At 64.3% G+C, this 81,468-nt stretch carries 81 protein-coding genes and 1 pseudogene (1 of these 82 only partly in view); 51 read left to right on the forward strand and 31 right to left on the reverse strand.

Features of this window, described 5'->3' with window-relative positions:
* The 3 genes in view from GGR44_RS11975 to GGR44_RS11985 are tightly spaced (at most 56 nt apart) and all read left to right on the forward strand, a layout consistent with a single transcriptional unit that may run on beyond the window.
* Window positions 1–21, forward strand: partial view of a carboxymuconolactone decarboxylase family protein gene (locus GGR44_RS11975; RefSeq protein WP_183955816.1) — the 3' portion only. It extends 387 nt beyond the left edge of the window; 21 of the gene's 408 nt are visible here — the last part of the coding sequence; the start codon falls outside the window, past its left edge; the stop codon is at window positions 19–21.
* Between the two features lie 38 nt (window positions 22–59).
* A complete protein-coding gene (locus GGR44_RS11980; protein ID WP_183955817.1) occupies window positions 60–941 on the forward strand; it encodes an AraC family transcriptional regulator in 882 nt (293 codons plus the stop codon).
* Between the two features lie 56 nt (window positions 942–997).
* Window positions 998–1,798: an SDR family NAD(P)-dependent oxidoreductase gene (locus tag GGR44_RS11985; RefSeq protein WP_183955818.1), complete on the forward strand. Its 801-nt coding sequence runs from the start codon at window positions 998–1,000 to the stop codon at window positions 1,796–1,798.
* Here GGR44_RS11985 and GGR44_RS11990 read toward each other — a convergent pair.
* Both GGR44_RS11990 and GGR44_RS11995 read right to left on the reverse strand, forming a co-directional pair.
* Window positions 1,795–2,802, reverse strand: a complete 1,008-nt coding sequence (locus GGR44_RS11990; RefSeq protein WP_183955819.1) for an NADP-dependent oxidoreductase — start codon at window positions 2,800–2,802, stop codon at window positions 1,795–1,797. The genes GGR44_RS11985 and GGR44_RS11990 overlap by 4 nt on opposite strands.
* Before the next feature lie 14 nt (window positions 2,803–2,816).
* Complete coding sequence (locus GGR44_RS11995) at window positions 2,817–4,475, reverse strand: FAD-dependent oxidoreductase (protein ID WP_183955820.1); 1,659 nt, start codon at window positions 4,473–4,475, stop codon at window positions 2,817–2,819.
* A gap of 163 nt (window positions 4,476–4,638) precedes the next feature.
* Here GGR44_RS11995 and GGR44_RS12000 point away from each other — a divergent pair, with 163 nt between their 5' ends.
* From GGR44_RS12000 to GGR44_RS12065, 14 genes and pseudogenes are all read left to right on the forward strand, one after another.
* On the forward strand, window positions 4,639–5,037 hold the full coding sequence (locus tag GGR44_RS12000) for a nuclear transport factor 2 family protein (protein ID WP_183955821.1): 399 nt from the start codon (window positions 4,639–4,641) through the stop codon (window positions 5,035–5,037).
* Window positions 5,038–5,181: 144 nt separating this feature from the next.
* A complete protein-coding gene (locus GGR44_RS12005; RefSeq protein WP_183955822.1) occupies window positions 5,182–6,261 on the forward strand; it encodes a TIGR03857 family LLM class F420-dependent oxidoreductase in 1,080 nt (359 codons plus the stop codon).
* Between the two features lie 144 nt (window positions 6,262–6,405).
* Entirely contained in the window at window positions 6,406–7,614 is a 1,209-nt protein-coding gene (locus GGR44_RS12010; RefSeq protein WP_183955823.1) for a sulfotransferase family protein, read from the forward strand.
* Window positions 7,615–7,619: 5 nt separating this feature from the next.
* Window positions 7,620–8,396: an SDR family NAD(P)-dependent oxidoreductase gene (locus GGR44_RS12015; RefSeq protein WP_183955824.1), complete on the forward strand. Its 777-nt coding sequence runs from the start codon at window positions 7,620–7,622 to the stop codon at window positions 8,394–8,396.
* Window positions 8,393–9,658 carry a hypothetical protein gene (locus GGR44_RS12020; RefSeq protein ID WP_183955825.1) on the forward strand — a complete coding sequence of 422 codons (1,266 nt, stop codon included), beginning with the start codon at window positions 8,393–8,395 and terminating at the stop codon, window positions 9,656–9,658. Before GGR44_RS12015 ends, GGR44_RS12020 begins: the two co-directional genes overlap by 4 nt.
* A gap of 35 nt (window positions 9,659–9,693) precedes the next feature.
* A complete protein-coding gene (locus GGR44_RS12025) occupies window positions 9,694–10,233 on the forward strand; it encodes a VOC family protein (protein WP_183955826.1) in 540 nt (179 codons plus the stop codon).
* Window positions 10,234–10,305: 72 nt separating this feature from the next.
* The gene (locus GGR44_RS12030) at window positions 10,306–11,133 is read left to right on the forward strand and encodes an NAD(P)-dependent oxidoreductase (RefSeq protein WP_281374236.1); all 828 of its coding nucleotides are present in this window, start codon (window positions 10,306–10,308) and stop codon (window positions 11,131–11,133) included.
* Window positions 11,134–11,170: 37 nt separating this feature from the next.
* The gene (locus GGR44_RS12035; RefSeq protein ID WP_183955828.1) at window positions 11,171–11,596 is read left to right on the forward strand and encodes a nuclear transport factor 2 family protein; all 426 of its coding nucleotides are present in this window, start codon (window positions 11,171–11,173) and stop codon (window positions 11,594–11,596) included.
* 65 nt (window positions 11,597–11,661) lie between these two features.
* Window positions 11,662–12,666 carry a class I SAM-dependent methyltransferase gene (locus GGR44_RS12040; RefSeq protein WP_246344584.1) on the forward strand — a complete coding sequence of 335 codons (1,005 nt, stop codon included), beginning with the start codon at window positions 11,662–11,664 and terminating at the stop codon, window positions 12,664–12,666.
* Between the two features lie 82 nt (window positions 12,667–12,748).
* The gene (locus GGR44_RS12045) at window positions 12,749–13,972 is read left to right on the forward strand and encodes a cytochrome P450 (protein WP_183955829.1); all 1,224 of its coding nucleotides are present in this window, start codon (window positions 12,749–12,751) and stop codon (window positions 13,970–13,972) included.
* A 195-nt stretch (window positions 13,973–14,167) separates the two neighbouring features.
* Window positions 14,168–14,455, forward strand: a pseudogene (locus tag GGR44_RS12050) (acyl-CoA dehydrogenase family protein); the annotation flags it as partial.
* 5 nt (window positions 14,456–14,460) lie between these two features.
* Complete coding sequence (locus tag GGR44_RS16955) at window positions 14,461–14,598, forward strand: formate dehydrogenase accessory sulfurtransferase FdhD (protein WP_343052333.1); 138 nt, start codon at window positions 14,461–14,463, stop codon at window positions 14,596–14,598.
* A 134-nt stretch (window positions 14,599–14,732) separates the two neighbouring features.
* Window positions 14,733–15,896, forward strand: a complete 1,164-nt coding sequence (locus tag GGR44_RS12060; protein ID WP_183955830.1) for a sulfotransferase family protein — start codon at window positions 14,733–14,735, stop codon at window positions 15,894–15,896.
* Window positions 15,883–17,070: a DUF1214 domain-containing protein gene (locus tag GGR44_RS12065; protein ID WP_343052334.1), complete on the forward strand. Its 1,188-nt coding sequence runs from the start codon at window positions 15,883–15,885 to the stop codon at window positions 17,068–17,070. Before GGR44_RS12060 ends, GGR44_RS12065 begins: the two co-directional genes overlap by 14 nt.
* A gap of 34 nt (window positions 17,071–17,104) precedes the next feature.
* Here GGR44_RS12065 and GGR44_RS12070 read toward each other — a convergent pair whose 3' ends face one another.
* The gene (locus GGR44_RS12070) at window positions 17,105–18,022 is read right to left on the reverse strand and encodes an LLM class flavin-dependent oxidoreductase (RefSeq protein ID WP_183955831.1); all 918 of its coding nucleotides are present in this window, start codon (window positions 18,020–18,022) and stop codon (window positions 17,105–17,107) included.
* Between the two features lie 148 nt (window positions 18,023–18,170).
* Here GGR44_RS12070 and GGR44_RS12075 point away from each other — a divergent pair, with 148 nt between their 5' ends.
* Window positions 18,171–18,980 carry an SDR family NAD(P)-dependent oxidoreductase gene (locus GGR44_RS12075; RefSeq protein ID WP_183955832.1) on the forward strand — a complete coding sequence of 270 codons (810 nt, stop codon included), beginning with the start codon at window positions 18,171–18,173 and terminating at the stop codon, window positions 18,978–18,980.
* A 27-nt stretch (window positions 18,981–19,007) separates the two neighbouring features.
* Here GGR44_RS12075 and GGR44_RS12080 read toward each other — a convergent pair whose 3' ends face one another.
* The 10 genes from GGR44_RS12080 to GGR44_RS12125 all read right to left on the reverse strand — a co-directional run bounded on the left by GGR44_RS12080 (window position 19,008) and on the right by GGR44_RS12125 (window position 27,950).
* Window positions 19,008–19,928: a quinone oxidoreductase family protein gene (locus GGR44_RS12080; RefSeq protein ID WP_183955833.1), complete on the reverse strand. Its 921-nt coding sequence runs from the start codon at window positions 19,926–19,928 to the stop codon at window positions 19,008–19,010.
* A gap of 98 nt (window positions 19,929–20,026) precedes the next feature.
* A complete protein-coding gene (locus tag GGR44_RS12085) occupies window positions 20,027–21,253 on the reverse strand; it encodes an acyl-CoA dehydrogenase family protein (RefSeq protein ID WP_183955834.1) in 1,227 nt (408 codons plus the stop codon).
* Window positions 21,254–21,288: 35 nt separating this feature from the next.
* On the reverse strand, window positions 21,289–21,897 hold the full coding sequence (locus tag GGR44_RS12090) for a TetR family transcriptional regulator (RefSeq protein ID WP_183955835.1): 609 nt from the start codon (window positions 21,895–21,897) through the stop codon (window positions 21,289–21,291).
* Window positions 21,894–22,706: an SDR family NAD(P)-dependent oxidoreductase gene (locus GGR44_RS12095; protein WP_183955836.1), complete on the reverse strand. Its 813-nt coding sequence runs from the start codon at window positions 22,704–22,706 to the stop codon at window positions 21,894–21,896. The genes GGR44_RS12090 and GGR44_RS12095 overlap by 4 nt, the downstream gene beginning before the upstream one ends.
* Window positions 22,703–23,878 carry an NAD(P)/FAD-dependent oxidoreductase gene (locus GGR44_RS12100; RefSeq protein ID WP_183955837.1) on the reverse strand — a complete coding sequence of 392 codons (1,176 nt, stop codon included), beginning with the start codon at window positions 23,876–23,878 and terminating at the stop codon, window positions 22,703–22,705. The genes GGR44_RS12095 and GGR44_RS12100 overlap by 4 nt, the downstream gene beginning before the upstream one ends.
* Before the next feature lie 4 nt (window positions 23,879–23,882).
* Window positions 23,883–24,458 (reverse strand): aromatic-ring-hydroxylating dioxygenase subunit beta, encoded by a 576-nt coding sequence (locus GGR44_RS12105; RefSeq protein ID WP_183955838.1) that lies wholly within the window; start codon window positions 24,456–24,458, stop codon window positions 23,883–23,885.
* Between the two features lie 29 nt (window positions 24,459–24,487).
* A complete protein-coding gene (locus tag GGR44_RS12110) occupies window positions 24,488–25,876 on the reverse strand; it encodes an aromatic ring-hydroxylating dioxygenase subunit alpha (protein ID WP_183955839.1) in 1,389 nt (462 codons plus the stop codon).
* Complete coding sequence (locus tag GGR44_RS17215) at window positions 25,845–26,213, reverse strand: hypothetical protein (protein WP_425511316.1); 369 nt, start codon at window positions 26,211–26,213, stop codon at window positions 25,845–25,847. The genes GGR44_RS12110 and GGR44_RS17215 overlap by 32 nt, the downstream gene beginning before the upstream one ends.
* 34 nt (window positions 26,214–26,247) lie before the next feature.
* Window positions 26,248–27,453 (reverse strand): aromatic ring-hydroxylating oxygenase subunit alpha, encoded by a 1,206-nt coding sequence (locus GGR44_RS12120; protein ID WP_183955841.1) that lies wholly within the window; start codon window positions 27,451–27,453, stop codon window positions 26,248–26,250.
* A gap of 53 nt (window positions 27,454–27,506) precedes the next feature.
* A complete protein-coding gene (locus GGR44_RS12125; RefSeq protein ID WP_183955842.1) occupies window positions 27,507–27,950 on the reverse strand; it encodes a nuclear transport factor 2 family protein in 444 nt (147 codons plus the stop codon).
* A 318-nt stretch (window positions 27,951–28,268) separates the two neighbouring features.
* Between GGR44_RS12125 and GGR44_RS12130 the strand changes: the two genes are divergently transcribed.
* The 4 genes from GGR44_RS12130 to GGR44_RS12145 all read left to right on the forward strand — a co-directional run bounded on the left by GGR44_RS12130 (window position 28,269) and on the right by GGR44_RS12145 (window position 31,788).
* The gene (locus GGR44_RS12130) at window positions 28,269–29,144 is read left to right on the forward strand and encodes a helix-turn-helix transcriptional regulator (RefSeq protein ID WP_183955843.1); all 876 of its coding nucleotides are present in this window, start codon (window positions 28,269–28,271) and stop codon (window positions 29,142–29,144) included.
* 197 nt (window positions 29,145–29,341) lie between these two features.
* The gene (locus GGR44_RS12135; RefSeq protein ID WP_246344585.1) at window positions 29,342–30,115 is read left to right on the forward strand and encodes an SDR family NAD(P)-dependent oxidoreductase; all 774 of its coding nucleotides are present in this window, start codon (window positions 29,342–29,344) and stop codon (window positions 30,113–30,115) included.
* A gap of 19 nt (window positions 30,116–30,134) precedes the next feature.
* On the forward strand, window positions 30,135–30,644 hold the full coding sequence (locus GGR44_RS12140) for a VOC family protein (RefSeq protein ID WP_183955845.1): 510 nt from the start codon (window positions 30,135–30,137) through the stop codon (window positions 30,642–30,644).
* Window positions 30,645–30,726: 82 nt separating this feature from the next.
* Window positions 30,727–31,788, forward strand: a complete 1,062-nt coding sequence (locus GGR44_RS12145; protein WP_183955846.1) for an alpha/beta fold hydrolase — start codon at window positions 30,727–30,729, stop codon at window positions 31,786–31,788.
* 9 nt (window positions 31,789–31,797) lie between these two features.
* On the opposite strand, the gene GGR44_RS12150 is transcribed toward GGR44_RS12145, so the two are convergent.
* Window positions 31,798–32,298: a nuclear transport factor 2 family protein gene (locus tag GGR44_RS12150; RefSeq protein ID WP_183955847.1), complete on the reverse strand. Its 501-nt coding sequence runs from the start codon at window positions 32,296–32,298 to the stop codon at window positions 31,798–31,800.
* Between the two features lie 130 nt (window positions 32,299–32,428).
* On the opposite strand from GGR44_RS12150, the gene GGR44_RS12155 reads away from it, so the two are divergent.
* A complete protein-coding gene (locus tag GGR44_RS12155; RefSeq protein ID WP_183955848.1) occupies window positions 32,429–33,238 on the forward strand; it encodes an SDR family oxidoreductase in 810 nt (269 codons plus the stop codon).
* Window positions 33,239–33,295: 57 nt separating this feature from the next.
* Here GGR44_RS12155 and GGR44_RS12160 read toward each other — a convergent pair whose 3' ends face one another.
* From GGR44_RS12160 to GGR44_RS12170, 3 genes are all read right to left on the reverse strand, one after another.
* Entirely contained in the window at window positions 33,296–34,351 is a 1,056-nt protein-coding gene (locus GGR44_RS12160) for an LLM class flavin-dependent oxidoreductase (protein ID WP_183955849.1), read from the reverse strand.
* 175 nt (window positions 34,352–34,526) lie between these two features.
* A complete protein-coding gene (locus GGR44_RS12165) occupies window positions 34,527–35,609 on the reverse strand; it encodes an aromatic ring-hydroxylating oxygenase subunit alpha (RefSeq protein ID WP_183955850.1) in 1,083 nt (360 codons plus the stop codon).
* A gap of 18 nt (window positions 35,610–35,627) precedes the next feature.
* A complete protein-coding gene (locus tag GGR44_RS12170; RefSeq protein WP_183955851.1) occupies window positions 35,628–36,584 on the reverse strand; it encodes a Rieske (2Fe-2S) protein in 957 nt (318 codons plus the stop codon).
* 71 nt (window positions 36,585–36,655) lie between these two features.
* On the opposite strand from GGR44_RS12170, the gene GGR44_RS12175 reads away from it, so the two are divergent.
* Window positions 36,656–37,390, forward strand: a complete 735-nt coding sequence (locus GGR44_RS12175) for a TetR/AcrR family transcriptional regulator (RefSeq protein ID WP_183955852.1) — start codon at window positions 36,656–36,658, stop codon at window positions 37,388–37,390.
* 2 nt (window positions 37,391–37,392) lie between these two features.
* Here the strand turns inward: GGR44_RS12175 and GGR44_RS12180 are convergent, their stop codons facing one another.
* A complete protein-coding gene (locus GGR44_RS12180; protein WP_183955853.1) occupies window positions 37,393–38,961 on the reverse strand; it encodes an FAD-dependent oxidoreductase in 1,569 nt (522 codons plus the stop codon).
* Between the two features lie 219 nt (window positions 38,962–39,180).
* Between GGR44_RS12180 and GGR44_RS12185 the strand changes: the two genes are divergently transcribed.
* A complete protein-coding gene (locus tag GGR44_RS12185; RefSeq protein ID WP_183955854.1) occupies window positions 39,181–40,314 on the forward strand; it encodes a phosphotransferase family protein in 1,134 nt (377 codons plus the stop codon).
* A 55-nt stretch (window positions 40,315–40,369) separates the two neighbouring features.
* Here the strand turns inward: GGR44_RS12185 and GGR44_RS12190 are convergent, their stop codons facing one another.
* Window positions 40,370–41,197, reverse strand: coding sequence for an SDR family NAD(P)-dependent oxidoreductase (locus GGR44_RS12190; protein ID WP_183955855.1), 828 nt, complete (start codon window positions 41,195–41,197; stop codon window positions 40,370–40,372).
* 173 nt (window positions 41,198–41,370) lie between these two features.
* Here GGR44_RS12190 and GGR44_RS12195 point away from each other — a divergent pair, with 173 nt between their 5' ends.
* On the forward strand, window positions 41,371–42,195 hold the full coding sequence (locus tag GGR44_RS12195; protein WP_183955856.1) for an SDR family NAD(P)-dependent oxidoreductase: 825 nt from the start codon (window positions 41,371–41,373) through the stop codon (window positions 42,193–42,195).
* A 39-nt stretch (window positions 42,196–42,234) separates the two neighbouring features.
* Here GGR44_RS12195 and GGR44_RS12200 read toward each other — a convergent pair whose 3' ends face one another.
* Window positions 42,235–43,305, reverse strand: coding sequence for a phosphotransferase family protein (locus tag GGR44_RS12200; RefSeq protein WP_183955857.1), 1,071 nt, complete (start codon window positions 43,303–43,305; stop codon window positions 42,235–42,237).
* Complete coding sequence (locus GGR44_RS12205; protein ID WP_183955858.1) at window positions 43,305–44,405, reverse strand: CapA family protein; 1,101 nt, start codon at window positions 44,403–44,405, stop codon at window positions 43,305–43,307. Before GGR44_RS12205 ends, GGR44_RS12200 begins: the two co-directional genes overlap by 1 nt.
* Before the next feature lie 134 nt (window positions 44,406–44,539).
* Between GGR44_RS12205 and GGR44_RS12210 the strand changes: the two genes are divergently transcribed.
* The 5 genes from GGR44_RS12210 (at window position 44,540) to GGR44_RS12230 (ending at window position 49,500) form a co-directional block, all read left to right on the forward strand.
* On the forward strand, window positions 44,540–45,316 hold the full coding sequence (locus GGR44_RS12210; protein ID WP_183955859.1) for an SDR family NAD(P)-dependent oxidoreductase: 777 nt from the start codon (window positions 44,540–44,542) through the stop codon (window positions 45,314–45,316).
* The gene (locus GGR44_RS12215) at window positions 45,301–47,574 is read left to right on the forward strand and encodes a molybdopterin-dependent oxidoreductase (RefSeq protein ID WP_221214360.1); all 2,274 of its coding nucleotides are present in this window, start codon (window positions 45,301–45,303) and stop codon (window positions 47,572–47,574) included. Before GGR44_RS12210 ends, GGR44_RS12215 begins: the two co-directional genes overlap by 16 nt.
* 330 nt (window positions 47,575–47,904) lie before the next feature.
* Window positions 47,905–48,537, forward strand: a complete 633-nt coding sequence (locus GGR44_RS12220) for an acyl-CoA dehydrogenase family protein (protein ID WP_183955860.1) — start codon at window positions 47,905–47,907, stop codon at window positions 48,535–48,537.
* Window positions 48,501–48,743 (forward strand): hypothetical protein, encoded by a 243-nt coding sequence (locus tag GGR44_RS12225; RefSeq protein ID WP_183955861.1) that lies wholly within the window; start codon window positions 48,501–48,503, stop codon window positions 48,741–48,743. The genes GGR44_RS12220 and GGR44_RS12225 overlap by 37 nt, the downstream gene beginning before the upstream one ends.
* A gap of 31 nt (window positions 48,744–48,774) precedes the next feature.
* Complete coding sequence (locus tag GGR44_RS12230) at window positions 48,775–49,500, forward strand: SDR family oxidoreductase (RefSeq protein WP_183955862.1); 726 nt, start codon at window positions 48,775–48,777, stop codon at window positions 49,498–49,500.
* Window positions 49,501–49,581: 81 nt separating this feature from the next.
* Here the strand turns inward: GGR44_RS12230 and GGR44_RS12235 are convergent, their stop codons facing one another.
* Window positions 49,582–50,406 (reverse strand): VOC family protein, encoded by an 825-nt coding sequence (locus tag GGR44_RS12235; protein ID WP_183955863.1) that lies wholly within the window; start codon window positions 50,404–50,406, stop codon window positions 49,582–49,584.
* Window positions 50,407–50,646: 240 nt separating this feature from the next.
* Here GGR44_RS12235 and GGR44_RS12240 point away from each other — a divergent pair, with 240 nt between their 5' ends.
* The 3 genes from GGR44_RS12240 to GGR44_RS12250 all read left to right on the forward strand — a co-directional run bounded on the left by GGR44_RS12240 (window position 50,647) and on the right by GGR44_RS12250 (window position 54,010).
* Window positions 50,647–52,098 (forward strand): protein kinase family protein, encoded by a 1,452-nt coding sequence (locus GGR44_RS12240; protein ID WP_246344586.1) that lies wholly within the window; start codon window positions 50,647–50,649, stop codon window positions 52,096–52,098.
* Window positions 52,099–52,191: 93 nt separating this feature from the next.
* On the forward strand, window positions 52,192–53,001 hold the full coding sequence (locus GGR44_RS12245) for an SDR family oxidoreductase (protein ID WP_183955864.1): 810 nt from the start codon (window positions 52,192–52,194) through the stop codon (window positions 52,999–53,001).
* 34 nt (window positions 53,002–53,035) lie between these two features.
* Window positions 53,036–54,010, forward strand: coding sequence for a nuclear transport factor 2 family protein (locus GGR44_RS12250; RefSeq protein ID WP_183955865.1), 975 nt, complete (start codon window positions 53,036–53,038; stop codon window positions 54,008–54,010).
* 306 nt (window positions 54,011–54,316) lie between these two features.
* Here GGR44_RS12250 and GGR44_RS12255 read toward each other — a convergent pair whose 3' ends face one another.
* Entirely contained in the window at window positions 54,317–56,836 is a 2,520-nt protein-coding gene (locus tag GGR44_RS12255) for a TonB-dependent receptor (protein WP_183955866.1), read from the reverse strand.
* A gap of 526 nt (window positions 56,837–57,362) precedes the next feature.
* Here GGR44_RS12255 and GGR44_RS12260 point away from each other — a divergent pair.
* The 3 genes from GGR44_RS12260 to GGR44_RS12270 are packed head-to-tail and all read left to right on the forward strand — an operon-like array spanning window position 57,363 to window position 59,410.
* Window positions 57,363–57,743: a carboxymuconolactone decarboxylase family protein gene (locus tag GGR44_RS12260; RefSeq protein WP_183955867.1), complete on the forward strand. Its 381-nt coding sequence runs from the start codon at window positions 57,363–57,365 to the stop codon at window positions 57,741–57,743.
* A 56-nt stretch (window positions 57,744–57,799) separates the two neighbouring features.
* The gene (locus GGR44_RS12265) at window positions 57,800–58,927 is read left to right on the forward strand and encodes a phosphotransferase (protein ID WP_183955868.1); all 1,128 of its coding nucleotides are present in this window, start codon (window positions 57,800–57,802) and stop codon (window positions 58,925–58,927) included.
* A gap of 15 nt (window positions 58,928–58,942) precedes the next feature.
* On the forward strand, window positions 58,943–59,410 hold the full coding sequence (locus tag GGR44_RS12270; RefSeq protein WP_221214361.1) for a nuclear transport factor 2 family protein: 468 nt from the start codon (window positions 58,943–58,945) through the stop codon (window positions 59,408–59,410).
* Between the two features lie 74 nt (window positions 59,411–59,484).
* Here the strand turns inward: GGR44_RS12270 and GGR44_RS12275 are convergent, their stop codons facing one another.
* Window positions 59,485–60,639 (reverse strand): oxidoreductase, encoded by a 1,155-nt coding sequence (locus GGR44_RS12275; RefSeq protein WP_183955869.1) that lies wholly within the window; start codon window positions 60,637–60,639, stop codon window positions 59,485–59,487.
* Window positions 60,640–60,976: 337 nt separating this feature from the next.
* Between GGR44_RS12275 and GGR44_RS12280 the strand changes: the two genes are divergently transcribed.
* A complete protein-coding gene (locus GGR44_RS12280; RefSeq protein ID WP_246344624.1) occupies window positions 60,977–62,161 on the forward strand; it encodes an MFS transporter in 1,185 nt (394 codons plus the stop codon).
* A 19-nt stretch (window positions 62,162–62,180) separates the two neighbouring features.
* On the opposite strand, the gene GGR44_RS12285 is transcribed toward GGR44_RS12280, so the two are convergent.
* The 3 genes from GGR44_RS12285 to GGR44_RS12295 form a co-directional block, all read right to left on the reverse strand.
* Window positions 62,181–63,098 (reverse strand): metal-dependent hydrolase, encoded by a 918-nt coding sequence (locus GGR44_RS12285; protein ID WP_183955871.1) that lies wholly within the window; start codon window positions 63,096–63,098, stop codon window positions 62,181–62,183.
* Between the two features lie 68 nt (window positions 63,099–63,166).
* Window positions 63,167–64,750, reverse strand: a complete 1,584-nt coding sequence (locus tag GGR44_RS12290) for a phytoene desaturase family protein (protein WP_183955872.1) — start codon at window positions 64,748–64,750, stop codon at window positions 63,167–63,169.
* Window positions 64,751–64,776: 26 nt separating this feature from the next.
* Entirely contained in the window at window positions 64,777–65,544 is a 768-nt protein-coding gene (locus GGR44_RS12295; protein ID WP_221214362.1) for an SDR family NAD(P)-dependent oxidoreductase, read from the reverse strand.
* A gap of 283 nt (window positions 65,545–65,827) precedes the next feature.
* Here GGR44_RS12295 and GGR44_RS12300 point away from each other — a divergent pair, with 283 nt between their 5' ends.
* Together GGR44_RS12300 and GGR44_RS12305 are read left to right on the forward strand one after the other, a co-directional pair.
* Window positions 65,828–66,673: an oxidoreductase gene (locus GGR44_RS12300; protein ID WP_183955874.1), complete on the forward strand. Its 846-nt coding sequence runs from the start codon at window positions 65,828–65,830 to the stop codon at window positions 66,671–66,673.
* Window positions 66,674–66,721: 48 nt separating this feature from the next.
* On the forward strand, window positions 66,722–67,138 hold the full coding sequence (locus GGR44_RS12305) for a DUF4440 domain-containing protein (protein ID WP_183955875.1): 417 nt from the start codon (window positions 66,722–66,724) through the stop codon (window positions 67,136–67,138).
* A gap of 36 nt (window positions 67,139–67,174) precedes the next feature.
* On the opposite strand, the gene GGR44_RS12310 is transcribed toward GGR44_RS12305, so the two are convergent.
* Window positions 67,175–67,759, reverse strand: coding sequence for a carboxymuconolactone decarboxylase family protein (locus GGR44_RS12310; protein ID WP_183955876.1), 585 nt, complete (start codon window positions 67,757–67,759; stop codon window positions 67,175–67,177).
* Between the two features lie 188 nt (window positions 67,760–67,947).
* Between GGR44_RS12310 and GGR44_RS12315 the strand changes: the two genes are divergently transcribed.
* The 4 genes from GGR44_RS12315 to GGR44_RS12330 are packed head-to-tail and all read left to right on the forward strand — an operon-like array spanning window position 67,948 to window position 70,604.
* On the forward strand, window positions 67,948–68,520 hold the full coding sequence (locus GGR44_RS12315; protein ID WP_183955877.1) for a hypothetical protein: 573 nt from the start codon (window positions 67,948–67,950) through the stop codon (window positions 68,518–68,520).
* Window positions 68,521–68,546: 26 nt separating this feature from the next.
* The gene (locus tag GGR44_RS12320) at window positions 68,547–69,368 is read left to right on the forward strand and encodes an SDR family NAD(P)-dependent oxidoreductase (RefSeq protein ID WP_183955878.1); all 822 of its coding nucleotides are present in this window, start codon (window positions 68,547–68,549) and stop codon (window positions 69,366–69,368) included.
* A 10-nt stretch (window positions 69,369–69,378) separates the two neighbouring features.
* The gene (locus GGR44_RS12325; RefSeq protein WP_183955879.1) at window positions 69,379–70,212 is read left to right on the forward strand and encodes an SDR family NAD(P)-dependent oxidoreductase; all 834 of its coding nucleotides are present in this window, start codon (window positions 69,379–69,381) and stop codon (window positions 70,210–70,212) included.
* Window positions 70,209–70,604 (forward strand): nuclear transport factor 2 family protein, encoded by a 396-nt coding sequence (locus GGR44_RS12330; protein WP_183955880.1) that lies wholly within the window; start codon window positions 70,209–70,211, stop codon window positions 70,602–70,604. Before GGR44_RS12325 ends, GGR44_RS12330 begins: the two co-directional genes overlap by 4 nt.
* Before the next feature lie 20 nt (window positions 70,605–70,624).
* On the opposite strand, the gene GGR44_RS12335 is transcribed toward GGR44_RS12330, so the two are convergent.
* Complete coding sequence (locus tag GGR44_RS12335; protein WP_183955881.1) at window positions 70,625–71,428, reverse strand: SDR family oxidoreductase; 804 nt, start codon at window positions 71,426–71,428, stop codon at window positions 70,625–70,627.
* A 458-nt stretch (window positions 71,429–71,886) separates the two neighbouring features.
* Between GGR44_RS12335 and GGR44_RS12340 the strand changes: the two genes are divergently transcribed.
* Complete coding sequence (locus GGR44_RS12340; RefSeq protein ID WP_183955882.1) at window positions 71,887–74,403, forward strand: TonB-dependent receptor plug domain-containing protein; 2,517 nt, start codon at window positions 71,887–71,889, stop codon at window positions 74,401–74,403.
* A gap of 111 nt (window positions 74,404–74,514) precedes the next feature.
* Here GGR44_RS12340 and GGR44_RS12345 read toward each other — a convergent pair whose 3' ends face one another.
* Window positions 74,515–74,913, reverse strand: a complete 399-nt coding sequence (locus GGR44_RS12345; RefSeq protein WP_183955883.1) for a nuclear transport factor 2 family protein — start codon at window positions 74,911–74,913, stop codon at window positions 74,515–74,517.
* Window positions 74,914–75,052: 139 nt separating this feature from the next.
* Here GGR44_RS12345 and GGR44_RS12350 point away from each other — a divergent pair, with 139 nt between their 5' ends.
* From GGR44_RS12350 to GGR44_RS12375, 6 genes are all read left to right on the forward strand, one after another.
* Window positions 75,053–75,466, forward strand: a complete 414-nt coding sequence (locus GGR44_RS12350; protein ID WP_183955884.1) for a nuclear transport factor 2 family protein — start codon at window positions 75,053–75,055, stop codon at window positions 75,464–75,466.
* 160 nt (window positions 75,467–75,626) lie between these two features.
* Window positions 75,627–76,904, forward strand: a complete 1,278-nt coding sequence (locus GGR44_RS12355) for an aromatic ring-hydroxylating oxygenase subunit alpha (protein WP_183955885.1) — start codon at window positions 75,627–75,629, stop codon at window positions 76,902–76,904.
* 157 nt (window positions 76,905–77,061) lie between these two features.
* Complete coding sequence (locus GGR44_RS12360) at window positions 77,062–77,871, forward strand: SDR family NAD(P)-dependent oxidoreductase (RefSeq protein ID WP_183955886.1); 810 nt, start codon at window positions 77,062–77,064, stop codon at window positions 77,869–77,871.
* A gap of 40 nt (window positions 77,872–77,911) precedes the next feature.
* Window positions 77,912–78,634 carry an SDR family NAD(P)-dependent oxidoreductase gene (locus GGR44_RS12365; RefSeq protein ID WP_183955887.1) on the forward strand — a complete coding sequence of 241 codons (723 nt, stop codon included), beginning with the start codon at window positions 77,912–77,914 and terminating at the stop codon, window positions 78,632–78,634.
* A 123-nt stretch (window positions 78,635–78,757) separates the two neighbouring features.
* Window positions 78,758–79,588: an SDR family NAD(P)-dependent oxidoreductase gene (locus GGR44_RS12370; protein WP_183955888.1), complete on the forward strand. Its 831-nt coding sequence runs from the start codon at window positions 78,758–78,760 to the stop codon at window positions 79,586–79,588.
* A 41-nt stretch (window positions 79,589–79,629) separates the two neighbouring features.
* Window positions 79,630–80,412, forward strand: a complete 783-nt coding sequence (locus GGR44_RS12375; protein WP_183955889.1) for a hypothetical protein — start codon at window positions 79,630–79,632, stop codon at window positions 80,410–80,412.
* Window positions 80,413–80,469: 57 nt separating this feature from the next.
* On the opposite strand, the gene GGR44_RS12380 is transcribed toward GGR44_RS12375, so the two are convergent.
* Window positions 80,470–81,180, reverse strand: a complete 711-nt coding sequence (locus GGR44_RS12380) for an SDR family NAD(P)-dependent oxidoreductase (RefSeq protein ID WP_183955890.1) — start codon at window positions 81,178–81,180, stop codon at window positions 80,470–80,472.
* Between the last annotated feature and the right edge of the window lie 288 nt (window positions 81,181–81,468).

Here is an 81,468-nt window from a genome sequence, read left to right on the forward strand (position 1 = left end):
GCGGCGGGCGGGGATCGTTGATCATGCCGGCGTCGGGGACCGGAGGAGTGGGATCAAGCATGCCAATCCGGCCCGAAAGCGACTGGTCGGACCTCAATAGCGACTTCGTGGCGGATTTTGCAATCCTAGCGCGGTTCGCCGCCCACGACCTGACCCTGGATGTCAGGACGTACGACTGGGTCCGTCCGACCGCGGGGCAACTGCTTCCCCGGCGCCACTATCTCGATATCTCGCTTGACGGGGCGATGCGGCGCAGCGTCCTGCGTTCGGAACGCTGGGCCGAACCCCAATATTCGGGCAGCGTGCTGTACCTCCCGCCGAACGCCCTATACTGGGGCCAGCCCGCGCTCGAACGGCGCAAGCTGCTGTGCATGTCGTTTGGCGATGCCTTCCTTGAAAATGTCTTCGAGGATACCAACCCTTTGCATCACGCCATTCCCCAGGCCGATATCCAGAATGGCGCGCTGCGCCGTCATCTTCTGGCGATGGCCGGGGAACTGGCCGCGCCCGGCTTTGCCGCCGGGCCGTTGCTCGAAGCCATGGCCATCGCCGCGACGGTCGAGCTGGCGCGCTGGTCGCAACTGATCGAAGACCCGGCAACCGGCACGGTCCTGCCGCACCAGGCGCGGCGGATCGAGGAATGTATCCGCGAGAACCTGTCCAGCGCGCTGAGCATTTCGGACATCGGTCGCGCTTGCGGGATGAGCACGCGCAACGTGGCGCGGGTGTTCAAGCAGGCCACCGGGGTCAGCATCGGCGATTTCATCGCACGCTGCCGGATCGACCTTGCCAAGGATATGCTGGCATCGGACGAATTGCGGATCAAGGAAGTAAGCTGGCGCTGCGGATTTCGCAGTTCGTCGGCGTTTTCCGCGGCATTCCGGGCCGCAACGGGGATGACCCCGCGCGATTACCGCATGCGGCGGGGCATGCTGCAATAACCTGCCGACGCGCGTTGATGCGGCCGGGAAACCTTCACTATCGGGAATATGATGAAATGAGCAGATTGGCAGGCAAGGTAGCGATCGTTACCGGGGGTGGCGGCGGCATCGGTTCGGCGGTTGCGCGGCGGCTCGTGGCCGAAGGGGCGCGGGTTGCCGTGGCCGACATTTTTGAGGAATCGGCCCGCCGCGCCGCCGAACCGCTGGGCGATGCCGCCATCGCCGTGGCTTTCGACGCGGCCAGCGCGGATTCGGTCAAGGCTCTGGTGGACCAGACCGTGGCCCATTTCGGCAAGCTCGACATCCTGCACAACAACGCGGCGATGACCGATCCCGCCAAGTCGGCGCAGGATACGACAGCCACTGACATCCCGCTGGGAATCTGGCAGGAAATCCTAGACGTCAACCTGACCGGCTACCTGCTGGGATGCCGCTATGCCATTCCGCACATGATCGCCAATGGCGGCGGGTCGATCGTCAACACGGCGTCCAATTCGGGCACCGCCGGGGATCTGGCGCGCATCGCCTATGGGTCCACCAAAGGCGCGATCATCACGCTGACGCGCTATGTCGCCACGCAGCACGGCGCCCAGAACATCCGATGCAACAGCATTGCGCCGGGCGTCGTGCTGACCGAGGCGCTGGACAAGACGGTGCCGGGCCTGAAGGACATCATCAAGCGCCATATCCTGACGCCGGAGTTTGGCACGCCCGATGATATCGCCGCGCTGGTCGCGTTTCTGGCCTCGGACGAATCCCGCTACATCACGGGCGAGAACATCTCTATCTCCGGCGGAGGGCTGATTCATCAGCCGCACTACGCCGATCTCAAGGCTTTCATGGAAGGCGCCGGTTAAACCAGCCGGACGATCCGCTTGCCCCGGTTCTCCCCCCGATACAGTCCGGCCAGAGCATCGGGGCAGGCTTCGATCCCTTCGAGCACGTCTTCCTGGAAGGCAAGGCGCCCTTCCGCGATCCAGCCGCGCAGGGTTGCCACGGCTTCGTCCAGCCGGTCCATGTGATCGAACAGCACGAAGCCCTCCATTCGCGCGCGCTTGACCAGCAGATGCCGTTCCACCCGCGGGCCGGTCGGCCATGGATCCCAGCGATCGTAGGACGCGGTGCCGCAGACGACCACGCGCGCCTTGAGCGCCAGATGCGGCATGACCGCGTCGGAGATCGCGCCAGCGGTGTTGTCGAAATAGATGTTGATCCCGTCCGGGCACAGATCGGCCAGCCGCGCGCCGACATCTTCGGTACGGTAATCGATCGCCGCCTCGAACCCGAAAAGCTCGGTACAGTCGCGGACCTTGGCAGGGCTACCGGCGATGCCGATGGTGCGGCAGCCGTGGATGCGCGCAATCTGGCCCACCGCCGATCCGACCGCACCCGCGGCGGTCGATACGACTACGGTCTGTCCGGCGCGCGGTTCGGCAATCGTCGTCAGCGCGAGCAGCGCCGTCGTGCCGTTCAGGCCAAGAATGCCCAGCGCCATCCGGGCTTCTTCGCGCGTTGTGCGCTGCACGATGCGGTCCGGACCAACAGCGGCATAGTCCTGCCAGCCGAACCAGCCGGTCACATATTCGCCAACGGCAAAATCCGGATTTTCCGAGGCGACGATTTCGCCCGAACACAAGCTGCGCATCACCTCGCCGATGCCGACGAGGGTTGAATAGTTGCCGGTGTCGGCCGTCCATCCCCGCATGGCCGGGTCCACCGACAGATAGTGGTTGCGCACCAGGATCTGGCCAGAGGCGATGGTCGGCAGGGCGGCCTCGACGATGGCGAAATCGTCCGCCTGCGCCACGCCTGCCGGCCGGTTGGCCAGCACGACGCAGCGGTTGGCGGTGGGTTTTGTCATCGCAAGATCCGGACCTAAGCGGCGATGCTGCGCGCCGCGATATAGCCCAACGTCATGGCCGGGCCGACATTGCAGCCATGCGCCGGGGCATTGCCACGCCACAGCGAGTTGGCGTCGAGCCCCGCAGCATAAAGGCGGGGAATAACCTTGCCCGCAGAATCGAGCACGCGTGCTTCGCCGTCGATGTGCAGGCCCACCGTGGTCGATCCATCGCCGGGGAAGATCTGCACCGCATAAAACGGCGCCTTTTCGATCGGTCCGAGGCAGGCGTTGGGGGTGTGGCGCGGATCGCCCAGATCGCGGTCGAGCGAACTGTCGCCCTTGCTGAATTCAGGATCCTTGCCGGTCACCGCATAGCCGTTCATCGCGGCCACGGTGCTGGCAAGCCCTGCGGCATCGACGCCCATCTTGTCGGCCAATTCGGCCAGCGTCGCGCCTTCGAGCAGGTAGCCCGCGGCCACCAGCTTTTTGATCGCGCCGCCGCCGGGCAGGGACAGGCCAAGGCCATATTTCTTGACGAAGGCCGAATCCGCCACCAGCCACGCGGGCACCGCGCCGGATTTGTGCATGTATTCGACAAAGATGTTCGAGGCTTCGTTGCCGAACCGATTGCCCGCCTTGTCCACCGCGATGCATCCCGGCTTGGCCATGTCGATCAGGTGGGCATAGATCGCCTTCGTCCCGTCCGGGCGGATCATCGTGGAAACCACCGACCACACCCCGTTGGCGACGTTTTCACCGTCGATGATCCCGCCGGCTTCCAGCCCCATGTTCATGCCATCGCCGGTGTTGCACCCGGCCATGATCGAGATGTGCTGGTCGGGGTAAGGCATGTAAGCGCGGCGAAGCTGTTCGTTGGCGGAAAAGCCGCCGGTGGCCAGGACCACGCCCTTGCGCGCCTTCAGTTCCATCGGTTTGCCATCGCGTTCGACGCGGATGCCGGTGATGCCGTCCGGCCCGCTGATCAGCCCCGTCACGCCGGTGTTGCGCCAGAGTGTGACGCCTGCATCGTGCGCGGAACGCAGCAGACGCGCGGCCAGCGCGTTGCCCATGGTGATGCGCGATCCGCGCTTGCGGCCCATCATCTTGTCCAGCGCGTATTGTCCAACGATCTTCATCATGTAGAACAGCGACTTGGGCGACGATTTCATCGCGTCGAGGTGCGGCAGGTCGGGCAGGTCGACCATGAAGCCGACCGGAGCGTTGAACTCGCTGCGCGGCAGGCGAAGCTGGTCGGCATAGCCGTTCAGTTTCTGCGTGCGGTATTCCAGCGGGCGCAGCAGGCGGCCATCCTTGCTGGCGCCTTCCAGTTCGGGATGCCAGTCGGGCGAATGGTCGGCCAGGGCAAAGGCCACTTCGGTCTGGTCTTCAAGGAAGCGGACCATTTCCGGCCCGGCCTGCAGATAGGCGTCGACCGCCGGGCCGTTGATCTTTTCGCCCACCAGCGCGCCGATGTACTTGCGCGCCGCGCCTGCCGGCTCGGGAATGCCTGCGGCAAGCTGGTGGTGGTTGCCGGGAATCCAGATGCCGCCGCCGGAAATCGCGGTTGTCCCGCCGAAAACGTCGGTCTTTTCGACGACGAGCACGGTCAGCCCCTTGCGCGCCGCGGTAACCGCAGCCGTCAGCCCGGCGGCGCCCGATCCGATAACGATCGCGTCCCATTCGTCAGTCATCAATTCCCTCCCGGCAGGGCGCAGTGGCCCTGATATGTCGGCGTGCAATCTATCGCTGCAATATCCGCCCGTACCTACCGCAAGAAAGGGGGTAAACGGCCGATCTTGCGGATGATTGCCGCAGGGCCTGCGCGAAGGGGCCGAATGGACGGAGAGCGGAAGAATGGGCACTATCACCAGCGACGACCGGATTGCCATTGGCGAACTGTTTGCGCGCTACTGTCACAGCGTCGATCATGCCGACACCGCGGGCTGGACCGCCCTGTTCACGCCTGACGGGGTGTTCGAGGTTGCCGGGGCCATGCGTCTTGAAGGCCATGAGCAAGTCGGCATGATGCCCTCGGTTGTCACCCAGCAGGGCGGCGGCAAATGGCGCCACCAGATCACCAGCATCGCCGTCGATCCCGGCGCGCAAACCGATCTGGCCCAGGTCACTGCCTATGGTCTGGTCACCGACTGGGGCAACGAGGGCAAGCCCATGACCTTTTCCGATTATGCCATTACGCTGCGGCGTGTGGACGGCCAGTGGCGCATCCAGACCCTGCTGGCGACTCCGGCCTGACAGCCGGGGCTGGCCGGGCAGGCGCGCCGCCGCAAAGGGCGCGCGTGCCCGGGAGGGAATGTTGCGCCAAACCCTGCCAAAGGACAGGCGGCTTTGCACAAGGCGTCTCGCACGGGATCTTGGATTGAAAAAGGGTGATCTGTAATGACATTGACCGAGCCGGGCGCACAGGCGCTTTTTGACAAGTTTGGGACCTACATCCTCCCTGGCCGGGTAAGCGATCCGCGCCGCGGCATTGACGAAGCCATCGAGGCAGAGCGCATCGGTCTTGGCTGCGTGTGGATTTCGGAACGCTTCGCGCTGAAGGAGCCCGCTGTTCTGGCAGGGGCGGTGGCGCAGGCGACCTCGAAGATTCGCATCACCGGCACCTTCTATGCCACGATGCGCCATCCCATCGTCACTGCCAGCACCGCCAACCTGATGCAGGCGCTGTCGGGCGACCGGTTCCGCGTGATGTTTGCGCGGGCCGTTCCGGCCTACATGAAGATGCTCGGATCGCCGCCGATCACGATGGACCGGCTCGCCGATACGATCTCGATCATGAAACGCCTGTGGGAGGGCGAAACGGTCAACTACGAGGGCATCATGGGCAATTTCCCGATGCTCAAGCTGACCGACAAGTACGATGGGCCGCAGCCGCCGATCATCTTCACCGCAATCGGGCCGAAATCGCTGGAGTTTGCGGGTGCCCATTGCGACGGCGTGCTGCTGCACCCGTTCGTATCGCCGCAGGGCGTGCGCAACAGCGCGCGGATCGTGCGCGAGGCTGCGGAAAAGGCCGGGCGCGATCCGATGGCGGTGCGCATCTACCACAACATCATTGTTGCCCCCGATCTGCCCAAGGACGAAGAGGATGCCGTGGTTCGCGGCCGCGCGATCACCTATTTCGAACTGCCAGGCTTTGGCGATCTGATCGTCGAGATCAACGAATGGGACAAATCGGTGCTGGACCAGATTCGCGCCCATCCCAAGATCGCCAGCCTCAACGGCAAGCCTGCTGATCAGGCGTACACCCGCCAGGAACTCGTCGATGTCGGCCAGATCCTGCCACAGCAGTGGATCGATGAAGGCGCGGCGGTGGGCACCGCGGCGCAGTGCGCTGACCAGCTCATGGCCTATCTTGATGCCGGGGCGGATGAAATCCTGCTCCACGGCGCTGCGCCCAAGGACATGGGGCCGCTGACCTCGGAACTGAAGCGCGCGCTGGCCGCCAAGGGGCTTTGACCCGGCCGGCTACGGACAGGGCCGGTTGCTTTCCGGGGTGACCGGCCCTTTCGCCCGGCAGGTGGCACATCTGTCCGCCTAGCGGACACAGCAACAGCGCACGGTCCCGCGAGTGGACCGGCGCCTGGGACAGGGATTGACCAAATGGTGCATGCCGCAGCAACCGACGCAACCGTTCCGCTCGACCCCGCGGCCCTGATCGCGGATGCGCAGGCGCAGACCGGCTATACCGATTTCGGCCCGGACCTGAGCTTCATGACCGGGTTTCACGAACTGGTGCAGGCGGTCGAGGCGATGGACCCGCCGCCGCAATTGCGCGCCACCGCGCGCGCCAACATTACCAAGATCCTGGCGATGCGCCTGCGCATGGCGGAAGATGATCGCAACCATCCCGAAATTGCCGCGCAGGACGTGGGATCGCCGCTGATCGTGTGCGGGTTGCCGCGCACCGGCACGACCATCACCTATGATCTGCTGTGTCTTGATCCGGCCGCCCGCGCGCCCACCGAATGGGAGTGGTACATTCCCTGGCCCGCCCCGGAAAAGGCCACCTTCGACACCGATCCGCGCATTGCGCAGGTGCAGGCGATCTATGAAAACTGGCTGGCCCACGCCCCGCAGTTGCGCGACATTCAGCGCATGGACTGCACCCAGCCAGGCGAATGCAACCACGGCATGATGATGCATTTCGCCAGCACCAATTTCCCCGCCGAACTGGGCGTGCCCGATTTCGCAAAATGGCTGCTGAGCACGGTGGCCGAAGGGCAGTATCGCACGCACAAGCGGCTGCTCCAGCAGTTCCAGTGGAAGGGGCCGCAGGGGCGCTGGACGCTGAAATCGCCGCAGCACCTGTTCGATCTGCCAGGGCTGGTCGAAGCCTATCCCGGTGCGATGCTGGTGTGGACCCACCGTGATCCGGTGCTGACCTTTTCATCGCTGTCGAGCATGATCGCCGCGTTTCTTGCGGCGGTGGGTGCGGACAAGGATATCAAGGCCGTGGGCCGCAGCGTGTTCGAGACGTGGAGCGAGGGGCTTGAACGTGGCCTCAAGGCCCGCGATGCGCGCCCTGACATTGGCGGGCGGATCATCGATCTTGGCCATGGCGAAGTCGTGGCCGATCCGATGGGCGCGATCCGCCGCATCTACGACCGTTTCGATCTGCCGTTCACCGCCGAGCACCAGGCGCGCATCACGGGCTTCCTGGAACAGAACACCGCCGCCAAGCGGCTGGGGCGGCACAAGCACAGCGCCGAACAGTTCGGCATCGACCCGGACGAAGTGCGCGAACGTCTTGCGCCATACTACGCCCGGTTCGAGCACCTGCTGGCGCCCGCAACCCGCAACGAAGGGTAATTCCCATGAGCGTACTCGACCGATTCCGGCTTGATGGCCGCACAGCAATCCTCACCGGGGTCGGCCCCGGCGTCGGTGAACATGTGGCCAAGGCCTATGCCGAACTCGGCGCCAATGTGGTCATTTCCGCGCGCAGCCAGGACCGGCTGGATCGCATTGCCGCCGAAATCAACGCGCTGGGCGGTGGTCGGGCGCGGGCGGTCGCGGTGGACGCGGCAAGCAAGGACGATCTGCGCGAGCTGGTCGATACCGCGCACGACGCCTTCGGGCCGATCCACATCGTGTTCAACAATGCCGCCGCCGGGGTGGTCTACGCCAAGGACGGCGGCCTGTGGGCCAACACGGACGCCGTGTGGCAAACGGCCATGGACGTCAATGTGATGGCGACATGGCGGCTGGCGGAACTGACCGAGACCGACATGAAAGCCCACGGCAAGGGGTCGATCATTTCGGTGCAGAGCTGTGGCGGCTTTACCCCCATTCCGCCCGCTGTCGCATACGGCGTGAGCAAGGCCGCGCTGCTGTTCCTGGTCCGCGAACTGGCCAAGACCCAGGCCCCGCACACCCGCGTCAATTGCCTGTGTGTCGGCTCGATGAGCCCGGATGGGCAGGAAGCGGAGATCCACCGCGGCCTGGGGCTGGCCGAACGCAATGCGATCAAGCGGTTCGGCGCGGCGGACGAAGCGGTAGGCGCGGCGATCCTGCTGGCCAGCGATGCGTCGAGCTATACCACCGGCAGCACGATCTTCACCGAAGGCGGGCGCGTGGGGACGATCTCGTGAGCGCCAACCCGCTCTGGACAGCCGATCAGGCAGAAGCCGAACGGCTTTCGCTGCGCCTGATCGAACGCGCCGACGTGCGCGCCGCGCGCGAAGCAGCCCGTATCGCCATGCGCGCCGATCCGCTGGCCGCCACGCTCGACGGCATTGCCGGGCTGGACCGTGCGCTGGACCAATGGGTGCTGGGCCTCGCCATGCGCGAGGCGAACGGCGATCCGGCCGACCCCAAAGTGGTGTGGAACATCAGCAACGCGCCGCGCAACTGGTACGGCCATGTCTATCAGGGCGCGGCGGTCGCCATCGACAACCCGGACAATTTCAACCGTGAAATCCCGGTCGATGGCGATGGCGACTATGAAATCACCATCCGCTTCTCCGCCGATCCGCCGCAGTTCAGTGTGGTGCTGGAGGTGGAGCCGGACCACCACGCCGGGCTGGGCCGCAACCTTGGCGCGTTTACGTTGCAGGACTTGCGCGATCCGGCGCACCCGACCGATCCGGTGATCGTGACAGTGGGTCCGGGCGAGGGCGGGCCGCGCCATCTGCGCACCGAGCCGGGCAAGCTGCATCAGGTCTATACCCGCGACAGCCAGCGCGACTGGAATCAGCTTCCTGCCGAAGTGTCTGTCCGGCGGCTCGATCCTCCCGCCGCGCACCGCGCGCGCAGCGAAGATGAAATTGCCGCCAAGGTCATTGCCGATATGCCGGCGTGGGTCCATTTCTGGAGCCATTTCAAGGATGATTTCCTTGGCCTGCCCGAACCCAACCGGCTGGTGGGACCGAACGGGCGCGATGGCGGCTGGGGCTATCTGGCGGGCGGACGCTTCCGGCTGGCCGATGGCGAGGCGCTGCTGGTCACGCTCGATCCGGCAGGCAGCTATTATTCCGGGTTCCAGATTGCCGACCCATGGACCATCTCGCCCGATCCGATGGTGCGGCTGGTCAGCCTCAACAGCACCCAAGTCGCCCCGAGCGCCGATGGCACGCAAAGCTATGTGCTGAGCGCGGTCGATCCCGGCATAGCCAACTGGATCGACACGACCAACCTCGCCGAAGGCTGGATGCTGACCCGCTGGCAAGGGGTTCCGCCAACCGCCGATCCCGCCACCTTCATCCGCACGGTGCAGGTCTTCGATCTGGCCGATGTTGATGCCGTGGTGCCCGCGCAGGTGCCACGCATCGACATTGCGGGGCGTCGCCGCCAGTTGACGCAACGTGCGCGCGACCACGGCACGCGCACCCGCGCCGCGCAGTGGCGGCCCTGACGCGCCATCACTACCGCCAGCATAAGGAAACGCCGATGCAACCGACCGGATCCGTTCTTGAACTTTGCCAGGTCGTGGCCGATCTTGGCCCGGCGCTGGATCACTGGACCGGCACAATCGGGGCGGGGCCGTTCTTCGTGTTCGATGTGCCGGTTCTGCCCGGACAACTCTATCGCGGCAATCCCACCCAGGTGGCGATGAAAGTGGCGTTCGGCTTTTCCGGCGGATTGCTGATCGAATTGCTGCAGCAGACCAACGACGGCCCATCAGTGTTCCGCGAGATGCTGGAGGAAAGCGGACATGGCTATCACCATGTCATGCTGCGCGGCCCGTACGACGCCAATTTCACGCGGCTTTCCGCCAGGGGCCATGCGGTGGCATTCAGCGGGCAGATGCCTTCGGGCGAACGGTTCTGCCTTTTCGATACCCGCAGCGCCGATGGTGCGTTCATCGAACTGATGGAAATCTCTCCGGCGATGGAAGAATCGATGGCGCGGATGCACCGCGCGCATCTGGCGTGGGACGGGGTGACCGATCCGGTGCGCGGGCTGGACCGGTTGGCCGAATATGCCTGATCGCCGGTGCTGCGTCGTGCGTCGACCTGACGTGCGATAGGCGTCCTGGGCCGTCGTCTGACGCAAGCGGTGATGCGTACAGCGCGCATTGGGCGCAAGAGAGGACAGACGATGAAGGTTGCATGGATTGGACTGGGCCAGATGGGCCTGCCCACGGCAAAGGCAGTGGCTGCTGGCGGACATCAGGTGCGCGCGTATGACGTAAAGCCCCCGGCCGAGCAGGACGCGCAGGGGCTGGTGCTGGTCGGTTCGCCGCGCGAAGCCGCGCAGGATGCCGATCTGGTCTGTCTGGCGGTGTTTTCGGACGATCAGGTGGCCGATGTGCTGACCGGCCCGGAAGGCGTGCTAGACCTGCTCAAGCCCGGCGCGACCGTGGCGGTGTTCACCACCGGCAGCATCGAATCGATTCAGGCGATTGCCGCCGGCGTGCCCGCGGGCATCGCCATCCTCGATACCTGTTTCAGCCGCATGCAATCGGAAATGGCATCGGGCAAGCTGACGTTGCTGGTCGGCGGTGATGCCGATGCGATCGAGCGCAACCGCCCGGTCTTCGATACCTTTGCCCGCGCGATCTTCCACGTCGGCGCCAGCGGCGCCGGGCGGGCGATCAAGCTGGTCAACAACATCCTGTTTGCCGGCCACATCCAGCTTGCCTGTGATGCGTTGCGCCTTGCCGAAGGGCTGGGGCTTGAACGTTCGTCCACCGCGGCTGCGCTGATCCAGTGCAGCGGCGCCAGCGACGTCATGGCGCGCTTTGTCGATGAAGACCCGGCAGGCATGCTCGAAACCGTTCGCCGCTACATGGTCAAGGACGTCAGCGCGGCAATGGATGCGGGCGACAAGGCTGGTGTCGATCTTGGCGCTCTGGCTGCAGCGACCGCAACCTATATCGCCAAATAAGCACGCGGACGCGCCTGCACTGCCGAGGAGGAATGCCGTGACCACATTTGCCGAAGGCCAGGATGCCCAGGCGCTGGCGGACCGCAACCGCGATCTTGTCATCACCCTGATGCAGGCGCTGGACAAATGCGATCTTGCAACGATCCGGACGATCCTTGCCCCGGACGTGGCGTGGTACGTTTCGGGCGTGGGCATGCTCGATCTCGAAACGCTGTTGACGCAGATGCAGCAGATGCTGGGCATGGCCACGGTGGCGAAGACCACCATTGTCGCCACGACCGCCGAAGGGGAAAGGGTTGCCGTGGAATCGCGCGGCAACTTCGAGTTTCCCGATGGGCGCGCCTATCGCAACCACTACCACCACCTGTTCACCGTGCGTGACGGGCGCGTGGTGGGGGTGCGCGAATACCTCGACCTGCAGGAGACCGAACGCGTGTTCGGCGCAATGGGCGACGGCGCTTGAGCCACGACGCGCCAGCGCCGACGGCGGCAATGCAGGGCGGTGGGTTCTATAACCGCAACTCCGCCTTGCAGGCTGCCAACCTCGGCTCTGCTCTGCCATTGTTCTTGGCGGCGGCGGCGGAATACCCGGTTGCGGCCGCGTCTCCCACGCCTTTCGGGATTGCGGACTATGGCGCGTCGCAAGGGCGCAATTCGATGATCCCGATGGCGGCGGCCATTGACACGCTGCGACCCCGGATCGGGCCGGATCGCCCGATCGTGATCAGCCATGTCGATCTGCCGTCAAACGATTTCACCTCGTTGTTCACCGTTCTGGACGAAGACCCCGCCAGCTATCTGGCCGGGCGCGCCAACGTCTATCCCATGGCAATCGGCCGTTCGCACTTCAGCGAAGTGTTGCCGGTGCACAGTATCGATCTGGGCTGGACCTCCAATGCGCTTCACTGGATGAGCCGCAATCCCTGTGCGGTGCCCGACCACGGCTGGGGCGTGTTCAGCGCCGACCCGGCGGTGCGTGCCGCGATCGACGCGCAGCTTGATGCCGATTGGGTGGCGTTCCTGCACGCACGGGCGCGCGAGATGCGCCCCGGTGGGCGTCTGGTCTGCCAGTTCATGGGGCGCGGGCCGGATTCGCACGGCTTTGAATGGATGGCGAACGCGTTCTGGCAAAGCTGGGTCGACACCGCCGATGCAGGCCTGCTCAGCCAGGGCGAACTGGAGCGGATCAGCGCCCCTTCGGCCGGGCGGTCCGCCGCCCAGATCGAAGCGCCATTCCGCGATGGTCGCGTGACCGGGCTGCGTCTGGCCGATCTGGCCACGGTGCAGGCGCCCGACCCTTATTGGGATGCCTATCGCAACAGCGGCGATGCGGTGCAGCTTGGCCGGGTCTGGGCCGACATGATGCGCGCGGCCAACGGCCCCAGCTTCGCGGCCGCGCTTGATCCGGGGCGCGATCGTGGCACAGTGCTCGATGCCGTGACCGAAGCGCTTGCCGCAAGGATCGCCGCCGATCCGCAGCAGAACCGTTCGTTCAATGTCATCGTCGTGATCGAAGCCAGTGGCGCGGCGTAACGGGTGGCGGGGCGTCGCAGGCGGGCATCCCGATGCGCGTTGCAGCCCCGCTTAGGCTAAAAAGCACAAGGGAGAAGATAAGATGGCAGTCGCCTTTCCTGAACCGGTCATTCCCGATCACGTGCCATCCGAACTGGTGCGCCCGTTCCCGTTCGTCTTCGGCACCACGACCGATGTCGATCCGTTCAACGCGCTGGCAGATTCAGTGCATGAAGGCCCGGAACTGATCTATGCGCCCCATGCCTATCCCGGCGGGACGCCCGCTTGGGTTCCGCGCCGCATGGAAGATATGCGCGCGATCTATCTTGATACCGATCATTATTCGACGCAGGATTTTTCGCCCTTTTCCAAACTGACCGGCGGTACCTGGATCAATTCGCCGGTAGAGCTTGATCCCCCTGCGCACGGCCCGTTCCGGCAGATGGTCAACCCCGCCTTCACGCCCAAGGCGATGGCCGCGCTGGAAGACAAGATCCGGGAATATGCGGTTGGTTATATCGACGGATTCGCTGCGCGCGGATCGTGCGAGTTCATGGCCGATTTCGCGTTCGAGTTCCCCATCAAGGTGTTCATGGAGTTGATGGGCCTGCCGCACGATCGTGTGGCGGAGTTCATGGACTGGGAAATGAACCTCCTGCACAACCATGATCTGTCCAAGATCGCGGACGCCACGAACAAGGTCGTAGCCTATCTCGGCAGCGAGATCGACGATCGCCGCGCCAATCCCCGTAACGACCTCATCAGCTTTGGCGTCACCTCTACAATCGAAGGCCGCCCGCTGACGCAGGACGAATTGCTCGGCTTCATGTTCAACCTGTTCATCGGCGGGCTGGATACCGTGTCGACCAACATGGGCCTGCAGTTCTGGCACCTGGCGACACACCCTGAAGACCAAGCTGCGCTGCGCGCCAATCCGGCGGACATTCCCCACGCGATCGACGAACTGATGCGGGCCTATGGGGCGGTCACGACATTCCGCACCTGCAAGAAGGAAACGACCATTCGCGGGCAGAAGATCATGCCGGGCGACAAGGTGTGCATGTCCACCACGCTGGCGGGGCGCGATCCAGCGGAGTTCGACAATCCCGGCGCCGTCGATTTTGCCCGCCGCCCCCGCCATGTCGGCTTCGGCTTCGGCATCCACACCTGCGTCGGCATGCATCTGGCGCGCCGTGAACTGCGCATTGCGATGGAGGAGTTTCTCGCCCGCATTCCGCCGTTCACCTTGCAGCCGGGCCATGTCGTGACCTGTCATCTCGGCATGATCCAGCCGGTCGCCCTGCCGCTGGTGTGGACGCCGCGATAACCGCCCGCGCTGTTCTTGCTGCACAATCGAAGGGGGGACACAGGGCGGGGATCGCCCGTTTGTCCGGGGTGGCGCGCGCCTGCCCTGAAGAGCACTATCGTGCCTGTCGATATATGGGTTGGAGAGGGTTGGTCGCGGCCAGAGCCAAGCAGGAGATAAGCAGTCCTATGAATTTTTTAGCTTACCGAAGATCAACAGGCGTTCAAGGACATCGCGCGTCGCTGGGTGGAGGCTGAATGCCCCAGGGACTGGATGCGCCAGCTCGAAGCCGACGAGGAAAACTATCCCTATCCGTTTTGGGACAAGCTGAGGGAGCAGGGTTTCTTCGGCATCGGCATCCCGGAAGAGTGGGGCGGTCTTGGCGGGGACCTGGTCATGCAGATGATCTCCGCGCGCGAGTTCGCGCGTACCGCCAACGGCCTATTGTGGACCTGGGGCCTGACTTCGTTGGGCGTCGCCAAGATGTGGACTTATGCAGTTTAGAACTGGTGCAGAAGCCCGTCATCGCGGGCGTGCCGCTGCTTGCCACGCTGTCTGCCGCATCGACGCTGGCGGTGGAACAGGCCCGCGCCCATGGCCTGCGCCTGATAAGCCTGGCGCGCTCGGACAGCCTGCTGGAATCCTGAACCTGCGCTCTGCGCGCCATGGTGTGCAACAGCATACCAATCCGTCGATAGGTTTGGTGCGGCACCCGGCAGGGCAGCTTCGGGTCTGTAACGCGCGGCGTTGATGTAAAGCGATAACAGAGGATCCCGGAACTATGGCAAGCGTGGTGGAAACCGACCTTTCGGCGCTCGATGCGGAAGCCCTGCTCGATCAGTACCCTTTGCCCGCCTACTTGCGCGAGAACGTGAAGCCGGGGCTGGAGATGATGATCCGGTCTGCCGCGGAGATGACCGATCTGAACGCAAACGGCCGCGCCCGCGTGCTGTTCCAGATTCACGACGATCTGGGGCGGCTCAAGCAGATTGCCGATGACCGCGCGCGCTTCCCCGAAATCGCCGAGGTGGAAATCCGTGAACCGCTGTTCATCGTGGGGTTGCCGCGCTGCGGCACCAGCGTGCTGCACGCCCTGCTCAACGAAGACCCCGATGTGCGCGCGCCGCTGCAATGGGAAATCGCCTACCCTTCGCCCCCGCCCGAACGCGCCACCGAAAAGACCGACCCGCGCATTGCCAGGTACGATGCCTATCTGTGGGAACAGTTCGGCGGCGATCCCAAGGAACTGCTCAAGGGCCATCCTCTAGGGGCGATGATCCCGCAGGAATGCGGCTCGTTCATGACCACATCGTTCCAGAGCAGCAACGTGTGCATGCTGCAGCGGCTGCCGCGCTTCTACGAATGGTTCAAGGGCATCGACGCAACGTTCCGCTATGAAGTGCACAAGATGTGGTTGCAGCATCTGGGTTGGCGCAATCCGCGCAAACACTGGGTCGTCAAGATTCAGGAGCACATGTACAAGATGCGCGAACTGCGCACCGTCTATCCCGATGCCATCTTCATCCAGCCGCACCGCGATCCGACGCAGGTCGTCGCTTCGATCTCGCAGCTCATGTACGTGATCCGCAGCCCGGCCTACGATGAACCGGGCAAGGAAAAGATCGGGCGCGAGTTCCTCGATCTTTGGACCGACGGGATCGAGGCGATGATGGATTATCGCGCCGCAACCCCGGACTTGCCGATCCACGACATGCGCTTCAAGGATCTGATCACCGACCCGGTGGGGACGATCCGCAAGGCCTATGCCCAGTTCGGCCGCGAACTGAGCGACGAGGGCGCGCAGGCGGCGCTCGACTGGCTGGCGGAAAACCCCTCGGACAAGCACGGCAAGCGCAGCTACAGCCTGGAGGAGTTCGGGCTGGACGAAACGACCGTGCGCGCCCGTTTTGCCCGTTACACCGAGACGTACCGTGACTTCATCTGATACGGCGGGGCTGCCGCAGTGGGCCGATTACCTCGGCACCTTGGCGCGGGCGGATAGCGTCCTTGACCTGCTAGCGGACCCGGCCGATCCGCTGGCGCGGCAGGAAGCCTACCGGCTGATGTTCATGGCGCTGGCCGCCGGATTTCAGAGCACGTTCGTCGATCCCGATCACCCGGAGTTCGTCTGTTCGGTCAGCAATGTGATGAACAGCGTCGGGGTGAATCCCGATTTCATTTACGGTTCGGCCTCGATCCGCGGGGAGGGCGCCTACCGCCTCAGCGGAAAGCGCGGCGGCGGGGTGTTCGTGTTCTTCGACATCAACGCCGGGTCCATCGGCGTGCTCGACCAGTTCGGCCCTTCGGTCGGGTTCATCGACCTTGATGACTGCACGCTGGGCGCCGATGGCAGCTTCGATATCCTGTTGAGCGCTGAGCGTCCGGCGGGCCATACCGGCGACTGGGTGCGCCTTGACCCGCGCGCCTGCAACATCGCGGTGCGGCGCGGGTACTACAACTGGGGCGAAGAGGAAGAAGCGAAGATCGCCATCGAACGCGTCGATCGGCCGATCGGCCCGGTGCGACTCGACGCGGCAGAGATCGCGCGGCGGCTTGCGGCGCTTTCGGGCTTTGTCGAACGCTATGTCGGGTTCGCCATGAACTATGGCGCGCGGCAGCGGGCGCAAGGCGTGGTCAACCGTCTGGAACATGATGACTGGGCCGGGCGCGGCGGGGTTGCGGGCCAGCACTACTATCAGGGCATCTACGCGCTGGAGCCGGGACAGGCGATGATCGTGGAAACCGACCTGCCCGAAACGGTGCGCTACTGGAACATCCAGCTCAACGATCCGCTGTGGAACACCATCGACTTCTTCAACCGGCAAAGCAGCCTCAACGCCGCGCAGGCCCGACTGGACAGCGACGGGCGGTTCCGTGCGGTGATTGCCGCCGCCGATCCGGGCGTGCCCAACTGGCTCGATTGCGGCGGGCACCTGACCGGGTCGATGATGCTGCGCTGGACGCAGGCAAGCTCAGGCCCGGAACCGCGCCTGCGCATTGTCGATGCCGCCAGCGTGCGTGATCACCTGCCCGCCGATACGCCGCGGGTTTCGGTTGAGGAGCGCCAGCAGATGCTGCGGCGGCGGGTGCGCGCGGCGCAGTGGCGCCACCGCTGGTAGCGCCTGCGGCCCGCCGGGTGCGTTTCGGGGCGGTTCAGGCTACCTTCGGGATCACCTCTGCGCCAACCCAGCGCAGGAAGTCGAGGTACTCCTCAAGGTCGCGCAGCGGCGGCAGCGGAATGTTGGTTTCCGTCACGCCGCGTTCGGTCAGCCAGCCGCACAGGTCGATCGCCTTTTGCGCGTCCCAGCTTCCCACGATGCCGTCTGCGCCGGTTTCAACGTGGCCTTCGCCGATGCGCATCGATTCGATGGGGAAATAGAGGCCCAGCGGGCGGCCATCATATTCTGGCTGGGACCGGATGAAGTCCATGATTTCGGGGAACTTTTCCGGCTGGCTGAAGGCTGGCTGCCAGCCATCGCCCCACTTGGCCACGCGCTTCCACGGCTCCTTGCTGTCGCCGCCGAACCATAGCGGGATGCGCCCCTTCACCGGTTTGGGTTCATAGCGCACATCGCGGAAGCGCACATACTTGCCCTCGAACACCGGGTCGTCTTCGTACCACAGCGCCAGAATCGCCTGGACGTATTCGTCCATCATCTTGCCGCGTTCGTGGAAGGGCACGCCGAGCATCTCGAACTCGTCCTTCAGCCAGCCGACGGCGACCACCGGGATTGCCCGTCCTTCGCTGTACCAGTCCAGCGTGGACCATGCCTTGGCCTGCACGATGGCGTGCTGCAGCGGCAGGATGGTGATCGAGGAAGACACGTGGATCGTGTCGGTCATCCCCGCCACCGCCGAAAGCGCGCCGGTGCCGTGGTGCCAGAACGCCCCGCTCAGCGCGATGTGATCGATGGGAATCAGGAAGTGTTCGCCCAGCACCGCCCGGTGAAAGCCCAGCGTATCGACAAGGCGCATCACGCGCTTGACCTCCGCCGCGCCCAGCCCCTTTTCCCACGGCTGGCACAGCGCGGGGATTTCCAGCGTGCGCGGAATCGCCATGTTGATCTTCATTGCGCCTCTCCCCTTCGTTTCCGTGCGCGAAGTCTGCCATGCCGCGCGCGCAGCGGGCCTGTCCGCGGGCAGGCGGCGATGGCCGGCGAGCTGTCCAGACTGACCGGATCAACCGCGCCACGGGGTGCGACGGGAGAGGGGTTCGATCATGGATCTGGGCATTGCAGGGCGCCGCGCGCTGGTCGCGGGTTCCAGCAGCGGCATTGGCGCGGCGATTGCCGCTGCGCTGGCGCGCGAAGGAGTGGAGATCATCGTCCACGGGCGCAGCGCGGCAAGCGCGCAGGGCGTGTGCGATGCGATCACCGCAGCGGGGGGCAAGGCCACCGCGTTGCTGGCCACGCTGGACGATCCGGCAGCGGTTGCCGGGCTGGCGCAGGCGGCGCTGGCAAGCGGGCCGGTGGACATCTTGATAAACTGCGCGGGCGCGGCGTCCGAGCCGCACCGCTGGTTCGATGCCCCCGCCGATGCGTGGCAGCGCCAGTTCCAGACATCGACCTTCTATGCCGTGCAACTGATCCAGGCGTTGGTCCCGGCGATGCGCGCACGCGGCTGGGGCAGGGTGCTCAACGTCAGCAGCGGCGCGGCCTATCGCGCAATGCTGAACCATCCCGAATACGCCGCGGCCAAGCTGGCGCTCCATTCGATGACGGCAACGCTTTCGGCGGAACTGGGCGATAGCGGGGTGCTGGTCAATACGCTGGTATCCGGGCCGGTGCTGACCCCCAACACCCAGGCATCAATAGAGAAGAGCGCCGCCGCGCACGGCTTTACCGAAACCGGCGCGGCGCTGGAAAAGCGCGTGATTGCCGAAGTGTGGCGCGCGACGATCCCGCTTGCCCGGATGGGGCGCGTGGAGGAACTGGCGGATGCGGCCTGCTTCCTCGTGTCCGAACGCGCGTCTTACATCACCGGCGCGGCGCTGCGCGTCGATGGCGGTTCGGTGGGCGCGATCGCCTGATCCGGCAGGCAGGCCGCGCTGCCCCGTTCAGAGCGTGATGACGATCTTGGCGTGCGGGCTTCCGCCTTGCGCGGCCCAGGCATCGGCGGCGCGGTCAAACGCGAACAGCGCGGTATCCACCGTCAGCCCCTTGCCGGTGGCCATGGCCATCAGTCGGTCGAACGCGGCGCGCCGTTCGGCGACGGGGCGCTGGCCGGTGCCCACGCCGATGTGGCTGCGGAACACCAGATCGCGCAGCGATAGCGCCACGGTCGGCCCGGCCTGCACGCCGATGCTCATCATCCGCGCGCCGGGGCGGGTGGCGCGCATCGCGGCTTCGGCGGGCGGGCCGTAGACCACGTCGAGCACGACATCGTAGCCGCCGTTCGACACGGCCTTGAGAGCCGCCTCGTCATCGCCGGTGCCCAGTTGCGCCGTGGCATCGGCCCAGCCGCGCGCAACCATCTGCGCCAGCCGGTCTGCGCTGCGCGCTGCGGCAACGACATGGCCTGCGCCCATGATCCGCGCGATCTGCAAGGCAATCTGCCCGACTGGCCCGGTGGCGCCAAGGATCAGTACGTTGTCGCCCGGTTTGATCCCGGCCTCTTCCAGCGGGATCAGCGCGCCGGTGCCCGAAATCGCCAGCGCGATCACCTGATCGTCGGCCAGCCCGGCGGGCACCGGCCAGACTTCGCTTTCGGGGACCAGCGTGGTCTGCGCGATGGCCCCGAACGGCGCCATGGCGTGCCCGAAATAGACACGGGCGCCATCGGCCAGCGTGCCCACGCCTTCGCCGCCCGGCACATAGGCATCGGTGACCGGGCCGAAAAAGCCCTTGGCCCGCATCAGGTCGGTCGGCCCGATCCCGGCGCCGGCCACGCTGATCAGCGCGCAGCCTTCCCGTGGTGCGGGCGCGGCGTAGTCGGCCAGCGTGAAGCGGCCGTCGGGTGTGATGATAGCGGCTTTCATCGGGCGGTTCCGTTGTGGCGTGTCGGTTATGACGAGGCTCGAGAGAAAAGGGGCCGCCCGGCGCGAGGTGCGCGGGCGGCCCGGACCGGGTGTTCCGATCAGTAAGCGCCGGGCGGGGAAATGCCGTCAGCGCCGGTCAGGTTGCGACCGTAGATTTCATACCCGATGGTCGGGATGTTCTGGATGTGGCGCGTGGCCATCGAAACATCGCGCCAGTAGCGGTTGATCGGCTTGTCGAGCGCGAAGGCCGAAGAGCCTGCCTGGAACATGGCCGATTCGCTGGCGGCGTGGACCAGTTCGATCATCTGCGCCCCGGCGGCGCGGTGCATCGCCTTTTCCTCCAGCGTGAACTCTTCGCCCATCGCCACGCGGTCGAGCTTGGCGGTCAGATCGAACAGGATCAGCTTGGCGGTGTTGACCATCGCGGCCGCTTCACCCAGGTCGCGCATATAGGCGCCCGAATTGGTGCGGGTGGTGATGAAGGTCGTCAGGACCGGCTTCTTGGGCGCTTCCGCAGCGATGATTTCGATCATCGCTTCGACCGCGCCGATAAGCTGTGCGATGCCGGTGGTGCGCACGACGGGCACGGCGGGCAGCAGATCCGACGGGGCGCCGAAATGGCGCTTGGTCGGGTCGATCTGGCCGGCGCGTTCGTTCATCAACACCATCTGGCTGTCGGGGATGAACACGTTTTCGGCAACGGCGGTGTCGGAACCGGTGCCCTGCATGCCAGAAACGAACCAGCTATCGACGATGGTCATCGAATCCATCGGCAGGTAGCACATGTTGATGCCAGGAACGACCGGGCCATCATAGTCTTCAAGCACCACGCCCTGCTGCGCCCAGGTGGACTGGCGCGAACCCGACATGTACGGCCACTTGCCGTTGATGATCCAGCCGCCATCGACCTTGCGCGCCTTGCCCGGCGGGTTGTAGGCGCCGCACACCGGTTGCGGGCCATCGGCAAACACCGCGTCCTGCACGCCATCGGGCGCCAGGCTGGTGATCCATGTGGTGCCGTTGATGATCTGCATCACCCAGCTTACCGCCGGATCGCCCTTGGCGATTTCCATCTGCACGCGGCAAAAATCGGTGGTGGAAAGGCCGACGCCGCCAAGGCGCTTGGGCACCAGCAGTTGCAGCAGGCGGTTGTCCTTCAGCGCCTTGTCGACCGCCGGGGTCGGCGCGCGCAGTTTTTCCCCTTCGGGGGCTTCACGCTGCAACAGGGGCCGCAGGTCGCGCGCGATCTGGACAAAGCCGTCCGCTACGTCCTTCGAGGCAAAGCCAGTCGCGTCATCGACATTAAGCTTGGCAATGGTGGCCATTGATCCATCCTTTCTTCTTCTTTTCGTCCGGCACCTTAGCCGACAGTCTGCAGCGCCCATTGCAATATGTGCTCGGGCGATTCATTCCAGATGCGCATCCATTTGTCGTCTGCCGGGATAACCAGCGTGCTGAGTTGCAGCCGGACCAGCGTTTCGATCAGGACATCGCGGTTGATCGGTTGCCCGACCTTGCGTTCAAGATAATCCAGCGTCGGTTCCAGCGCCTCGCGCACCGCCGCCTGGTGGCGGGCGAAATGGGTGCGCAGAAACTCCAGATGGAACGCAGGTTCCACTTCAAAGATCCGGTCCGGGGAACGGTCCACGGTAAAGTGCGCAAAGAACTGCATCACCGCGCGAAACCGTTCGACCGGGTCTTCGATGCGGTCGGCAACTTCGGTGATGCCCTGTTCGAAGCTGGCGCAGACATATTCCGAAACCGCCGCCAGCACATCTTCCTTGGAGGCGAAGTAGCGGTACAGCGTGCCGCGTGAAACGCCGCTGGCATCGCTGATGTCGCGCATCGACAGGCGGCGCGCGCCCACAGTGCGAATGGCGCGCAATGTGCCGTCCAGAATCTTCTGGACGCTGGCATATTGCTCGCCGACGGCGGTGCCGCCCCATTCGCCCTGTGGTAGCAATTTCACCCGGCAGCCTCCAGTTCCTGAAGATTGTGCGGCACGCTGACATAGCCCGGCAGGTGCTGCCCGCCGTCCACGTTTATCAGTTCGCCGTTCACGAAACGCGACATCTCCGATGCGAGAAATACGACCACGGGGCCAATATCGTTTTCAGGGTCGCCCGCCCGCTTGAGCGGGTTGCTGGCCGTGGCCATTTCAAGGAAGCCGGGCACGTTTTCCGCCAGATCGGCAAAGACCTGGCCCATGCCGGTCGGGGCGATGGCGTTGGTGCGGATGTTGAAACGGCCCCATTCCACTGCGGCCGACCGCGTCAGCCCCAGGATCGCGCCCTTGTTCATGTTGTAGTCGCTGTGCAGCCACGCGCCGGTCTGCGCGTCGATCGAATAGAACGTCACGATCGAACCGCCGCCGCGCGCCTTCATGTGCGGGAAGGCCGCGCGCATCGCCCACCAGCTTCCGAAGGTGCCGATCTTCAGCGTTTCGTCCAGCATTTCGTCGGTCTTGTGCTCAAGCAGCACGTTGGGCGAAAGCGCCGATGCGTTGAGCACCAGCGTATCCAGCCCGCCGAACTCCGCCACGGCGCGTTCGACCATGCCGACGACCTGCTCCTTCACCGCCATGTCGGCCGAAATACCGACCGCGCGCACGCCGAACTCTTCGCGGATTTCGGCCGCGACCCGTTCGGTGGCCGCGCCATCGCGTCCGGTGATCAGCAGGTGCGACCCTTCGCGGGCCATGCGGCGCGAAATACCGTGGCCGAGTCCCTTTGCGCCGCCGGTGACGATGGCGACTTTGTCCTGCAACAGGCCGGTCATGCAGCGGGCTCGCGCAGGGCTTCGATCAGCAGCTTATCCATCTCCATCCTTTCCTGGCAGCGATCGCGGGTCAGCACATAGCCGCGCGTCGCGCCGTTGGTGTCCACGAACAGGTATTTCAGCCCTGCATCGTCGTCTTCGGCCAGTTGCCATTGTCCCTCAACATCGCCCGGTTTGGGAAGCAGTACCAAAGGGTATGTCGTTGTTTTTACCTGCACCGAAAGCGTCGGGAAACGGATATCGGTCGGCGTGCCGAGAACGCCCGGCGCGATTGCCCGCGCGGCGGCCATGATCGGCGTAACATAGGCGGCAAGGCCTTGCGGATATTGCGCACAATCCCCGATGGCGAAAATGTCGGGATCGCTGGTGCGGCCGGTCTGGTCCACCTTGATGCCACGGTCCACTTCCAGACCAGCATTGCGGGCAAGATCGGTATTCGGGCGCAGGCCCACCGCGGAAAGCACGACATCGGCAAGGATTTCGGTGCCATCGTCGAGCACTGCGCGGATGCCCTTGTCTCCAGCCTTGTGAATGGCCGCGACCTTGCGGCCCAGATGCCATTCCACGCCGTGGCCGGCCAGGGTATCGCGCACCACATCGCCCACCGGCGCCGGGACGAGCTGGGCCAACGGGTGGCCGAGCATGTCCACGACCACGGCCCTGTAGCCGCTGGTGACAAGATCGTTGGCGAACTCGGTGCCGACCAGCCCCGCGCCCATGACCAGCACGCGCGCGCCATCCGGCAATTTTTCCCTGAATTCGCGATAATCGTCAAGATTGTTGACAGCCAGCGCCCGATGCGCGGCATCGCCGTCGATCGGCGGGCGAACCGGATCAGCGCCCAGCGCCAGCACCAGCCGATCATAGAAGATCGGCCCGCCAGTGGTCAGCAGAACCTTGCCTTCGCGGTCGATCCCTTCGGCAAGGCGGCCTGCGCGCAGATCGAGCTTGAGCTGCGCGGCCATCTTCTCGGCCGCGGTGGTCACCAGCGTATCGGCCACCTTGCCCTTGGCCAGGGCGGTGGACAGCGCGGGCTTGGAGTAGAAGTGCCCGTCATCATGGGTGACGAGCGTCAGTCTGGCGTCCGGCGCGAGCTTGCGCAGCTCACGCAGGACGCCGTACCCCGCAAGACCACTGCCTACAACGACAACATGCGGTGCAGTCTGGGCCATCGGATTAGAGGAAGATGGCCAGGTTCGACATGCCCAGCGTCGACTGGTCGACGATGATCTCGCGCCGGGCCAGCTTGTAGGCACCGCCGACAAGCCGCCAGATGTCGCGCCGTTCCGCGCTGATCGTTTCGTTGTGCGCAACATCGAAACGGCTGCGCTCGACGTAGAGATAGCTCGACACTTCGTATTCGCCGGCCGCTTCGCATTCCGCCACGCGGGTATTGGTCACGAAACGACGGGTGCGCGAGGGCGGATCTTCGGCCCACGCGCTCTTCGAAAGGCGGCCGGTGCGCATCAGGATCGACTGATAGTTGTCGTCGAAATGCATCATCGTGCGCATCACGTCGCGGTCCTTGTTGGGACCGTTGCGGGTCAGCCGAACGGGCGCGGTGTAGATCAGGTCTTCTTCAAGCATGGCCAGCCAGTCGTCGAAGCGGCGCTCGTCCAGAGCGGCGGCTTCGTCGTAGAGCGTTTCCAGGATGCGGTTGTAGATTTCCGAGCCGAGCGGAACCCGGTTCTTGGAGACAAGGCCCCGCATCACGCTTGCCTTGTCGACAGCCGCGGTCGCGTAATTTACCATTATACGTCCTCTCTAGAGACTGCCGGCGCTCACGCTTCGGCCATCAGGTTGTAGTAGGCCATCCACCAGTTCCACTGGGTATCGTCCTTGGTGAAGCCGGGATAGAGCAGACCGCCGCCCTTCCAGCCTTCGGGACGTTCGTGCCCGTGCAGCGCCTGATATTTGAGGGTGATGTCCTTGCTGACCACGCCGCGCGCGTTGCGCATGATCTGCGGCCAGGTGTCGGCATCGTCCTGTTCGATGACGCCCGACGTGCCGGTCTGCTGGATGCTGTTCTGCAGCATGTCGCGCTTCACCTGTTCGGGGGCATCCTTTTCCGCGAAGATGAAGTTGACGAACTCCACCTTGTCCGGCCCGCGCGGGACGTATGTGTGCAGCGCCAGTGCGCCCGACGAACCGCCATCGGTGCGCGGTGCGAAGATGAAGGCCACGAGGATGTTCGGGAACAGGCCGCCGACCTGCGGCGGGATGGTGGCGAGCTGTTCGACCTGATCGGGCGACAGGTTGTTGAACAACTGCGGGATCAGTTCCTTGGTGATGCCCGGAGGCGGCAGCATCTGCAGGCGTTCCTCGACCGACTTGCCTTCGAAGCTGATGTCCGAGAACATCTTGAAGGTCTGCGCCGCTTCGAGGCAGCGCAGCGAGTGGCCCTGTTCGCAGCTCACGTCCACGCCGTACATGCCCGGCGCGTTGTCGTAGATCGATTCGGGCGTGCCGCCCATCACGCCGCCTTCCATCAGCGAGCGATGGAGCGTGAGGGTGTGGAAGCCGTCCGAACCGGACTGTTCACCGGGAATCTTCCAGTTGCACGGCAGGATGAAACGCTGCGGCGGGCCAAGCAGTTCAAGCCCCGAATCGGTGCGGCAGAAAAGCTGGTCGAGATAGTATTTCATGTCGCCGAGGTAATCGTCGAACGACGGGCCATCGATGTTCCAGGTGGCAAAGATCAGGCCGCCGTAGACTTCGACGCGCGCCTTCTTGAGGCCCAGCTTGTCCTTGGTCAGAAGGTTGCCGTGCATCTGCTCCTTTTCCACCGGCGCACCGATGAAGCTGCCGTCCGGGCGGAAAGCCCAGCCGTGATAGATGCAGCGGTGGGCATGGGCGTTGCCCGCTTCGGCGGTGCACACCTTCATGCCGCGGTGGGGGCAGACGTTGAGCGAAACATGGATTTCGTTGTTGCGGTCGCGCGTGACGATGACCTGGTCTTCACCCATGTCGCGCACCACGAAATCGCCAGCATTGGGGATTTCGGTGTCGTGGCCAAGCAAAAGCCACGTCTTGGCGAACACACGCTCCATTTCGAGCTTGTACAGCTCTTCATCGCTCATCACCCGCAGGGCAACTTCGTAGGAGTCCCGCTTGACCAGATCGTCAAGTGTCGCGCCGTCAGACAGCGTGAAAGTTGCTTTTTGCAGCATGATCCTCTCCATCGGAAAATTCAGTAATGTGCTTGTACATGTTGAACCAAAGGTGTTCAACATGTAATTGGTGCCCGGAGAGGAGGAACGCATGTCCAAACGCTTGAAAGTTGTAATCGATAAGCCCGCATGTTGCGGCTACGGCGTCTGCGCCGAAATATGCCCGGAGGTATACAAGCTCGACGAGAACGGCATCGTCTATGTCGATGACGAAATCGTCCCCGAAGGCCTGGAAGACCGCGCCCGCGAAGGCGCCGATGCCTGCCCGCAGGCCGCGCTGGCCATCGTCGAAGCCTGATTCGCTGCGCCATTTCGCAAGGGAGGCCGCGGCCGGCATTGCGCCGCCGCAGCCTCCTTTTTGCGTTGTGGCCTCAGCGCTGCATCTGCCCGGACAGCACTTGCGCGACGCGCTGCGATTCGGGAATCGCGTCTGCGCCGATACGGCGATCGACCTCTTCCTCAAACCAGTAGAGCGCGCGTTCCTGGTAGCCGAATCGCAACTGGGGAATCGTGCCCTGTTCCAGCGATTGCTGGATCGAGCGGAACAGGCACAGGTCTTCGGACAGGATGTTGCGCACGATGCCGTTCATCGCCTGCCAGTGTTCGCGATCCGCGTCGCTGTCCACGTCCCAGCCCATCAGGCGCACTTCCATGATCGACTTATCCGGCCCGGCGGGCCAGAAAGACTGCAGCGAGAAACCGCCGGGGTCGAGCGCGAAGAACGTGTTGGGGAAGGTCGGCAGCGCGATGGTGCACTGGCTGAACACGTCGGCCACGTCATCGGGCTTGTACAAGTCTGCCTCGAAGATCGTGTTGCCCTTCTTCTTGCGCGTGGCAAAGCGCATGTGGCCGTTGGCAAACAGCGCAACGACGAAGCTTGGCGAATCGAGGTAGGGCGCGATCGATTTGGCGTGGACCGTGGCGACGTGGTAAATTTCCAGGAAATTGTGCAGCGCCAGCTTCCAGTTGCAGTCCATTTCGATCAGCAGGCGTTCCTTCACAACCATCTTCTCGATCGGATAGCCTTCCTTCTGCGGCGCCTGCGGCGCCATGAAATCGGCCAGCGGTTCGGCCGCTTCGTCGAAGTTGATGAAGATGAGCCCGCGATCCACTTCGCAGCGCACCGGCAGCAGCCCGTTCTCGGCCTTGTCGAGACAGGTGAAATCGTGCTGATCGGGCACCGATTTCAGTTCGCCTTCCAGCGAATAGCCCCAGGCGTGATAGGGACACACGAAGCGCATCGCCTTGCCCGAATGCTGCAGCAGCAGGGCCGAGCCGCGATGGCGGCAGGCATTGTGGAAGGCGCGGATCGCACCGTCCTTCCCGCGCGAGATGATCACCGACTTTTCGAGCTGCTCGAACAGGAAGTAAGAGCCGGGTGCGGGCAGTTCGGAAACATGGCCGACCTGCAGCCAGGCCCGCATCCACAGGCCGTCGTGTTCCAGCTTCGCAAAGCCGGGATCGGTATAGCGCGATGCCGGGATCGGCGGGAGATAAGGGAAATCGTCCGGGTGTTCGGCGCGGATAAGCTGCGCTTCCATGGTCCGGCGCAAATGTTCCAGAGTATCGGTACGCATTGTACGGCTCCTGGCATTGGCGGCCGGGGAGGGTGCCCCGGCCCGGGGATCGATCAGGCTTCGGCCATGCGCGATGCGGCCGGATCATCGGGGGTGACCGCGCTGAAGCAGCTTTGCGCCAGATAGCTGCAGCTATATTCGCGCACTTCTGTGAACTTGCCGTCGCGCAGCTTGAACACGAAGTGGTAGGCGTTGTTGTAGCGGCGGCCGTTTAGCATTTCCGAATCGGTTTCGGCTTCCACAGCCACGCGATCGCCCTCGGCGGTCATGTCCACGATCTTGAGCTGGATCGGCGATTTCAGCACCGTCGACATCGTCGAAGGCACCTTCGAGAACTGTTCGCGGTTCCATTCGTACAGCAGCCATTCGGGCTGGCGGGCCATGGTCACGAACAGGAAATCTTCGTTGGTCGTGGCCAGAATCGCCGCTTCGTCGCCGCGGTTGACCGCTTCGAACCAGCTCCGCACGACGGCCTTGTTTTCTTCGATACCCATCATCCACATCCCTCGTTTTTGCCGCGCGCTTGAACGGCGGTCATTTGTTGTCGGGCCGGACGCAGACAGGGCTGCGGGCCGCGATCGCCAAGGAATCGGCAGGGTTCCCCGGCGCCGCAGCAAAGCATGAACCTGCTTTCGAGATTCTCGCCTATCCAAAGGAGGGGCACGGGCGGCAAGCGGGTGTGGTTCGTGCACCAAGGATTGCGGCGGGCGGCCTTGTGGCTGTAAGCTGCGGCCGCAGTCGGCCAGTGCGCGCCGGCGCGACAACAGAACGGCCGGGCCGCGGTAGCACGGGGTCAAGGCCGGGAGAGGCATGGCATGGCAAGTATCTCGGCAGTGTACGATGTGCCGCAGGTCAGCGGGATGGATTGCAGCGTCGCAGGACGCATGGTCCTGCCCCGCGCCACGGTGGAACTGCACCACTACCGCTTCACCGGGCCGCAGAGCGGGGTGTTCCGGTCGGGGCGCGGTTTTCTCGATCTGGCGCTGTCGCGTCGTCCCGGTGCGCCGATCGGTCATTACACCGCCGCCCCGCGCAGCGATCCGATCCCGATGGGCGAGATCATCTTCATCCCCGCCGGGCAGGATCTGGAAACGCGCTGGGGCGAAGGAGAGCAGCGTTCGATCTGCTGCGGGTTCGAGGCGCTGGTGGGCGATGATCGCGACCTGCTGGCCGATGAAGCCGCGCTGGAAGCCTCGCTCGACGTGCGCAGTCCGCAGGTGCGCGATGCCCTGATGCGGCTGGCCTGCGAAATCGAATCGCCCGATTTTGGCAGCGCCTTGCTGGCCGAAGCCCTGATGACCGAAGTGCGCGTGCAACTGGCGCGCTATTTCCGGCGCGCGCTTGGCGGGGCAGACGGGCCTTCGCGGCTCGATCAGGGGCAATTGCGGCGGATCGACGAGGCGATCGAACAGCCGGGGCCTTTGCCCAGCGTGGCCGATCTGGCGCGGCTGTGCGATGTCAGCACGCGGCATTTCTTCCGGCTGTTCCGGGTTTCCACCGGGCAGACGCTGGCCAGCTATGCGGCGGAGCGGCGCATCGCGCGGGCCAAGGCGCTGTTGCAGCAACGCCAGCCACCGATCAAGGAAATCGCCTGGCGGTGCGGATTCGAAACCCCGGCGGCTTTTTCCGCGGCGTTTCGCAAGGCGGTGGGCACGACGCCCAAGGTGTTCCGCCAGACCGTGCGCTCCTGACCGGCCGCACGGGCGCACATCTGGGATGGTCAGGTCCGGGCATTTCCGCAACCGGGCGGTCGCGCAATAGTATTGGCTGTAATCAATGGGAGTTTTCCCTTGGGGTTTGCCCGGTGTGCGCGCCACAACCGGCGCAAGGGCGGCGCTGGCGCTGCCGATCGAAACGGTGACGAGGAGAGGCGGCTATGGCGGCAGGCATGTTTGATCTAGCGGGCAAGGTGGCACTGGTCACCGGGGCCAATTCGGGGCTGGGCTTTGCCTTTGCCCGCGGGTTGGCGAAGGCGGGCGCCGATATCGTCATCTGGGGCCGCCGCGCCGACAAGAACGAAGAGGCCGCCGAAAAGCTGCGCGCGCTCGGCGTGCGCGTGCTGACCGAAAGCGTCGACGTGCGCGACGATGCGGCCATTGTCGCCGGGGTGGAACGCGCGGTGGCGCATTTCGGGCGGATCGACATTGCCGTGGCCAATGCCGGGATCGCCACGCAGGTGCCGTTCGTGGACATGGACCGCAAGGCCTACCGGGAACTCATCGATGTGAACCTCGATGGCGCGGTGTTCACGCTGCGCGCCGTTGCAAAGCATATGGTGGACCGCGCGCTGGCGGGCGATCCGGGCGGTTCGCTGATCATCTGCGGCAGCGGCTCGATCGCGCAGGGTGTGCCGACGCTGGCGCACTACGGCATCGCCAAGGGCGGGCTGAACTCGCTGGCCAGGGCGCTGGCGGCGGAACTGGGGCCGCACGGCATCCGCTGCAACGTGATCGCGCCCGGCTTCATCGAAACCGAAATGACCTTCGCCGACCCGGAGGTGGGCGAAATGATGGCAAAGCGCGTTTCCGAACGTGTTCCGCTGGGCCGCATCGGCCAGCCCGACGATCTGGAAGGCGCTACCGTCTATCTTGCCAGCGACGCCTCACGCTATCACACCGGCGATACGCTGGTGATCGACGGCGGCAAGCTTTACGCCAACTGAGCGCGAAAGGACCACGATCATGTTTGCCCGCCCGAACAGCCAGCACAGCCAGGTGGCCTACGTCACCAACGATCTGGACGCCGCGATCGAAGCCTTCGGCCGCGAATATGATGCGCCCGCCTTCTACACCTTCACCAACGCCAATTCCGGTTCGGACGAGAACGGCGAACAGTTGCGCATCGCGCTGGCCCGGGTGAACGGGGTAGAGATCGAACTGATCGAGCCGATCGGGAATACCGCGCCGGTGTTCAGCGACGTGCTGCCCGGCGGGGATGAACTGGCGATCCGTTTCCACCACATCTGCTTCCGCATCGACGGCCCGCTGGAAAACTGGGATGCCCACATCGCCACGCTGGATTTCGACCGCCACCCGATTGTGTTCAAGGGCGCCTTGGGCGAGATGATGCGCTTCATCTATACGGACGAGCGGCGCACGCTTGGCCACTATGTCGAGCATGTCTGGCTGGCGCCGGAAATCCTTGCCCAGATCCAGGGCGCGACGCCAGCCTACCCGCCCGCCCGCGCCTGAAGCCCAGCGCCTCAGGCGCGGGCCTGTCCTGAAGCGTTGATCTGCGCCATCAAACCTTAACCTGCATTGCCGGAGACCTGCCTTGCGTGACCCTGTCGAACTGACTGTCGATGTAACCGACGCCGTGGGAATCGGCATGGCGGCGCACACTGCGCTAACGGTGTTTCTGCCCGACGACGGTGCTCTGGCCGATCCGCCGGTGGTGTGCTTTGCCTTTCCCGGCGGCGGCTACAACCGCCGCTATTACAGCTTCGATATGCCCGACGGGACCGGCGGCGGCGAGGCTGGATACCATACCGCACGCGGATGGATCTTCGTCGCATGCGACCACCTCGGCTTTGGCGAATCGACGATTCCGCCCGATGACCTGCTCGATCTCGATGTGATCGCGGCGGGCAACGATGCGACGGTGCGGCATGTCATGGCCCGCATCGCGGCGGGCACGCTGGTCGAAGGGCTTGGCCCCGTGCCGGATGCTGCCTGCCTTGGCATCGGCCAGTCGATGGGTGGCTGCTTTACCGTGGTGGCGCAGGGCAACCACGAAACCTTCGATGGCATCGGCGTGCTGGGCTACAGCGGCATCCATACCGTGGTGCCCACGCGCCCCGGCCAGCCGGCGGCGGCATGGCCGTGGATCTCCCGGCGCAGCAAGCTGGCCGCGCCGAAAATCTACAACCTGGCGCAACTGGCCGCTTCGCAAGGCCCGCAACTGGGCGATGCCGAATCGCTGCAGAAAGCGGCGCAGGCTGGCGAACATCCGTTCCAGTGGTCGTTCCACTATGACGATCAGCCCGCTGACATCACGGCGCTCGACATGAAGGCATCGGCGGGGCTGGTCGATCCTCTGCCGGAATGGCGCTCGGCCACGACGCCCGCGTGCGGGGTCTACATGGTCGCGCCCGGCGCGGTGGCGCTTGAAGCGGCGTCGGTCCGCGTGCCGGTGTTCATCGGCGTGGGCGAACGCGATGTTGTGCCCGATCCCTGGGCGGAACCCAAGGCGTTCAAGAGCGCGGTGGACATCCAGCTCTACGTTTGCCCACGCATGGCGCACATGCACAATTTCGCCCACACCCGCACCCGGTTCTGGGCGCGTATTCACAACTGGGGCGAAGGCGTGGCCGCGCAGCGCGCGCTGGCGGGGTAAGCGCCCCGATCAGCCGCCGATCTCTCCCAGCGCCGCATAGGAGGGGTCGGCGCAGTCGCGGCTGCCGCCGAACGCGCCCACCAGCGGCGGTCCCGCAGTCACGATTTCGTCCATGTCCTGCACATAGTCGCGGTGGTCGATCGCCCAGCGCCCGGCGCGGCGCGACCAGCGGTCGATGTACCGGCCATGGACATTGCCCTGGCGCAGCACGCCGTTCTGTTCGAAGCGCAGCGTGGCGTGGACATAGGCTTCGCTGGCGGCGCGGTCCCCGTCGAGCGCGATCAGGACATTGGTGATACGGTGAACATGGGCGACCATCTGTGCATGGGTGGTGCACACCCAGTCGATGAAGCCACGCCCGGTCCCTTCGAACATCGCACCATAGCGCGCTGTTCCTTCGGGGTGCCACACCGCATAGCCCAGATCGCGATCGATCCGGTCCATTGCGCGGGCATAGTTGGCCAGTTGTTCGGCAATCGCCAGCCTGTCGGCGGTTTCGTTCGGCTGCATGTGGCATCGCTCCCGTCTTGTCGGCGCACAATGATCGCGCCGGTTCGATGTCACCCCTGACCGATGGCAGGTGCGGGGCACGGCCTTTAGCCGCCCACTTGCCGACACAAACATTTTTTGGGAGAGCGGCATGGATCTGGGAATTGCGGGAAAGACCGCGCTGGTTACCGGTGGGACGCATGGCATTGGCCGGGCGATTGCCGAAGAGCTTGGCCGCAACGGCTGCAACGTGGTGGTCGTCGCGCGCGGGCAGGCGGGAATCGACGAAACTGTTGCCGCTATCCGCGACGCCGGGGGCGCCGCAGGCGGGGTCAGCGCCGACCTGACCGATCTGGACAGCTATCCGCGCATGGTTGCGGAAACCGCCGCGCTCTTCGCCGCGCCCGACATCGCCATCTTTTCCCCTGTAGGGCCGCCATCGGGCCGGTTTGACGCGATGACCGACGCCGATTTCCAGACCACGTTCGATAACGTGGTGCGGGCCTTTGCCCATTTTGCCCGCGCGGTTACCCCGGCGATGAAGGAACGCAAATGGGGCCGCATCGTCACGGTCGGGTCGGGCCATGGCCGTCTGCCAGGGCGTCGCGCGACGCTGGGCTTCGATTATGTGCTCGCCAACACCCTGCGTCCGTCGGCGCTGGGGTTGAGCCGCAGCCTGGCCGACGAACTGGCCGAGTTCGGCATTACCGTGAACACCGTGCCGCCGGGCTTCATCGACACCGGCGCACAGTACGAAGCGTTCTTCCGCGAATGCGCGAAGGCTGTGAACCAGACCTACGAGCAGTTCATGGCAGGGTTGATCGACCGCATTCCGATGAAGCGGTTCGGCAACCCGGATGAGGTGGCCAGCCTGTGCGCCTATCTGTGTTCGGCGCGCGCCAGCTATATTACCGGCCAGTATATGCTGGTCGATGGCGGGCGCATGGAAATCTATTACTGAGCGGGCGCCCGCCCGGTGCCCGCGCAAGGACGGGGGCACCGGGACAGCGCGGCCGGATCAGCCCTGCGCCTTGGCCGCCGCGACGAGCTGGAACAGCCCGCCATAATAATACATCAGCTTTTCCATCGACAGGTCGCGGTAGGGCGTCATCGGGGCGAGCGAATCGACTACGTCCCAATATGGTTCGATCTGTTCGAGCACTTCCTCGACCGAACCGCAGGCGCAGAACGCCAGCACCATTTCATCGGACACATTGTGCGCCACCTTCGACACGTCGCCATGGTCACCCAGCGCAAGCTGGCAGGCGCGGGCCTGATCGCCAAAGCCCTGCTTTTCGAAGAACGGTTCGTACTGCTTGTAGCCGGAATAGGCGGCAACTGTGGCACGGGCGTCGTCGATCGCCTGCTGCTTGTCGGGGTTGATGGCAATCCACGGCCAGGCGTTGATTTCGATATCCTCGCGTTTGCGGCCGTGCTTGGCCAGCGCGGCTTCGATCACCGGCTTTTGCACCTTGGAGGTGTATTCGGCCGACCACAGCGCGTGGACCATCAGGCCATCGGCGATTTCGATAGCCAGATCGGTCATCTTTTCCTGCAAGGCGGCGATCCAGATCGGAATGCGTTCGCGCACCGGCGGCGCGGTCATCATCATTTCCTGGAAATCGGCCTTGAAGTACTGGCCTTCGTAGGGGTCCAGCCCCTTGTGTCCGTTGGCGATGATATAGCGCACCACATCGACGATTTCGCGCAAGTGGCCCAGCGGCTTGGTCTTGGGCATACCGTACATGCCTTCTACCGCGGAGGGGATGCTGCTGCCCAGCCCCAGGATGAAGCGACCGCCGCTGATCCGGTCCACGTCCATCGCGGCATAGGCGGTTTCGACCGGGCTGCGGGTGCCGGCAATGGCGATGCCAGTGCCCAGCTTGAGCGTTTCGGTGACGGTCGCCGTGGCCGCCAGCGGCACGAACGGCGGACCGTAGATTTGCAGCACGAATACGCCTTCGAAGCCGAGGGCTTCCATCTGGCGCGAGGTTTCGGTGAGCTGCGCGGCGGGCAGGACCGGCATCGTCCCCCAGAAACGGCGCGGTCCACCGGTGGCGTTGGTCTTGGGCATGTGTCGGGCCTCTCGTGAATGGGCAGTTTCTTGCAGGTTATGGCACCGGGATCATGCTGCAACATCTAGCAGCGCCGCGACCTGTCCTTGTGCGCAATAATTGTGCGCCCGGTTGATAACGCGCCCCGCTTCCCGGAATCGGGAGCGGGGCGCGCATGGACCGCCTGATCGGGCGTCAGAAGCGGAACAGTTCCTTGCGCAGGCCGATGATATCGCTGCAATCGGCGCTGACATTGTCGCGGTAGGCGAAATCGCCTTCAGCCTGGCGCTGGGCCAGTTCCATCATCAGCAGGCGGTAACGCTGGCCTGCCTGATCGAACCGCGAATGGAGATCCTTGCGCGGGTCGATATCCATATAGCGCGGGCTTTGCGGGTTGGTCATCGAACTGTCCTGCCGCGAAACCTTGTAGCCGGCCTTGGGCATGACATGGCGGAACATCAGGCCCGCGTTCGACGTGTTCATCACCATTTCCATGCGCGTGCGGTCCCGCGATTCGGGGGTGCAGGGATGGAACAGGGGCACATCGTCGCCCGGCGAGAAGCGCCCATAGGCAATCGCGCAGTGCGAACGCAGGTAGATGCGGATGACCTGGCGCACGTTCTGCGTCGGCTGGCGGATGCCGCTGAAGAACTTCATGATCGGCGCAACCGACTTGTTCACCAGCGTGCGCACCATGGTAATGGTTTCGCTGTCGTAGAAGACTTCCACGTCTTCGCTGTCGGACTTTTCATCGCCCACGACATCGGCATGGAGAAAGTCCGCGTGCGTCAGGTCGATCAGGTTTTCGAGGCTGATCGGCGCCGAACAATCGAAGCGGATCGTGGCGGTCATGTGCTTGGGCAGGCCGCCGTTGGGTGGCAGGAACGGCAGGCTGGGCAGGTGCGCAGGGTCGGCAGCTTCCGGGCGGCCAAACCAGCCCCAGATCAGGCCATAATGTTCGATCACCGGATAGCGGCCGTGCGCATCGGTATAGGGGCTTTTTTCGCGGGTGACGATTTCCTGCGGGTGGAACTCCGACGCCACGGCCTTGCCATTTTCGCGCCAGATGTAGAACGGGTGCGAATAGACCGCGCGGCGGACCGGCTTCTTGCCGATGGCGTGATCGTGGGCCAGCGGGAACCAGCTGTCGCGCATCACGATATCGTGCGGCACCCAGTTGTTCACCGCGTTGAGCGAGGGGCGCGGTGCGCGCGGGGCTGCGGTGGTTTCGGTGTGATCCGTATCCGAAGCAAAGGGGCGATCGGCGACTTCAAGCATGGGGGTCTCCTTGGAAAGTCAGGCGGCGGCCGAAACCGAAGAATCCGGCGAAACGGAAGGGTCAGACGAAACGGGTGTGGCGGGCAGGATCGCTTCGCGCAATTGCTGCGCTCGGTGCGATGCCGAACGGATCAGCACGCGCAGTGCCGCAGCATCGACGTTTTCACGCACCGCGAATGAACCCTTGAGCCGCAGAGCCAGCGCGTGGCGACCCTTCAGCTCTTCGCCCAGCCGCGCGCGCCAGCGCACTTGCGTGACGCCGCGCGCCGCCGCCACCGGCGCGATCTGCGCGGTCAGCAGGGTGCGGAAACTGTCATCGCGCAGCACGGCTTGGGTTTCGCCGGTATCGGGGCGGGTGCGGGTGATGAGGGTGATCGGGAACTCTGCCGTGGCATAGGACGGCAGGTGCAGCTTGCCCCACTGGCAGAAGCGTTCCATCACCAGCAGACCATTTTCCTCGCGCAGTTCGGACATCAGATACGGCGTGAACTGCACCCCGCGGATGTCCAGCACCAGGCCGGGATCATCGAACAGGGTATCGACCCATTCGCCCTGCGAAAGGCTGACGTGGGCCGTGCCGTTGAGCGGGAAGGTTTCATCCAGCACCGGGGCGGGCGGAGCCGAAGCCTTGTCAAGGTTGACCGAGACGAAACCGCCGCTTTCCGCCACGGCATAGGCAATGGCCTTGTACACCGGCGGAAACCGCTGCTCGTCCTTCATGTTCGGGATTTCTTTCAGGCGGCCCGATTCGCCATCATAGCTCCAGCCGTGATAGCCGCACTGCAGCCAGCCGTTGTCGCGCACACAGCCGCGCGAAAGCGGGGCGCGGCGGTGGGGACAGCGATCTTCCAGTGCGCGGGCAATGCCTTGCGCATCGCGCCACAGCACCACCGGCTGATCGCCGACATCGACGGCCAGCGGCTTGGCCGAGGTCACTTCCTCGCTACGCGCAACTTTCCACCAGGGACTCGCCATCAATTCAGTACCACTCTCCAGCAAAGGCCTGCAAATTGACATACGCCAATTTAAATGTCAACAATCGCCCCATGACCGCAGCAGACCCTGAAAAGCCCGTGGCATTGGCTTCCGGGCGCAAGGCGGCCCCTCGGCCGCGCGGCCGCCCGCCCGCCGATGCGGCTCGCGCCGTGCCCGAAGAACGGCTGCTGCACCTGGCCTTCGAAAGTTTTGCCGAGTTTGGCTATGAAGGCACCACGGTGCGCGAACTGGCCAAGCGGCTGGGCGTCAGCCACAACCTGCTCAACGTCCGCTTCGGATCGAAGGCCGATCTGTGGCGGCGCGCGGTGGACTGGCGCGTGGCCCGGTTTGGCGCGCCGGTCTTTGCCGTGTTCGAGCGGACCGACCTTGATCCCGAAAATCGCCTACGCCTGTTGGTCCATCGCTTTTGCGGCTGGGCGGCGGAAAATCCCAGCTTCATCAGTGTCAGCCATGCCGAAGGGCGGCGCACGACCTGGCGGCTGGACTATCTCGTTTCGCTTTACATTCGGCCGTTCAAGCACAGCCTTGACGCCCTGTTCGCGCAAATTGAGGCGACCCGCCCGATGCGGCCGATTTCCTCGTCGGCGTTCATGGCCATGCTGGTACAGGGCGTGGGCTTCTATTTCGCCTCCACTCCCATGCTCGAAGCCCTGGGCGTGGCAGACGAATCCGCCCCAGAAGCGATCCCGCAGCGCGTTGCCGAGTTTGCCGATACCTTGCTGGCCGGGGTGCTTGGCCCGGCGCCGTCCGTCCTGGAAGATCGCCGGGCCAGCGCGCCTGCCTGATCCTATTTGATCTGGCGCAGGATGCGCTTGGCGGCGATCTTGCCGGGCAGGCCGGAAATGCCGCCGCCCGGATGCGCGCCCGCGCCGCCGATGTACAGCCCCGGCACAGCAGGCTTGGGGTTGCCGAAGCCGGTGGCCGGGCGGTTCTGGCCGGAACGCAACGAGCCGAAATCAATGTGCGTCACGCAACCGTTGGTGGCGTTGAGCCGCTTTTCACGCTCGCGCGAGGTTTCCACGAAGCGGCCCACTTCGGCATCAAGGCCATCATAATAGTCCGACATCTGCGCGATGATGTTGGTCATCGTGCGGTCTTTCAGCTCCTGGCTCCAGCCTTCGCGGGCATCGACGGCCATCGCCGGGACATAGATATAGGCAAGACCGCCGCCGGGAGGCGCCTGCGTCGGGTCGGTGTTCGACAGGGGCGTGATCGACAGGGCGATTTCCTTGGGAATATCGCCGCGCCGTGCCGCTGCAAAGCTTTCGCGCACCTGTTCGGGCGTGCCAATGTAGCCCACCGCCTTGTTCAGGTCCGCCTCGTCATGGCGCAAGTCCTGATGGCGCTTGAGCGTCAGCGGCTTGGACAGCGCGAGGTTGGCGAGGAACGGTGCCGCGTTGGAACGGTTGGCCGGGGCGTGCTTGATGCGTTCCAGCAGGCGGCGTTCGACCTTGCCGGGCGTGGTCATCGCAAAGGCGGTGCGCGGATCGCAACTGGCGACGACTGCCTTGGCCTTGATTACCCGGCCATCTTCCAGCCGCACGCCGCGCGCCGCGCCATCGTCGATGATGATTTCCGCAACCGGGGCGTTGAGCATGATCTTCGCGCCCGAAGCCTCGATGCTGCTGGCAAGGGCGTTGGCGAAGCTTTGCAGGCTGCCGATCGGTTTGCCGGTGCCCAGCCGGTGCAGCGTGGCGAGGATCATGTAGGCGGCGCCGTTGCCATCGTCATCGACCGGCCCGGCGCCCGCTGCGGTATTGGTCAGCAGCGCGATGTTGGCGGGGTGCTGGAACCATTCGCACGCGATCTGGTCCGCCGTGCCCGATGCCAGCACCTGCAGGTCGTTCTTCAGCCGCACGTTGCGCACAAGGCTGCCGACCATCGCGCTCAGATTCTTGAAGTCGGGACGGCCCGGCTCGGCCTTCATGATCGGGAAGCCGATGTCCATCAGCGCGTTGAGCAGTTCGAGGAACTTGAGATAGTTCTTCCCGTCCTGCGCGTTGAGGCGTCCCATGTCTTCTGCCGTGCGCTGGGGATCGCGGAACAGGCACACGCTCGCGCCCGACGGATCGAGATAGGCATAGGTGGGATCGGGATCGACCCAGCGCAGGCCGTGCTTTTCAAGCTCCAGTTCCTCGATCAGCCCGCTGCCGCGCACGAACAGCAGTTCGACCGCGCACGGGGTGACGAGGTGGCTTGGCGCTTCGGGGATCATGTAGCCGGCGCTGGTCATGCCGCCGACCTTGCCCAGCCGTTCGACCACGATCACGCGCTTGCCCGCACGGCTCAGATAGCCGGCTGCGGCCATCCCGTTGTGCCCGGCGCCAACGACGACGACATCTGCTGCTTCGGTCACCTCTTGCTCTCCAGCAACCGGAACGCAGGTAGGGCGTCCGGCATATTTCCCACCATGATTGTTGTGCGAACCGGCGCGCGCCTTCCATAAGACAGGTCATCGGGAAGGCTGGACGCTGTTTTGAGGAACCGCGCCGCCGCGTTCCGGCTGGAATTGTCCCGGAAGTGCCGCAATACCGCGATTCATACGTACCATGGCAATGAGAGGAAGGATAAAGCGATGTCGGTCAAGCTGGACGCAAAGACAGTCCATGATCGGTTGACCGCGTGGCTGGGGCGCACAAAGCCCTCGTGGCAGGGTCTTACCGTCGCGCCGATGGACGTGGTGCTGGGGTCCGGGTTTTCGGCCGAGATATTCTTCGTCGACGTGGAATACGACGAGGACGGCCAGCACCATCGCCGCACGCTGGTGGTGCGCCGCCAGCCGCAGACCTTCGAGGTGGTGTTCGAGAGCGATCTCAAGCTCCAGGCCAACATGATGGCCGCGCTGGATGCGCGCGGCGATCTGCCGGTGCCTTCGTGGGTGGGCATGGAGGATGATCCGTCCATCCTTGGGGCGCCGTTCCTGGTCATGGGCCGGGTCGAAGGGCAGGCGGCGACGCAGCGCCCGAATTACAATGTCGAAGGCTGGCTGACTGCGCTGTCCCCGGACGAACGGATGATGTTCTTTCGCAATGCGCTGACCGCACTGGCCCGGCTGCATGCGATCGACTGGCGCGATGGCTTTACGTTTCTCGACCGGCCCGATCGTGGCGCGCCGGGGCTGGACCAGTATCTTGGGTACCTGAAAGACTGGCACGCCGCGCGCGGGCAGGGCCGCCCATTGCCGATCGTCGATGCGGCCATGCGCTGGGTGCTCGAAAACCGGCCGAAAGACACCGATACCTGCGTGCTGTGGGGCGATCCCACGCCGTCGAACACGATGTGGCGCCCCGATGGCAGCGTGGCCGCGCTAATCGACTGGGAACTGGCCGCGCTCGGCCCGCGCGAACTGGACCTGGCCTGGTGGCTCTATTTCGACGATCTTTTCAGCCGCCGCTTTGGCGTGACCCGTCTGGAAGGGCTGCCGACGCGCGATGAAACGGTGGCGATCTATGAAGCCGCGGCTGGGCGCAAGGTGGGCAATCTCGATTATTACGACATCGTCGTGGCGCTGCGCATGGCGCTGGTGGCGGTTGGCGCTTTCGACCGGCAGGTGTCGCTGGGCAATATCCTCGAAACCAATATATCGGCCGACAACAACCTGATGACGCTATACATCGCGGAAAAGCTGGGCCTGCCATTGCCCGAACTGGGCGCGGACTTCCGCGACTTCATGCGCAACCTGACGCCGGTGGAAGAAGCGGCCGACTGACGGCGGCAGCAGCGCTGGCGGCATCCGCCAGCGCCGTGCACCGGGCGGCCCCCCGTCAGAGCTGGTTGCTGCCGGCGGCGGCGAACAGGCGCTGGAAATCGACCATGCTGGGCTGGTGCGCGGTGAACCCGCCATCGACGGGAATCAGCGCCCCGTTGATGAAGCGCGAATCGTCCGAGGCCAGGAACGCCACGACATGGGCGATATCGCGCGGGCTGCCTAGTTCGGGGTTGAGATGGTGCGCCAGCAGCACGTCCTTGACCGCCTGTGGGGTCGTTTCCACTGCAGTTTCGCTCAGCACGAAGCCGATGGCGATCACGTTGGAGCGCACACCCTGCTTGCCATATTGCGTGGCAATGAAGCGGCCAAGGTTGATCAGCGCGGCCTTGCTGGCGCCATAGGCGGTCAGCGTCATTTCGCCCAGCAGACCGAATCCCGATGCCGAATGGATGATCGACCCGCCGCCGCCTGCGATCATCGTCGGCAGCACATGCTTGCACAGCAGCATCGGCCCGCGCGCGTTGACGGCAAAGGCCTTGTCCCATGCATCGGCGGGCAGGTTCATCACATCGAGATCGCGCGCGCGCTGTTCCGTCGTCTGAAAGGCGGCGTTGTTGTGAACGATGTCGATCCGGCCATGGCGCGCGGCAATCGCGCCCACCGCGCGGGCGATATCGTCTTCGTCGGTCAGGTCGAAAACCGATGCTTCGGCGCGCAGCCCGCGCGCGCGCATCGCGGCGGCAGTGTCTTCGACGCGGTCGGCGAGGATGTCGTTGAGGATCACTGTGGCCCCGCGCTCGGCCAGCACGGTGGCGACATCGGCGCCGATGCCCTGGCCTGCGCCGGTTATGATGGCTACGCGGTCCTGCAACGGGGCTGTCATGCTGTTCTCCTGAAACGGTTAGGCGGTCACAAGAAGGCCATAACGCCAGCCGACACCTATAGAGCGATAGGCACGCGCGCGCGCGAAGACAGGAAAAACACCGCTCTCGGCAAAATCGCCGCGCAAACCGGAAACGGCATCTGCGTGAACAGCTATAGGGAAAAGGAGCGGACATGGGCGTACTCGACGGAAAAGTGGCGATCGTGACGGGGGCCGGATCGGGCATCGGCGCGCGCATCGCCCAGGTCATGGCCGAACAGGGCGCCAGCGTGCTGGCGGCGGCAAGCCGCGCGGAGAGCGCCGCTGGCACCACGCAGGCAATCCGCGATGCGGGCGGTTCGGTGGCGTCGGCGTTTGGCGATCTGGCCGATCCCGCCACCGCGCAAGGGCTGGTGGACGCTGCGGTGGAAGCGTTCGGCGGGGTGGACATCCTGGTCAACAACGCCGCGGTGACCGATGCGGCGACGCTGGCGAAGGATGCCAACATTGCCGACATGGACGCCGCGACGTGGGAGCGCACGCTGCGGGTCAACACCATCGCCCCGGCTCTGCTGTGCAAGGCGGCGATCCCGCACATGATCGCGCGCGGCGGCGGGTCTATCGTGATGGTCGCATCGGGGCGCGGGGTGCAGGGCGATCTGGGCATGCCCGCTTATGGCGCCAGCAAGGCCGCGCTCATCAACCTCGCGCTCAATGTCGCCACGCAGTATGGCAAGCAGGGCATCCGCGCCAATTCGGTTGTCGTCGGCATGGTGATGACCCCGCCGCTTGCGGCTTCGATCTCGCCGGAAATGATCGAACTGTTCACCGCGCACCACCTCACGCCTTATGTGGCCGATCCGCAGGACATTGCCGGGCCGGTGGCGTTTCTGGCTTCGGACGCGGCGCGGTTCATCACCGGGGCGACGCTGGCGGTCGATGGCGGGATGACATCGCACGCCGCGCCGTTTGCCGATGTGATGAAGCTGTCTGCCGCAGGCATGCTCAAACAGGATTGAACCGCCGCTCTTGGCGATAGCGTGGCCGGGCGCTGGGGTTCAGCGCCCGGCCATGAATTCGCCCAGATAATGCTCCAGTCGCCGGACAAGGAAATCCGGCAGGGCGGCAGGCGCGCCCATGTCCTTGTCGTTGCCATAATTGCGCACCGAAAGGATCAGGATCTTGAGCGCGGCGACTGCCATGTAATAGCTGAACCGGGGCATTGGCCGTCCGTAGATGCGTTCGAACCCGGCGACTGCCTCCGCCCCGCGCGGCAACCCGTCGATCCGGGGCACGCCGAAGTTTTCGCTGAACACTTCGTCCAGATAGACCCAGTGCGCCAGATCGACTTCGGGCGGGCCCAGCGTGGCCACTTCGAAATCGAACAGCGCGGCAACGCCGGTTCCCGCCGCATCGTACATCGTGTTGCCCAGCCGCGCGTCATTCCACACCAGCCCGGATTGGTCGGCGGGCGGTGCGGCGGCGCGCAGCGTGGCCAGCGCCTCGGCAATGACTGGGAAGGCGCGCCCGTCGCGCGCCCAGTCGAACCAGTTGCCCACGAAACGGTCGAGGTAAAACACGGCATCTGGCGCGGTTTCCTGCTGTGGCGCCAAAAAGCCGAAGTTGCGCCAGTCGATCCGGTGCAGGCGGGCCATTTCCTCAATCCCGTTCCACCAGGCGCGGGTCCGCTCCGCCGTGGTCAGGTCCGCGAACCAGCCCTGCTGGTGATAGCTGGGGAAATCGGGCGGCACCCGGCCATCCACCCGGTCCATCAGGAAAAACGGCGCGCCCAGCACCGTCGGGTCGCTTTCGGCAAAATCAATCTTCGGCACCCTGACCGCCGAGTGGGCGGCAATCGCGCGCATCACGCGGTATTGGTGGAACACATCGGCCAGCATCGGCACGGCGACATCGCGCTGGATGCGCGCGACCAGCCGCCGCGCCTGCGCGCCTTCGCCTGTGTCCCAGCGGGCGGTGAACAGGATCGTCCGGCTGGAAAAGCCCTGTGCCGGCTCGCTGGCATCGGAGATCGACACCTTGGGCAATCCGGGCAGGCGGGCGGACAGCCACGGGCCGATCCGGCCAGCGAAATCCTCCATGGCGGCATTGCTATCGGTCTGTGTCATCATCAGTCCAGTTTGATCCGGCCTTGCGCGTCCATCGTGCCGTTCAGCCCGGCGGCGGCGGTCCGTTCCGCCACCACGCCCAGAATGGCGTCATAGTGCGGATCGCCCGGTTGCAGGATGTTCGGCCGGCCACTGCTGCCAAGATAGACCGGCACGATCTGTACCCCGGTGATCGCGCCATCGGCAATCGTGATCGCCGCGCCCAGTCCCCGGCTGGTTTCATCGAGCAGTGGCGCGGAAATGCCCGATGGCGTTTCGTCGCGCGACCATGGGGAGATCATCGCAAATTTTCCCATGCAGTAAAGGATCGCCTTGCCGCGATAGACTTCGAAGCCCTTGATCGGCAGTGGCCCCTGGCTGACGATCAGGTCCACGCCCGCGTCGATGAACGCGCGCGCCGCATCGCGCTGGTAATCGGCAATGGCGGATTCGTGTTCGAGTATCCCCCAGTGGCAGCTCAGCACCACGGTATCGACTTCGGCCTTGAGCCGGGTGATGCACTCGATCATCGCCGCCAGATCGTCGCGGTTGACCAGCGTGCGCGTGTCCGGTTCGATGCCCCAGTCGTGCCAGCTATTGTTTTCGGCATAAGTATGGCGGCGCAGCGGCACAATTCCCGGCGTGCGCCGCCCGGCATGCGCACCAGGCAGAAACCCGGACGTGCAGGCGAGGAAGCCGATCCGATGGCCCTTGCGTTCTACGATCGCCGGTTCGCGCGCGGTGACGATGGTATCGCCGCCGCCGACCGGGGCGATACCCGATTCGCGCAGCAGCGCGATGGTGCGCAGGAAGGCGCGATAGCCGCCGTGCATGGTGTGGTTGTTGGCGACCGACATCACATCGAACCCGGCGGTGGCCATCATCGCAATGCTTTCCGGCGCGCCCGGCGCGAACAGATCGCCGCCATCGAAATCGTCGTTGATATGCGCTTCGACCGGGTGGGTATCGCCCGCCTCTTCGGCATAGGGCCATTCGCAGTTGCCGAATGTCACGTCGGCGGCGGACAGCACCGGCGTGACCGCGGTGAACAGGTCTGCCGGGGGTTCGCGCGTCATCAGTTGCAGATCGCCAACCGCAAACAGGCGCAAGGTTTTGTCGGGCATCGAGCTGGTCCTCTCCGTTTGACCGGGAGGCTGCCGCCCATCGCCGTGGGCTGCCCCTATCGGCTGGCCGGTTCCCCCCGGAGCGCGTGCATTATTGTGGAAGGCAAGAACAGACAGCGTGGTGGGAGATGGGCATGGCAGAACGCTTTACGGGAAGGGTGGCGCTGGTCACGGCAGGCGCGGACGGGATCGGCGCAGCGACTGCCCGCGCCTTTGCCGCCGATGGGGCCGTCGTGGTGCTGGCCGATATCAACGATGCGCTGGGGGAAGAGCGAGCCGAAGCCCTGCGCGCCGCAGGTTTCGCCGCCCACTATATCCACGCCGATGCTACCGATGAAGAACAGGTCGCGGCGCTTGTGCGCCAGACGGTCGAACGGTTCGGCGGGCTGCACCTGGCCGCAAACGTGGTGGGCGATGCGCACCCGGATTCGGCGGGGCCGGACCTGCACACCCAACCCGTTTCCGCCTTCGATCACACGATCACGATGTGCCTGCGCACCACTTTCATCTGCCTCAAGCATGAAATCGCCCACATGGTCGATCATGGCGGCGGGGCGATCTGCAATGTCACGTCGCTGGCGGGCATGATTCACAACGGTTTTGGCGGGGCCGGCTATGGCGCGGGCAAGGCGGGGGTGATCCGCCTGACCAAGTTTGCCGCGGTTTCCTATGCCGATCGGGGCATCCGGGTGAACTGCATCGCGCCGGGCGTCACGCCGACGCGCGCCTATTACAAGTTTGGCGATGATTACGCCAAGGTGCTGATCGGGGAACAGGTGATCAACCAGCCCATTGCCCGCGCCATCGGGTGCGATGAACAGGCCGCCGGGATCGCCTGGCTGTGTTCGGATGAAGCGGCGATGGTCACCGGCCATGTCCTGCCGATCGACGGCGGATGGACCGCGAAGTGACCGGCGCGACAGGCATGGTCACGCCGGCGCCGGAAGACGGTCTGCATCACCGGACCTGCCCGCTGTGCGAAGGCATGTGCGGGGTGACCGTTGCTGTCAAAGGCGGCAAGGTGGCAAGCGTGCGCCCCAATCGCCAGGATGTGTGGAGCCGGGGCCATGTGTGCCCCAAGGGTACGACGTTGGGCGATCTGCACCACGATCCCGACCGGCTGCGCACGCCGATGGTGCGCGACGGCGGCGAATGGAAAAGCGTATCGTGGGACGCGGCGTTCGCCCGGCTGGAAGAGCTGGTCGAAGGGGTGCGGGCGCGCCACGGGCCGGATGCCTTTGCCGCCTATGCCGGGAACATGGCGGGGAAGGATTCGGCGCTTTCGCGCTACTCCGGGCTGATGCTGCAAGCCTCCGGCATCCGGCAGGTCTATTCTTCCAGCACGGTCGATCAGCATCCCAAGAATCTTTCGGCCATGCTGATGTTCGGAAACGAATGGAAGATTCCGGTTCCCGATCTGGACCGCACCGACCTGTTCGTAATCTTTGGCGGCAATCCGGCGGCTTCGAAAGGCAGCATCTTTTCCCACCGCGATGTGATGGGCGCGATGCGAGATTTGCGCGCGCGGGGCGGGCGGGTGATCGTGATCGACCCGGTCCGCACCCCGACCGCGCGCGCTGCCGACCAATGGATCGGCCTGAAGCCGGGCAGTGATGCCGCGTTCATGCTGGGCGTGGCGCATGTCCTGTTTGCCCGCGATGCCGTGCGGCTGCGCCATCTTGAAGGTTTGATCGAAGGGCTGGACGCGCTGCGCGCGGTGGCCGCCGATTTCAACCCGGAACGGGTCGCGCCGTTCTGCGGCGTCGCAGCGGCCGTGATAACCGGCCTTGCCGATGAACTGATCCGCACCGATCGCGCCGCGATCTATGGCCGGATCGGCACCTGCACCCAGCAATTCGGCACGCTCGCGTCGTGGATGGTCGATGTCCTGGCGATCCTGACCGGCAATCTCGACCGCGAAGGGGGCAGCATGTGGAGCCGCCCGGTAGCGGCGCTGGTCGATATGCTGGCGACCCTGCCCAAAGGCATGCCGGTGGTCATGGGGCAAAGCCGGGTGCGCGGCGCGCCCGCCGTGCTCGGCCAGTTCCCGGCATCGTGTCTGGCAGAGGAAATCGCCACGCCCGGTCCCGGCCAGATCAGGGGCCTGCTGACCGTTGCCGCCAATCCTGCGCTCAGCGCCCCCGATGCGGGGCGGCTGGCCGCTGCGCTGCCGCTGCTGGAATGCATGGTCAGCATGGACAATTACATCAACGAAACGACGCGCCATGCGCACGTCATCTTTCCCAGTCCGTCGTTTCTGGAAAGCCCGCATTTCGACATGTGGTCGTGGATATTTTGCCTGACCAGCGGCGGGCGCTATTCGCCGCCGGTCTTTCCGCCGCAGGGCAGGCCGGAACACTGGCGCGTGGTGGCGCGTGTCGGGGCGATCATCGGTGGTCAGCCGCACGCCGATGTCGACACGATGGACGACCGCTATTTCGCCGCGCTGGCCGCCGGGCGCGGGATGGCCCCCGAACAGGCGCTGGCTTTGCTGCCCGAACGCGGGCCTGCGCGCATTCTCGACCTTGCCATCCGCACCGGGCCGTTCGGGGACCGGTTCGGTGCGGTTCAGGACGGGTTGTCGCTGGCCAGCTTTGCCGATGCGCCCGATGGGCGGATTATCGGCCCGGCCGTGCCGCGCGCTTCCGAAGGCTTTGCCACCGCATCGGGGCGGATCGAGATCGCCCCGCCGCTGATCCTGTCCGACATTCCCCGGCTGGAGCAGGCGGTCGATGCGCCCGCCGCGCCGCTGGTGCTGGTCAGCCGCCGCCACTTGCGGTCGATGAACAGCTGGATGCACAACATCCCAACGCTGGTGAAGGGCAAGGAACGCTGCACGCTGCGGATGCACAGCGCCGATGCCGCTGTGCGGGGTTTGGTCGGCGGCGACACGGTGGCTGTGACTTCGGTGGCCGGGACCATCACGGTTCCGCTGGAACTGGACGACGATATCCGCCCTGGCGTGATTTCCATGCCGCACGGCTGGGGCCACGGCGATCCGCAAACCCACCTGGCGGTGGCGCAAGCGCATCCGGGCGCCAATACCAATGTTCTAAGCCCCGGTACGCTGGTGGATGCGGTTTCCGGCAATGCGGTGCTGAACGGTATCCCGGTGGATGTGCGCAAGCTGGTGAACAACGGCAACGTCGTGATGCGAGCGACAGCATGAACAAGGTTCCGGGGACATTTGCCGCGCGCGGTGTCTGATCCTCTCCAGCCGGGCAATCGCTCCTGCGCGCGTCCGGGCTGTTCCACATTACCGCCCCACGCCGCGCCGGAGGGCCGGGCTGCGCGGTACATCCGCATGTCGAAACCGTGGCGCAACTGGCGCAAGGCTGCGTCTGCACGGCTTGGGCGTTCTGCCTGCCGTCGGGCGTGACAGGAACAGTGCTGGGTTTTCCGCCGACGGCAACCGACATCGTTCCCTACCGGCAACGAACTGCTGTGCAGCGCCTCTGCGCCAACCGCAACGGCCACGCCGGTCCCGGGTGGATATCGTGTGAACGGCAAGTGGGGCCATGGTTCGGGAAGCCGTCATGCCGACCGGGCGCTGAACGGGGTGCAACTGCTCGACGATACCGGCATGGTGACGGAAATGGCGATGGCTTTCATCGATCTGCGAGATCCGGCCTGTGCCCTGCTGAACGACGGGCACGTGGCCGGGGTGGCGGGATCGGGCAGCAACAGCATCGTCGCCACCGACCTTTTCGTGCCCGAAGCCCTGATCCTGCACACCGCGCATGCGTCGTCCGCCGCAGTGCTGCTGGGCGCTGCCAAAACGATCCTGCAGGCTGTGGTGCGCGCCACCGGCGCGCGGCCGGTTGTTGGCTGGGCCTATGAAAATCAGTCGGCGTCGCAGACTCTCAACGCGATGATCGGCCAATTCGCGCTGGAATTCGATTGGGCGTGGATGCACATCCGCCGCGCGACCGGGCTGATGGACGATACCGCCAGCACGCGCCCGCTGACCGGGTTCGAAAAGGCGCAGATCCAGGCCGATTGCGGCTTTGTGATGGGCCTGTTGCGCACGGCGGGCAACCGCCTGCTCGACATGCGGTGCGCGATGCCTTGCGCGCGGCGCGCGGCGACGGGTAGATGCGCTTTGCCTCGCTCGACGTTGCGGTGGACCTGATCGTCGGCATGACGGTAGAGGCGCGCCGCCGCCTGATCCGCAGCGCGCAAGACCGGCAGCCCTATATCGACGAAATGCTTGCCTGCACCTTTGCCGGGCTGGGCACGAACCCGGACGTGTTCGCCCGCGCCGCACAATCGGCATGGTCCCGCATTTTGGAAGGTGCGGACCAGTTGCAATGGTGGTCCACAGCCCGCGCCGCGTGAATCGCGCAAGCAACTGGGAGAGACGGACACCATGGGATCGCTTGACGGAAAAATCGCAGTCGTTACCGGCGCCTCATCGGGGATCGGCGAAGCCACCGCCCGCCGCCTGGCCGGAGCGGGCGCGCGCGTCTTTCTCGCCGCCCGGCGCGAAGACCGGCTCGCCGCGCTGGCTGCGGAGCTTGGTGGCGGCTGCGGTTATCTTGCGCTCGATCTGGCGCAGCCCGAAGCCCCGGCCGCGTTGCTGGCCGACGTTACTGCCCGGTTCGGCACGCCTGATATCGTCGTCCATAACGCGGGCGTGCTGCACGTCGGCACGGTGGACGAGTTCGATCTGGCCAACCTGCAGCCGATGATCGCTCTCAATTATGAATCCGTGGTGCGCGGATCGCACCTGTTCGCCCGCGCGATGAAAGCCGCCGGGCGCGGCGATATCATCAACATTTCCAGCATCGGGGCGAATATAGTTTCCCCCGGCACCGGCATTTACGGTGGGCTGAAAAAGGCGCTGGAAATGTATACTGATGCCTTGCGCATCGAACTGGCCGGAACCGGGGTCCGGGTCGGCCTTGTGGCGCCGGGCATGACCAGCACGGAAATCTTCGAACCGATGAAAGCCGCGGGCAAGGAAGGCTGGGACACATACATCCCGGCGCTGGAGCCCGATGACATTGCCCGCGCAATCCTGTTCATGCTGGAGCAGCCGCGCCGCGCCAAAACTGCGCGGATTCACGTCTATTCCGGCCACGAAGGCTACTGATCCCGAACGCTGCCCCGCTCCGACTCCGCCCGATTGAGGCGAGTCGGGGCGGGGCGCCAGCGCGTGTCAGGCCAGAGTATATCAGGCCAGTCCGAGCATCTCCGCATCGGCTTCCACCGGGTAGATCGACAGCGGAAAGCCCTGCTCGGTCGGGCCGAAGAAATAGGCATTGCCGCCGCTGGCCATCGTGCGGCTGTACCGCACCGGATAGCCGGCTGCTTCCAGCTTGGCGCGCGCGGCCTCCACGTCGGGGTGCATGATGTCTACCGAGACCAGCGCGCTGGCGATCCCGTCGAGCAGCGGCGATGGTCCTTCGATCAGGCGGACCCGGTGCGCGCCGGACAGTCCACGCTTGCCAAAGCCCACGGGATCGAACGGGTGGAACTCCATATCGTAGCACGCACCAAGCGAGGCGGCGAGCGCGTCGATATCGGGAGAAACCACCGTCACGCAGCCGATCTTGGGCGGCGCGGCATCGTCCAGTGCATCGAACGGCAGTTCCGACCGGATCTGCGCTTCGTTCACGCCTTCGGTGCAGGCGAGGAACTGGATGCCGTGAAAATCGCGGCCGAACAGATATTCGTTCACTGCCGGGACCGGCAAATAGCTGACAGCGATGGGTTCGTGCCCTGCCGCCTTCATCCGCGCGAGGACCGAATCGGCGTCGGCCACGTCCACCGCGATTTCGATCAGCGGATCGCCTTCGGCAAAAGGCAGCCCTTCGACGCCGGGCTGAATCGGTTCGATGCCGTGCTGGCCGAACCGGACCTTGAATGTGGCGTCGGGATAGACTTGCGCGATCAGTCCCGGCGCGAAGAAGGTAAAGCCGAACAAGTCATGCATGCGTTGGGTAAAGGCATCCATATCTTCAACCCGCCACGCCATGCGGCAAAACTTCGGTACCATCGGATTCTCCTATCTCCATAAGGTGCAGCAGGCCGGGGCATGCGCTGCCCGTGGCCATGACGGATCTTCTGTCCGGTTCTTGCAGCTTGCAGACTAGGCACACCATGGTGCTGCCATACCCCGCCTTTTGGTAGGAAGTGGCGCCCGGCGGAGTGCGTATCACTTCATCACAACAAGCATAACGATGGTTCCGACCGGCAAGGGAGCCACAGGTCGCGCACCGCACCGATCATGGAGAGAATGATGGCTGAAGCACACGATCCGACGAACCGCGGCGCCTCTGAAAGCGCCGATCAGCTTGAGCGGATCACCCGCTGGGCCGAAAGCAACCTTGGCGGCAAGGTTACCCGCATCGAGCGGCAGCGCCGCTGGCGCCCGGTGTGGCGAGTCAGCATGGAAAACAAGGGCGAAGCGCGCGAATACCTGTTCAAGGCCGACCGCGTGTGGGCTGCGCACCCTTATCCGCACGTCCACGAAATGCATCTGCTCAACGTGCTGGCGGCGCACGACATCCCGGTGCCGCCACAGCGCGGCTTCTGCGAGGATCCGCCGGCCATCGTGATGGACTGGGTGCGCGGCGGGCGCGATCCCGGCCTGGTCATGGAAGCGGTGGAATCGGCATCGACGATGACGCCCGACCGCTGGTCGGCTTCGTTGCAGTACATGGAGCAGCTGGCCGCCATGCACAAGATTCCGGTCCCCGCGTTGGAAGCCATCGGCTGCACCCGGCCCGAAGGCCCGACCGAACTGGCCTTGCAGCACTACGAACGCTTTCACGCCATGTATGAAGAGCAGGGCATCGTTGATCCGCCGATGGAGTTTGCCACGCGCTGGCTGCGCCGCAACGTGCCGGAGCACCGCAACCGCATTTCGCTGGTGACCGGGGATTGCGGGCAGTTCCTGTCCGAAGGGCCGAACCTGACCTGCGTGATCGACGTGGAAATCGGCCACCTGGGCGATCACCTGCACGATCTGGCATGCTTCCGAGGACGCCATCCGGTTGAAAACATGGGCGATCTGCCTGCGCTGTTCAAGCATTACGAAAAGGCGCTGGGCGAACCGCTGGACCTTGGCGTGATCGCCTATCACACGGTTGCCTTCCTTGGCGTCGGCTATTTCGGCCCGCTGTTCGCACTGGCGCGCACCGATGCCGGTGGCGATTGGGTTGAAGCCGCCGTGCAGTGCGCCTTCATCGGCCGGCGCATGCTCGAAGCCCTTGCCGAAGTCGAAGGGATCGAACTCGACGAACTGACCCTGCCCGATCCGCGTCCTTCGCCGCTTGAGGAAATGGCGCTGGCCAAGCTGGCGGCGGATCTGCACCGCCTTCCGCTGAGCGAAACCTTTGCAAGCTGGCAGCGCGGTATTCTGGCCAGCGTGCCCGAATATCTGCTCAACCAGGCGCGGTATCGCCGCTGGGCCGAAGATGCCGACCTCGACGATCTCGAAGCCCTGCTGGGCGAGCGTCCGGCCGATCTGGTCGATGCCGACAACAAGCTGGTCGCGTTCATACGCAGCGCCGGGCCGGAACACGACGCCGCCCTGACCCGCCTGATGCACCGCCGCCTGCTGCGCCAGTGCCTGATTATCGCGGGGCCGGGCGCGCCGGAGGACCACCTTGCGCTGATGAAGGTCGAGCCGCTGCTTGATGGCCGGATGGACCGGGTTGGCGATCCGGCGCTGGCCTTCGCCTGATTGCTGCTGGCCGGACGCAGGCATCGCGGCGTCCGGCCCACCGCACGACGCCCGCTGTGCAGGCGGGCGCGCGCATGCCCGAAAGGAACAGACATGGATTTGGGAATCAGAGGAAAAGTGGCGCTGGTGACCGGCGGCACGCATGGCATGGGCCGCGTCGTGGCCGAACGGCTGGGCGATGAAGGCGCGCGTGTCGTTGTTGTCGCGCGCGGCCGGCCGGGGCTGGACGATACCGTTGCCGCAATCACGGCAAAAGGCGGCGAAGCGGTGGGCGTCTCGGCGGACCTGACCGATCTTGGCGCTTACGATTTCATCGTCGCCGAAGCGGCAAAAGCGTTTTCCGCGCCCGACATTGCGATCTTCACCCCGGTGGCGCCGCCATCGGGCGGATTCGATGCGTTCGACGATGCGGCCTATGACGCTGCCTACAGCAATATCGTCAAGGCCTTCCGCCACTTTGCACTGGCGGTCGTCCCGGCGATGAAGGAGCGCCGCTGGGGCCGGATCGTCACGATCGGGTCGGGCGCCGCAAAATCGCCCGCGCGCGCATCGGTGCTCAATTTCGACTATATCCTGGCCAACACCGTGCGCCCCGCCGGGCTGGGGTTGAGCCGCAGCCTGGCCGACGAGCTTGGTCGCTTCGGCATTTCGGTCAACACCGTGGCTCCCGGCTTTATCGACACGGGCGAGGCTTATGCCGCGTTTTTCGAACAGTGCGCCCGCGATGCGGACATGGCGTTCGAACCGTTCATGGAAGCGTTTCTGCGCCGCATACCGGCCAATCGTTTTGGTCGGCCCGAAGAAGTCGGCTCGCTGGTGGCGTTCCTGTGCGGACAGGACGCGGGCTATGTTTCGGGCCAGTATATTGTCGCCGATGGCGGCTACATGCAGGCTTATCATTGATCCGCGCGCGAAGCGCGGGAGGAGAGGACGCATTATGAAACCCATGTCACTTCTTGCAGGGGCGGCGGCGTTTGCCGTTGCCACTATCGGCGGCGCGCAATCGCCCGCAGCACCGACATTTAACGATCCCGCCGATGTCGCCGCGATCAAGGCCATCGAAGAAGTGCTGGCGACCGAGCTGGACATCGAAAAGCTGATGCCGCTCTATGCCCAGGATGCGGTGGTGCTCGACCTGTTCACGCCCGGCGTGTTCCAGGGCAAGGAGCAGATTCGCGCCGGTTTTGCGCCGCAGCTTGGCGCGATCAAGAGCATGACCAAGACTACGCCCGAAATGATCGTGGCCACCAATGGCACTTTCGGCTGCGTTGCCAGCCAGGTGGCCTATGAAACGGTGATGAAGGACGGCAAATCGTTCAAGATGAACGTGCGCGTGCTCGATGCGCTCAAGAAGATCGACGGCAAGTGGCAGGTCGTGCAGCAACATCTGTCGCTGCCGGTCGATCCCGCGACGCTTGCGGCCATGACCGAAGCCCCGATTGAAGGGCGTTCGATGCAGTGGTCGGCCACGCCGCTGGAACCGGTTTCGACCACGCCGGAAAAGGCGAAGGAAGAGATCCGCGAATATATGGATGTTGGCGGGGCGTCGGTCGGGCTGGAAAAGCTGATGACCTATTACGGGCCGGGAGACGATACGCTGCTTTACGACGGGTTCAGTGCGAAATCGCTGATCGGCAAGAAGGAGATCGCTGATTTCTATGCGCCGATCATGGGCAGCTACAACGGGATCAGCCTGGAAATGCCGCTGTTCGCGGTCGACTCGGATGGATCGTTTGGTATTCAGATCGATACGCAGCAGCTTACGCTGAACATGAAGGATGGCACCAAGCGCAAGGTCGCGCTGCGGCAGAGCGATTGCATGCGCCGCGTCGGGGGCAAGTGGTACAGCTTCCTTGAAATGGTGTCCTATCCGATTGATGCAGCGACGATGAAAGCGCAGGTCACTTTCTGATATTGCGCCGCTGAACGGACGAGGGGCTGCCGCAAGGTGGCCCCTTTTTTGTGCGTGTAAGTGGCGCAGCATGGGCGTGCGCTTGCCGGTGTGGTTCGCGCAGTGTGGGGCGGCGCTTCACACCGAAGGCCCATGCTTGAAGGGTTTGCGTTTGAACAGTTTGCTGGCGCGGCCGCTGTTGTCCGCGGCGCCCAAAGCGTGGACCTTGTCGCCGGGGTTGCTGCGTCAAGGCCGGGCGCGTCCCTGGCGCGCAAAAGAAAACGGCGGCCGCACGAAGCGACCGCCGTTTCTTCAGTCTGTATCAGATCAGAAGCTGTACTTGACCGTTGCACCGTAAGTGCGCGGGGCGCCCTGGAACTGCACGGTGGCGCCAAGGCCGGTATAGCTGTTGAACACGTTCGTGAAGTTGGCCTTGTTGCCAACGTTGCGGCCCCACAGCGCGATTTCGATCGCGGGGTCGTTGAACGTGTAGCTCGCCTGCAGGTTGACGAGGCCGTAGCCGCGGACCCGCGATGCTTCGTTTGCAATCGCCACGGCGGCGGCCTGAGCCGGATCGCCAGTGGTGAAGAAGTCGAAGTAGCGCGACGAGATATACGAGTAGTCACCATGCAGGCTCAGGCGACCGTTTTCGAAGTCGAAGCCCTGCGTCAGCGAGACGTTGGCTGTCCACTTAGGCGCCTGGGTGATGGGTTCACCCGACCGGTCGACTTGGACCTGCTGGCCACCGACGAGCTGCGTTTCGAAGCGGCTGCCCTTGACATAAGAGGCGTGCAGGTAGGCGACACTGGTGCCGATTTCCATGCCTTCCCAAGGAATAACGGTACCTTCGAATTCGAAGCCGTAGGTCTTGGCCTTGCCCGCGTTGGTCACGAACTGGGTCAGACGGGTCGCGCCGGTGCCATCAACGAAGGTTGCGTTGATGATGCGCTGCACGTTCGACTGCCAGGCGTGGAACACGGCCAGGTTTGTACGCACGCGACGGTTGAAGAATTCACCCTTGATGCCGCCTTCGACATCGCGCACGTCTTCCGGCTTGAACGAGCTGGAATAAGGCGGCGGAACCGGACGGGCGTTGAAGCCGCCAGAGTTGGATGCGCCGCTGGTCTTGGCATAGACGAAGATGTCGGGCGACAGCTTCACGTCGATGCCGGCGGTCCAGGCCGGATAGCTGAACTTGGCGCTACCACGGTCATTACAACCGCTGTTCGGGGCCTGTTGCTGCACCGGCGCGGGCTGCCCGGCGTTCACGCCTGCCTGGCAGGTGATGGTCTGGCCAGGACGCGGCAGGTGCGGCGTGGTGCCCTGACGGTTGATTTCACGCGTATCCCAGGTGTAGCGCAGACCGCCGGTCAGACGGATGGCATCCGACACATTATAGTACAACTGTGCGAACACGCCGGTGGACTGCGAGACGAACGAACCGAAGGTGTTGTCGCCGCCGGTTGCGATCGGCGTCGCATAGAAGATTGCCGAACGCGACTGTTCCGTACCAGCTTCGCGGAAGTAAATGCCGCCGAAGATGTACTGAAGCTTACCGACATCACCCGAAATCTGCAGTTCTTCGCTGAACTGGTGCTGCTTGTACTGGCTGATGAACGCGCCGGCACCGGTGTTGGTGCCAAGCAGGTCGAGGTTAGACGTCGTGTTCGAGTTGCGGTAGCCGGTGATCGACTTGATCGTCACTTCACCTACATCGACCGAGATGTTGCCGGTCAGCGAGTAGGCTTCGCTGAACGTACCGCTGTCGTCGATCGCATTCACGCCGGTGAAGGGGCCCGCGTAGTTTACCCGCCAATCGCGCGAAAGCAGGCCGGCCTGCTGGGCGGCGGTGGCGAATTCGGTGTTCAGGTACTGCGTGATCGGGCCGATCGGGCCACGCGAGAAACCGGCGAAGGTCGATGCCGGGACCGAGAACGTGGCCGAAAGCGGGATCGGTGTAGTGCCGGGGATCGCGCCGGAGCGGACGCCCTGCGAAATGGCATAGAAGTTTGCCATCGGACCGGTCGGGTTGATCGCGGATACGGCAACCGGGTTGCCGGTGTCCCGGTAATTCATGTAGTCGCCCGACAGGTTCAGCGTCAGCGGAACCGAGCTGGGTTCCCACTTCAGCGACCCGCGGCCGTAATATTCGCCCTTGATCCCGCCGTTGGCGATGCCGGTGGACAGGTTGGGGAAGTAGCCGTGGCGGTCGTTGTAGCGACCGGCAAAGCGCACACCCAGTTCATCGGTCAGCGGGAGGTTGACGACGCCTTCAACAGCCTTTTGCGAGTAGTTGCCGAAGCCGACTTTCATATAGCCTTCGGTAACGCCGAGCTTGGGCTGCTGGCTGGTCAGGTTGAGCGCACCACCTGTGGTGTTGCGGCCGAACAGGGTGCCCTGTGGACCACGCAGAACTTCTGCACCGGCAGCATCAAGGAAGCCGAGGTTGCCGACGATCGGACGGGCGACATAGACGCCGTCGATGTAGATACCGACAGCGGCGTCCGAATATGAGTTCGGGCTGTTCTGGGCCTGGCCGCGAATGGCGAGGTAGACGATGGTGGCGGGGCCGGTGCCACCCGTACCCACCGACAGGCTGGGCGCGGTCCGCATCAGGTCGGTGACCTGCAGAACCTGGCGCTCTTCCAGCTTTTCAGCGCTGAGGGCGGTAACGGCGACCGGAACGGTCTGGATGTTTTCACTGGTGCGGCGTGCGGTAACGACGATGTCGGCAAGGCCGACCGCGTTGCTTTCCGCTTCCTGTGCATGGACGGCACCAGGCATGCCGAGTGCAGCGATCGGCGCAACCGTCGCAAGCAGAATCCGATTGTACGTAGAGTACTTCATGTTGGCATTTCCTCCCCATTCGAGCATTGTAAAGCCCGGTAGTCTTTTATCGGCTGAGTCAGTGCGTCGCTTGCGACAACTGCAAGCCGCCGGACCATTTCAGAGCGGGTTGCTCACCGCGCCGCTCTTAGGTGATTCAATTTCTATCGTGGACATGCAATAATGTTGTCATCCGGCCATTGGTCATCGCCAAACAGCAATTCCGTTGCTGCTGGGCGAGACGGCGATGACTTCCTGCCTTTCCCCTCCATCCCATTCTACCGCTATTGGATGCGCGGCTCTTTTAACGGCGCGAGCCAATGGCCAGCGCCTCTCTCGTCGGTAGATCGTGCATGAGGAATGCGGCACCTATCTTCAGGTAGGGATGGTAGGGGAAACACAGGCCATTGACCCGGTAGCCCGGGCATCTCCAATATGGCGGCCGAGCGACCGGGTAGAACCGTGGCGATTTGTGCGGCAGTGTTGCGCAAAAGCATCGCCCAATTCCGCAACACGGTGGCATCATACCATCAGAAGGAATCATTGCATGACCGACAAGTGGGCCAAGGGAATTGAGATGTTCGACGCCGTGTACGGCAAGGGTTCGTCGGCCATGGTTGAGGCCGCGCCCCGCTCTCCCTATCTGGACGAAACGGTCGAACACCTCTTCGGCGACATCTGGGCATCGGGCGAACTGTCGATGCGTGACAAGCGGCTGATGGTCATCGGCGCTACCACGATGCTGGGGCGGGCCGATCTTCTCGAAATCCAGATTGCCGGGGCGATTCTCAACCGCGAGCTGACCGATGCACAGTTTGAGGAAATGAAGCTGCTGATGCTGTTCTATGCCGGGGCCGGCAACACCACGGCGCTTTCGCGCGGGATCGACATGGCGCGCAAGCGTGCGGCCGACATGGCAGCGCAGTAAACGCGCCAGGCCGGGGGATGAGGATGCGGCCGGAACCGGCCGGAAAGGGCAGGGACATGCAACACACGCCACCCAACGGAATCGTTCCGGCAGGAGGGATTCCCTTCGATCCCGATGCGTTCGATACCGCGATGCTCAACGCGATCATCGCGCCATGGCGGCCCGACGTGCGGATCGCGCAGGTTCGGGTGAAGGATGCCAAACGCTATGGCGACGGCATGGTTTGCACCGCCGCGCGCGCGTTTCTGGACGTGGACTATGCGCCCGGCACGCCGGCAGACGTGCCGCGGCATCTCGTGCTCAAGCTGGGGCGTTCGCCCGATTTCATGATCGGCCCGCTTTACCAGAACGAAGTGCGCTTCTACAACGTCCTGCGCCCCGAAGTGACCGACATAGAGGCGCCGTTCACGCTGGGCGGCGCCTATGATCCGGCCACACAGGGCTTTGCCCTGCTGCTGGGCGATCTGACCGATCACGGCGCGCGGTTCCCCAATGTCCTGTCACGGATCACGCTGGACGAAGTGCGCGCTATTCTCGAAATGCTCGCCCGCCTGCACGCGCGCTACTGGCGCTCGCCGCGGTTTGCGGGCGACCTTGGCTTTCTGGAAACGCACACCGATGGCGAACTGGCCCGGTTCATGCACGATTTCGTGCCCCACGCCATCCAGCAGGAAATCGACAGCGAAAACTTCAAGCGCGAGATGGTTGCCCGCCTGCGCACCACCGGCGACGAATTGCGCCGGGGTGTCGCGCGGTTGCACCAGCATCAGCAGACGTTGCCGCATACCGTGCTGCATGGCGATACCCACATCGGCAACACCTATCTGCTGCCCGATGGCCGCGCCGGATTGCTCGACTGGCAACTGACCGTGCGCGGACATCATATGCACGATGTCAACTACCTCATCACCACCGCGCTGCCGATCGACCAGCGCCGCGACAACGAACGCGATTTGCTGGCGTTCTACCTCGACCGGCTCAAAGCCCACGGGGCGAGCGATGCGCCCGGCTTTGCAGAATCGTGGGACGAATACCGCCGCTGCCTGGTCTGGGGCGTATATATTGGCTGGCTGACGACCAACATCGCCAACTACGGGTGGGAGATCACCGTGCTGAACCACCTGCGCCTGACCACGGCGTTCGAGGATCACGATACCGCCGCGCTGCTCCGCGCGCTGGACTGAAGGGGAGAGCCTGCGATGACACTGGAAGATCTTGTCGCCCGCGAAGCCATAAAGGATGTCAAGGCGCGCTACTGCCATCACATCGACCTCAAGGAATGGGATCTTTACGCGGGGCTGTTCACCGAGGACGCCACGCTTGATGTGGACCAGTCCGTTTCGACCCGCGGGCGTGCGCCCAATCCGCAGCCGCGGGTCACCGGCCGCGCCGCCATCCGGGCGTTCATGCCGCAGATGCTGGACAACGCCGATACCGTTCACCAGGTCCATGCCCCGATCATCACCCTGACATCGCCGACAAGCGCGAAGGCCGTCTGGGCGATGGAAGATATCGTCAGGATGCCAGGGTTCCACCTGGAAGGGCGCGGCCATTACCGGGAAACCTACGCGCGGATCGACGGCCAGTGGTGCATCGCGTCGCTGCACCTGACCCGCACCTGGCTGAACATTATCGAAGGAAGAGAAACAGGACCGCTGGTCGACTGACCGGAGGCCGCGCCGCCAACAGGGCCGCAGCAGCCCTGTTGGCGGCGCGGCTGCCGCCCCCCGTGCGCTTTGGCCTATTCGACCGTGGCGAGCACGCGGGGGTGGAAGGGCATGAAGGGCGCGTTGTCGCGCACCTTTTGCGCCCATGCCGGGTCTGCGATCAGCGCGCGGCCGACGCCGACCAGGTCGAACTCCCCGGCCGCGATGCGGGCTTCCACATCAGGCACGTTGTTCACCGCGGCGACTTCGCCCATGAAGCTGTTCTTCAGTTCGTTGGCAAGGCCGATGCCACCGACCGCCATCGTCGGCCGCCCGGACAACTTGCGGGTCCATCCGGCCAGCGTCAGGTCCGATCCTTCGAACGCGGGGTGGTGATAATAGCGCGTGCTGGCATCGAAGATATCGACCCCGGCATCGGCCAGCGCCCCGACCAGTTCGGCCAGTTCGTCCGGCGTCTTTGCCAGCCTGGCGTTGTAATCCTGCTGCTTCCACTGCGAATAGCGGAACATGATCGGCATATCGCCCACTTCGGCGCGGATCGCCTTGACCAGCTCCACGCCGAACCGCGCCCGATCGCGCAGCGCGGCACCGCCCCAGCGATCGTCGCGCCGGTTCGTTTCGTGCCAGAAGAACGCATCGGGCAGGTAGCCGTGGGCGCCGTGAATGGCGATGCCATCGAAGCCGACAGCCCGCGCGTTGGCGGCGCTGCGCGCGAAACCGGCGATCACGTCGACGATATCCTCGTCGGTCATCGGCGCGGTCGGCACCAGCATCTTCTCGATATAGGACGGGGCGACGGTGGCCAGCCCCCCCGCAGGCCCCCAGATGCCCGATGGCCGCGAGGACATGCGATCAGGGTGAGGCCCGGTAAGGTCGGTGCGGATCGGCCCCTGGTGCCACAACTGCGGAAAGATCGCGCCACCCGCCGCATGCACCCCGGCCACGATTTCGCGCCAGCGGCCCATCGCTGCATCGCCCTGCAGTTCGGGCATGTTCGCTTCGTCCAGCGACCCGCAGCCGAGTGCCGTGGGGTGGTCCACGCCGATCCCTTCAGTGACGATCAGGCCGACGCCATGTTCGGCGCGGCGGCGATAATAGGCATCCACCGGCGCCGAAGGCACGCCATCGGGCGATGCCATCCGCGTCATCGGCGACATCACGATGCGGTTGCGCAAGGTCACGCCGCGCACCGTCAGCGGGCGGAAGATGGGTCGATCCTGATTGGTCATGCAAATCCTCATGGTGCCCGGTCAAAGGCCGAGTTGCCGCGCAAGGCAGGCAAGGCGAGCAACGATACTCCCGCAATCGGCATCGCCGTTCAACCTGTCGCAGGGCAGGAGGAACATGGCTCCTTGCGGGCCAGATCAAGGCCCAGATCAAGGCGTTGCGCGCCGCGCGCGCTTCGGCTGGCCGCATGGCGACAGCGTTTGTCCGCATGGCTGCACGCCATGGCCATATCAGGCGATAGGCGCAGCCGCGCGGCGAACGGCGCAGGCAGGGCACAGGAAAAAGGGGCGGCGCGGCAATGGACCGCAGGTTCAAACAGCGGGAGCAGGCAGAGTGGATATGACGCAGGGTGGCGATGCAGCCACGCAGGTGCCAGGCCCGCTTGGCCTGCTGGCGCTGCTGACAAGCTCCATTTTCCCGATGCTTGGTCTGTTCGCGCTCGGTCCGGCGCTGCCGCGGGTGGCGGCGGCCTTTTCCGCCGATCCCAACGCCGAACTTCTTGCGCAGCTTATCGGCGGCGCTGCCGGGTTTTCCTTTGCGCTCAGCTCTCCGATCGTCGGCGGGATGATCGACCGCTGGGGGTACAAGCCGGTTTATCTTGTGTCGCTTGTCGCCTTTGCGCTGTTCGGGACACTGCCCTACGTGCTCGACAGCCTCCCGGTCATCCTGGTTACCCGGCTGTTTCTGGGCGTCTGCGTCGCGGGGGCGATGACCGCGGGGCTGGCCGGCATAGGCGCCTTGCCTGCCGCGGAGCGGCCGCGCCTGTATGGCCGCAACGCGATGTTCACCAGCGTCGGCGCGGTTATCGTGTTCCCGACCGTGGGCGCGCTTTCGACGCTTGGCTGGCGGCTGCCGTTTCTGATCCATTTGGTTGCGCTGCTGGTCATTCCGCTGGCGATGACCCTGCCTGCGCGGGCCAACCCGGAAACACGCGCGACTATCCCCGAAGGCCGGGGTCTGGGCGTGGGGCCAGAGTTGCTGCTGCTGGCCGCGTTCATCGGTCTGGTGATGTATGTCGGTCCGATGTTTGCCCCGTTCTACGTGCGTTCGATCGGGGTGACCGACCCGCGTCTTGCCGCCATTCCGCTCAGCGCCATGTCGCTTGGCTCGTTGCTGGTGACCAGCTTCTATGGGCGCCTGCATGGCCGTTTCGGCGCGATCGGGCTGTTCGTGGCGACGCTGGTCCTGTCGGGTGCGGGTCTGCTTTCCGCTGGACTATCGACGCATCTGGCGATGTTCGTGGTTTCAATGTTCGCGGTTTCGTGCGGGCTTGCGCTGTTTGCGCCCAACCTCAACTCTTACATTGCGGCCACATCGACCAACATGGCGCGCGGCATTGGCTGGGCGATGTCGGCGATGTTCGCCGTGCAGGTGGCGTTTCCGTTTCTCGCACGCGAATTGTCGCAGTCCGCCGGACCGGCGGCGGTGTTTCATGCGTTCGGAGGTTGCGCGCTCGTGACGGGTCTCGCGCTCGCCGCCTTGGCCCGGCGCGGCAGCGGCCGCAAGCAGCCCGGACCGGCGTAAAGCGCGCCAGCGCCGGCGTTCAGGCCAGTGCGGGACGCGGCGCGATCGGCACCGGGGCGTTGCCACGGTCGAGCACTTCCTGCACACCGCGCGGCGGCTGGCGCTTGGCCGGATCGTACCACGGCGAAAGAATCTCGCGCAGGTGGCGCAGGAAATGCTTTCCGGCCAGCTTGCTGACCATCTTTTCGCGCGCCCTGGATGCAGCCAGTTCTTCGGCCGACATGCCTTCGCGTTCCTTGGCCAGCAGGTGTTTGCCGATCTTGTTGATGTTGCGCAGAATGTGGAACGTGGCGAAGAAGAAGCCGTAGATGCGGCGGAAATAGGCCACCGGGCCGCGCCCGTAGATCGCGGTATACACGGAATGGACGACTTCGCGGTGTTCGTATTCTTCGGCCAGATGCCATTTCCACAGGGCTTCGGCGCGCGGATCGGCTCCGGCCCAAAGTTCGTCGAAATCCTCGAAGAAGCAGGTGGTGGGAATGGCGCTCATCGCTTCGAAGCCTTCGCAATAGGCGAGATTGGCCTGGAGCGAGCGGGTCTTTAGGAAGCGGTTGTAGTCCGCCTCGTAGGCGCGGGCCATCGGTTCGATTTCGGGATAGTGGGCGAACAGCATCTTGTTGAACGCAATGTGCTGTTTGCAGTGCTGCATTTCCTGCAGGTTGAACAGGCGGATCATATCGTCCAGCTGCTTGTGGCCGGGCTGGAGCTTTTTGCGCGCCTCGATCATCACCTTGACCAGGAACGGTTCGAGATAGGCCGGGCAGATCGACGCTGCGTTATAGAGCTGGGCGAATTCGCGGTTGCTGGCCCAGTGGGGACCAATGTCCGCAAAATCGGCCTCAAGAATACGGACTTGCATGATCGTCTCCCAGGCGGACACCCGCCAACCTTTGCGCAATATTATGCATAATGTACAGAAATTGCCGTTTTCCTGCAAGCGCGGCGCTCGGAAATTGCCCTTCGAGGCAGGCGGCCTTGCCCCGCTTTTGGACATCATGCACGATTTTAACTTGTCACTGCGTCAAAATCGAGGCCAAGATCTTCGAAGATCACCTGCGCGGCGTTGCGCCCCGGCCCGCCCGTGACGCCGCCACCGGGGTGAGTCGAACCGGCGGTGAGGTACAGCCGATCAATCGGCATGCGGTATTGCCCCCAGCCCGGCACCGGGCGGTTGCCGCCAAGCTGCCAGCTGTAGAAGCCCAGATGCTGGATATCGCCGTTGACGAGGCTGGTGTTGTAGCGCGTGATGTCCAGCGGGGTCATGAAATGCTTGCCGAGGATATTCTCCTCGGTGACGTTCGGCGCGATCTTGCGCAGGTTTTCGATGAAGCGGTTGGCCCATTCCTCGCCTATTTGGTCCCACTTTTCGCGGCCGCCCTCCTTGAGGTCGAGCGGGACGAAGGCGTAGATGTGCAGTTGCGCCATGCCTTCGGGCACGCGGGTCGGGTCGGCGCGGAACTGCTGGACATAGATGGCGAAATCGTCGCGCGGGATGCCTCGCTTGAGCTCCTGGAAGCCTTGCGCGAAGGCATCGACATCGGCATGCCCGGTTTCGACCCAGTAGAAATCGTCAATCCCCTGCCCGACGGTGAAGCGCGCCGGTTCCTTCAGCGCAAGGTGCACGGTCATCGGTTGCAGCGCGGCGTATTTGAGCACGTCGATTCGGTGCAGGAAGCCGGGCGGCAGTTCGGCGCCTTCGACCATGTGCGGAAAGACCTGCGCTACATGCAGCCCGGCCACCACGGCCTTTTCGGCGCGGATCACCTCGCCGCCTTCCAGCACAAGACCGCGCGCGGTCTGGTCTTCCAGCAGGATGCGTTCGACCTGCGCGTTCAGCCGGATGGTGCCGCCGTGATCCTCGAAGCAGCGCACCAGCGCATCGGCCAGCGCGCCCGATCCGCCAACTGCGATGCCCAGCCCGAACTTGTACATGTAAGGCAGGATCAGGTAAAATCCGAAGCCGGTGCCGTTGTCGAACGGGTCCATCATCGTTTCCGAGGCATAGCGCGCCAGAGCGATCCGCACCTTGGGATGTTCGATCCATTCGCAGATAAGATCCCACGCGCTGATCGCCTGCAGGCGCATCAGTTCCTGGCCTTCGGGCGATGCGTTCATCATCATCGCCTGGGCGCCCGGATCGGGCGGCACGCTGAACATGCCCATCACCAGCATGTCGAGTGTGCGGTCGACGGTTTCGACAAAGCGGCGGTAATTGTCTGCGTCTATCGGGCTGATCTTCGCAATCGACGCTGCGGTGCGGTCGAGATCGCTCCAGAACTCCAGCACGGTGCCATCGTCGAACAGCAGGGCCGAGATGCGTTCGGGGTGGTTGTAGGTCAGCCCGTATTTCCCAAGGAGCTGCAATTCATCGTTGCGGATCAGCGGGTTGCCCATGATGAGCGAATGGCTGACCGAACAGACGTCTTGCTTGAATCCGGGGCCGGTCAATTCACGCGTCGCCACGCTGCCGCCTGCCCTGTCAGAGCGTTCGACGATCAGCGTGCGAACCCCTGCCTTGGCCAGATAGCAGCCGACGATCAGCGCATTGTGCCCGGCCCCGGCGATGACCACGTCATAGGTGTCAGCCATGTCTCTTGTCCTCTCGCGTGTTTCGGTCAGCGGGCGGTGTCGATGATAAACCCGCCATCGGGCGTCAGGCTGTACCCGGTCATGAACCGGGCGTCGGCGCTGGCCAGGAACAGTGCCACCGGGGCGATATCCAGATCGGGCGAACCCAGTCGCGCTATCGGGGAATTGGGCACCCAGGTGGCTGCGCCGCTTTCGTCCGCCGTTGTCGCATCGTAGGCATCGGTCTGGGCGATGGGAAGGATGTTGTTGACGGTGATCGCGTCTGCGCCCCATTCACGCGCCGCCACGCGCGACAGCGCCCGGATCGCTTCCTTGGCCATGGCATAAGGCGCAAAACCGGCCGCTCCGATCACCCCGACCGACGATGCGAAATTGATGACCCGCCCGGCCCCGCTGTGCTTGAGGTGGGGGTAGGCCGCCTGCATCGTGCGCAGGCAGGCGATCGGCCCGGTGTGGAACTGGTGCAGCAACTGGTCCACGCCAAGGTCGAGGACGCTCGATTGCGTGGTCGAAAGGTCGAAGGCGTTGTTCACCAGGATGTCCAGCCCGCCGAACGATGCGACGGCCCCGGCGATAGCGTCCCTAACGTCCTGCTCGCACGCGACATCGCAAGTAATGCCAATGGCATTGCCACCCGCTGCGGTTATTTCCGCGACGACGTTATCGACATTGGCGCGGGTGCGCGACGTGACCGCGACCTGCGCCCCTTCGGCGGCGAACAGTTTTGCGATCGCGCGGCCGATACCGCGACCTGCACCGGTAATCAGCGCGGTCTTCCCGTCGAGTCGGTGCATCGTCCTCTCCACATGGCGGTGATTTTGACCTTTGGCGGCATTGTGGCACTCAATGTGGCGATGCCGCCTATCGTCCGAAGGGTTGGCGGCGGGGTGCAGGGTGATGGCGGCACTGCTTGTGGACGCAGCGTCAAACAAAAGACCCGCGCGCCGCAGCCGGCTGTCCTTGGCGGACCTGTCATTGGGCAGGCCCCGCGGCGATGCGGTGCGCTAGTCTGCGGCCAAGATGCGCGGTCCCGTTTCAGGGATGAGCGCACGCCGTGGACGGGGACCGGATGTTGGCATGAACGCAGATCGGGCAAGGCGCTGGTTCATCACCGGCATTTCGACAGGCTTCGGGCGTGAACTGGCGCGGGCTGTCGTGCAGGCGGGGGACACGGTGCTGGGCACGGTGCGCAACCCGGCGCAGGTTGCCGAACTTGCCGCCGAACGGATTGCGGCCATTGTCATGGACGTGAACGACGAGGCAGCGGTTGCCGCCGGTGTCGCCGCCATGAACGAACGGTTCGGCGGCGTGGACGTGGTTGTCAACAACGCCGGGTTCGGGATGAACGGCACGATCGAGGCGCTCTCGCTCGACGAACTGCGCGCGGTTATGGAAACCAACTTCTTCGGTGCGGTGCGCGTGTCCAAGGCGTTCATCCCCGCGCTGCGCGCAGGTGGCGGAACGATCGTCATGATTTCGTCGATGGCGGGTCATATCGGGTTTGGCGGCATGGGGGCCTACTGTGCCTCCAAATTCGCGCTTGAAGGCGTGTCCGATGCGCTGGCGCAAGAGCTGGCGCCGTTTGGGATCGACGTGCTGATCGTCGAACCCGGATCCTTCCGCACCGATTTTTCGGGCCGGTCGATGAAGGGGGCCAAGCGCGCGCTTGATGCCTATGCCGGAACGCAGGCGGGCGAGGTGCGCGCCCGCCTTGCCGCCTATCACGGCAACGAACCGGGCGATCCGGTCAAGGCGGCCCACGCTATCGTACAGGTGGTCCGCAGCGGCAAACCGCCACGCCGCCTTGCCCTGGGCGCCGATGCCGTGGCCGGCATTCTGAAGAAGCTCGACAGCGTGAAGCAAGATATCGAAGCCTGGCGCGCCGTGTCGGTCGATACCGTGCTGGACGAGACAGGCGCATGAGCCGGGGCGCCGTTGCCAGCCATTTCATCACCACGAAGGATGCGATCTATGCCTGAACCCGAAAGCGCCACCACGACGAAGTCGGACGCGATCATCGCGGTGGAACGCTGGAACCACCATTGGGGCAACCGCGATCTGGAAGGCATGAAGCGCGTGGCCGCCGACGATTTCATCCAGTGGCACGCCACGGTGCGCAAGAACCTGACCAAGGACGAAGAATTCGACATGCTGGTCGAAGCGCTGAAGGTCATGCAGATCCGCTTCAAGGATATCCGCCTGACCGCCATGACCAACGATACCGTGTTGATGCAGTGCCTTGGCGATATCGAGATCGCCAATGCCGGCGCGCGCAGCGACGTGCCGTTCGCCATGGTGTTCAATACACGCGGCCAGCAGATCACCCGCTGCGACGAATATATGGACGGCAGGTCGCTGCCACCGATCGACTTCACGCCGAAGGACTGACCGGGAGGCGTCAGCCCGCCCGGTCAGCCCGCCCGATCATTCGGCGGGAGCGAGTTCGGCCCGTTCGGTCAGGCCGTCGTTGCGCAGCGCGGCAAGCGTCTCGGCGCTGGGCGGAACGACACAGACGCTGCCGATGCCAAGCGCCTTCAGCGCCCGTCCGGTGCCGACCCAGCATGACAGCATCAGCACCGTATCGCCGATCTCCTCTTCGGTGAGCAGCGCATGCATCCTCTCCCACAGCGCGTCGTCGCCGTTGATGCCGTCGATCTCGCGCTCGAACCGGTCGGCGAATTCGATGAGCAGGCGTTCGCGCGGCGTGAAGCCTTCCCACCCGTAATTGCAATCGGCAGCATTCTGATAGAATTCTTCAGCGATTTCGCCGCCCTGAAAGCCCGGCCAGTCCTTCCACAGCCGCATTCCGGCACAGATCGGGCAGTTGGTGCGCACCGCACCCAGGATCCGCATGCCTTCGCGCTCGCGCGCCGTCAGCGTGGTTTCGGGTGCGTCGTAAATCGTGCGGAACATGCGCTGGCGGGTTTCCACCAGCTTTTCGGTGCCAAGGTGGTTGAGGATATGAACCAGCGGTTCACGATCTTCGGGAATGGTAACGCGGTATGGCATGGCGTCTCTCCTCCAATGATGGTTCGGTCACTTTCTTGTCGCCGATTTATGCACACTTGTCGCCGATTTATGCACGGTGGACCCGTCTGTTCGCGCCGCCGCCTGCCGTAGGGTAGGGCGCTTCACCTCAAAGGGCTGCGATAGCCGGGCACAACGACTGCACAACGCTGCGGCAGGGAGAACAGAGGATGCCCCGGCTTTCCACTGCAAGACAGAGCCTTAGACGGCTCGACGACCGGATTGAGGCCGAAAGCGACCCCCGCCGCAGGGCGTGGCTGACGACATACCGCAACCACTGGTGGGGCGAAGTGATCGGCGATGTCGACATGGTGATGGACACGATGTCACACGGCCCGATCTCCTATACATTCGATGGTCACCCGTTCATGTCGGCGGACGAAAGCCTGGCCCGGATCACCGACCGCGCCGGAACCCGCGCGATGTACGAAGGCGTGGTTGCGCTCGGCGTGCGGATGGCCGGGCCGTTCGATGAGGAGCGCGTGCTGTTCGACGAACACGGGATGGCCCTGGCCTGTGTGCTGAGCGCGGTCTATCCGGGCACATTTCTGGCCCGCCACAGCGAACCCGTCGACCCCGATGGCATTTACCTGATCCGCTGGCCCAACGTGACCACGATCCGGTTCGATGCCGAAGGGCTGATGATGGGCGAAGATATCATCAATGGCGCGCCGATTCGCGTGCAGCCGGTGGACCGCAGGCAGGTCGACATGCTGCTCGACGGTCCGCTGCCGACGGCATGATGCCGTCCACCCCGGAGAGCGAAGCAATGAGACGACTGGAAAACAAGGTTGCCGTCATCAGCGGCACGAGCGGTGGCATCGGCGCCGCCACGGCGCGGCGGCTGGCGTCCGAAGGGGCAAGTGTAGTGCTGGCCGACATCAATCTGGAAGGCGCCGAAAAGACCGCGCAGGCCGTGCGCGATGCAGGCGGCGAGGCTATCGCGCTGCACCTCGACCTTGCCGAGGAAGCCAGCATCAAGGGGCTGATCGACCAGGCCGTTGCCCGTTACGGTCCGATCGACGTGCTGTTCAACAACGCCGCCGACACGCGCTATGAAACGATGCAGCACGATGCGGCGGTCGCGTTCATGGACGCCGATCTTTGGGACAGCGTGTTTCGCATCAACACCCGCGGCACGATGTTGATGATCAAGCATACCCTGCCGCACATGATCCGCCAGGGTGGAGGATCGATCATTAACACCAGTTCGGGCGCATCGCTGCGCGCCGACCTTTTCCGCGTGGCCTATGCCTCGTCCAAGGCGGCGATCAACGTGCTGACCGAATATGTCGCGGCGCAGTATGGCAAGAAGGGCATACGCTGCAATGTCGTCTCGCCAGGGCTGGTGGTGACGGAAAACACCGAGATGAACCAGGGCCATAATCTGGACCTGTACCTTGCCCATCACCTGACGCCGCGGCTTGGCCGACCGGACGATCTTGCCGCGATGGTCGCCTTGCTGGCGTCGGACGACGGCAAGTTCATCACCGCCCAGATCATCCCCGTCGATGGCGGCATTTCCACCCACTTCCCGCATGTTGCGGAAACCCGCGGCGGCGTTGACGCCTACAAGCCGGTTAAGAATTGAGGATAGATCCATGGGCAGACTGACCGGAAGAACCTGCATCGTTACCGGCGGCGCCGGCGGCCTTGGATCGGCCACCGTGCGGCGGCTTTGCGCCGAAGACGGGCAGGTGGTGATCGCCGACATCATGCTGGAGCCTGCGCAGGCGCTGGCCGAGGACATCCGCGCGAGTGGCGGCGATGCGATTGCGCTGCATGTCGATCTTGGCGATCCCGACAGCATCAGGAAGCTGATCGACGACACGCTGGCGCATTACGGCAAGCTGGAGGTGATCTTCAACAATGGCGCGGCCACCCAGGCCGATTTCCTCAACCGCGATGGCGCGGCCGGGGACATGGAGATCGAGGTCTGGGACACGACCTTTGCGGTCAACGCGCGCGGCACCATGCTGATGATCAAGTACGCGCTGCCTGCGCTGATCGAATCGGGCAGCGGGGCGATCATCAACACCAGTTCGGGCGCGGCGCTGCTGGGCGATCTGGCGCGCACGGCCTATGCGGCATCGAAATCGGCGGTCAATGCGCTGACGCTTTATGTCGCGGCGCAGTACGGCAAGCAGGGCGTGACCTGCAACGTCATCTCGCCCGGCATGGTGCCCACGGCCCCGTCGCGGGCCAACCAGCCCGAACTGATCCGCATGGTGGAGCGCCATCACCTGACCCCCGAACTGGGCTATCCCGAGGATATCGCGGCGATGGTCGCGCTGCTCGCCTCGGACGAAGGCCGTTTTGTCAGCGGGCAGATCCTGCGCGTGGATGGCGGCGTCAGCAAGGCGTTCGCCCATGTTGCCGATAACCGCGACCAGTTCGAAGCCCATGTCGCAAACATCTGGGGAGGCGCGGCATGACCGGCGGCGCGCTTGAAAACCTCATGGCTGTGGCGCGGGCATGGGAGGATGCCTGCCGTTCGGGTGACAATGCCCGGATCGTCGACCTGCTGACCGACGATGCCGCCGTCTGGTACAATTTCCAGCCCGATGTGCACCATTCCAAGGCGGGCTATCGCGCCATTCTGGATGCCAGCGACAAGACTTTCACGAAGCGCACCTACACCGACATGCGGCTGAATTTTCACCCCGGCGGCTTTGTCGAACAGGCAACGCTGTCAGGCGATACGCCGCAGGGCCAGGTCGAAATCCCGTTCCTGCTTGTCGCCACTGTCGAAGGCGGCCGGATCTCCCGGCTGGCGGAGTATTTCGATTCCACCATCCTGCACCAGGCCGGGCTGGCTCCGGCCTAGGCCGGACGGCCGGGCGGCGTTCACAGGATCGAATTGGTCATCCCGCCATCGCACAGGATGGTTTCCCCGGTGGTGTAGCCGGCGGCCTGCGAACACAGGAAAAGGCACAGCGCGGCCATTTCCTGCGGCTGTCCGGCGCGGGCAGCCGGGATATGCTGCACCATGTTGGCGCGGAAAGCGTCAAAGCTCATCCCTGCCGCTTCGGCCTGGGCCCGCGTCCATGTGCGGTTGCTTTCGGTATCGATATAGCCGGTGCCGATGGTGTTGATGGTAATGCCCTGCGCTGCGACTTCGCCCGCCACGGTCTTGGCCAGCGCGGCGGCGGCAACGCGGGTGCTGTTGGCCAGCACATAGCCAAAATTCAGCCCGCTGCGCACGATCTGCTTGGCCGTGCCCGATCCGATCGTCACGATCCGTCCCCAGCCCTGCTGCTGCATGTGCGGCAGCACCACGCGCAGCATCCGGGCATAGCACAGCACTACGCTGTGATAGGCTTGCGCCAGCATGGCTTCGTCGACATCGGCAAAGGTGCCGGGCGGCGGCGGATCGAGATTGTAGATGGCAATGTCGGGGGCGCCCAGTTCGGCCACCGCGCGATCATGAATCCGGCCATAGCTGTCGAGGTCGAGCAGGTCCGCGCTGATGCCGATCGCGGTCCCGCCACTGGCGCCTATCGCCGCCACGGTATCGTCAATCGCTGCTTGCCCGCGCGCCACCACGATTACCTTCACACCTGCGTCGGCAAGGTCGAGCGCGATTTGCCGGCCAATGCCCTTGCTGCCTCCCAGGACGAGCGCGGTGCGCCCCTTGATTCCCAGATCCATTCCAAGCGTCCTCCTGCCATGCCTGCCGCCCAGCGCGGCCTTGCGCAAACAATGAGGGCATGCGCCAATCGGCAATCTGCCGCCCGGTAGGGTTGATCGGCGGGCGCCGCGCCGGGCGGGCAGCGGTGAAACTCGCCTGCCTGCGGATAGGATTAAATATTCTGACCAAATCTATACACGATTTACGACATAATGGTTGATCCGGCCATGGAGCCGGGTGACCCCACGGGAGCATGCTGCGCAAGGCCAAGGTTCGGCCCTGACACTGTCTTCAAAGATATTTTCCAAACAGAAACAGCAGGAGGATTGGGGGAGTGATGACATCATTTAACATGAAGTTGCGTCTGCTTGCGGGTGCCGCCATACTGGCATGGCCGGCGGCTTCGGCCCATGCCGAAGATGCGGCGCAGACGCAGGCGCAGGACGGTCTCGGCGTGAACGCGGTTGAGGATATCGTGGTGACCGCACGCCGCCGAGCGGAAAGCCAGCAATCGGTTCCGGTGGCGATTACCGCAGTCAGCGAGGCAATGCTGCGCGAAAAGGCGATTGTCACGCCCTACGATCTCACCAACTCCACGCCGGGCATCGCCGCAACCGCGGGCAGCGCGCAGCGCAACGACGTGCTGTACTTCATCCGTGGCCAGGGCGCCACGTTCGGCAGTTCGCCGTCGGTCGTGACCTATTTTGCCGATGTGCCGCAGCAGACCAATTCGACCAGCGGCGGTTCAAACATCACGTTCTACGATCTGGCTTCGGTCCAGGTTCTCAAGGGACCGCAGGGCACGCTGTTTGGCCGTTCCACCACGGCAGGCGCGGTCTTGCTCACCCCGAAGGCGCCCAGCGACGAGTTCGACGGATTCGTCGAGGCCAACCTCGGCAACTATAGCATCCGCGAGTTTACCGGCGCGGTGAACGTGCCGATCATCGGCGATGCCGTGGCGATCCGGGTCGCCGGGAACTATAGCTACAACAAGGGCTTTTCAATCAGCAACACGACCGGGCAGCGGCTCGACGATCGCAACCGTTCATCCTACCGCATCAGCCTGCGTCTGGCGCCGACGAACTGGCTGACCAACACGGTGATCTTCTCGGACACCAACATCAACGAGAACGGCACCGCTGCGGTCCTGGGCAACTATGAGCCCAACGGTCTTGCCCGTCTGGTCGTCGATCCGCGCATTCCCGGTGGTTCGACGGTTACCGGGTCGCTGCTCGACACCCGTCCGGGCGGCGTGCTTGGCCTGACCACGACCGACCCGGCTGCTGCTGGTGGCTTTGGTTTCATTGCGGTGGCCGGGCTGTGCGGCAACATTACCGCTGCGGGTAGTGCGGCCTTCAACGATTGCCTTAGCTCGCGTCTGGCGCTTATCAACAAGGCTCGTGCAAGTCTCGATGCGGAAGCTGCCCGTCTGGCTGCCGGGGGTAGCGTGCGCGAAGTGGCCACGACCCGCGACAACTTCATCCGCTCGCATGTCCAGCAGATCATCAACACGACCGAAATCAACTTTGGTCAGCTTGGTTTCCTTGGCGACACGACGTTCAAGAACATCTTTTCGACGACGCGCAACCTGCAGTCCACCGCCATCCGTGAAATCCAGGGCGGCGTCGGGACCGGCGTAGTCTACAATGTAATCAACGTGACTAACCCCAATTGCACCGCCACGGCGTGCACCGGGCTTGCCAACTTCAACGATTATGGCGCGGGCAAGAACAAATGGGGCGATGTCTATTCGGAAGAAGCCCAGCTTTCCGGCAGCATCAACAACAAGCATGACTGGATGGTCGGCTACTTCACCGAAGCCAGCGAAACCAATGCCTATCTCAATGTCCCGGCGGTGTTCCAGACATTGAACGGAGCCTTCACCGTGCCGTCGGGGCTGCCGGGCATTTCCACCGGCTACAACCGCAACTACCGCAAATCGCAGAGTGGCTATTTCGGTCAGGCGACGGTCGACTTTTCCGACTTCGGTCTGGATGGGGTGCGCTTCACGGCGGGATACCGCCATTCGATCGTTAAGGCCCGGTTGCTCGCTGTCGATGCGATCATCGTCCCTGCCACCGGTATCCAGCCGCGCCCCGGCGATGCGGGCATTCCGGCCAATCTGAAGCAGACGGCTGACAGCTATACCTTTTCGCTCGACTGGACCGTCAAGCCCGGCGTGCTGGTATACGGCACGACGCGCAAGGGCTTCAAGGAAGGCGGGATCAACATCCAGTCGATCCTGCCGGCGAACAACGGCGTGGCCGCGGCGGTGCCGTACTTCGGGCCGGAAACCGTTACCGATTACGAAATCGGCATGAAGGCCGACTATGAGCTTGGCGGTCTCGGCCTGCGCACGAACATCGCCCTGTTCACCGCGGACTACGGCGGGCTGCAGCGCGCATCGTCGTTCTTCAACGGTGCGACCGCATCGAACCAGATCATCAACGCCGCCAAGCTGCGCTCGCGCGGCGTGGAAATCGAACAGGTCATCCGCTTCTCGCGGGAGTTCTCGGTCAACGCGAACTATGCCTATCTAAACTCCAAGTTCCTGAGCTTCCCCGGCGTGATCGTCCGTCCCTCCGACGGTGCGGTTATCAACCGGATCGACACCGCGATTTCCGGTGCGCCCAAGCACAAGTTCGATGTAGCCGCGCGTTATGAATATGATACGGGCGATACCGGCCAGTTCGTGCTGGCGGGCAACGTATCCTACCAGAGCCGGTTTGCGCACTCGGACGACTCGGTCTTTGCGCTTTCGGCAGAAGATCAGGCGCCTTATGCCCTGGCCAACCTGCGGCTGGACTGGAACAACGTGATGGGCAACCCGGTCGATCTGTCGGTCTATGCCAAGAACGTGTTCAACAAGACGTTCGTGATCGGTTCGGGCAACGTCATCAGCTCGCAGCTTGGCACGACCAGCTACATCTATGGCGATCCGCGGGTCGTCGGCGTGCAGCTTCGCGCCCGCTTCGGCCGCTCGGCCGAACGGTAGGGACGGCGCCGGTCTCTGGCCGGTCCGGCGAGCGACTTTGCATCAGACACGCAAAGGCGGATGCCCGGAAAGGGGCGTCCGCCTCTCGCGTTGAGGCGCGCTGTCGCGGCGTCAGCCGGCGGTCATCGTGCTGGCGTCGAAGCCGCCAGTCTGCGCGCTGTCGAGATATTCCTCGATCCGTGCGATCCTGTCATCGCGCAGCGTGAACACGATGATCGCGGGCAGGTTGTCGATGCGAAAGCCATCGGCGCCGCGTGCATCGACGCGGTGCTGCTGCACCCACCCATCCGGCGTGGGCAGGCGCCGCACGTTCCTAAAGCGCACCTGCACGGCCGTGAAATAAGACTGGAAGAACGTCAGCGCCTGTTTGCGGTCGAGCGTCGCGTCGCTGAAATTGTACCAGACTTCGAAATCGGGGGCGAACAGCGCGTCGAGCGCCGCAATATCCCCTGCGCCCAATGCGGCGGCGAAGCGTTCGCCCAGCGTTTCGATCGTGGCCAGGTTCGGCATGGTCGGGCATCCTTTCCGGTAGAACGCCTTGCGTTCCTGCGCCGTTGTGCACCAATCATGCCGCGGAATTGGCCTGCCCTGGGACAGGTGTGCATGATCGGCGCACCGCCCATGCAAACGGGGATTGAGAACATGTTTGGTGGAGAAGGTTGTGGCGGTTGATCGTGAAGAGGCTCTGCGTCTGGGGCAGTTCTGGGTGACGGTTGCCGAAGAGCATGACACGGACAAGTTCCAGACCGTGCTGCATGAAGATTTCGTGATGTGGTACAATTTCGATCCGCAGGACCGTTCGCGCGCCGAGTTCATCGAAACGCTCAAGGCCGCGCACGCGATCTTCCATGACCAGAAGAACGAAGATCCCCGGATCACCGTGACCGAAGACGGCTTCGTGCTGCAGGCGACGATGACCGGCGTGCTCGACGGCAAGCCGATTCGCTCCCCTTATTGCTTCATTGCCCGGATCAAGGACGGGCTGATCATTCGCGGCGACGAATATTTCGACACCGCGCAGCTCTCCAAGAAGGCCGGACGCCCCGGCGAAGGCATGGTCTGACGCATCGCTTGCCCGCCACAGCCTGTTTGACGAGGCGTCAAGGGAGAAGAATGGGAATTCTGACCGTGGCGACTATACAGTATGCATAATGCTCTGACTGGCATAGCCTGCGCCTTCCAATGACGCGCCTGGCCGGTGGTGACTGGAGGAGAGAGAGCCGATGGAAATGCAGCACGCGATGGCGCAGCCATTCGACCTTGGCAGCGGGACGCTGATCCCCGACGCGGACATCATGGAAACCGGCAAGGTCGATCTTTCGGTCTACACCTCGCAGGAACGGTTCGAAGCGGAGCGCGAGATCTTCGGCAAGGTCTGGCTGAACGTGGCCGAGACGGCGGAAATCCCGAACGCAGGCGATTGGGTCGTGCGCGAGGTGAAGGTGCGCTCGGCCTCGATCATTCTGGTGCGCGGCAAGGACATGCAGATCCGCGCCTTCCACAACATCTGTTCGCACCGTGGCATGAAGCTGGTGTGGGACTCAAAGGGGCGCGGCGGCAAGTTTTCTTGCCCCTACCACGCGTGGATGTTCGATTCGGCGGGCGATCTCGTCAATATTCCCGATGAAGGCTGTTTTTCGCATGTCAGCAAGGCGGACAGCGGGCTGACCCCGGTGCGCTGCGATACGTGGGAAGGGATGATCTTCATCAATCTCGATTCCACTGGGACGCAATCGCTGCGCGATTTTCTGGGGCCGCTGGCAGACCGGTTGAGCAACGTGCCGTTCGGAAGCTATCCCTATACCGCGCGGGTCGGTTCGATGATCGACGCCAACTGGAAGCTGGCCATCGAAGCGCAGTGCGAAGCCTATCACGTCCGCGCGCTGCACGCGCGCACCGTTTCCAAGATGCTGTCGTCGCGCGACAATCCCTTCGTCCACCCTCTGCATGTCGAGTTTCTCGGTGCGCACCGGATGAACTCGGTTCCGCGCAACCCCGAATACGAAATGTCGCCGGAAAAGCTGGTTCAGGCGTTCTCGTTCATGAACGCGCAGCAGATGGTGATTGCCGATACCGGCGCGCAGGAAAAGCCGGAAGAAACCTTTGCCGGGCACCCCGATGTGAACCCCACAGGGTCCAACCTGTGGGGCAACGACCAGTTCATCCTCTATCCGCACTTCATCTTCCACGTTTCGCTTGGCGGGTGGTGGCTGCACCGGTTCTGGCCGATCGCGGCGGACAAATGCTATTGGGAAGCGGTCTATCATTTCGAGCGCCCGCAAAGCCTGCGCAACCAGTTTGCGGTGCAATATTCGCTCGCGCTCAACCGCGATACGCTGATGGAAGACAACCTGGCGCTGGTCCAGCAGCAGGAGGTCATGGAAAGCGGCGCCAAGAAGATCGTCCAGTTCGGCGAACAGGAAGTGATGTGCAAGCATCTGGCAGCCGTGTCCGAAGCGGCGGCCAACGATGTGGAAGCGGCGCAAATCGCAGCGGAATGACCCATGCCGTGGCAACGCCTGCGCGGCGCGGGGGCATTGCCTGACGACAACGCATGAAACCGGCCACCGGCGTGCCCGCTCCTGACAATGGGTGGGCACGCAGCCTATGCGGGCGGCGGTGGCGGCCAGACAAGACGGAACGGGCAGGGGTTGAGGAATGGATCTGGGGATCGCAGGCAAGCGCGCGCTGATTACCGGCAGCACGTCGGGCATCGGCGCGGCAACAGCGCAGATGATGGCCGCCGAGGGTGTGCGCGTCGTCATCAACGGGCGCAACGCCGAACGCGCCGAGGCCGTGCGCGCCGCCATTGTCGCTGCCGGAGGGACCGCTGCCATCGCGCTGGGCGATCTCGCCACCGATGCGGGCGCCCAAACGGTAATGACGGCGGCCAACGCGGCGTTCGGCGGCATCGATATCCTGGTGAACAACCTTGGCAATTTCGAACCCTTCGTGCCGGTATGGACCGAGGCGACTCCGGCGCAATGGGCGGCCACCTATGAAGCGAACGTGATCGCCGCGGTGCGCACCATCACCGCATCGGTCGATACGATGAAGGCGCAAGGGTGGGGCCGGATCATCAATATCGCCAGCGGCGCCTATACCGAACCGCCGCCGGAGTTTCCGACCTATGGCCCGTCCAAGGCGGCGCTGGTCAACCTGTCGGTCGGGCTGGCCAAGTCGCTCGCCGATACCGGCATCACGGTCAACACGATCAGCCCCGGCAATGTCCTGACCGAGGCGTTGAAGGCCAACCTGCCCACGATCGGCAAGGCCAGCGGCTGGGAAGAGACTGACATCGACGAGCTGGAACGGCGCTTTGCCCGGCAGTGGCGCAGCCTTGTAAGCCGCACAGGGCGAGTCGAGGAAATCGCCGCGCTGATCTGCTTCGTGGCGAGCGCCCATGCCTCCTACATAACCGGCACCAACTATCGCATCGACGGCGGCTCGCACGCCACGCTGAACTGACCGTTCGGCCCGAAGGCGACGCCCACGAAAGGAACCATGAATGAAGCTAGCGGGAAAAGTCGCCATCATCACCGGGGCGGGCAGCGGTATGGGGGCGCAGGAAGCACGGATGTTTGCCGCCGAGGGCGCCCGCGTCGTCATCACCGACATCGCTGGCGACGCCTGCCGCGCGATTGCCGAAGAGATCGGCGCCAATGCCATCGCCATCGAACACGACGTTGCCGATGAAGCGGGCTGGGAATCGGTGATCGGCACCACGCTGAATGCGTTCGGCAAGATCGACGTGCTGGTCAACAACGCCGGACTGACGCGTTCGGACACCTTCGACAACACCGATGCCGCGTTCCTGCGGCGGATGCTCGACGTGAACATCGTCGGTTCTTTCCTGGGCATGAAGGCGGTGCGCGGCCCGATGAAGGACAATGGCGGTGGCGTGATCATTAACATCGCGTCCGGCCTCGCCTTCACCAGCCTGCCGGGCTACTTCGCCTATGGCGTATCGAAGTGGGGCGTGCGCGGCATGACCCGCCTTGGCGCAAAGGAGCTTTCACCCGACAATATCCGCGTGGTCACCCTGACGCCGGGCGCGATCGAAACCCCTTCGCTGGTGCCTTCGGTCCGCGAAAACGCAGCCGCCCTGATCCCGCTGGGCCGGGTGGGCGAAGCGGACGAGTTTTCGCGCGTGGTCGTGTTCATCGCCTCGGACGATGCCAGCTATGTTTCGGGCGCGGAGTTCCTGATCGACGGGGCGATGATCTGCTGAGCAGGCCGGGGAATGTGTCATCCCAGCCCTATCCGGGGAAAGGGACGCCGCAGCGACGGAGCGCATAGCATCGCGCGGTGAATCAGGCGGGCCCTGTTCCCGCCGTCTGTTCAAGAGGATGCCATGACAGAAACCGTCGCGCTGGTTACCGGCGCAAGCAAGGGCGTTGGCCGTGGTGCGGCCCGCGCGCTCGGCTCCAAAGGGATGACCGTGTACCTGACCGCGCGCAGCGAAGAAGAGCTGAACGCCGCAGCGGCAGAGGTGGATGCCGCCGGAGGCAAGGGCATTGCCGTGGTCTGCGACCATGGTGACGATGCGCAGGTCAAGGCGGTGATCGACCGGATCGAGCGCGAGCAGGGCCGGCTCGACCTGCTGCTCAACAATGCGGCGGCGGTCTATGGCGATGAACTGGCGCGGCCCGGCGGATACTGGGAAAAGGATCTGAAACTGGCCGACATGATCGTGGTCGGTCTGCGTTCGGACTATGTGGCGGCCTATTATGCCACGCCGTTGATGATCCGCACCGGCGGGGCGCTGATCGCCAATATCTCGTTCTATGGCGCGGTGTCCTATTTCGTTGGCCCGGCCTATGGCGCGGCCAAGGCCGGGACCGACAAGATGGTGCACGACATGGCTATCGACCTTGCCGAGACCGATCTGTCGATCGTTTCCTACTGGCCTGGCTATGTCCGTACAGACGCGTTCAAGGCGATCCCGGACGAGTATTTTCCCGAACCGCTGCGCGCGATACTGCCGGAGTTCGAAACGCCGGAGTTCACCGGGCTGGTGATCGCGGCGCTGCTGGGCGACCCTGATCGCAGGGCGCTTTCGGGCAAGGCGCTGATCGGGGCCGAACTGGCGCTGAAATACGGCATCAAGGATATCGACGGAAAGCAGCCGCGCACCTGGGTTGCGGAAATGGGTCGGCCGCAGGCCTTCTTTGTCGCGGGCTGAACAGGAGGGCCGGGCAAAAACCGCCCTGCGGGAGAGCAAGGATGATCGAGGCGCTGCTTGTCGTCTTCACCAACGCCGTCGAAGGGCGCGACGACGATTTCAACGACTGGTACACGCATATCCATACCCGCGATGCGCTGCGGTTTCGCGGTTCGATCGCCCAGCAACGCTTCCGCCTTGCCCCCGAACAGGTTCAGACTTTTGCGGGCGGGGCGTTCTATGCGCAGTATCTGGCGCTCTACGAAGTTTTTGACGCCCAGCGGTTCGTGCAGGAGCATATCGACAATGCCCTGACCACGCGCATGGTGGTCGAAGACTCGATCGACATCTCGCGGCTCGACGATTTCCACTATTACCCGCTGCAATTCCGCGACAAGGCGCCACGCACCTTTCAGAACGGCAGCGTCGTGGTTGAACAGATCAAGGCAAGGCCCGGCCACGAAACAGCATTCCGCGATTGGTACAACGACCATTACCTGCCCGGCCGTTTCCGCGAGGAAGGGATCATTACCGGCGCGCTGCTGGCCTATGACCCTTACGCGCAACTCGTCAACTATGGCCCGGAGCATGATCATGTCGGGATCTGGCGCCTGTCGGACGACAGAGCCCGTTCGCACTGGCGTTCGCGCGCGCTGGCCGATTGCCCGCATATCGACCAGACCTTGCTGGCCATCACTTGCTGGGACGTTCTGACCGAGCGGCTGACCGAGGACGCCGTTCACCACCCCACGTCAGCCGGGCTTGTCGGCGAAGAACGCGCCCGCGCACGCATTGCGGCGGCGGGCACCGCGCAGACCGATCGCGGCGATCACCTCAAGACCTGAACGCCCGTCACGGGTTTCGCCATTGCGGGCCGATGGCGCATAGGCCGCGCACGGCCCTTACCCGGAAATGGCGTATCCGCCGTCGACCGGGATCATCACTCCGGTGACGAAACGGGCTTCGTGCGAGCACAGGAATCCAACCACATCGCCCAGTTCCTGCGGCTCGCCCCAGCGTCCCATCGGCGTGCGGGCCACGACCGGCGCGGCCAGCTCGGCGTTTTCCCACAGCATGCGCGACATGTTGGTTCTGATCCATCCGGGCGCCACGGCGTTGCAGCGGATGTTGTCCTTGGCCCAGCTTGCCGCCAGCGTGCGGGTCAGGCCAACCACGCCGGTCTTGCTGGCGGTGTAGGCGGGGGCCATGGTGCTGCCGAAGATGGCATACATCGAAGCGATGTTGACGATCGCGCCGCCCTGCCGGGCCAGCAGCGGCCGCGCAGCGGTGCACATGCGCATCGCCCCGGTCAGGTTGACGTCGAGCGTGCGGGCGAACTGGTCCAGATCGAACTCGTGCGGCGTGGCATGCCCGGCACAGTTCACCAGCGCATCCAGCCTTGGCAGGTCCGCCACCAGCGCATCGACGCTGCTCTGGTCGGTTACGTCCAGCAACCGTGCGGAAATCCCTTCCACAGGCGCTAAAAGCGCGATTTCCTCTGGCGAATAGCCTGTCACGATCACCTCAAATCCCAGCTTGCGCAAGGCCGTGGCGGAGGCAAAGCCGATGCCGATGGGGTGAGCGCCGCCGGTGACGAGGGCGAGCTTGGTCATGCTGGAAGGCTCCTTGTGCAATTCCGCAGCACTTTGCGGCCGTTGCGCCATGCCGGAACCTGCCCTCTGGCTGGCGGCATTTGCGCCGTGCAAAACATGCATGATACGCTTGCCATGCACGATGTTCATTGATTCCGCGCTGCGGTGATGCGATGGTTCGGCAACGCAAGGCGCCGGGCCGGAGAGGAGATTCAGATGAAAGTGTCGTATTTGTGCATGACGGGTTATGATGGTCCGGCGCCTGGGATTGAGGTTTGGCCTGCGTCGCCGGAGTATTGCGATGCGGGC

This window comes from Sphingobium fontiphilum (assembly GCF_014196635.1).
GTDB lineage: Bacteria > Pseudomonadota > Alphaproteobacteria > Sphingomonadales > Sphingomonadaceae > Sphingobium > Sphingobium fontiphilum.

What these genes read in the sequence shown, in the direction of transcription:
- GGR44_RS11980 (WP_183955817.1), top strand. Translation starts at nt 60, where the DNA reads ATGCCAATCCGGCCCGAAAGCGACTGGTCGGACCTCAATAGCGACTTC.
- GGR44_RS12170 (WP_183955851.1), bottom strand. Translation starts at nt 36,584, where the DNA reads ATGGCGAGTCCCTGGTGGAAAGTTGCGCGTAGCGAGGAAGTGACCTCG.
- GGR44_RS12325 (WP_183955879.1), top strand. Translation starts at nt 69,379, where the DNA reads ATGGGCAGACTGACCGGAAGAACCTGCATCGTTACCGGCGGCGCCGGC.
- GGR44_RS12265 (WP_183955868.1), top strand. Translation starts at nt 57,800, where the DNA reads ATGCAACACACGCCACCCAACGGAATCGTTCCGGCAGGAGGGATTCCC.
- GGR44_RS12245 (WP_183955864.1), top strand. Translation starts at nt 52,192, where the DNA reads ATGGATTTGGGAATCAGAGGAAAAGTGGCGCTGGTGACCGGCGGCACG.
- GGR44_RS12175 (WP_183955852.1), top strand. Translation starts at nt 36,656, where the DNA reads ATGACCGCAGCAGACCCTGAAAAGCCCGTGGCATTGGCTTCCGGGCGC.
- GGR44_RS12105 (WP_183955838.1), bottom strand. Translation starts at nt 24,458, where the DNA reads ATGGTAAATTACGCGACCGCGGCTGTCGACAAGGCAAGCGTGATGCGG.
- GGR44_RS12160 (WP_183955849.1), bottom strand. Translation starts at nt 34,351, where the DNA reads ATGCCCAAGACCAACGCCACCGGTGGACCGCGCCGTTTCTGGGGGACG.
- GGR44_RS17215 (WP_425511316.1), bottom strand. Translation starts at nt 26,213, where the DNA reads ATGCCGGCCGCGGCCTCCCTTGCGAAATGGCGCAGCGAATCAGGCTTC.
- GGR44_RS12125 (WP_183955842.1), bottom strand. Translation starts at nt 27,950, where the DNA reads ATGATGGGTATCGAAGAAAACAAGGCCGTCGTGCGGAGCTGGTTCGAA.
- GGR44_RS12380 (WP_183955890.1), bottom strand. Translation starts at nt 81,180, where the DNA reads ATGACCAAGCTCGCCCTCGTCACCGGCGGCGCTCACCCCATCGGCATC.
- GGR44_RS12330 (WP_183955880.1), top strand. Translation starts at nt 70,209, where the DNA reads ATGACCGGCGGCGCGCTTGAAAACCTCATGGCTGTGGCGCGGGCATGG.
- GGR44_RS12270 (WP_221214361.1), top strand. Translation starts at nt 58,943, where the DNA reads ATGACACTGGAAGATCTTGTCGCCCGCGAAGCCATAAAGGATGTCAAG.
- GGR44_RS12300 (WP_183955874.1), top strand. Translation starts at nt 65,828, where the DNA reads ATGAACGCAGATCGGGCAAGGCGCTGGTTCATCACCGGCATTTCGACA.
- GGR44_RS12280 (WP_246344624.1), top strand. Translation starts at nt 60,977, where the DNA reads ATGACGCAGGGTGGCGATGCAGCCACGCAGGTGCCAGGCCCGCTTGGC.
- GGR44_RS12255 (WP_183955866.1), bottom strand. Translation starts at nt 56,836, where the DNA reads ATGAAGTACTCTACGTACAATCGGATTCTGCTTGCGACGGTTGCGCCG.
- GGR44_RS12000 (WP_183955821.1), top strand. Translation starts at nt 4,639, where the DNA reads ATGGGCACTATCACCAGCGACGACCGGATTGCCATTGGCGAACTGTTT.
- GGR44_RS12305 (WP_183955875.1), top strand. Translation starts at nt 66,722, where the DNA reads ATGCCTGAACCCGAAAGCGCCACCACGACGAAGTCGGACGCGATCATC.
- GGR44_RS12100 (WP_183955837.1), bottom strand. Translation starts at nt 23,878, where the DNA reads ATGGCCCAGACTGCACCGCATGTTGTCGTTGTAGGCAGTGGTCTTGCG.
- GGR44_RS12075 (WP_183955832.1), top strand. Translation starts at nt 18,171, where the DNA reads ATGGATCTGGGCATTGCAGGGCGCCGCGCGCTGGTCGCGGGTTCCAGC.
- GGR44_RS12185 (WP_183955854.1), top strand. Translation starts at nt 39,181, where the DNA reads ATGTCGGTCAAGCTGGACGCAAAGACAGTCCATGATCGGTTGACCGCG.
- GGR44_RS12015 (WP_183955824.1), top strand. Translation starts at nt 7,620, where the DNA reads ATGAGCGTACTCGACCGATTCCGGCTTGATGGCCGCACAGCAATCCTC.
- GGR44_RS12085 (WP_183955834.1), bottom strand. Translation starts at nt 21,253, where the DNA reads ATGGCCACCATTGCCAAGCTTAATGTCGATGACGCGACTGGCTTTGCC.
- GGR44_RS12140 (WP_183955845.1), top strand. Translation starts at nt 30,135, where the DNA reads ATGTTTGCCCGCCCGAACAGCCAGCACAGCCAGGTGGCCTACGTCACC.
- GGR44_RS12155 (WP_183955848.1), top strand. Translation starts at nt 32,429, where the DNA reads ATGGATCTGGGAATTGCGGGAAAGACCGCGCTGGTTACCGGTGGGACG.
- GGR44_RS12375 (WP_183955889.1), top strand. Translation starts at nt 79,630, where the DNA reads ATGATCGAGGCGCTGCTTGTCGTCTTCACCAACGCCGTCGAAGGGCGC.
- GGR44_RS12240 (WP_246344586.1), top strand. Translation starts at nt 50,647, where the DNA reads ATGATGGCTGAAGCACACGATCCGACGAACCGCGGCGCCTCTGAAAGC.
- GGR44_RS12150 (WP_183955847.1), bottom strand. Translation starts at nt 32,298, where the DNA reads ATGCAGCCGAACGAAACCGCCGACAGGCTGGCGATTGCCGAACAACTG.
- GGR44_RS12195 (WP_183955856.1), top strand. Translation starts at nt 41,371, where the DNA reads ATGGGCGTACTCGACGGAAAAGTGGCGATCGTGACGGGGGCCGGATCG.
- GGR44_RS12030 (WP_281374236.1), top strand. Translation starts at nt 10,306, where the DNA reads ATGCGTACAGCGCGCATTGGGCGCAAGAGAGGACAGACGATGAAGGTT.
- GGR44_RS12200 (WP_183955857.1), bottom strand. Translation starts at nt 43,305, where the DNA reads ATGATGACACAGACCGATAGCAATGCCGCCATGGAGGATTTCGCTGGC.
- GGR44_RS12315 (WP_183955877.1), top strand. Translation starts at nt 67,948, where the DNA reads ATGCCCCGGCTTTCCACTGCAAGACAGAGCCTTAGACGGCTCGACGAC.
- GGR44_RS11995 (WP_183955820.1), bottom strand. Translation starts at nt 4,475, where the DNA reads ATGACTGACGAATGGGACGCGATCGTTATCGGATCGGGCGCCGCCGGG.
- GGR44_RS12110 (WP_183955839.1), bottom strand. Translation starts at nt 25,876, where the DNA reads ATGCTGCAAAAAGCAACTTTCACGCTGTCTGACGGCGCGACACTTGAC.
- GGR44_RS12130 (WP_183955843.1), top strand. Translation starts at nt 28,269, where the DNA reads ATGGCAAGTATCTCGGCAGTGTACGATGTGCCGCAGGTCAGCGGGATG.
- GGR44_RS12290 (WP_183955872.1), bottom strand. Translation starts at nt 64,750, where the DNA reads ATGGCTGACACCTATGACGTGGTCATCGCCGGGGCCGGGCACAATGCG.
- GGR44_RS12230 (WP_183955862.1), top strand. Translation starts at nt 48,775, where the DNA reads ATGGGATCGCTTGACGGAAAAATCGCAGTCGTTACCGGCGCCTCATCG.
- GGR44_RS12095 (WP_183955836.1), bottom strand. Translation starts at nt 22,706, where the DNA reads ATGACCGGCCTGTTGCAGGACAAAGTCGCCATCGTCACCGGCGGCGCA.
- GGR44_RS12345 (WP_183955883.1), bottom strand. Translation starts at nt 74,913, where the DNA reads ATGCCGAACCTGGCCACGATCGAAACGCTGGGCGAACGCTTCGCCGCC.
- GGR44_RS12320 (WP_183955878.1), top strand. Translation starts at nt 68,547, where the DNA reads ATGAGACGACTGGAAAACAAGGTTGCCGTCATCAGCGGCACGAGCGGT.
- GGR44_RS12295 (WP_221214362.1), bottom strand. Translation starts at nt 65,544, where the DNA reads ATGCACCGACTCGACGGGAAGACCGCGCTGATTACCGGTGCAGGTCGC.
- GGR44_RS12215 (WP_221214360.1), top strand. Translation starts at nt 45,301, where the DNA reads ATGGACCGCGAAGTGACCGGCGCGACAGGCATGGTCACGCCGGCGCCG.
- GGR44_RS12025 (WP_183955826.1), top strand. Translation starts at nt 9,694, where the DNA reads ATGCAACCGACCGGATCCGTTCTTGAACTTTGCCAGGTCGTGGCCGAT.
- GGR44_RS12310 (WP_183955876.1), bottom strand. Translation starts at nt 67,759, where the DNA reads ATGCCATACCGCGTTACCATTCCCGAAGATCGTGAACCGCTGGTTCAT.
- GGR44_RS12010 (WP_183955823.1), top strand. Translation starts at nt 6,406, where the DNA reads ATGGTGCATGCCGCAGCAACCGACGCAACCGTTCCGCTCGACCCCGCG.
- GGR44_RS12225 (WP_183955861.1), top strand. Translation starts at nt 48,501, where the DNA reads ATGCGCTTTGCCTCGCTCGACGTTGCGGTGGACCTGATCGTCGGCATG.
- GGR44_RS12260 (WP_183955867.1), top strand. Translation starts at nt 57,363, where the DNA reads ATGACCGACAAGTGGGCCAAGGGAATTGAGATGTTCGACGCCGTGTAC.
- GGR44_RS12005 (WP_183955822.1), top strand. Translation starts at nt 5,182, where the DNA reads ATGACATTGACCGAGCCGGGCGCACAGGCGCTTTTTGACAAGTTTGGG.
- GGR44_RS12360 (WP_183955886.1), top strand. Translation starts at nt 77,062, where the DNA reads ATGGATCTGGGGATCGCAGGCAAGCGCGCGCTGATTACCGGCAGCACG.
- GGR44_RS12370 (WP_183955888.1), top strand. Translation starts at nt 78,758, where the DNA reads ATGACAGAAACCGTCGCGCTGGTTACCGGCGCAAGCAAGGGCGTTGGC.
- GGR44_RS12275 (WP_183955869.1), bottom strand. Translation starts at nt 60,639, where the DNA reads ATGACCAATCAGGATCGACCCATCTTCCGCCCGCTGACGGTGCGCGGC.
- GGR44_RS12355 (WP_183955885.1), top strand. Translation starts at nt 75,627, where the DNA reads ATGGAAATGCAGCACGCGATGGCGCAGCCATTCGACCTTGGCAGCGGG.
- GGR44_RS12120 (WP_183955841.1), bottom strand. Translation starts at nt 27,453, where the DNA reads ATGCGTACCGATACTCTGGAACATTTGCGCCGGACCATGGAAGCGCAG.
- GGR44_RS12060 (WP_183955830.1), top strand. Translation starts at nt 14,733, where the DNA reads ATGGCAAGCGTGGTGGAAACCGACCTTTCGGCGCTCGATGCGGAAGCC.
- GGR44_RS12190 (WP_183955855.1), bottom strand. Translation starts at nt 41,197, where the DNA reads ATGACAGCCCCGTTGCAGGACCGCGTAGCCATCATAACCGGCGCAGGC.
- GGR44_RS12135 (WP_246344585.1), top strand. Translation starts at nt 29,342, where the DNA reads ATGTTTGATCTAGCGGGCAAGGTGGCACTGGTCACCGGGGCCAATTCG.
- GGR44_RS12235 (WP_183955863.1), bottom strand. Translation starts at nt 50,406, where the DNA reads ATGGTACCGAAGTTTTGCCGCATGGCGTGGCGGGTTGAAGATATGGAT.
- GGR44_RS12070 (WP_183955831.1), bottom strand. Translation starts at nt 18,022, where the DNA reads ATGAAGATCAACATGGCGATTCCGCGCACGCTGGAAATCCCCGCGCTG.
- GGR44_RS12250 (WP_183955865.1), top strand. Translation starts at nt 53,036, where the DNA reads ATGAAACCCATGTCACTTCTTGCAGGGGCGGCGGCGTTTGCCGTTGCC.
- GGR44_RS12210 (WP_183955859.1), top strand. Translation starts at nt 44,540, where the DNA reads ATGGCAGAACGCTTTACGGGAAGGGTGGCGCTGGTCACGGCAGGCGCG.
- GGR44_RS12365 (WP_183955887.1), top strand. Translation starts at nt 77,912, where the DNA reads ATGAAGCTAGCGGGAAAAGTCGCCATCATCACCGGGGCGGGCAGCGGT.
- GGR44_RS12080 (WP_183955833.1), bottom strand. Translation starts at nt 19,928, where the DNA reads ATGAAAGCCGCTATCATCACACCCGACGGCCGCTTCACGCTGGCCGAC.
- GGR44_RS11985 (WP_183955818.1), top strand. Translation starts at nt 998, where the DNA reads ATGAGCAGATTGGCAGGCAAGGTAGCGATCGTTACCGGGGGTGGCGGC.
- GGR44_RS11990 (WP_183955819.1), bottom strand. Translation starts at nt 2,802, where the DNA reads ATGACAAAACCCACCGCCAACCGCTGCGTCGTGCTGGCCAACCGGCCG.
- GGR44_RS12335 (WP_183955881.1), bottom strand. Translation starts at nt 71,428, where the DNA reads ATGGATCTGGGAATCAAGGGGCGCACCGCGCTCGTCCTGGGAGGCAGC.
- GGR44_RS12205 (WP_183955858.1), bottom strand. Translation starts at nt 44,405, where the DNA reads ATGCCCGACAAAACCTTGCGCCTGTTTGCGGTTGGCGATCTGCAACTG.
- GGR44_RS12045 (WP_183955829.1), top strand. Translation starts at nt 12,749, where the DNA reads ATGGCAGTCGCCTTTCCTGAACCGGTCATTCCCGATCACGTGCCATCC.
- GGR44_RS12165 (WP_183955850.1), bottom strand. Translation starts at nt 35,609, where the DNA reads ATGCTTGAAGTCGCCGATCGCCCCTTTGCTTCGGATACGGATCACACC.